The sequence below is a fragment of the Mycolicibacterium sp. CBM1 genome, assembly GCF_054073305.1.
On the sequence record NZ_JBSXPP010000001.1, the window covers coordinates 168,884 to 282,182 of the forward strand.

At 68.1% G+C, this 113,299-nt stretch carries 113 protein-coding genes and 1 pseudogene (2 of these 114 cut by a window edge); 45 read left to right on the forward strand and 69 right to left on the reverse strand.

All coding sequences use genetic code 11. From position 1 onward, the window contains the following. The 6 genes from ACXDF8_RS00785 to pheA all read right to left on the reverse strand — a co-directional run. Positions 1-246, reverse strand: the 5' portion of a protein-coding gene (locus ACXDF8_RS00785; protein ID WP_457221341.1) for a hypothetical protein. The gene continues 489 nt to the left of window position 1, outside the view; 246 of the gene's 735 nt are visible here — the first part of the coding sequence; the start codon lies at positions 244-246; the stop codon falls past the left edge of the window. Beyond that, positions 243-1,445, reverse strand: coding sequence for a zinc ribbon domain-containing protein (locus ACXDF8_RS00790; protein ID WP_457221342.1), 1,203 nt, complete (start codon positions 1,443-1,445; stop codon positions 243-245). Before ACXDF8_RS00790 ends, ACXDF8_RS00785 begins: the two co-directional genes overlap by 4 nt. Next, on the reverse strand, positions 1,442-2,992 hold the full coding sequence (locus ACXDF8_RS00795; protein WP_457221343.1) for a S53 family peptidase: 1,551 nt from the start codon (positions 2,990-2,992) through the stop codon (positions 1,442-1,444). Before ACXDF8_RS00795 ends, ACXDF8_RS00790 begins: the two co-directional genes overlap by 4 nt. Before the next feature lie 102 nt (positions 2,993-3,094). Next, complete coding sequence (locus tag ACXDF8_RS00800) at positions 3,095-3,352, reverse strand: hypothetical protein (protein WP_457221344.1); 258 nt, start codon at positions 3,350-3,352, stop codon at positions 3,095-3,097. A 413-nt stretch (positions 3,353-3,765) separates the two neighbouring features. Further along, positions 3,766-4,452: a histidine phosphatase family protein gene (locus tag ACXDF8_RS00805; protein ID WP_457221345.1), complete on the reverse strand. Its 687-nt coding sequence runs from the start codon at positions 4,450-4,452 to the stop codon at positions 3,766-3,768. Continuing rightward, positions 4,449-5,369 (reverse strand): prephenate dehydratase, encoded by a 921-nt coding sequence (gene pheA / locus ACXDF8_RS00810; protein WP_457221346.1) that lies wholly within the window; start codon positions 5,367-5,369, stop codon positions 4,449-4,451. Before pheA ends, ACXDF8_RS00805 begins: the two co-directional genes overlap by 4 nt. A 94-nt stretch (positions 5,370-5,463) precedes the next feature. Here pheA and ACXDF8_RS00815 point away from each other — a divergent pair, with 94 nt between their 5' ends. The 3 genes from ACXDF8_RS00815 to ACXDF8_RS00825 all read left to right on the forward strand — a co-directional run bounded on the left by ACXDF8_RS00815 (position 5,464) and on the right by ACXDF8_RS00825 (position 8,326). Next, complete coding sequence (locus ACXDF8_RS00815) at positions 5,464-6,261, forward strand: DUF2470 domain-containing protein (RefSeq protein WP_457221347.1); 798 nt, start codon at positions 5,464-5,466, stop codon at positions 6,259-6,261. Between the two features lie 18 nt (positions 6,262-6,279). After that, positions 6,280-7,044 (forward strand): CPBP family intramembrane glutamic endopeptidase, encoded by a 765-nt coding sequence (locus tag ACXDF8_RS00820; protein WP_457221348.1) that lies wholly within the window; start codon positions 6,280-6,282, stop codon positions 7,042-7,044. A 73-nt stretch (positions 7,045-7,117) separates the two neighbouring features. Continuing rightward, a complete protein-coding gene (locus tag ACXDF8_RS00825; RefSeq protein ID WP_457221690.1) occupies positions 7,118-8,326 on the forward strand; it encodes an LCP family protein in 1,209 nt (402 codons plus the stop codon). 8 nt (positions 8,327-8,334) lie between these two features. Here the strand turns inward: ACXDF8_RS00825 and ACXDF8_RS00830 are convergent, their stop codons facing one another. Continuing rightward, positions 8,335-9,159, reverse strand: a complete 825-nt coding sequence (locus ACXDF8_RS00830) for a glycerophosphodiester phosphodiesterase (protein WP_457221349.1) — start codon at positions 9,157-9,159, stop codon at positions 8,335-8,337. 4 nt (positions 9,160-9,163) lie between these two features. Next, positions 9,164-10,195, reverse strand: coding sequence for a DUF4328 domain-containing protein (locus tag ACXDF8_RS00835; protein WP_457221350.1), 1,032 nt, complete (start codon positions 10,193-10,195; stop codon positions 9,164-9,166). A gap of 836 nt (positions 10,196-11,031) precedes the next feature. Here ACXDF8_RS00835 and ACXDF8_RS00840 point away from each other — a divergent pair. From ACXDF8_RS00840 to ACXDF8_RS00850, 3 genes are all read left to right on the forward strand, one after another. Next, positions 11,032-11,565, forward strand: a complete 534-nt coding sequence (locus tag ACXDF8_RS00840; RefSeq protein WP_457221351.1) for a peptidase — start codon at positions 11,032-11,034, stop codon at positions 11,563-11,565. Positions 11,566-11,864: 299 nt separating this feature from the next. After that, positions 11,865-12,623: a TMEM165/GDT1 family protein gene (locus ACXDF8_RS00845; protein WP_457221691.1), complete on the forward strand. Its 759-nt coding sequence runs from the start codon at positions 11,865-11,867 to the stop codon at positions 12,621-12,623. A gap of 357 nt (positions 12,624-12,980) precedes the next feature. Then, positions 12,981-13,379 (forward strand): transcriptional regulator, encoded by a 399-nt coding sequence (locus ACXDF8_RS00850; protein ID WP_457221352.1) that lies wholly within the window; start codon positions 12,981-12,983, stop codon positions 13,377-13,379. A 75-nt stretch (positions 13,380-13,454) separates the two neighbouring features. Here ACXDF8_RS00850 and ACXDF8_RS00855 read toward each other — a convergent pair whose 3' ends face one another. Genes ACXDF8_RS00855 through ACXDF8_RS00865 form a run of 3 tightly spaced genes read right to left on the reverse strand, consistent with a single transcriptional unit; the run spans position 13,455 to position 15,879 of the window. Continuing rightward, positions 13,455-14,597 carry a hypothetical protein gene (locus ACXDF8_RS00855; protein ID WP_457221353.1) on the reverse strand — a complete coding sequence of 381 codons (1,143 nt, stop codon included), beginning with the start codon at positions 14,595-14,597 and terminating at the stop codon, positions 13,455-13,457. Then, positions 14,594-15,085, reverse strand: a complete 492-nt coding sequence (locus tag ACXDF8_RS00860; protein ID WP_457221354.1) for an ImmA/IrrE family metallo-endopeptidase — start codon at positions 15,083-15,085, stop codon at positions 14,594-14,596. Before ACXDF8_RS00860 ends, ACXDF8_RS00855 begins: the two co-directional genes overlap by 4 nt. A gap of 47 nt (positions 15,086-15,132) precedes the next feature. After that, positions 15,133-15,879: a hypothetical protein gene (locus ACXDF8_RS00865; RefSeq protein WP_457221355.1), complete on the reverse strand. Its 747-nt coding sequence runs from the start codon at positions 15,877-15,879 to the stop codon at positions 15,133-15,135. A gap of 401 nt (positions 15,880-16,280) precedes the next feature. Between ACXDF8_RS00865 and ACXDF8_RS00870 the strand changes: the two genes are divergently transcribed. From ACXDF8_RS00870 to rraA, 6 genes and pseudogenes are all read left to right on the forward strand, one after another. Continuing rightward, positions 16,281-16,937 carry a DUF6474 family protein gene (locus tag ACXDF8_RS00870; protein WP_457221356.1) on the forward strand — a complete coding sequence of 219 codons (657 nt, stop codon included), beginning with the start codon at positions 16,281-16,283 and terminating at the stop codon, positions 16,935-16,937. A 246-nt stretch (positions 16,938-17,183) separates the two neighbouring features. Continuing rightward, the gene (locus tag ACXDF8_RS00875) at positions 17,184-17,876 is read left to right on the forward strand and encodes a YcnI family copper-binding membrane protein (RefSeq protein ID WP_457221357.1); all 693 of its coding nucleotides are present in this window, start codon (positions 17,184-17,186) and stop codon (positions 17,874-17,876) included. Beyond that, positions 17,873-18,075: pseudogene (locus ACXDF8_RS00880) on the forward strand (copper resistance protein CopC); the annotation flags it as partial. The gene ACXDF8_RS00875 and the pseudogene ACXDF8_RS00880, both read left to right, overlap by 4 nt. Before the next feature lie 142 nt (positions 18,076-18,217). Then, positions 18,218-18,571 carry a CopD family protein gene (locus tag ACXDF8_RS00885; RefSeq protein WP_457221358.1) on the forward strand — a complete coding sequence of 118 codons (354 nt, stop codon included), beginning with the start codon at positions 18,218-18,220 and terminating at the stop codon, positions 18,569-18,571. Positions 18,572-18,655: 84 nt separating this feature from the next. Continuing rightward, entirely contained in the window at positions 18,656-19,129 is a 474-nt protein-coding gene (locus ACXDF8_RS00890) for a hypothetical protein (RefSeq protein ID WP_457221359.1), read from the forward strand. Beyond that, entirely contained in the window at positions 19,126-19,614 is a 489-nt protein-coding gene (gene rraA, locus ACXDF8_RS00895) for a ribonuclease E activity regulator RraA (RefSeq protein WP_457221360.1), read from the forward strand. Before ACXDF8_RS00890 ends, rraA begins: the two co-directional genes overlap by 4 nt. Here the strand turns inward: rraA and ACXDF8_RS00900 are convergent. After that, entirely contained in the window at positions 19,611-21,080 is a 1,470-nt protein-coding gene (locus tag ACXDF8_RS00900; RefSeq protein WP_457221361.1) for a flavin-containing monooxygenase, read from the reverse strand. The genes rraA and ACXDF8_RS00900 overlap by 4 nt on opposite strands. A 77-nt stretch (positions 21,081-21,157) precedes the next feature. On the opposite strand from ACXDF8_RS00900, the gene ACXDF8_RS00905 reads away from it, so the two are divergent. From ACXDF8_RS00905 to dinB, 3 genes are all read left to right on the forward strand, one after another. Then, positions 21,158-21,814 (forward strand): TetR/AcrR family transcriptional regulator, encoded by a 657-nt coding sequence (locus ACXDF8_RS00905; protein WP_457221362.1) that lies wholly within the window; start codon positions 21,158-21,160, stop codon positions 21,812-21,814. A 120-nt stretch (positions 21,815-21,934) separates the two neighbouring features. Beyond that, positions 21,935-24,433 (forward strand): transglycosylase/D,D-transpeptidase PonA2, encoded by a 2,499-nt coding sequence (gene ponA2 / locus ACXDF8_RS00910; protein WP_457221363.1) that lies wholly within the window; start codon positions 21,935-21,937, stop codon positions 24,431-24,433. Positions 24,434-24,456: 23 nt separating this feature from the next. Next, positions 24,457-25,659, forward strand: a complete 1,203-nt coding sequence (dinB, locus tag ACXDF8_RS00915; RefSeq protein ID WP_457221364.1) for a DNA polymerase IV — start codon at positions 24,457-24,459, stop codon at positions 25,657-25,659. A gap of 12 nt (positions 25,660-25,671) precedes the next feature. On the opposite strand, the gene ACXDF8_RS00920 is transcribed toward dinB, so the two are convergent. Then, positions 25,672-26,676, reverse strand: coding sequence for a PHP domain-containing protein (locus ACXDF8_RS00920; protein WP_457221365.1), 1,005 nt, complete (start codon positions 26,674-26,676; stop codon positions 25,672-25,674). A gap of 119 nt (positions 26,677-26,795) precedes the next feature. Here ACXDF8_RS00920 and ACXDF8_RS00925 point away from each other — a divergent pair, with 119 nt between their 5' ends. Genes ACXDF8_RS00925 through ACXDF8_RS00940 form a run of 4 tightly spaced genes read left to right on the forward strand, consistent with a single transcriptional unit; the run spans position 26,796 to position 30,038 of the window. Next, on the forward strand, positions 26,796-27,173 hold the full coding sequence (locus ACXDF8_RS00925) for an ArsR/SmtB family transcription factor (protein WP_457221366.1): 378 nt from the start codon (positions 26,796-26,798) through the stop codon (positions 27,171-27,173). Next, on the forward strand, positions 27,170-28,813 hold the full coding sequence (locus tag ACXDF8_RS00930) for a SulP family inorganic anion transporter (protein ID WP_457221367.1): 1,644 nt from the start codon (positions 27,170-27,172) through the stop codon (positions 28,811-28,813). The genes ACXDF8_RS00925 and ACXDF8_RS00930 overlap by 4 nt, the downstream gene beginning before the upstream one ends. A gap of 24 nt (positions 28,814-28,837) precedes the next feature. Continuing rightward, positions 28,838-29,143: a hypothetical protein gene (locus ACXDF8_RS00935; RefSeq protein WP_457221368.1), complete on the forward strand. Its 306-nt coding sequence runs from the start codon at positions 28,838-28,840 to the stop codon at positions 29,141-29,143. A gap of 34 nt (positions 29,144-29,177) precedes the next feature. Beyond that, positions 29,178-30,038: an LLM class F420-dependent oxidoreductase gene (locus ACXDF8_RS00940; protein WP_457221369.1), complete on the forward strand. Its 861-nt coding sequence runs from the start codon at positions 29,178-29,180 to the stop codon at positions 30,036-30,038. Between the two features lie 65 nt (positions 30,039-30,103). Here the strand turns inward: ACXDF8_RS00940 and ACXDF8_RS00945 are convergent, their stop codons facing one another. The 3 genes from ACXDF8_RS00945 to gltB all read right to left on the reverse strand — a co-directional run bounded on the left by ACXDF8_RS00945 (position 30,104) and on the right by gltB (position 36,496). Continuing rightward, a complete protein-coding gene (locus ACXDF8_RS00945; protein ID WP_457221370.1) occupies positions 30,104-30,244 on the reverse strand; it encodes a hypothetical protein in 141 nt (46 codons plus the stop codon). 170 nt (positions 30,245-30,414) lie between these two features. Beyond that, positions 30,415-31,881 carry a glutamate synthase subunit beta gene (locus ACXDF8_RS00950; protein WP_457221371.1) on the reverse strand — a complete coding sequence of 489 codons (1,467 nt, stop codon included), beginning with the start codon at positions 31,879-31,881 and terminating at the stop codon, positions 30,415-30,417. After that, entirely contained in the window at positions 31,874-36,496 is a 4,623-nt protein-coding gene (gene gltB / locus ACXDF8_RS00955; RefSeq protein ID WP_457221372.1) for a glutamate synthase large subunit, read from the reverse strand. Before gltB ends, ACXDF8_RS00950 begins: the two co-directional genes overlap by 8 nt. Before the next feature lie 521 nt (positions 36,497-37,017). On the opposite strand from gltB, the gene ACXDF8_RS00960 reads away from it, so the two are divergent. Together ACXDF8_RS00960 and ACXDF8_RS00965 are read left to right on the forward strand one after the other, a co-directional pair. Next, the gene (locus ACXDF8_RS00960; RefSeq protein WP_457221373.1) at positions 37,018-38,067 is read left to right on the forward strand and encodes a MinD/ParA family ATP-binding protein; all 1,050 of its coding nucleotides are present in this window, start codon (positions 37,018-37,020) and stop codon (positions 38,065-38,067) included. Next, positions 38,048-38,803, forward strand: coding sequence for a serine/threonine-protein kinase (locus ACXDF8_RS00965; protein WP_457221374.1), 756 nt, complete (start codon positions 38,048-38,050; stop codon positions 38,801-38,803). The genes ACXDF8_RS00960 and ACXDF8_RS00965 overlap by 20 nt, the downstream gene beginning before the upstream one ends. Before the next feature lie 20 nt (positions 38,804-38,823). Here ACXDF8_RS00965 and ACXDF8_RS00970 read toward each other — a convergent pair whose 3' ends face one another. The 18 genes from ACXDF8_RS00970 to ACXDF8_RS01055 form a co-directional block, all read right to left on the reverse strand. Further along, positions 38,824-39,414 carry a hypothetical protein gene (locus ACXDF8_RS00970; RefSeq protein WP_457221375.1) on the reverse strand — a complete coding sequence of 197 codons (591 nt, stop codon included), beginning with the start codon at positions 39,412-39,414 and terminating at the stop codon, positions 38,824-38,826. A 117-nt stretch (positions 39,415-39,531) separates the two neighbouring features. Further along, positions 39,532-41,382 carry a type VII secretion AAA-ATPase EccA gene (gene eccA / locus ACXDF8_RS00975; protein ID WP_457221376.1) on the reverse strand — a complete coding sequence of 617 codons (1,851 nt, stop codon included), beginning with the start codon at positions 41,380-41,382 and terminating at the stop codon, positions 39,532-39,534. A gap of 3 nt (positions 41,383-41,385) precedes the next feature. Beyond that, positions 41,386-42,921, reverse strand: coding sequence for a type VII secretion protein EccE (eccE, locus tag ACXDF8_RS00980; protein WP_457221377.1), 1,536 nt, complete (start codon positions 42,919-42,921; stop codon positions 41,386-41,388). Further along, positions 42,918-44,567: a type VII secretion-associated serine protease mycosin gene (gene mycP, locus ACXDF8_RS00985; RefSeq protein WP_457221378.1), complete on the reverse strand. Its 1,650-nt coding sequence runs from the start codon at positions 44,565-44,567 to the stop codon at positions 42,918-42,920. The genes eccE and mycP overlap by 4 nt, the downstream gene beginning before the upstream one ends. A 6-nt stretch (positions 44,568-44,573) precedes the next feature. Next, positions 44,574-46,055 carry a type VII secretion integral membrane protein EccD gene (gene eccD, locus ACXDF8_RS00990; protein ID WP_457221379.1) on the reverse strand — a complete coding sequence of 494 codons (1,482 nt, stop codon included), beginning with the start codon at positions 46,053-46,055 and terminating at the stop codon, positions 44,574-44,576. Then, complete coding sequence (locus ACXDF8_RS00995; RefSeq protein WP_457221380.1) at positions 46,055-47,083, reverse strand: MinD/ParA family ATP-binding protein; 1,029 nt, start codon at positions 47,081-47,083, stop codon at positions 46,055-46,057. Before ACXDF8_RS00995 ends, eccD begins: the two co-directional genes overlap by 1 nt. After that, positions 47,084-47,917: an ESX secretion-associated protein EspG gene (locus ACXDF8_RS01000; protein ID WP_457221381.1), complete on the reverse strand. Its 834-nt coding sequence runs from the start codon at positions 47,915-47,917 to the stop codon at positions 47,084-47,086. Positions 47,918-47,983: 66 nt separating this feature from the next. Beyond that, positions 47,984-48,271 carry a WXG100 family type VII secretion target gene (locus ACXDF8_RS01005; RefSeq protein WP_457221382.1) on the reverse strand — a complete coding sequence of 96 codons (288 nt, stop codon included), beginning with the start codon at positions 48,269-48,271 and terminating at the stop codon, positions 47,984-47,986. Between the two features lie 32 nt (positions 48,272-48,303). Further along, complete coding sequence (locus ACXDF8_RS01010; protein WP_047332761.1) at positions 48,304-48,609, reverse strand: WXG100 family type VII secretion target; 306 nt, start codon at positions 48,607-48,609, stop codon at positions 48,304-48,306. 138 nt (positions 48,610-48,747) lie between these two features. Further along, positions 48,748-49,986, reverse strand: coding sequence for a PPE domain-containing protein (locus ACXDF8_RS01015; RefSeq protein WP_457221383.1), 1,239 nt, complete (start codon positions 49,984-49,986; stop codon positions 48,748-48,750). A gap of 9 nt (positions 49,987-49,995) precedes the next feature. After that, positions 49,996-50,298, reverse strand: coding sequence for a PE domain-containing protein (locus ACXDF8_RS01020; protein WP_457221384.1), 303 nt, complete (start codon positions 50,296-50,298; stop codon positions 49,996-49,998). 117 nt (positions 50,299-50,415) lie between these two features. Then, complete coding sequence (gene eccCa / locus ACXDF8_RS01025) at positions 50,416-54,495, reverse strand: type VII secretion protein EccCa (RefSeq protein ID WP_457221385.1); 4,080 nt, start codon at positions 54,493-54,495, stop codon at positions 50,416-50,418. Between the two features lie 2 nt (positions 54,496-54,497). After that, on the reverse strand, positions 54,498-55,994 hold the full coding sequence (gene eccB / locus ACXDF8_RS01030) for a type VII secretion protein EccB (protein WP_457221386.1): 1,497 nt from the start codon (positions 55,992-55,994) through the stop codon (positions 54,498-54,500). Positions 55,995-56,052: 58 nt separating this feature from the next. After that, the gene (locus ACXDF8_RS01035) at positions 56,053-56,370 is read right to left on the reverse strand and encodes a DUF2710 family protein (protein ID WP_457221387.1); all 318 of its coding nucleotides are present in this window, start codon (positions 56,368-56,370) and stop codon (positions 56,053-56,055) included. Between the two features lie 104 nt (positions 56,371-56,474). Then, positions 56,475-57,698, reverse strand: coding sequence for a DUF5631 domain-containing protein (locus tag ACXDF8_RS01040; RefSeq protein ID WP_457221388.1), 1,224 nt, complete (start codon positions 57,696-57,698; stop codon positions 56,475-56,477). A gap of 65 nt (positions 57,699-57,763) precedes the next feature. Continuing rightward, positions 57,764-58,153, reverse strand: coding sequence for a hypothetical protein (locus ACXDF8_RS01045; RefSeq protein ID WP_457221389.1), 390 nt, complete (start codon positions 58,151-58,153; stop codon positions 57,764-57,766). Between the two features lie 128 nt (positions 58,154-58,281). Beyond that, positions 58,282-59,403 (reverse strand): FAD-dependent oxidoreductase, encoded by a 1,122-nt coding sequence (locus ACXDF8_RS01050; protein ID WP_457221390.1) that lies wholly within the window; start codon positions 59,401-59,403, stop codon positions 58,282-58,284. Next, positions 59,400-60,296: a DUF1295 domain-containing protein gene (locus ACXDF8_RS01055; RefSeq protein ID WP_457221391.1), complete on the reverse strand. Its 897-nt coding sequence runs from the start codon at positions 60,294-60,296 to the stop codon at positions 59,400-59,402. Before ACXDF8_RS01055 ends, ACXDF8_RS01050 begins: the two co-directional genes overlap by 4 nt. Before the next feature lie 198 nt (positions 60,297-60,494). On the opposite strand from ACXDF8_RS01055, the gene ACXDF8_RS01060 reads away from it, so the two are divergent. Then, positions 60,495-61,691 (forward strand): acyl-CoA dehydrogenase family protein, encoded by a 1,197-nt coding sequence (locus tag ACXDF8_RS01060; RefSeq protein WP_457221392.1) that lies wholly within the window; start codon positions 60,495-60,497, stop codon positions 61,689-61,691. Continuing rightward, positions 61,684-62,853, forward strand: a complete 1,170-nt coding sequence (locus ACXDF8_RS01065; protein ID WP_457221393.1) for an acyl-CoA dehydrogenase family protein — start codon at positions 61,684-61,686, stop codon at positions 62,851-62,853. The genes ACXDF8_RS01060 and ACXDF8_RS01065 overlap by 8 nt, the downstream gene beginning before the upstream one ends. Positions 62,854-62,870: 17 nt before the next feature. On the opposite strand, the gene ACXDF8_RS01070 is transcribed toward ACXDF8_RS01065, so the two are convergent. Together ACXDF8_RS01070 and ACXDF8_RS01075 are read right to left on the reverse strand one after the other, a co-directional pair. After that, positions 62,871-63,146 carry a hypothetical protein gene (locus tag ACXDF8_RS01070; protein ID WP_457221394.1) on the reverse strand — a complete coding sequence of 92 codons (276 nt, stop codon included), beginning with the start codon at positions 63,144-63,146 and terminating at the stop codon, positions 62,871-62,873. 154 nt (positions 63,147-63,300) lie between these two features. Next, on the reverse strand, positions 63,301-64,317 hold the full coding sequence (locus ACXDF8_RS01075) for a patatin-like phospholipase family protein (protein WP_457221395.1): 1,017 nt from the start codon (positions 64,315-64,317) through the stop codon (positions 63,301-63,303). A gap of 228 nt (positions 64,318-64,545) precedes the next feature. Between ACXDF8_RS01075 and ACXDF8_RS01080 the strand changes: the two genes are divergently transcribed. The 3 genes from ACXDF8_RS01080 (at position 64,546) to ACXDF8_RS01090 (ending at position 67,578) form a co-directional block, all read left to right on the forward strand. Then, positions 64,546-64,707, forward strand: coding sequence for a hypothetical protein (locus tag ACXDF8_RS01080; protein ID WP_457221396.1), 162 nt, complete (start codon positions 64,546-64,548; stop codon positions 64,705-64,707). Between the two features lie 171 nt (positions 64,708-64,878). Beyond that, positions 64,879-65,502: a TetR/AcrR family transcriptional regulator gene (locus ACXDF8_RS01085; RefSeq protein WP_457221397.1), complete on the forward strand. Its 624-nt coding sequence runs from the start codon at positions 64,879-64,881 to the stop codon at positions 65,500-65,502. 249 nt (positions 65,503-65,751) lie between these two features. After that, the gene (locus ACXDF8_RS01090) at positions 65,752-67,578 is read left to right on the forward strand and encodes a fatty acyl-AMP ligase (protein ID WP_457221398.1); all 1,827 of its coding nucleotides are present in this window, start codon (positions 65,752-65,754) and stop codon (positions 67,576-67,578) included. Between the two features lie 134 nt (positions 67,579-67,712). Here ACXDF8_RS01090 and hrpA read toward each other — a convergent pair whose 3' ends face one another. Then, complete coding sequence (hrpA, locus tag ACXDF8_RS01095) at positions 67,713-71,570, reverse strand: ATP-dependent RNA helicase HrpA (protein ID WP_457221692.1); 3,858 nt, start codon at positions 71,568-71,570, stop codon at positions 67,713-67,715. A gap of 102 nt (positions 71,571-71,672) precedes the next feature. Between hrpA and ACXDF8_RS01100 the strand changes: the two genes are divergently transcribed. Together ACXDF8_RS01100 and ACXDF8_RS01105 are read left to right on the forward strand one after the other, a co-directional pair. Continuing rightward, a complete protein-coding gene (locus ACXDF8_RS01100) occupies positions 71,673-71,825 on the forward strand; it encodes a hypothetical protein (protein ID WP_457221399.1) in 153 nt (50 codons plus the stop codon). Then, entirely contained in the window at positions 71,822-72,706 is an 885-nt protein-coding gene (locus ACXDF8_RS01105; RefSeq protein WP_457221400.1) for an aminoglycoside phosphotransferase family protein, read from the forward strand. Before ACXDF8_RS01100 ends, ACXDF8_RS01105 begins: the two co-directional genes overlap by 4 nt. A gap of 13 nt (positions 72,707-72,719) precedes the next feature. On the opposite strand, the gene ACXDF8_RS01110 is transcribed toward ACXDF8_RS01105, so the two are convergent. The 4 genes from ACXDF8_RS01110 to ACXDF8_RS01125 all read right to left on the reverse strand — a co-directional run bounded on the left by ACXDF8_RS01110 (position 72,720) and on the right by ACXDF8_RS01125 (position 77,416). Continuing rightward, positions 72,720-73,466, reverse strand: a complete 747-nt coding sequence (locus ACXDF8_RS01110; RefSeq protein ID WP_457221401.1) for a hypothetical protein — start codon at positions 73,464-73,466, stop codon at positions 72,720-72,722. After that, positions 73,463-75,067, reverse strand: coding sequence for a S53 family peptidase (locus ACXDF8_RS01115; protein WP_457221402.1), 1,605 nt, complete (start codon positions 75,065-75,067; stop codon positions 73,463-73,465). Before ACXDF8_RS01115 ends, ACXDF8_RS01110 begins: the two co-directional genes overlap by 4 nt. Before the next feature lie 270 nt (positions 75,068-75,337). Continuing rightward, entirely contained in the window at positions 75,338-76,048 is a 711-nt protein-coding gene (locus ACXDF8_RS01120) for an Rv0518 family GDSL lipase (RefSeq protein WP_457221403.1), read from the reverse strand. Between the two features lie 123 nt (positions 76,049-76,171). Further along, positions 76,172-77,416, reverse strand: a complete 1,245-nt coding sequence (locus tag ACXDF8_RS01125) for an acyltransferase family protein (RefSeq protein WP_457221404.1) — start codon at positions 77,414-77,416, stop codon at positions 76,172-76,174. Positions 77,417-77,592: 176 nt separating this feature from the next. Here ACXDF8_RS01125 and ACXDF8_RS01130 point away from each other — a divergent pair, with 176 nt between their 5' ends. Continuing rightward, entirely contained in the window at positions 77,593-77,817 is a 225-nt protein-coding gene (locus tag ACXDF8_RS01130) for a hypothetical protein (protein ID WP_457221405.1), read from the forward strand. 365 nt (positions 77,818-78,182) lie between these two features. Here the strand turns inward: ACXDF8_RS01130 and ACXDF8_RS01135 are convergent, their stop codons facing one another. Both ACXDF8_RS01135 and ACXDF8_RS01140 read right to left on the reverse strand, forming a co-directional pair. After that, complete coding sequence (locus ACXDF8_RS01135; protein ID WP_457221406.1) at positions 78,183-78,647, reverse strand: DUF732 domain-containing protein; 465 nt, start codon at positions 78,645-78,647, stop codon at positions 78,183-78,185. Positions 78,648-78,840: 193 nt separating this feature from the next. Beyond that, positions 78,841-80,406 carry a PTS transporter subunit EIIC gene (locus ACXDF8_RS01140; protein ID WP_457221407.1) on the reverse strand — a complete coding sequence of 522 codons (1,566 nt, stop codon included), beginning with the start codon at positions 80,404-80,406 and terminating at the stop codon, positions 78,841-78,843. Between the two features lie 129 nt (positions 80,407-80,535). Between ACXDF8_RS01140 and ACXDF8_RS01145 the strand changes: the two genes are divergently transcribed. The 5 genes from ACXDF8_RS01145 to ACXDF8_RS01165 all read left to right on the forward strand — a co-directional run bounded on the left by ACXDF8_RS01145 (position 80,536) and on the right by ACXDF8_RS01165 (position 84,588). Next, positions 80,536-81,006 carry a PTS sugar transporter subunit IIA gene (locus ACXDF8_RS01145; protein ID WP_457221408.1) on the forward strand — a complete coding sequence of 157 codons (471 nt, stop codon included), beginning with the start codon at positions 80,536-80,538 and terminating at the stop codon, positions 81,004-81,006. 15 nt (positions 81,007-81,021) lie between these two features. Continuing rightward, positions 81,022-81,807, forward strand: a complete 786-nt coding sequence (gene nagB / locus ACXDF8_RS01150; protein WP_457221409.1) for a glucosamine-6-phosphate deaminase — start codon at positions 81,022-81,024, stop codon at positions 81,805-81,807. Further along, positions 81,808-82,953 (forward strand): N-acetylglucosamine-6-phosphate deacetylase, encoded by a 1,146-nt coding sequence (locus tag ACXDF8_RS01155; RefSeq protein ID WP_457221410.1) that lies wholly within the window; start codon positions 81,808-81,810, stop codon positions 82,951-82,953. A gap of 132 nt (positions 82,954-83,085) precedes the next feature. Further along, positions 83,086-84,021 carry an esterase family protein gene (locus ACXDF8_RS01160; protein ID WP_457221693.1) on the forward strand — a complete coding sequence of 312 codons (936 nt, stop codon included), beginning with the start codon at positions 83,086-83,088 and terminating at the stop codon, positions 84,019-84,021. A gap of 105 nt (positions 84,022-84,126) precedes the next feature. Further along, on the forward strand, positions 84,127-84,588 hold the full coding sequence (locus ACXDF8_RS01165; protein WP_457221411.1) for a DUF4262 domain-containing protein: 462 nt from the start codon (positions 84,127-84,129) through the stop codon (positions 84,586-84,588). On the opposite strand, the gene ACXDF8_RS01170 is transcribed toward ACXDF8_RS01165, so the two are convergent. The 3 genes from ACXDF8_RS01170 to ACXDF8_RS01180 form a co-directional block, all read right to left on the reverse strand. Continuing rightward, the gene (locus ACXDF8_RS01170) at positions 84,585-85,274 is read right to left on the reverse strand and encodes a mycothiol-dependent nitroreductase Rv2466c family protein (RefSeq protein ID WP_457221412.1); all 690 of its coding nucleotides are present in this window, start codon (positions 85,272-85,274) and stop codon (positions 84,585-84,587) included. The two genes, ACXDF8_RS01165 and ACXDF8_RS01170, sit on opposite strands and share 4 nt — an antisense overlap. Then, positions 85,271-86,053, reverse strand: a complete 783-nt coding sequence (locus ACXDF8_RS01175) for a maleylpyruvate isomerase family mycothiol-dependent enzyme (RefSeq protein WP_457221413.1) — start codon at positions 86,051-86,053, stop codon at positions 85,271-85,273. The genes ACXDF8_RS01170 and ACXDF8_RS01175 overlap by 4 nt, the downstream gene beginning before the upstream one ends. A 123-nt stretch (positions 86,054-86,176) precedes the next feature. Beyond that, complete coding sequence (locus tag ACXDF8_RS01180; RefSeq protein WP_457221414.1) at positions 86,177-86,758, reverse strand: M15 family metallopeptidase; 582 nt, start codon at positions 86,756-86,758, stop codon at positions 86,177-86,179. A gap of 89 nt (positions 86,759-86,847) precedes the next feature. Here ACXDF8_RS01180 and ACXDF8_RS01185 point away from each other — a divergent pair, with 89 nt between their 5' ends. Then, the gene (locus ACXDF8_RS01185; protein WP_457221415.1) at positions 86,848-87,774 is read left to right on the forward strand and encodes a lytic transglycosylase domain-containing protein; all 927 of its coding nucleotides are present in this window, start codon (positions 86,848-86,850) and stop codon (positions 87,772-87,774) included. An 83-nt stretch (positions 87,775-87,857) separates the two neighbouring features. Here the strand turns inward: ACXDF8_RS01185 and ACXDF8_RS01190 are convergent, their stop codons facing one another. Then, positions 87,858-88,031, reverse strand: coding sequence for a CsbD family protein (locus tag ACXDF8_RS01190; RefSeq protein WP_457221416.1), 174 nt, complete (start codon positions 88,029-88,031; stop codon positions 87,858-87,860). A gap of 100 nt (positions 88,032-88,131) precedes the next feature. Beyond that, positions 88,132-88,410 carry a S24/S26 family peptidase gene (locus tag ACXDF8_RS01195; protein WP_457221694.1) on the reverse strand — a complete coding sequence of 93 codons (279 nt, stop codon included), beginning with the start codon at positions 88,408-88,410 and terminating at the stop codon, positions 88,132-88,134. 85 nt (positions 88,411-88,495) lie between these two features. Between ACXDF8_RS01195 and sodN the strand changes: the two genes are divergently transcribed. Beyond that, positions 88,496-88,930, forward strand: coding sequence for a superoxide dismutase, Ni (gene sodN / locus ACXDF8_RS01200; RefSeq protein WP_457221417.1), 435 nt, complete (start codon positions 88,496-88,498; stop codon positions 88,928-88,930). A 70-nt stretch (positions 88,931-89,000) separates the two neighbouring features. On the opposite strand, the gene ACXDF8_RS01205 is transcribed toward sodN, so the two are convergent. The 3 genes from ACXDF8_RS01205 to ACXDF8_RS01215 all read right to left on the reverse strand — a co-directional run bounded on the left by ACXDF8_RS01205 (position 89,001) and on the right by ACXDF8_RS01215 (position 91,498). Continuing rightward, positions 89,001-89,717: an NUDIX hydrolase gene (locus tag ACXDF8_RS01205; RefSeq protein ID WP_457221418.1), complete on the reverse strand. Its 717-nt coding sequence runs from the start codon at positions 89,715-89,717 to the stop codon at positions 89,001-89,003. Between the two features lie 415 nt (positions 89,718-90,132). Beyond that, entirely contained in the window at positions 90,133-90,489 is a 357-nt protein-coding gene (locus ACXDF8_RS01210) for a VOC family protein (protein WP_457221419.1), read from the reverse strand. A gap of 151 nt (positions 90,490-90,640) precedes the next feature. Continuing rightward, positions 90,641-91,498 (reverse strand): cutinase family protein, encoded by an 858-nt coding sequence (locus ACXDF8_RS01215; RefSeq protein WP_457221420.1) that lies wholly within the window; start codon positions 91,496-91,498, stop codon positions 90,641-90,643. Between the two features lie 119 nt (positions 91,499-91,617). Between ACXDF8_RS01215 and ACXDF8_RS01220 the strand changes: the two genes are divergently transcribed. Together ACXDF8_RS01220 and ACXDF8_RS01225 are read left to right on the forward strand one after the other, a co-directional pair. Continuing rightward, positions 91,618-92,052 carry a MarR family winged helix-turn-helix transcriptional regulator gene (locus ACXDF8_RS01220; RefSeq protein WP_457221421.1) on the forward strand — a complete coding sequence of 145 codons (435 nt, stop codon included), beginning with the start codon at positions 91,618-91,620 and terminating at the stop codon, positions 92,050-92,052. A gap of 19 nt (positions 92,053-92,071) precedes the next feature. After that, positions 92,072-92,929, forward strand: coding sequence for an LLM class F420-dependent oxidoreductase (locus tag ACXDF8_RS01225; protein WP_457221695.1), 858 nt, complete (start codon positions 92,072-92,074; stop codon positions 92,927-92,929). A gap of 12 nt (positions 92,930-92,941) precedes the next feature. Here ACXDF8_RS01225 and ACXDF8_RS01230 read toward each other — a convergent pair whose 3' ends face one another. The 3 genes from ACXDF8_RS01230 to ACXDF8_RS01240 form a co-directional block, all read right to left on the reverse strand. Next, positions 92,942-93,328, reverse strand: coding sequence for a PucR family transcriptional regulator (locus tag ACXDF8_RS01230; protein WP_457221422.1), 387 nt, complete (start codon positions 93,326-93,328; stop codon positions 92,942-92,944). 257 nt (positions 93,329-93,585) lie between these two features. Then, entirely contained in the window at positions 93,586-94,203 is a 618-nt protein-coding gene (locus tag ACXDF8_RS01235) for a TenA family protein (protein WP_457221423.1), read from the reverse strand. Next, the gene (locus ACXDF8_RS01240; protein ID WP_457221424.1) at positions 94,200-94,826 is read right to left on the reverse strand and encodes a TetR family transcriptional regulator; all 627 of its coding nucleotides are present in this window, start codon (positions 94,824-94,826) and stop codon (positions 94,200-94,202) included. Before ACXDF8_RS01240 ends, ACXDF8_RS01235 begins: the two co-directional genes overlap by 4 nt. A 223-nt stretch (positions 94,827-95,049) precedes the next feature. Here ACXDF8_RS01240 and ACXDF8_RS01245 point away from each other — a divergent pair, with 223 nt between their 5' ends. Beyond that, a complete protein-coding gene (locus tag ACXDF8_RS01245) occupies positions 95,050-97,272 on the forward strand; it encodes an acyl-CoA dehydrogenase family protein (protein WP_457221425.1) in 2,223 nt (740 codons plus the stop codon). Positions 97,273-97,293: 21 nt separating this feature from the next. On the opposite strand, the gene ACXDF8_RS01250 is transcribed toward ACXDF8_RS01245, so the two are convergent. The 6 genes from ACXDF8_RS01250 to ACXDF8_RS01275 form a co-directional block, all read right to left on the reverse strand. Then, positions 97,294-97,908, reverse strand: coding sequence for a pyridoxamine 5'-phosphate oxidase family protein (locus ACXDF8_RS01250; RefSeq protein WP_457221426.1), 615 nt, complete (start codon positions 97,906-97,908; stop codon positions 97,294-97,296). 54 nt (positions 97,909-97,962) lie between these two features. Continuing rightward, complete coding sequence (locus tag ACXDF8_RS01255; RefSeq protein ID WP_457221427.1) at positions 97,963-98,628, reverse strand: O-methyltransferase; 666 nt, start codon at positions 98,626-98,628, stop codon at positions 97,963-97,965. Between the two features lie 29 nt (positions 98,629-98,657). Next, a complete protein-coding gene (locus tag ACXDF8_RS01260; RefSeq protein ID WP_457221428.1) occupies positions 98,658-99,155 on the reverse strand; it encodes a TIGR04338 family metallohydrolase in 498 nt (165 codons plus the stop codon). Further along, the gene (locus ACXDF8_RS01265) at positions 99,152-99,901 is read right to left on the reverse strand and encodes a DUF2786 domain-containing protein (protein ID WP_457221429.1); all 750 of its coding nucleotides are present in this window, start codon (positions 99,899-99,901) and stop codon (positions 99,152-99,154) included. Before ACXDF8_RS01265 ends, ACXDF8_RS01260 begins: the two co-directional genes overlap by 4 nt. Positions 99,902-99,979: 78 nt before the next feature. Then, a complete protein-coding gene (locus ACXDF8_RS01270) occupies positions 99,980-101,026 on the reverse strand; it encodes an alpha/beta hydrolase family protein (RefSeq protein WP_457221430.1) in 1,047 nt (348 codons plus the stop codon). Beyond that, positions 101,023-101,862, reverse strand: coding sequence for an alpha/beta hydrolase (locus tag ACXDF8_RS01275; protein WP_457221431.1), 840 nt, complete (start codon positions 101,860-101,862; stop codon positions 101,023-101,025). The genes ACXDF8_RS01270 and ACXDF8_RS01275 overlap by 4 nt, the downstream gene beginning before the upstream one ends. 42 nt (positions 101,863-101,904) lie before the next feature. Here ACXDF8_RS01275 and ACXDF8_RS01280 point away from each other — a divergent pair, with 42 nt between their 5' ends. Beyond that, positions 101,905-102,990, forward strand: a complete 1,086-nt coding sequence (locus tag ACXDF8_RS01280; protein ID WP_457221696.1) for a sigma-70 family RNA polymerase sigma factor — start codon at positions 101,905-101,907, stop codon at positions 102,988-102,990. A gap of 1 nt (position 102,991) precedes the next feature. Here ACXDF8_RS01280 and ACXDF8_RS01285 read toward each other — a convergent pair whose 3' ends face one another. From ACXDF8_RS01285 to ACXDF8_RS01295, 3 genes are all read right to left on the reverse strand, one after another. Continuing rightward, positions 102,992-103,414, reverse strand: a complete 423-nt coding sequence (locus tag ACXDF8_RS01285; protein WP_457221432.1) for a nitroreductase/quinone reductase family protein — start codon at positions 103,412-103,414, stop codon at positions 102,992-102,994. A gap of 65 nt (positions 103,415-103,479) precedes the next feature. Then, positions 103,480-104,433: an L-lactate dehydrogenase gene (locus tag ACXDF8_RS01290; protein ID WP_457221433.1), complete on the reverse strand. Its 954-nt coding sequence runs from the start codon at positions 104,431-104,433 to the stop codon at positions 103,480-103,482. A gap of 48 nt (positions 104,434-104,481) precedes the next feature. Then, positions 104,482-105,444, reverse strand: coding sequence for a ferritin-like domain-containing protein (locus ACXDF8_RS01295; RefSeq protein ID WP_457221434.1), 963 nt, complete (start codon positions 105,442-105,444; stop codon positions 104,482-104,484). A 380-nt stretch (positions 105,445-105,824) separates the two neighbouring features. Between ACXDF8_RS01295 and ACXDF8_RS01300 the strand changes: the two genes are divergently transcribed. Further along, positions 105,825-106,235, forward strand: a complete 411-nt coding sequence (locus ACXDF8_RS01300; protein WP_457221435.1) for a heme-binding protein — start codon at positions 105,825-105,827, stop codon at positions 106,233-106,235. Positions 106,236-106,305: 70 nt separating this feature from the next. Here the strand turns inward: ACXDF8_RS01300 and ACXDF8_RS01305 are convergent, their stop codons facing one another. Continuing rightward, positions 106,306-106,752, reverse strand: coding sequence for a MarR family winged helix-turn-helix transcriptional regulator (locus ACXDF8_RS01305; protein ID WP_457221436.1), 447 nt, complete (start codon positions 106,750-106,752; stop codon positions 106,306-106,308). A 93-nt stretch (positions 106,753-106,845) separates the two neighbouring features. On the opposite strand from ACXDF8_RS01305, the gene ACXDF8_RS01310 reads away from it, so the two are divergent. Both ACXDF8_RS01310 and ACXDF8_RS01315 read left to right on the forward strand, forming a co-directional pair. Further along, on the forward strand, positions 106,846-107,601 hold the full coding sequence (locus ACXDF8_RS01310; protein ID WP_457221437.1) for a pirin family protein: 756 nt from the start codon (positions 106,846-106,848) through the stop codon (positions 107,599-107,601). After that, the gene (locus tag ACXDF8_RS01315; protein WP_457221438.1) at positions 107,582-108,874 is read left to right on the forward strand and encodes a PQQ-dependent sugar dehydrogenase; all 1,293 of its coding nucleotides are present in this window, start codon (positions 107,582-107,584) and stop codon (positions 108,872-108,874) included. Before ACXDF8_RS01310 ends, ACXDF8_RS01315 begins: the two co-directional genes overlap by 20 nt. A gap of 13 nt (positions 108,875-108,887) precedes the next feature. On the opposite strand, the gene ACXDF8_RS01320 is transcribed toward ACXDF8_RS01315, so the two are convergent. Then, a complete protein-coding gene (locus ACXDF8_RS01320) occupies positions 108,888-109,166 on the reverse strand; it encodes a GlsB/YeaQ/YmgE family stress response membrane protein (RefSeq protein WP_457221439.1) in 279 nt (92 codons plus the stop codon). Positions 109,167-109,400: 234 nt separating this feature from the next. Between ACXDF8_RS01320 and ACXDF8_RS01325 the strand changes: the two genes are divergently transcribed. Continuing rightward, complete coding sequence (locus tag ACXDF8_RS01325; RefSeq protein WP_457221440.1) at positions 109,401-110,480, forward strand: phosphodiester glycosidase family protein; 1,080 nt, start codon at positions 109,401-109,403, stop codon at positions 110,478-110,480. A gap of 29 nt (positions 110,481-110,509) precedes the next feature. Here ACXDF8_RS01325 and ACXDF8_RS01330 read toward each other — a convergent pair whose 3' ends face one another. Further along, positions 110,510-111,070 (reverse strand): hypothetical protein, encoded by a 561-nt coding sequence (locus tag ACXDF8_RS01330; RefSeq protein ID WP_457221441.1) that lies wholly within the window; start codon positions 111,068-111,070, stop codon positions 110,510-110,512. A 10-nt stretch (positions 111,071-111,080) separates the two neighbouring features. On the opposite strand from ACXDF8_RS01330, the gene ACXDF8_RS01335 reads away from it, so the two are divergent. Then, positions 111,081-111,497 carry a hypothetical protein gene (locus ACXDF8_RS01335; RefSeq protein ID WP_457221442.1) on the forward strand — a complete coding sequence of 139 codons (417 nt, stop codon included), beginning with the start codon at positions 111,081-111,083 and terminating at the stop codon, positions 111,495-111,497. Here the strand turns inward: ACXDF8_RS01335 and ACXDF8_RS01340 are convergent. The 3 genes in view from ACXDF8_RS01340 to ACXDF8_RS01350 are tightly spaced (each overlapping or abutting the next) and all read right to left on the reverse strand, a layout consistent with a single transcriptional unit that may run on beyond the window. Next, entirely contained in the window at positions 111,471-112,145 is a 675-nt protein-coding gene (locus tag ACXDF8_RS01340; RefSeq protein WP_457221443.1) for an Mce protein, read from the reverse strand. The two genes, ACXDF8_RS01335 and ACXDF8_RS01340, sit on opposite strands and share 27 nt — an antisense overlap. After that, positions 112,112-112,669, reverse strand: coding sequence for an Rv1363c family protein (locus ACXDF8_RS01345; protein ID WP_457221444.1), 558 nt, complete (start codon positions 112,667-112,669; stop codon positions 112,112-112,114). The genes ACXDF8_RS01340 and ACXDF8_RS01345 overlap by 34 nt, the downstream gene beginning before the upstream one ends. Then, positions 112,666-113,299, reverse strand: the 3' portion of a protein-coding gene (locus ACXDF8_RS01350; protein WP_457221697.1) for an RDD family protein. It continues 302 nt past the right edge of the window; only the last 634 of its 936 coding nucleotides appear in the window; its start codon lies beyond the right edge, outside the window; its stop codon occupies positions 112,666-112,668. Before ACXDF8_RS01350 ends, ACXDF8_RS01345 begins: the two co-directional genes overlap by 4 nt.

Genomic DNA, 113,299 nt, shown 5'->3' on the forward strand with positions numbered 1-113,299 from the left:
CCTGGGCAGGCTGGCCACCGGAGTCCCCATCGGCGGTGTGCCGCACTCCGGCGGGCACTGGAACAGGGGGATTTTCTGGGTAGTCGTCAACGACACCCCGATCAGCACCAGTGCCACCACAACGATGGTCACCGCCCACAGACCCAGCGGACGTCCGAACCGCGTTCGGGGTACCTCGGCGGCCAGGTAATCACCGGCTGGGACCGCGTAGCCGGGATAGCGTTCCTGCTCGATCGTCGCGGTCATGAACCTTCGGCTGCCGCCTGTCGTACCGGTCGAGAGGCGCGGCGCTCCTCGCGTGACCAGCGTGTCGACGCCCGGGTTGCCACCCCACAAGCCGGGCAGAACGCCATGTCCGGAACGACGTGCTGGCAGTGGACACACAGCAGCGGCTCGTCTTGCTGGATCGGATCGTGTGCCTCGTGCATGAGCGCAATTTGGAGGGATACCCGCAGCAGTAGCAGGGTGATCACCATCATCACAGCATGGATGGCCAGCGTCTGGAGTTGCGGCATCGGCAACGTGTCACTTCCCGCGACGCCGACGTGGATCAGCACCACGACAAAAGCCAGTCCGAGCAGTATCGCCCGGGTGCGGCCGGGATGCTCGTGGGGATTGCCGGTCTGTCCCCTGAACCACAACGCAAGACCCAACATCCCGCCGGCCGCGGCGGCCGTGAGCGGGATCGTTACCCCGCAGATGCCCGCTTCGACGAACAGGCCCTTCATCGGACGATTGTGGGCCAGCAGCCCGGTTGCGAACTGCGGCGCCAACCTGGTCATCGTTGCTCCCCCGGCGAACGTCAACGACGACAGAGCACCGATCACGAAGCCGTCCAATGCCTGCCGCGGCGTGCCAGCGAGCAACCGAACCACAACGGTGGGCAGCAGCATCACGGCGACACCGCCGGCAGGTATTGCGATGCCTTCGCGAATCACGTGCCCGATGGCAAGGCTCGCTGCCATGGGCACGCCGTAGGCGCGAGCGACGATCTCGCCGGTCAGCATGATCCAGCCGACGCCGAGTGCGGCACCGAGGATTCCGGCCGCGGCCAAGACGTTCACCGAGATGTCTCGATAGACTTTGGATTCGCTCAGATACAGCACGAACAGTACGGGCAAGCCGAGTGCGCAAATTGTGATCAAGGCCGAAGGCATCTTCACGATCGCGAATCCGATGAGGCCGATCAGCACCAGGACCAGCCCGATCCGGAACGGGGCGCGCGAACGCTGCGGAATCTGCGGGAACAGCGAGCTGGCAATCGAGGGCAGCAGCACATTCTCGTTGGGAGCCACCGAGAACGTGTCACCACGCAGCCAGCGCGGCCCCTTCCCCTCTGCTTCCAGGTGTGAACCGCAGAGTCCGCAAAAATTGCCGGCCGGCACGTCCACCTCGCAGACCTGGCATTCCATGGTCGGTACGGCGTCCTGAATCGGGCTGCTCATGAGGCCACCTTCTGCGCGAGGAGGAGATTCTGCACGAGGTTCTCGATGTTGGGCGTGCCGAGTCCGGTCACCATGTCATAGCCCGGGCCGGCGTTCGCCACCGCATTGCCACCCAGAGTCACATCCTGGAACGACGGCAGGGGCGCACCTTCCGATATCGCGTAGATCAGCGGGTTGAGGAAACCGATGAGGCGACCGCCGTTGGCGAGCATGTACTGATCCATCACTGCCGTCAGCCCCGCCCAAATCGGTGCGGACAACGACGTGCCACCACCCATGATGATCTGGTCATTGAACACGATCTGCACTCCGGTGAATGGGTCGGCGACTGCGGCGATATCGGGGGTCAATCGCTTACCGTCGCCGCCATCGGCGTCAAGGGTGCGCTGCCAGATGGGCCGCTCGTAGAGCGTCGAGACACCGCCACCGGTGCCCTGGGACAGTGGGGCGTCGAACCATGCTTGTTCGGCCAGCCAGGTACCGGCGTCGTCGGTCGACAGCGTGGTGCCGCCGACATCGGTCATCTCCGGCATCGAGGCGACGGCGTCCAGGCCGACGTCGTTCTCACTGGGCGGCGAGGACCATTCCTGACCACCCTTGCAATCCAGGCCGGCCAGGTCGCCGCTGGCGTCGAACGCCGTCGTACCGGCCTTTTGCGCATCAGCAAGTGCCGAGCGAACCGGTACTAGGTCCGCGTTGGTGATCAGCTTGTCGCACCCCCAGCCGATGGAAAAACTCCACACCGCCCCGGGGAAACGCTTGGCGGCGTCCTCCATCATCGTGGCGATCTTCTCGTAGCCACCATCGCCTTCGACGGTGGAACGAGCATTCACCAGCACCTTCTTGGCATCGGGAGCGATCGCGTGAATCGCCTCGAGATCCATCGTCGCCTCACCTCGGCGGGCCTCCGGCATGCCCCCGATCACCTCGGGGGTGAATTTCGGAAGATTGAAGCTGGCTGCGAAGGTGTCCAGATCGGACTGCAAGAACCCGTCGAACGCGAACACCACCACGGTGATGCCCTTGCCGGTGAAGCCCTGGTCGTGCAGTTTCATCGCGTTGTAGGTACGCAACAGATTGTGCGGGGTGAGACCCTGCTCCGGGACTTCGAGCGGGATCGTCCAGACCTTGGATTCACGATGCGGCGTGTAGCCCAGGATGCGGCCGAACTCCGCGACCTCCACCCGCAGCGGCGGCGGCACGGACGGTTGTTGCGGCGACGCGTAGAAGACCTGGCCGCGTTTGCCGCGGTAGTCGTGGACGTCGACGTCGAAGGCGCCGGACACGGCCCCCGGGTCGCCTTCCACGATGGCCCAGCTGTCGCCGGGACGCCAGCGCACCGAGAGGCGCTGCCGGTCCGCCCAGCCCATCAGCAGGTCGGGGCGGGAGTCGTCGCGTAACGCGACGGTGAGCTGGACGTGATCGGTGCGGGCAGGGCCCAGATCCACCGAGTTCGCCAACAGAGCTGCATACGGGCCGCCGATGACTTCGGGTCCGGCGGCCGGCGCGGCGGTTCGGTGCAGATCAGCGACCAGCACCGAGGCCACGGCCAATACCGTCAGCAGCCCCGCCGCCGACAGCGCACGAAGGCGGTGTGCCCGGTTCAATGTCGGCGGGGCGGGGCTGCGGACGGCTATCGACCGGTCGGCTTAGTTGCCGCCGGTGATGACGTTGCCAGGCAGCGCGGTCGGTGCCGGAGGAGCCTTGACGGTGGGCGTGAACGAGTTCGGGCCGCCAGGCGACACAGCCTTCTCCGTGGGCGACGGCGCGGGAGCGCTCGTGCTCGTGGGCGAGGTGGTCTCAGGGGCCTTTTCCTTCTCCTTGCCGCAAGCGGTCAGAGTGCCCATACCGACGATCGCGAGCCCGCCAGCAAAAAGTGCAACCTGCCGAGTCAGACGACTTGACATGATGTTTAGTCCTAACTTCCGTTGCCGGGATTCGTCGATAGTGTCGCTGGCTGGCCCGGCAGTTAACCAGCCCACCCCCGAAGGGCCGAGGACACACAACATATCGCACCGCGTCAGCTATTGCATAGCTACTTTCGCGACGGGCGAAAATGCGGCCTTTCCGTCAGCGTGGGAACGGCGGGTTGTCGGGGCCCGGTGCTAGGAAGGAAACATGGGCTTGAACTGCCGAGAGTGCGCTGATGAACTGGCACATTGCCACGGTACTCTGATCCGGCACACCCGGCATCGCGCAGAGTGCACCGAGGAGGGCTGCGAGTGCCCGGAGGTCGTGCTGCACACTCTCGTGATCGACTGCGACGTGGTGGGCTGCGACTGTTTCCAGCAAAGCGAGAGCCGGCTGGCGATCTGAGCCGTCAACCCATCGGGTCGGCGGACTCCAGCGCATCCGCGACCGGGTGCACGTCGGGTTCGGGATAGAACGGCGGGGTCAGCGATCCCCATTGCACGCAGCTCCACCGCCCTTCGGTGATCGGCGCCAACACCACCGCCTCGGTGTTGGCCAGGTGGTGGTCGAGCACGAAGCTGCTCCCCACGCCGGCCAGTGTGGCGGCGGTCAGCCGGATCGCCGCTCCGTGGCTGACGACCACGACGTCATCGGTCCAGGCGTCATCGTCCAGATAGCGCAACCGAAGGTCGGTGATCACCGGTAGATAGCGGTCGAGCACGTCGCGGGCGCTCTCCCCGCCGGGCATGGCCGCGTCCAGTTCGCCCTGGTGCCAGCGCTCATAGACGGCGTTGAACTCGGCGATGGCGTCATCGTCGTTGCGGTTCTCCAGCTCGCCGGCCTGCACCTCGTGGATGCCGTCGAACTCCACCGGCGAAACCCTGAACTGCGTGCCGATCTCCGCCGCAGTCTGGGCGGCACGGCGCGCGACGGAATGAACCAGCAGGCCAGGTGCGTTGTCGCGGGCGAGCGCGAACTGGCGGGCCTGTTCGCGTCCGAGATCGGTGAGGTCGGCGCCGGGCGGCCGGGTGTCCAGACGCCGCTCGACGTTGCCGTGCGACTGCCCGTGGCGCAGCAGGATCAACCGTCCACTCATGTCGGGCTGCCCTCCCGGAGTCGTGCCAGCCAGCGGTCTGCCTCGTCGAGTTGGGGCGGCACCGCGCCGGCCGCCGATTCAGTCGGCCACGAGCCCAGGTAGCGGACATCGGCGCAGCGCCGGTGCAGCGCCTTGAGCGCCTCGGCGACAACGGTGTCATCGATGTGGCCGACACAGTCGAGAAAAAAGACGTAGGTGCCCAATTCGGTTCGGGTGGGCCTGGATTCGATGCGCGTCAGGTCGATATCGCGGATGCCGAACTCCGTCATCGCCGACACCAGGGCGCCGGGGACATTGGCAACCCGCAGCACCACCGAGGTGCGGTCGGCACCGGTACGCGGCGGCGGCGGACCGGGGCGCCCGGCGAGGACGAATCGGGTCCTGGCATTCGGTTCGTCGACGACACCGTCGGCCAGCGTCGCCAGTCCGTAGCGCTGGGCCGCAAGGGCGGTGCTGACTCCGGCGTCGGCGCGGCCGGCGGCCACGTCTGCGGCGGCGGCGGCGTTGGAGTTGGCCGGGACGAGTCGGGCCTCGGGAAGGTGCTCGGCGAGCCACTGGCGGACCTGTGCGGCGGCGACGGGAAAGGCCGCGACGGTGCTGACCGAGGAACGGTCGCGACCGGTGGCGGTGACGATGCTGAAGGACACGTCGAGCGTCAGCTCGGCATAGATTTGCAACGGCGAACCCGTGGCCAGGCTGTCCAGCGTGGGCAACACACTGCCCTCGATGGAGTTCTCGATGGGCACGCACGCGAAATCCGCCGAGCCGGCGCGGACGGCCGCCAACGCTGCCGGCGTGCTGTCCGTCGGTGCGGGCTGCACTCCGTCGCCGCCGGGTACGACGCCGGTGGCGGCCATCTTCAGCAGCGCCGCTTCAGTGAACGTGCCCTCGGGTCCGAGGTAGGCGATGCGGGCCACGGGTAAACCCTATCGGGTCGCCCACGGGAAACCCTTGCGTCTCCCGACCGGTGAAGTTAACTTAGGCTTACCTCACTAATCCGGAAGGTATGCGATGACTTCAGCGACCTCAGCCACCTCAGCCACCTCAGCGGCACTTTCGTCCCCGACGACCGCCGAACGCGTCCGCAGTGCCTTCGCCCGCGCCGGCGGAGCAATGTTGGTCGCGGACGGTGTCGCACCGGCGGCCACCTCGGTTCACCACCTGCTGCCGGGGGGTTCGTTCGCGGTGACCGTCCCCAATGACAGCGCCGTCGCCGCCCTCGCGATCACCGCCGGCACCACCGGTGTCGCCGCGGTCCTCGAACTCACCGACCATGCGCCGCTACCACTGCGCGAGCCGGTGCGCTCTCTGGTCTGGGTCCGCGGACGGGTCCACGACGTCCCCGGCCACGCCGTACTCTCCCTACTGGACCTGATCGCCACCGACCATCCCAATTCGGCACTGCTCGAGGTCGGGGCGAGCCAAGCGCTGGTGTTGCTCGAAGTCGAGTCGGTCGTGGTGGCCGACGCCGGCGGCGCCGAGACGGTCAGCGTCAACGAACTGCTGGCCGCGGCGCCCGACCCGTTCTGCGAGTTCGAGTCGGCATGGCTGCGCCACCTGGACAGCGACCACCCCGAGGTGCTCGATCGGCTGGCCGGCAAGCTACCGGCACCTCTGCGGCGCGGCCGGGTCCGCCCGCTGGGCCTGGACCGGTACGGCGTCCGGCTGCGCATCGAGAACACCGACGGGGACCACGACGTGCGCCTGCCGTTCGGCACCCCGGTGCAGGACGTACCAGGGCTAAGCCGGGCAATTCGGGTCCTGATGGGTTGTCCGTTCGTCAACGGGCTGCGCGCACGCCGCATCTAGGGTCGCTACCGTGGCGGGGTGACCGCGCCCCACGACACCGTCGGCAGCGACCGACGCGGGCTGCGTATCGAGGTCGGCGTCATGCTCGCCGTCACCTTCGGGGTCAGTGCGGTCACCGCGATACTGGAGTTGTTCGACGCCGTGCTGTCCGGGTTGGCCGGACACCGGGTTCGACTCAACCCCAACCTGTCCCGCTATGACCTGATCAATCTCGGCCTGAACCTGGCGTCGGTCGCGCAACTGGTGGCGTGGGGGTTGCTCGGCCTGTACTTGTTGTGGCGCAGCGGAATCGGGCCTACTCGGATTGGCCTGGGCCGACTCCGCTGGCGGGGTGACCTGCTCGGCGGCCTCGGGCTCGCCGCCCTCATCGGCATTCCCGGGCTGCTGCTATACCTGGGCGCCCGCTGCCTGGGGATGAACGCCCAAGTCGAGCCGTCCGCACTGCACGACACCTGGTGGCGCATCCCGGTTCTGATCGTCGCGGCGTTCGCCAACGGCTTCGCCGAGGAGGTCGTGGTCGTCGGCTACCTGATCACCCGTCTGCAGCAGCTCGGCCTGAGCCGCAACCGCGCCATCCTGGTCTCCAGCGCCCTGCGCGGGACGTACCACCTGTACCAGGGCTTCGGGGCCGGTCTCGGCAACCTCGCGATGGGCTTGGTGTTCGGCTACGCGTGGTGCCGAACAGGCCGGCTGTGGCCACTGGTGATCGCCCATGGGGTCATCGACACCGTCGCGTTCGTGGGTTACGCCATGCTGGCGGGTCATCTTGGCTGGCTTAAGTGAGTCGGCCACGTAAATTGGCCTGGTGAGCGACGACTGGCCGCCGCGGCCCGCGCCCGATCCGCGCACCGAGCGGATTCCGCGTCCCGCGCCGCCGCCACCGCCTCGCCGCGAGCCCTCCCAGGTCATTCGCCGCGACCCTTCGCACCGGCCGTCACCACTGCCACCGCCGGCACAACCTGTTGCGCCTCCCCCGCGGCACCACCCGCCATCTCGGGCCGCCCCACCACCGCCAACACCGCGGCGCCCGCCCCCGCCACCAAGGGCGCCACGGGCGCCGGCACACCCGCCAGTACCACCGCAGGCTCCCCGGCCGAAGCGGAAAAAGCGTTGGGGGCGAAGGATTTTCGCCACGTTGACCGTCCTCGTCGTCGTTGCGGTCGTCGGCTGCGTCGGCACTGCCGTGTGGATCGACTTCGCGCTGCGACGGGTCGCGGTGTTCGACTACGCCGGCCGGCCGGCCACCGGCGCAGGCACCACGTGGCTGCTTGTCGGCTCCGACAGCCGGGCGGACCTGACGCCAGAACAGCAGGCCGAACTGGCGACCGGCGGCGATCTCGGCAACGGCCGGACCGACACGATCCTGGTAGTGCACATCCCCGCCTTGGGGTCGGGCGCCCCGACCACGCTGGTGTCGATCCCACGCGACTCCTACGTCGACATCCCCGGCTACGGCAAGGACAAGATCAACGCGGCGTTCGCCGAGGGTGGTGCCCCGCTGCTGGCCCAGACCGTCGAGGACGCCACCGGCCTACACCTGGACCACTACGCCGAGGTGGGCTTCGATGGCTTCGCGGTCCTGGTCGACGCCCTCGGCGGTGTCGATGTCTGCCCGGCCGATCCGATCGACGATCCGCTGGCGGGCATCGCCCTGCCGGCAGGCTGTCAGACCCTCGACGGGCGCAACGCACTCGGTTACGTCCGCAGCCGGGCGACCCCGCGCGCCGACCTGGACCGCATGGTGCATCAGCGCGAGTTCATGGCGGCGGTAATGCACCGCGCCAGCAGTGCCGCAGTCTGGGTCAATCCGTGGCGCTGGTATTCGGTGCCGCACGCTGCCGTGGGTTCGTTGAGGGTCGACGACGGCGACCACGTCTGGGATCTGGCGCAACTGGGCTGGGCGCTACACGGGTCGACGACCTCGCTGACAGTGCCCATCGGCGAGTTCACCAGCAGCGATTCCGGTTCGGTGGTGGTGTGGGACGCCGACGCCGCTCAGCAGCTGTTCCAGGCGCTACGCACCGACTCCGCGATCCCGCAACAGGTGCTCGACGGGCAGCCCTGAGTATCCCGTCAGTCGACGCCGGGGACGGCCAACGGATTCTGCAGCCAGGCCTTGGTGCGCCCGGGATGGTTGGTGGCGATCCAGCCCACCCCGACATCCCGGCAGAAACCGACGTCCTCGTAGTGATCGACGGTCCAGCAGTACATGGCCCGGCCCTGGGCGGCGGCTCGATCGACGAGTTCGGGGTGCTCACGCAACGTGGCGATCGACGGCCCGACCGCTGTCGCGCCCACGGTGGTGGCCGCGCTGCCACCGAGGTAGCGCGATGTCTCGCCCAGCAGCACGGTCGGCAGTAGGGGCGCCGCTCGGCGGATCCGCCAGACCGCCGCCGCCGAGAACGACATCACCACCGCGCGCGACAGATCAGCCGATGCCGGCGATGCGATGCCGTAGCGGTGCAGCAGCGCCAGCACCTTGCTCTCCACCAGGCCGCCGTAGCGCACCGGGTGCTTGGTCTCCACGAAGAGCTTGACCGGTCGGTTCCAGTCCAGCACCAGACGAACGAGGTCGTCGAGGGTCAGCAGGCCGGTGTCGCCCGACAGGGCCGCCACGTTGGCGCTGCTGTGCCAGGCTCCCCAGTCCAGTCGCTTGAGTTCGGCAAGTGTCATCTCGCTGACCAGCCCGGTGCCCGTCGAAGTGCGGTCCACCCGTCGGTCGTGCACACAGACCAGGTGACCGTCGCGGGTCAGGCGGACGTCGCACTCGACGCCGTCGGCGCCTTCCTGAAGGGCGAGCTCGTAGGCGGCCAGCGTGTGCTCGGGACGATCCGCCGACGCTCCCCGGTGGGCCACCACGAAGGGGTGCCCGCCGTGCAGTCCGCCGGCCGAATCCATGGGCCTATGCTGCCGGTTCCTGCTGGCTTGACTCAACCGCTGGCGGCGATTCCGGTTCGGCGGGTGCATCCTGGCCGACGACCACCCACCGGTGCAGCGGCCGTTCCACCGGTTTGCGCACGAACCCGTCGAACACCTGCCACAACAGCACGAGCACCGCGGCACCCAACAGGTAGGCGATGATGACCGTCACCGTGTTGTCGGCGATGCCCTGCGGTTCGGTGGTGAAGCTGGTGGTGATCCCGAAAATGGAGACCGCTGTCGACAGCACCCAGACCACCCACCATGCCGTGATCGGGCCGCGCAGCCGCGCCTGAGAATCCTCGGCGTGGGCGAGTTCGATCAGGTAGACGGGCGCCCACACCAGGTTGGCCAACGGCACCAGGCAGCCGGCCCACAACGCCCACGTCGGGCGCGGGTCCTCCTGACCAAGGTGCGCATACACCGCCGCGCGACGGGCAATCAACCATGACGTCGCGACCACAGCGGTCAGGATGACCGCCACGATGGCGGCCAGGCTGACCACCACACCGAGCCACAGCGCCGCCCCGGCGACCAGCGGCGGCAACAGCGACGTTCGGTTGATCAGCAGCAGGATGTACCGAACGATATGGATGGCGGCGGCCAAGCCGAAGACCGCCACCGCCGAGAGCAGCGCCGCTCGCACGGTGACGGGGGCGGGCCCGGCTTTTGCCGCAGGGTCGGCGGCCGGCGCCGCCGGCGCGAGACGGTCGGCCAGTCCCCAGCGCGGTATGTAGGTGTAGCGCGGCGTCGGCCCCAGGTGACGACGACGCCGACGCGGCGGGGGCGGCTGTCCGGGCCGGACCGCGATCCAGCGGAAACCGGCCGGCAGTCGCTGAGCGGCGCCCTGCGGAGCCGGTGGACGGACGGGTGGCTGGCCCGGCAGGGCCGGGCTCCAACGGGGATCCGGTGCGCCGGTTGGCGCCAGCAGAGCGCCATGGCAGCGCGGGCACCAGCCGCGCTGACGGTCGCGGACATTCCACCGCGTACCGCACTGGGAGCACACCTGAATCACGCGGACCAGCCTAGCGAGCGCACCACAACACCGGAGCATGCCGACGGCCACACAATCGGCTCGAGTTGTGGCACGGGGTGCAGATTCAGCGGGTGGCGGCGTGCAGCAATGACCGGACTATCCACAGTTTCCACAGGGTTATCCACAACACCGGCGGATCGTCTTCCGCTCGGGAAAAGCCTACGAAAGGCCCATGAGCGCTGAATCTGTCGACCGAGAAGACGGGTCTCTGGGGATAACCCGGTCGCATGTCGGCACACTGATCAACAGCCTGGTGGCTGCCGAGCGAAATGGATTGCCCGGCTAAGCGTCGCTCCAGGCTCGCCGACCCGCCGAACGACACGCCGAGTGCCGTTGCAACATTGTGACGTTGAATACCCCCAACACGCTGCTCCAACCGACGACTTTTGCGACGTATCGGTGACCGCCCAGCACCGGCCTGACCGGCCGATTTTCATCGCGCTACGAGAGGCGTTATGATCGCGCTCGTCGCGCAATCTGTGACTAATTTCACTGGGGGCGTTATTTGAACACGCAGGTCAGGACGGTGTGATGGGAACGCAGTCATTCGGGACGCACTCGGCGCCGCAGCCTTCGCATTGGTCGGTGTCGTCTGCCACGTGCAACCGCTCCTACATGTTGGCGGCCATGCGTGCCAGCGTGATCGCCCTCATCCTGCTCGGCATCCTGGCACTGATCGTCCTGTTCTGATCCGGCCGCCCTAGGCCCGATTAGCACTCGTGTCCTCTTGCGTGCCAACCCGCGTGTACCGCATCCTGATCCGAACCGACCCGCTGTCGTGTCGCACTGGCAGTACCGAGTGTCGCGGAGGCGAGATGGAGACTGGTTCCGGGCGTGCGGTTGAAGTCGCCCCCTTTCATTCTCGTGGTGCCCTCAAGGGCTTTGTCGTCTCCGGCCGCTGGCCCAACTCGACCAAGGAATGGGCCCAGCTGTTGATGGTGGCCGTGCGCGTGGCGTCGCTGCCCGGATTACTTTCGACAACAACGATTTTCGGCGTTCGCGAGGAGCTTCCCGACAAGCCCCAACCCGGCACGGTGGGCCTGGTCCTCGCCGAGGGAACGGTGGTCGGTGAATCTGCCGTTGCGCCAGGGCATTTCGCGGAGCGACAGCCCCCTGCCCTCCTCATGCTGCATCCCCCGTCCGAGACCACACCGTCGTTGCCGGAATGCTCCGGCGCCGCCTCGGGATGCGTACTGCTGCCCGGCATTCCACACCTGGGCCTGGAGCATCGTGCGGCGTGGGTCGAAGCCGAATCCGATGGCACCATCACCGGCATGATCAGCCGCGTCGGCGTCGACCCGATCAGCCACCCCGATACCGCCATCCTGGCGATGCTCCTCGCCGCATAGCTCGAATCCGGGTGTCCGAACTTTCTAGCTCGACGTCCCAAAATTCCTGGCGCGATTGAACTTTCGCAATCCCGGAGTTGCGGTGGTCGCCGCGGCGTCGGTAAGGTCATCCTCAACGAAGGGGAGTAGCCCCCAATCGGACAATCGACATACTGGCCGGAGCGAAGTCTGCCCGGCCCGGTTGTTCGGCCGGCACGGTTGGCCGGTGGGCGAGACCTTCGGCCGTAAAACCGTTTTGGTTGTCGGCCGGAGGCTTCTCGTGGGCCCCTGACGACAGCCACCCGATCGAGGAGTTCCGGGTGCTGGCAGCGTTGTTCCTGAGTTTCGCCGTCATTTTCGTCGCCGAGCTGGGCGACAAATCACAGCTCATGGCGATGACGTTCGCCTTGCGCTACCGCTGGTGGGTGGTCCTCGGCGGCATCTGTGTCGCGACGACGGCGGTGCACCTGATCTCCGTGGGTGTCGGCCACTATCTCGGTGCCGCGCTGCCCACTCAGCTGCTCGGAATTCTCGCCGGCGTGGCGTTCGTCGTGTTCGGCTTGTGGACCCTGCGCGGCGACCGGCTCTCCGACGACGAGGCCGCCAAGGCCGAACGCACGAGCGCGCCGGCGTTCTTCGCGGTCACGTCGGCATTCCTGCTGGCCGAGCTGGGTGACAAGACAATGCTGGCGACCATCACCCTCGCGGCGGACAACGACTGGGTCGGGGTGTGGATCGGATCCACCATCGGCATGGTCGCCGCTGACGCGCTGGCCATCCTGGTGGGCGCGGTGGCCGGCAAGCACCTGCCCGAGCGTGCGATTCAGCTCGGCGCCGCGGCACTGTTCCTGGTCTTCGGCGTATCCATGCTGATCGAGGGCGCCTTCCCGGGGATTTCGACCCTGGTCAGTGCAGCGATCTCGGTCGTCGCCGTAGTGGTGTTGGGTGCCGGCCTGTGCGCGCTGCCCGCGCGGATGCGCCCGTCGATCCTGCGCACCTCACCAGTGGCCAGCGCGGCCACCACGGACGCCCACGAGGACGCCGACCGCAGCGATGCCCCGTCGGCGTCGTCGACTTAGGACCCGGTGGCGCCACGCCGCACACCGGCGTGATACCGCTTACAGCAAAGCGAAATCCGGCGGGTGGTACAGAGCCCCGCAGTTGCCCGGCCGAGCCCTACCTCCGCAGTGCGGCGAGCGCGGTCCTCATGCTGTGGCGGTATGCCCTCGACCTTGCATTCCTTTGCTTCACCGCACGGTTCTTGCACCGCAGACGCGCCCGAAACCGACCATCGGAATGTTTGCCAGCATCCAATAATGTCCGCGTGCGTTAATTATCAGGTAGTTTGCACTTGGTCATCGGCGGATGTGTCGCTACGATGATCAGCAAATAAGCCAACGGAAAGACCGCTCTTCTCGCATGTGGAGGTCCAAACGATGAGCACGACGTTCGCGGCTCGCCTGAATCGCCTGTTCGACACGGTGTATCCGCCTGGGCGCGGTCCTCATACCTCCGCCGAAGTGATCGCCGCGTTGAAGGCCGAGGGGGTCACGATGTCGGCTCCGTACTTGTCTCAGCTGCGCTCAGGCAACCGGACCAACCCGTCGTCGACCACCATGACGGCGCTTGCCAACTTCTTCCGGATCAAACCGGCGTACTTCACCGACGATGAGTACTACGAGAAGCTCGACAAGGAACTTACCTGGCTTGCCAACATGCGGGACGAGGGCGTGCGCCGCATTGCCGCGCGTACCGTGGGCCTGTCGCCGGAAGCGCAGCAGGACATCGTGTCGAAGGTTGATGAGCTGCGCCGCAGGGAGCACCTCGACGATTAGCCCGCCACTCCCGCCTCGGGAGCGTCGGCAACGTCAGGTGCGTTTCGCAGCAGTTTTAGACGAATCAGTACACCTTCAGGGTGTCGTGCTGGCTTTCGTCTGGTCCAGTGCTCGGTACTCCCGCGCGATCTCCAGGATCCACTCGCGATCGGAATAGGCCTCGGGCTGCCGCAGCCAGCCCATGCCCGGAAACGTGCCCTGACTGCCGGGACGGCCCACCCGCGGGGTTCCGCGACCGGCGTGAATCCACTTCGCGATGGCCGCCGCCTGTTCGGCGGGACTGACGGTGGGGTGCTCGATCTCGGTGAGGGTCTCCCCCCGCCCAGTGTCTTTTCCCGCCCGCGCCTGCTGCGCGACCATCGCCTCCAGGTAGAGCGCATCCGAGATCAGTGACAGCCGCTCGGCGACGCGAAACACCAGCGGACCGCGGGGACGTTCGCCGATCCCGACATCCGGCTGGCGCCGTTCCAGTTCGGTCAGCAGCGGGTTGATGAGACGCAGTTCGCGCCGTCCGCCGAACCAGTCCTCCACCGCGGGTAACAGCGAGCCGGCGGCCACGATCGCCATGGCCGCGCCGAGCAACGTCGCCGCGGTCCCGACTCCCACCAGCCGCGAGGTGCCGACGGCGCGGATGAGAAAGAACGCGCTGGCGGCGACGATAAACGCGATGCCCAGCGAGAACACGAATAGGGCACGGCCCCGGCGGGTGCGATTGGAATGACGCATTCCGGCCCACAGGACCAGCGTCGACACCAGCAACACGTACAGCAGCGGCAACAGCCACGGCAGTGAGGTGTTGGCGGAGCCGAGGTTGAGACGCAGATACTCCTCGGGCCCCATCTCCGGCTGTTGCCCGCGCCAGAAGAACAACGCCATGGTGATCACGGCGATCGTCGCGGCCAGGCTGTACTGGGCGGCCGCGATCCGGCGGATCATGGCGGGGCTGCGGGTGGAGCCGACGCTGGTGATCATCACGCAACTGCCGACAGCACACCCGATAAGCGCCACCTGACTCAGCCCGATCGACAGATTCGGCCAGCCCACCGTCGTGTCGATCAGCAGGGTCAGCGGTGGCCAGTTCAGGGCGGCTACCAAGGCCAGGCTGCCGAGCGCGAGGATCATCGCCGAGCTGACCACCGACTGCTTGTTCACCAACGCCCACCCGATACGCAGGCCGGTGGCCATCCCCAGCAGACCGGCGATCACCCAGACGATCAACCAAACGCCTCTCCGAGGCGAACCTGCACGATCGACGACCGGTCGGACGCCGACCGCCCGAGCCGGTACAGCAACAGCGCCGCGAAATCCTCGGCTTCCTGCTCAACGTCCTCGCCACCGGGACCCATGCATCCGGTCCGCTGGTTGAGCATGTAGCCGATGAGGTCGTCGCTGGCCAGCTCGGCGACGTCACGGGCGGCCTCGGTAATCGGGATGCCGAAGTGGCCGAGGACGAGGTGGCCCAGTTCGTGGGCCAGAGTGCGATCCCAGGTGGGCAGGCCGCGCTGGATGAGGAAGACATCGTGGTCGGCGTACTGCCGCCACTGGCCGCAGACGCCGGCCGGCAGGTCGTCCGTGGTGATCTCGATGGGACGGGACCGGTCGGCGCTGACTGCGGCGACGAGCCGGGCGAGCGAGACTTCACCGTGCCGAGGAGCCAGGTCCAGGACGTCGTTCACCGCTTTGGTGACCCGGCGACTGGCCGACATCTCGTCCCCCTTCCCCGTCGGCTGCGGGCTGCGGTGAGCCCTCAGCGTCAGCGCAGGAACCGGGAGGTGCCCGCGGCCCGCACGACGTGGCCTGCCTTTGCTTGGCGGTATCCGAGGAAGCCTCCGAGCGCCGTGAGGGCGAGGATTCCGGCGAAACCGGGCAGCGCCAGGGCTGCGACCTCGCCGACCTTGGCGTCCCGGAGGTACTTCGGATAGCCCACCCTAGTCGAAACGGAAGGTTCTGTACCGGCTCCAGCCGAGGTCGCCGGGGGTCGTTCGCGGCCGGTGACCGACTCGCGGCCCGGACCGCCGCGCGGCACAGGCTCGGCCGCCGACGAGCCGCCTGCGGCCGGCGGGCGCAGCGGCACCTCCACGACCGGGGGCAGTCCGATCAGCGGCGGCATCGTGATCGGGACCGGTTCGAGCGAGCCAGGCACAACGGCGCCGGTGTCGGCGTTGACGACCCCCGGCTCGCCTGGCTCACCGGGCTCGGCGGGCTCGATGGTCCGGGGTCGGATGCCGATGCCACCACCGCTACCGCCGCCGCCCGCCGCTTCCGGCGGTGTGGCGATCCCGAGCGACGGTGACCGCGGCAGACCGACACCGTTGCGGGGAGCGCAGCCGCCGGCCAGGTGGCACGGCGGCCAGGGCCAGCCCGGCCAGTCGGGCCAGTCCGGCCAGCCGGGGATGCCCGGTAGTTCGATGCCCCCCGGCAACTCGATGGCGTTCACCGCCGGTCCGGTGGCGGGCGGCCGTCGCCGTGCACTGCCCGGCGCCCGCGTCGAGGGCGACACGGCAGCAGGGGCGTCGGCACTGCGGGGACGGTGTGCACCGCCGCGGCCCGTGCGGGGGCTCCCAGCACCGTCCCGACTCCCGCCGTCCCTCGGGCCGTGGTGACCGCTATCGGCCGACCCCGGATCCGCGGCCGCGACGGGGGCCGGCCCGAGTAACCCCACACCACCGCAGAGCAAACCGCATGCAATCGCCCAGCTAATTGCTGCGGCCTTGCACGGCGTGCGGTTCACCACGGTCCTCGGGTTGGCGGCGCGGTTGAGGTGGCGCCGGGCGGTCTGCAGATCATTGTGGCATATCCCCAGGTCGTGATCGCCCTCGTTGGGCCGGGCGATAGGGTTAGCTGACCCGGTCGCGAGCGTGCCTCGTCGACTGCCGACGACCTACTCGGGAGGCATCAGGAATGGGCCTGTTCACCAAGCGTAAAAGCCGTGCGACACGTCGCGCGGAGGCTCGGGCGATCAAGGCCAGGGCCAAGCTGGAGGCCCGGCTGGCGGCCAAGAATGAGGGGCGCCGGATCAAGGCAGTCGAGCGCGCCGAGAACAAGGCCATCAACGCCCAGCTGAAGGCCGCCCGCGATGCGGACAAGGCGGCGGTCAAGGTCGCCGAAGCGCAACTGAAGGCCGTCCGGGAAGGCAAACTTCTGTCGCCCACCCGTGTCCGGCGTGCGCTCACCGTCTCGCGACTGCTGGCCCCGATCGTGGTGCCGGTCGCCTACCGCGCAGCGATCGCCGCACGGGGTCTGATCGACGAGCGGCGGGCCGATCGCCTCGGGGTGCCGCTGAGCCAACTCGGCCAGTTCTCCGGGCCCGGCGGACAGCTGTCGGCCCGCATTTCCGGTGCTGAGAACTCGCTGCGGTCGGTGGCTGAGAAGAAGCCGAAAGACGCCGAGACCAAACAGTTCGTCGCCGCGATGACCGAGCGGCTGAGCGCGCTGTCGACGGCGGTGACCGCTGCCGAGAACATGCCCGGTCAGCGCCGCCGCGACGCGCACGCCGCGATCGCCGGCCAACTTGACGGCATCGAGGCCGACCTGATGGCTCGTCTCGGGGTGCTCTGATCCGACATGGGTGACCGGCCGACCGTGCTGCGTGGGGGTGGCGGCCGGTGCGCTCACCGCGGCGCTGACGCTGGCCGCCCACAGCGGGGCCGACAGTCTGATCACGCCCGGCGCCGCCGCCCTGGTCGGACCACCCGCTGCAGTCCAGACATCCTATGGCAGTGTCGATTTCGCATCGGGACCCCCCGTCGGGTGCCTACTGACCCCGACCGACCCCGACACTTCGACCCCAGAAAGTACATCGACATGCCGACCGACAATCGGCTCGTGACGCGCGCGTTCGCAACGGCCGCCGTCACCACCACCCTCATCGTGGGATCCCTGACCGGCGCGGCCACCGCCGCGGCCCACATCCACGTCGACGCCGACCATGCCGTGCGTGGCGACGACGCCCTGATTACCTTCCAGGTGCCCAATGAATCCGAAAAAGGCTCGCCCACAACCCAAGTGACGATCGCGCTGCCGAACGTCACCTCGGCGAGCACGGACGTGATGTCGGGCTGGACCGCCAAGCTGGACCGCGACGGAAGCGGCGCCTACCGCTCCGTCACCTTCACCGCGACGCCCAACGCCGGGATACCCGTCGCCCAGTTCGAGTTGTTCCCCATCTCGGTCCAGCTGCCCGACACCGACTCGGCAACCTTCCCGGTGACCCAGACCTACGCCGACGGGACCGTCGTGCATTGGGACCAGCCACCACTGCCCAACGGCGACGAACCCGAGTATCCGGCCCCGACACTGAGCCTGGCGGCTGGACCGCACGACGCCGACACCCACCAGGCCGGCGAATCCCACCCATCCGCAACCACAGCTGTCCCCGCGGCCGCCGGCGAAACCCGCACCGCCGCACCGGATAACACCGCCCGCGCCCTGGCCGGCGGTGCCCTGCTGGTGGGGACACTCGGCGTCGGCGTCGCCTTGGCCCGGCGACGGACATGAGGCTGGCCGACCCAACACCGGACTCGTCGCTGAGTACCGGACCGGCGCGGGTCAGCGCGACCTTCAACGAGCAGTTGCAGACGAGTTTCGCCACGATGACCGTGGTGGGCCCGGACGGCAATCTGTGGTCCGACGGCGCACTGCAGGTTCAGGGCGCCGTGGCCAGTGTCGCGGTGCGCCCGCTGGTCGCTACACCGTGAACTACCGGGTGACCTCAGCCGACGGCCATGTGGTCCCGGGTTCGTGGTCGTTCACCCTGACGGCCGCGGGCACCGGCACGCGACCAGGCCGCCCCAGCGGCTGCTGCCATCCGGGCGGTCGCGGACGCCGCGGCCGTCTCGGTGGCCGGTTTGGCGGTCCTACCGCTGTTGGAGACTCCCCGGCATCGGGTAGCGAGCTACCGTGCGGCGGACGCACCGATGATCGTCGCCGCGGCGCTCGGCCTGGCGGACAGGGCGGTGACGGTGCCCAGCCCGGCCGCGCTGGTGACCACGGGATACGGCCGGCTGCTGCTGGCCAAGGTGGCGGTCGCGGTCGTGCTTGTGGTGTTGGGCGCGCGCAACAGGGCGCGGTGGGTGCCCGCGGCCCGGGGCCATCAGGTCGGCGCCGAGCAGTCCGCCGCCCGGGCCGGGCGCGAGGTGGCCCTGATGGTGATCGTGTTGGCCCTGGCTGCGGCGCTGGCCGTCGCCGGTTAGCGCCAGCATGGCGGCCTATCCTTGCCTGGCATGATGGGTTCCACTGCCGGCATACGCGACTAAATACTGCAAAGGAGCAGCCAGATGGCAGAAGCGCAGGACCTGCCCGGCGAGGGCCAGGACGCAACGCCGCCCGGGCCGCCAGCACCGCCCGAGAAGGCCGCTGCCAAGAAGCAGCCGGCCAAGAAAGCACCAGCCAAGAAGGCGCCCGTCAAGCGGCAGCCGGCAGCGAAGAAGGCTCCCGCCGCGAAGAAGGCCCCGCCGCGCAAGACGCCGCCGCCGGCCCTGGAACCGGCCCTGGAACCCCCGGCGCTCGAGGCACCTGCCCCGCACGCCGCGCTGACCGCGGGTAATGGTTCGGCACCGGTGACCGAGGGCGCCCGAGCGGCGGCAGCCAACGCCAAGTCGTCGGTCGAACAGGCCGCCGACCCGGTGTCGCGACCTGCCGCTGCCGTCGCCACGACGCCGGGCCGGTCACCGCTGCCCTTCGCGGCGAGCTTCGCGGCCGTCGTTCTCATCGCACTACTGGTGCGCCGGCTGCGGCATCGTCACCAGTGACCGCCGGCGTCTCGTTCCGCGCGACCGCGGACCTGGTCGACGAGATCGGGGCGGACGTCCGCAGCTGCGATGTGCAGTTCCGGCAGTTCGGCGACCGGTCCGAATTCGCCGGACCCGTCGCCACCGTCCGGTGCTTTCAGGACAACGCGCTGCTGAAATCGGTGCTGTCCGAGCCCGGCGAGGGCCGGGTGTTGGTGATCGACGGGGACGCGTCGGTGCACACCGCCCTGGTCGGTGACGTCATCGCAGAGCTGGGCCGCGCCAACGGCTGGGCGGGGCTCGTCGTATACGGCGCGGTGCGAGACGCGTCGACGCTGCGCACCCTTGACATCGGCATCAAGGCGCTCGGCACGAACCCTCGCAAGAGCACCAAGACCGGTGCCGGCGAGCGCGATGTCCCGGTGAGTTTCGGCGGCGTCACCTTCGTCCCCGGTGACATCGCCTACAGCGACGACGACGGGATCGTCGTCACCGCCGCCGGCTAGACCTGCACGGGCACCCGGCGTTTGGTGAAGCGCAGCGTGCCGTCGTCGACTTTCCCGCGCCGGATCAGCCGTAGGTCGAGCAGATAGTTCTGCTTGAGGCGCCACGGCGCCCGCGAACCCGCCTTGGGTAACCGGTCCAGCGCACGCAGCACGTAGCCCGGGGTGAAGTCCAGCAGCGGACGGCCTTCGACATCGGTGCCGGGCTGTGCCGGTTCAACCCGGTCGTATCCACGGGAATCCATGTAATTGATTACGCGGCAGACGAATTCGGACACCAGATCCGCCTTGAGCGTCCATGAGGCGTTGGTGTAGCCGATGGTAAACGCCATGTTGGGCACGCCGGAGAGCATCATGCCCTTGTAGGCCATCGTGGTGGTCAGGTCCAAAGGTTCGCCGTCCATGCGGATCTCGGCACCGCCGAACAACTGCAGATTGAGTCCGGTCGCGGTGACGATGACGTCGGCCGCCAACTCACGACCGGATGTCAGCCGGATCCCCGTTGGGATGAAGGTCTCGATGGTGTCGGTGACCACCTCGGCTTGGCCCTTGCGGATGGCGCGGAACAGGTCACCGTTGGGCGCCAGGCACAGTCGCTCGTCCCACACCCGGTAGCTGGGCCCGAAGTGCTTGTCGACGTCGTAGCCCTCCGGCAGTCGTCGCTTCGCCATGGTCATCAGCTGCTTGCGCATGAAGTTGGGGAACCGCCGGGCCAGCCGATACTGGGTGGACTGGAACGCGATGCTCTTCCAGCGGTTGATGACGTAGGCCGGCTTGGCCGGCAACAAGCCGTTCACCCGTACGGCGAAAGAGTCGACGTCGGGCAGCGCCCCGATGTAGGTCGGTGAGCGCTGCAGCATGGTGACATGTGCGGCGCCCGAATTGGCAAGTGCAGGAATGAGAGTCACGGCGGTGGCGCCGCTGCCGATGACGACCACCCGCTTGCCGGTGTAGTCGAGGTCCTCGGGCCAGTGCTGCGGATGCACTTTTGCGCCGGCGAAGTCCGCGGCGCCGGGGAACTCCGGGCAGTAGCCCTGGTCGTAGTTGTAGTAGCCGCTGCAGGCGAACAGGAACGAGCAGGTGATGTCGCGGGTCTCGCCGTCGGACTCGACCCGAACCGTCCACCGGTTCTCGGCAGTGGACCAGTCCGCGGCGACGACGCGCTGGCCGAAGCGGATGTGCTTGTCGATGCCACACTCTCGGACGGTCTCCTCGAGATAGCTCAGGATCGAGGGGCCGTCGGCAATCGCCTTCTCCGACGTCCACGGCTTGAACCGGAAGCCGAGGGTGAACATGTCCGAGTCGGAGCGGATGCCGGGGTATTTGAACAGGTCCCAGGTGCCACCGAGGTTGGCCCGACGTTCCAGCACCACATAGCTCTTCGAGGGGCAACGGTCCTGCAGATGCCAGGCGGCACTGATGCCGGAGATGCCGGCGCCCACGATCACAACATCGATGTGTTCGGTCATGGCCGTCACGCTATCAACACTGTGTTGAATAGGTCAACGGAGTGTCGAAAATCTCAACACCGTGTAAAGTACATTGTGTGCCAGCTGTCAGCCCGGCCCGCGCCCGCGGGCGCCGCACCAGTCGCCCCTCCGGTGACGACCGGGAAGCGGCCATCCTCGCCACGCTGGAACGGATGCTGGAGCGCACACCGTTCGCCGAGATCTCGGTCGACGACCTCGCCAAGGGCGCCGGCCTGTCCCGGCCCACCTTCTACTTCTATTTCGCGTCTAAGGACGCCGTGTTGATCCGGCTGTTCCAGCGGGCCATCACCGCCGCCGACCCCGGCCTGCAGCAGCACGCCGAGGCGTTGGCGGCCAATCCCGAGCGGGCTTGGCGCGACGGCATCTACGCGTTCTTCGACGCGTTGCGGCCGAACCGGGCCGTGCTGCTGGCCGGGCTGGCCGCCATGGCCACCAACGCCGAGCTGCGGGCGCTGTGGTCGACATTCATGGCGTCCTGGATCGACTACACCGCCGCGCTGATCACCAAGGAACGCGAACGCGGGACAGCGCCGGAGACCATCCCCGCGCGCGACCTGGCGACCGCACTGAACCTGATGAACGAACGTGTGGTGTTCGCCTCGCAGGGCACCGAGGAGCCGACGGTGCCGGAGCGCGCAGCACTGGAGGCGCTCGCCCACATCTGGGTCACCAGCATTTATGGCGACGCCGGGGTGCGCGTTGCAGGGACCTAGGTCCTCAACTGGGTCGTGAAGTTGCACGCCGGCCGGCATATCGGCCGGAACGGTCGCCCGGGGGCCCTAGTCTTGCGGCATGTCTTGCGGCATGTCTAGCGACATTCGGGGCCAGGCGCGGTGAGAGCAACGGTCGCCAAGCTCGCGGTGTTCTGCGTGCTGGCCGGTGTGCTGGTGGCCGCGATGTTATTTCCGCTCGCCGGCGGCGCCGGGCTGGTGGTCAACCACGCCTCCGACGTGGCGACGCAGGACTCCGCGCAACTGATGGCAGGCGAAGTGCCGACCGTCTCGACGATGGTCGACACGGCCGGCAATCCCATCGCCTGGATCTACACCCAACGCCGGTGGCCGGTGCCGACCGACCGGATCGCCGACACCATGAAACTCGCGATCGTGTCCATCGAGGACAAGCGCTTCGCCGACCACAACGGCGTCGACCTGCAGGGCACCTTGACCGGGCTGGTGGGCTATCTCAAGGGTGACCTCGACACCCGCGGCGGGTCCACGATCGAGCAGCAGTACGTCAAGAACTACAACCTGCTGGTCAATGCGCAGACCGATGCCGAGCGGAGGGCGGCGGTGGAGACCACGCCGGCCCGCAAGCTGCGCGAGATCCGGATGGCGCTGGCGTTGGACAGGGTGCTGTCCAAACCAGAGATCCTCACCCGCTATCTGAACCTGGTGTCCTTCGGCAACGGGGCCTACGGCGTGCAGGACGCGGCGAAGACCTACTTCGGGATCAATGCCGCCGACCTGAATTGGCAGCAGGCGGCCCTGCTGGCCGGGATGGTGCAGTCCACCAGCGCCCTGAACCCCTACACCAACCCCGAGGCCGCACTGGCCCGCCGCAACGTCGTGCTCGACACCATGATCGAGAACCTGCCGGACCAGGCCGACGAGCTGCGCGCCGCCCGCGCGCAGCCGCTGGGCACCCTGCCCCAGCCGAACACATTGCCGCAGGGTTGCATCGCCGCCGGCGACCGTGGCTTCTTCTGCGACTACGTGCTGCAGTACCTGGCGCGGGCCGGACTGTCCAAGGACGACGTGGCCCGCAACGGCTACCTGATCCGGACCACGCTGGACCCCAAGGTCCAGAACAGCGTCAAGAAGGCGATCGACACCGTCGCCAGCCCCACCCTGGACGGCGTCGCCAGCGTCATGAGCGTGATCCGGCCCGGCAAGACCGCCCACCAGGTACTCGCGATGGGCGACAACCGCGGCTACGGGCTGCAGCTCGACGCCGGCCAAACCGTTCAGCCCCAGCCGTTCTCGCTAGCCGGTGACGGCGCCGGCTCGATCTTCAAGATCTTCACCACCGCCGCCGCCATGGAGATGGGAATGGGCATCAACGCCCAGCTCGACGTCCCCGCGCAGTTTCAGGGCAAGGGCCTGGGAACGAGCAACACCCCGGGCTGCCCAAAGGAGACCTGGTGTGTGAAGAACGCCGGCAACTACCGCAGCCCGATGAGCGTGACCGACGCGCTGGCCCAGTCGCCCAACACCGCCTTCGCCCGGCTGATCCAGCAGATCGGCGTGACACGGGCAGTGGACATGGCGGTGCGCCTTGGGCTGCGCTCCTACGCCGATCCCGGCACCGCACGCGCCTACGACCCGGCCAACAACGAAAGCCTGGCGCAGTTCGTCAAACGCCAAAATCTGGGTTCGTTCACCCTGGGTCCGTTCGAACTGAACGCCCTCGAGTTGTCGAATGTGGCAGCCACCCTCGCTTCCGGCGGCATGTGGTGCCCGCCCAGCCCGGTGGACAAGGTCTTCGACCGCAACGGCCGCGAGGTCGCCGTCGAGACACAGGCCTGCGAGCAGGTGGTGCCGGCGGGCTTGGCCAACACGCTGGCCAACGCGCTGTCGAAGGACACCACCGGCGGCACCGCCGCGAGTTCGGCCGGCTCAGTCGGCTGGAGCCTGCCGATGTCGGGTAAAACCGGCACCACCGAGTCGCACCGATCCTCGGGTTTCCTCGGCTTCACCAATCAGTACGCCGCGGCGAATTACGTCTTCGACGACTCGACCAGTCCGGGCGGACTGTGCTCCTGGCCGCTGCGCAAATGCGGCTACGGCAATCTGTACGGCGGCAACGAGCCGGCGCGGACCTGGTTTCTGGCCATGAAGCCGGTCGCGGAAGACTTCGGCCCGGTCGCACTACCACCCACCGATCCGCGGTACGTCGACGGTGGGCCGGGTAGCGAGGTGCCCAGCGTCACCGGCCTGAGTTTCGATGCAGCACGAAAGCGCCTGCGCGACGCCGGTTTCCAGGTGGCCGACCTACCCACCCCGATCAACAGCTATTCCTCGCGTGGCGCCGTCGTCGGTACCACTCCCAAGGGCAAGACCATCCCGGGCTCGATCATCACGATCAACACCAGCAACGGGATCGCGCCCGCGCCACCGCCGGAGGCCGCGCCACCGCCACCGGACGCGCCGCCGGCCGACGCCCCGCCGCCGGAGGTCAACGTCATCAACATCCCCGGCCTGCCGCCGATCACGCTGCCGATGTGGCCGCCCCCGGCGCCGCCACCGCCACCCGCGCCGGAACCGGCACCCCCACCACCACCCCCGGCCCCTGAGCCGGCGCCGGTTCCGGAGGCTCCGCCGCCCGCGTAGGCGTCGGACCACCATGCGAACATATGTTCGTGTCCAGTGGGGCGAACATCCTGCATGCCGACCTCGATTCGTTCTACGCCTCGGTCGAGCAGCGTGACGATCCGACGCTGCGCGGCCGCCCGGTCATCGTCGGCGCCGGGGTGGTCCTGGCGGCCAGCTACGAGGCAAAGGCCTACGGTGTGCGCACCGCTATGGGCGGTGCGCAGGCGCGCCGACTGTGTCCCGCTGCCGTAGTGGTTCCGCCGCGGATGGCGGCCTACAGCCGTGCCAGTGCCGACGTCTTCGAGGTCTTCGCCGACACCACCCCGCTAGTCGAACCGCTCTCGGTGGACGAAGCCTTCCTCGACGTCGCCGGCCTGCGCCGGGTGTCCGGCGATCCGGTGGACATCGCGGCCTGGCTGCGTGAGCAGGTGCGCGATCGGGTCGGCCTGCCCATCACGGTCGGCATCGCGCGGACCAAATTCCTGGCCAAGGTGGCCAGCCAGGAAGCCAAGCCGGACGGCCTGCTGCTGGTACCGCCGGAACGGGAGCTGGAATTCCTGCATCCGCTGCCAGTCCGTCGGCTGTGGGGAGTGGGCGCCAAGACGGCCGAGAAGTTGCAGTCTCACGGCATCGAGACCGTCGCCCAGGTGGCCGAGCTGAGTGAGTCGATGCTGGCGTCCCTGGTGGGTGGGGCGATGGGCCGCCAGCTGTACTGCCTGTCGCGCAACATCGACCGGCGCCGCGTCCAGACGGGCCACCGCCGCCGATCGGTGGGCGCCCAGCGGGCACTGGGCCGGCAGCGGCCCTCGCCGGCCGAGCTGGACGCTATCGTCATCGGGCTCGTCGACCGGATCACCCGCCGGATGCGGTCGGCCCAGCGCACCGGCCGAACGGTGTTGCTGCGCATCCGGTTCGACGACTTCACCCGTGTCAGCCGCTCGCACACGATGGCCAGGGCCACCGGGTCCACGGCGCCGATCCTGGCGGCCGCCCGGGGACTCGTCGCGGCGGCCGGGCCGCTGATCGCCGAGCGCGGCATCACGTTGATCGGGTTCGCGGTGTCCAACATCGACCCAGACGGGGCGCAGCAACTGGAGCTAGCGCTCGACGGCCATCGCCCCGAAACGCTCGACCTGGACGCGGCGGTGGATCACGTTCGGCGACGCTACGGCACCGCGGCGGTGACGCGGGGCGTGCTGGTGGGCCGCGACGCCGGGATGGAGATGCCCCACCTGCCGGACTAATTCTCTGCCGGACTAGCGACCGGCCCAGGCCACCAGCTTGTCGACCGGCCAGCTGTTGACGATCCGGTCGACCGGCACATCCGCGTCCAGGGCACGCTGCGCACCGTAGCCGAGGAAGTCCAGCTGACCGGGCGCGTGGGCGTCGGTGTCGATGGAGAAGTCGCACCCGATGTCCAAGGCCAGGGCCAGCAATCTCGTAGGCGGGTCCCTACGCTCGGGACGCGAGTTGATCTCGACGGCGGTATTGCTGTCCCGGCACGCGGCGAACACCTGCTCCGCGTCGAACTTCGACTCGGGCCGGGTGCCACGACCGCCCGTCACCAGCCGCCCGGTGCAATGACCCAGCACGTTCACCCGGGTGTTGGAGACCGCCCGCACCATCCGGCGCGTCATCGACGGTGCGTCCATCGCCAGTTTGGAGTGCACGCTGGCGACGACGACGTCGAGTCGCTCCAGCAACTCCGGGTCCTGGTCCAGGGTGCCGTCCTCGAGGATGTCCACCTCGATGCCGGTCAGGATCCGCAGCGGTGCCACCGTGTCGCGCAGTTCGTCGATGACGTCCAGCTGCCGACGCAACCGGTCGGCGGACAGACCGTTGGCGATGGTCAGCCGCGGCGAATGGTCGGTCAGCGCGCAGTATTGGTGACCCAGCGCGGCGGCGGTGGCCATCATCTCCCGGATTGGCGCCGAACCGTCCGACCAGTCCGAGTGGCAGTGCAGGTCACCACGCAGCGCTGCGCGCACCTCCCCTCCCCCGAGATCATCTGCCGCGCTTCGCAATTCGACCAAAGCATCGGGCTCCTGGCCAGCCCAGGCCTGTGCGATGACCTTGGCGGTCTTCGGCCCGATACCAGCCAGCGCCTGCCAGCTGTTGGCCCGGCCGTGGCGATCACGCGCCGTCTCGTCGAGGCCCTCGACGATGTCGGCGGCCTTGCGATAGGCCATCACCCGCCGAGAGTCCTCGCGCGCGCGGTCCTTGTAGTACGCGATCTCACGCAGCGCGGCCACCGGGTCCATGACTCCAGTGTGCCCGCGATGGGTGGCGTCGGGACGCACGGATTTGCCGTGACGACACCACCATCGCTAGGCTGATTGCGACTTCGTTCAATCCATCAAATAGCCAACCGAGGTGTTCCGTGCCCACCAGATCACCCGCCGGCACCGAGCGGCCGCTCTACGAGATCAAGGCAAACCTCTTCAAGGCGCTCGCCCACCCGGCCCGCATCAGGGTCCTGGAGATCCTCGCCGGCAGCGCCCGGCCGACGCCGGTGAGCGAGATCCTCACCGCCACCGACATCGAGGCGACGCTGCTGTCTCAGCACCTCGCGGTTCTCAAACGCCACCAAGTGGTGCGCGCCGAGCGGGTCGGGAACGCCGTCTACTACGAACTGGCCCATCCCTCGATCCGCGAACTACTGGTCATCGCTCGCAGCTTTTTGGCCGACACCCTCAAAGATCGGCAGCAGCAGCTCGCCGCGTTCGACGCGCTCCCCCCGGTCGGGGACCCCCGGTGATCGCCAAGGCCGCCGGCCAGCTCTCCCGACTGCTACCGCACCGCGGGGATTACGCCGACCTACCACGATCCTGGCGGCGCGACATCCTCGCCGGGATCACCGTCGGCGTGGTGGCCCTGCCTCTGGCGCTCGCGTTCGGCATCAGCTCCGGCGTCGGCGCGGCCGCCGGCCTCATCACCGCCGTGATCGCCGGACTCGTCGCCGCGGTGTTCGGCGGCTCCCACGTCCAGGTGTCCGGCCCGACGGGCGCGATGGCGGTGGTGCTCGCCCCGATCGTCGCCCAGCACGGCATCGGCAGCATCGCGTTGGTGACGGTGATCGCCGGCGTGATCGTGCTGGCCGCCGGCGTCACCGGGCTCGGCCGTGCGGTGACCTTCATCCCGTGGCCGGTGATCGAGGGCTTCACCCTCGGCATCGCCGCCATCATCTTCCTGCAGCAAGTGCCCGCCGCGTTCGGGGTAGCGGCACCGGCCGGCGAGCGCACGCTGCCAGCCGCCTGGGACGTCGTCATCCATGCCGACTGGACGGTGGCGTGGCGAACGCTCGCCGTCGTCGGCTTGGTCGGCCTGCTGATGGTCTTCTTGCCCCGCCTGCATCGCGGCATCCCCGAATCGTTGACCGCGGTCGTCGCCGCGACCCTGATCGTGGTCGGTGCACACCTGCCGGTAGCCCGCATCGGCGCGCTGCCCTCGCACCTGCCCGCCCCCGTCCTGCCGCAGGCCGACCCGAGCGCGCTGCGCACGCTGGTCGGCGCCGCACTGGCCATCGCGGCGCTCGCGGCGATCGAATCCCTGCTGTCCGCGCGGGTGGCGGCCACCATGTCGCCGACGGGCCCGTACGACCCAGACCGCGAACTCGTCGGTCAGGGTCTAGCCTCGGTGGCGTCCGGACTGTTCGGCGGCATGCCGGCCACCGGTGCCATCGCGCGCACCGCGGTCAACGTGCGGTCGGGCGCGCGAACCCGGGTCTCGGCCATCGTGCACTCGCTGCTGCTGCTCGGCGTGGTGTATCTGGCGACCGGACCCGTCGCGGCAATTCCGTTGTCCGCGTTGGCCGGTGTGCTGATGGTGACCTCGTTCCGGATGATCTCGGCCAGGACCGTCGCCAAGATCATGCGCTCCACCCGCTCGGACGCACTGACCTTCGTGCTGACCGCCGTCGTCACCATCTGCTTCGACCTCATCGAGGCGGTCGAGATCGGGATCCTGTTCGCGGCCTTCTTCGCGCTGCGGACGGTGGCACGACGCAGCAGCGTGGTCCGCGAGGAGCTGCCTGGGCCGCACCAACCCGGTGACGAACGCATCGCGCTGCTGCGACTGGACGGCGCGATGTTCTTCGGGGCCGCCGACCGGATCTCCAGCGAGATCACCACTCACCCGGACGTGTCTGTGGTGATCATCCGGATGTCACAGCTGGGGATGCTTGACGCCACGGGGGCACACACACTGGCCGAACTGGCCGAGGAACTGGAGTCGCGCGGCATCACCGTGATCATCAAGGGCGTTCAGCCCGAGCACATGAACCTGCTCGCGAACATCGGCATTGTCGAGGCGCTGCGCCACGAGAACCACCTCATCGACTCCCTCGACGAGGCGATCGCCCACGCCCGTTCACATGTCCCGCGAGTTGTTTATCCCTGACGGCGGCCGGGTAGACCCAGCAACGTGCCGTCCCTCCCATTTCACCAGTGGGTCGTCCTGTATTTGTGTGGCGCCGTCGTCGCCGCCGGGTCGGCGCTGGTGTTCGCGGCCCGGGCGCGCAAGCGCGATGACCCTGCGGCCCCGGCACTGGCCGGTGGCCCGGCGCTGCTCGCGGGCGCGCTCTGGCCGGTAGTTGTCGCCGGGCTCGTCCAGTGGTTCGTCATCCACCTGGTCGCCACATGGCTTGAACCGCCCCGGCTGCACCGCGCCGCGCTGATCCGCTACGGGTCACGTCCGGTGCGTTCGGCCGGCCGCTCCAACGCCGCCTGAGCCGGCGAGCGGTGCAGACACTAGGCTCGACACAGTGCGATTCGCTTTCAAGACCTCACCGCAGAACACCACGTGGGCCGACATGCTCGCCGTGTGGCAGGCCGCCGACGATATCGACGTTTATCACTCGGGCTGGACGTTCGACCACTTCTACCCGATCTTCTCCGACCCGACCGGGCCATGCCTGGAGGGTTGGACGACCCTGACCGCCCTGGCCCAGGCCACCACCCGGCTCAGGCTGGGCACCCTGGTCACCGGCATTCACTACCGCCATCCCGCCGTGCTCGCCAACATGGCAGCCGCCGTCGACATCATCTCCGGCGGGCGACTCGAACTCGGTATCGGCGCGGGCTGGAACGAGGAAGAGTCCGGCGCGTACGGCATCGAGCTAGGCAGTATCAAGGAGCGCTTCGACCGGTTCGAAGAGGGCTGCCAGGTCCTCATCGGGCTGCTGAGCCAGGACACCACCGATTTTGCGGGCACCTACTACCAGCTGAGGGACGCGCGCAACGAGCCCAAGGGCCCGCAGCGCCCGCACCCTCCGATCTGCATCGGCGGCAGCGGCGAGAAGCGGACCCTGCGGATCACCGCCAAGTACGCCCAGCACTGGAACTTCGTGGGCGGCACCCCCGAAGAGTTCGCCCGCAAGCGTGACGTGCTGGGCTCGCACTGCGCCGACATCGGCCGTGACGCGGCAGAGATCATGCTGTCGGCCCACGTGCGGCTCGGCGACGATCGCGACTACGGCAAGGTGATCGACGAGGCAGCGGCACTCGGGGCCGAGGGGCTGGATCTGGCGATCATCTACCTGCCCGCGCCGCATGATCCGGCGGTACTGGAACCGCTGGCCGAGGCGATCCGGGAGTCGGGGTTGCTCACCACGCCCGACGCCTGACCAGATAATCGGACGGGCCTCACCGGCAAAATATCTGCGCCGTCAACGAGGGCGCAAAGGTGTTGCTAGAAGCCGTAACGCATGAGCTCAGCGGGGGTGATCAACCGCTCGTGCTTGGCCGCGAATTCGCGGCTCTTCATCGGATGACGGATGAACAACCAGGCAATACGCCCGACCCGGGAACGAGATATCGGGTTGAGGTACACAAGAATCACTCCTGTGGTCGGATCTCGGTCTAACCGGAGGGCCACGTTACCGCGGCACCTGCTCCAGCAATTAGATACGCGCCTTTCCGCAAACAGCATCAGGCGCGCCGACGAATCATCCGATGATTCTGGTGTTACTAAAGTGACGAAAGTGATCCCCGAGGGGACCGCTACCGCTGTGGTGCCGCCGTAGGTTTGATCGGCGCCGGCAAAGCCGTGTGGCCCATCAGGTAGCGATCCACCCCCGCCGCTGCGGCCCGGCCCTCGGCGATCGCCCAGACGATCAGCGACTGGCCGCGGCCCATATCACCGGCGACGAACACCCCCGGCACCGTGGTGTCGAAGTCGTCGCCGCGCACCACGTTGCCGCGCTCGTTGAACTCGACACCAAGGTCGGTGAGCAGTCCCGGCCGCTCGGGCCCGACGAAGCCCATCGCCAGCAGCACCAGGTCGGCCTCGAGCTCGAAGTCGGTGCCGTCGACCTTCTCGAACTTGCCGTTCTTCATCACGACTTCGTGGGCCCGCAGACCGGTGACCTTGCCCTCGTGGCCGAGGAACTTCTCGGTGTTCACCGAGAACACCCGCTCGCCGCCCTCTTCGTGGGCCGAGGACACCCGGAACATCAGCGGGTAGGTCGGCCACGGGGTGGAATCCGCGCGGGTCTCCGGCGGACGCGGCATGATCTCGAACTGGTGGATGCTGACCGCACCCTGCCGGTGTGCGGTGCCCAGGCAGTCCGCGCCCGTGTCGCCGCCGCCGATGATGACGACCTTCTTGCCCTTGGCCGTGATCGGGGGTTGACCGTCCTCGTCGGTCACCGGATCACCGAGCTGGACCTTGTTGGCCCAGGGCAGGTACTCCATGGCCTGATAGACGCCCTCGAACTGGCGGCCGGGGATCGGCAGGTCACGCGCGGCGGTAGCACCGCCGGCCAGCACCACGGCGTCGAATTCGTCGCGCAGTTGATCGGCGGTGATGTCGATACCGACGTTGACACCGGCGCGGAACTTGGTGCCCTCGGCCTCCATCTGCGCCAGCCGGCGGTCGATGTGACGCTTCTCCATCTTGAACTCGGGGATGCCGTAGCGCAGCAGCCCGCCGATGCGGTCGGCCCGTTCGAAGACGGTGACGTCGTGTCCGGCGCGGGTCAACTGCTGGGCGGCGGCCAGCCCTGCGGGTCCGGAGCCGACGACGGCGACCTTCTTGCCGGTGATGACGTGCGGCGGCATGGGCACCACCCAGCCCTCGTCGAAGGCGTTGTCGATGATCTCGACCTCGACCTGCTTGATGGTCACCGGATCCTGGTTGATCCCCAGGACGCAGGACGCCTCGCACGGCGCCGGGCACAGCCGCCCGGTGAACTCCGGGAAGTTGTTGGTGGCGTGCAGTCGCTCGATCGCATCGCGCCACCGGTCCCGGTAGACCAGGTCGTTCCACTCCGGGATCAGGTTACCCAGCGGACAGCCGTTGTGGCAGAACGGGATTCCGCAGTCCATACAGCGGGCAGCCTGGTGCTCCAGGGTGCCGTGGGGGAAGTCTTCGTAGACCTCTTTCCAGTCCCGCAGACGCAGGTCCACCGGCCGACGAACCGGAGTCTCACGGTGGGTGTACTTCAGAAAGCCGGTCGGGTCAGCCATGAGCGGCCGCCATGATCGCCTTGCCGACGTCCTGGCCGGCGGCTTCGGCCTCGGCGATCGCCTTCAGCACAGCCTTGTAGTCGCGCGGCATCACTTTCACGAAGTTCCCTACCTGTCCCGCCCAGTCGTCCAGAATTCGCCGTCCCACAACCGAATCGGTGGCGTCGGTGTGCGCGGCGATGATGCCGCGCAGCCACTCGGTGTCGGCATCGTCGAACGCGTCGATGTCCACCATCTCGGTATTGAGGTTCGCCGGGAGCTTGCCCTCGGGGTCGTAGACGTAGGCGATCCCGCCGGACATGCCCGCGGCGAAGTTACGCCCGGTCTCGCCAAGGATCACCACCCGCCCACCGGTCATGTACTCGCAGCCGTGGTCGCCCACACCTTCGACGACGGCATGGGCACCGGAGTTGCGCACCGCGAACCGCTCCCCGACCGTGCCGCGGATGAAGGCCTCGCCGCTGGTGGCACCGAACAGGATCACGTTGCCGCCGATGATGTTGTCCTCGGCCACATAGCCCTCGGGTGCCTTGTCCGACGGCCGCAACACGATCCGCCCGCCCGACAGACCCTTACCGACGTAGTCGTTGGCGTCGCCATAGACCCGCAGAGTCACCCCCGTGGGCACGAAGGCGCCGAAGCTATTGCCCGCGGAGCCCTCGAAGGTGATGTCGATGGTGCCGTCCGGAAGCCCGTTGGCGCCGTAGGCCTTGGTCAACTCGTGGCCGAGCATGGTGCCGACAGTCCGGTTGGTGTTGGCGATGGTCGTGGAAAAACGAACTGGCGTACCGGAATCCAGAGCCTCGCGGCTCATCACGATGAGCTGCTGGTCCAGCGCCTTGTCCAGGCCGTGGTCCTGGCGTGAGCTGCAGTACAGGTCCTGATTCATAAACGCCGAGTCCGGCTCGTGCAGCACCGGGGTGAGGTCCAGCTTGTGGGCCTTCCAGTGCTCGGCGGCCTTTGCGGTGTCCAGGGCGTTGACCTGGCCGACCATCTCGTTGACCGTGCGGAAACCGAGCTGTGCCATCAGCTCGCGCACTTCTTCGGCGATGAACATGAAGAAGTTCTCGACGAATTCCGGCTTGCCGGTAAACCGTTCACGCAGCAGCGGGTTCTGGGTGGCCACGCCCACCGGGCAGGTGTCGAGGTGGCAGACCCGCATCATGATGCAGCCAGACACCACCAGCGGAGCGGTGGCGAAGCCGAACTCCTCGGCGCCGAGCAACGCAGCCACGACGACGTCGCGCCCGGTCTTGAGCTGCCCGTCGACCTGGACCACGATCCGGTCACGAAGCCCGTTGAGCAGCAGGGTCTGCTGCGTTTCGGCCAAGCCGAGCTCCCACGGGGCGCCGGCATGCTTCATCGACGTCAGCGGCGTCGCGCCGGTGCCGCCGTCGTGCCCGGAGATCAGGACGACGTCGGCGTGCGCCTTCGACACGCCCGCGGCCACCGTCCCAACGCCGTTCTCGCTGACCAGCTTCACGTGGACGCGGGCCTGCGGGTTGGCGTTCTTCAGGTCGTGGATCAGCTGCGCCAGATCCTCGATCGAGTAGATGTCGTGGTGCGGCGGCGGTGAGATCAGGCCGACACCCGGAGTCGAGTGGCGCACCTCGGCCACCCACGGATAGACCTTGTGACCCGGAAGTTGGCCGCCCTCACCGGGTTTGGCGCCCTGAGCCATCTTGATCTGGATATCGGTGCAGTTGGTCAGGTAGTGCGACGTGACACCGAACCGGCCCGAGGCGACCTGCTTGATCGCACTGCGGCGCCAGTCGCCGTTGGGGTCGTGCTCGAAACGGCTGGTGGCCTCGCCACCCTCGCCCGAGTTCGACCGGGCACCGAGACGATTCATCGCGATCGCCAGCGTCTCGTGCGCCTCGGCCGAAATCGAGCCGTAGCTCATCGCGCCGGTGGAGAACCGCTTGACGATCTCGCTGGCCGATTCCACTTCTTCGATCGGAACAGGCTGGCGCCCAGCGTTTTTAGGATCTTTGAACTTCAACAGGCCGCGCAGCGACGCCATCCGTTCACTCTGGTCGTTGACCAGAGTGGTGTACTCCTTGAACACCGAGTACTGCCCGGTACGAGTTGAATGTTGGAGTTTAAAAACCGTATCGGGGTTGAACAGGTGGTACTCGCCTTCGCGGCGCCACTGGTATTCCCCGCCCACCTCGAGCTCGCGGTGGGCGCGCTCGTCGGGACGATCCAGGTAAGCCAGCTGGTGGCGGGCGGCGACGTCGGCGGCGATGTCGTCGAGATCGATACCGCCCACCGGACAGCTCAGCCCGGTGAAGTACTCGTCGAGCACCCGCTGGGAGATGCCGATGGCCTGGAACAGCTGGGCCCCGGTGTAGGAGGCCAGGGTGGAGATGCCCATCTTGGACATCACCTTGAGCACGCCCTTGCCGGCGGCCTTGATGTAGTTCTGCAGCGCCTTCTCGCGGTCGATGCCCTGGGCGGCGCCCCCGGTGGCGGAGCCGCCAAGAATGCCTCTGTCGATCATGTCGCTGATCGACTCGAAGGCCATGTACGGGTTGACCGCCGCGGCACCGAAGCCGAGCAAGGCCGCCATGTGGTGCACCTCGCGGGCGTCACCGGCCTCGACGACGAGGCCGACCTGGGTGCGGGTGCGGGTGCGCACCAGGTGGTGGTGGATCGCCGAGACCGCCAGCAGCGACGGGATCGGTGCCAGGTTCGCGGTGGACTCCCGATCGGAGATCACCAGCAGCTGTGCGCCGTCGGCGATGGCCTTGGACGCGGCGTCGCGAATGTCGTCCAGCGCGCGGCGCAGGCCCTCGCCCCCCTTGGCGACGGGGTACAGGCAGCGGATGACGGCCGCGCGCATGCCGTGTTTACGGCCGCGGATCTCGTCGTCGGGGTTGAGGTTGATCAGCTTGGCGAGCTCGTGATTCCGCAGGATCGGCTGCGGCAACACGATCTGATGGCACGACTCCTGAGTCGGGTTGAGCAGGTCGCCCTCCGGCCCGACCGTGCCCTGCAGACTGGTGACGACCTCTTCGCGGATGGCGTCCAGCGGCGGGTTGGTCACCTGGGCGAACAGCTGCTGGAAGTAGTCGAACAGCATCCGCGGCCGGCCCGACAGCACGGCGATCGGGGTGTCGGTGCCCATTGAGCCGATCGGCTCGGCGCCGGTACGCGCCATCGGCGCGACCAGCAGGTTGAGCTCCTCATAGGTGAAACCGAAGGCCTGCTGGCGGGCCACCACCCGGTGGTGCGACATCCGGATGTAGGGACCCTGCGGCAGCAGATCGAGGTGGAACAACCCGGCCTCGAGCCAGTCGGCGTAGGGGTGCTCGGCGGCCAGCTCGGCCTTGATCTCCTCGTCGTCGACAATGCGGCCCTGTGCGGTGTCGACCAGGAACATGCGGCCGGGCTGCAGGCGCATCCGCTTGACCACCCTGGCGGGGTCCAGGTCGAGCACGCCGGCTTCAGAAGCCATGACCACCAGGCCGTCGTCGGTCACCCAGATGCGCGAGGGACGCAGGCCGTTGCGGTCGAGCACCGCGCCCACCACGGTGCCGTCGGAGAAGCAGACCGAGGCCGGTCCGTCCCACGGCTCCATCAACGAGCCGTGGTACTGGTAGAACGCCCGCCGCTGCGGGTCCATCGACTCGTTGCGCTCCCAGGCCTCTGGGATCATCATCAACACCGCGTGCGCCAGACTGCGCCCGCCCAGGTGCAACAACTCGAGCACCTCGTCGAAACGCGCGGTGTCCGAGGCGCCGGGTGTGCAGACCGGGAAGATCTTTTCGACGTCGGTGCCGAAGACATCGGTCTTGATCAGCGCCTCACGGGCGCGCATCCAGTTCTCGTTGCCGGTGACGGTGTTGATCTCGCCGTTGTGGGCGACCCGGCGGAACGGGTGAGCTAGCGGCCACGACGGGAACGTGTTGGTGGAGAACCGGGAGTGCACGATCCCCAGCGCGCTCTCCAGGCGGTCGTCTTGAAGATCCAGGTAGAACGCCCTGAGCTGCGGGGTGGTCAGCATGCCCTTGTAGACGAAGGTCTGCCCGGAAAGGCTTGGGAAATAGACGGTTTCGCGCCCTGGGCCGTCCTGGCCGGGGCCCTTGGAGCCCAGCTCGTGCTCGGCACGCTTGCGGATCACATAGGCCTTGCGCTCCAGGTCCATGCCGGAGGCGCCGCCGATGAACACCTGGCGGAAGGTCGGCATGGCGTCGCGGGACAACGCACCCAGCGACGAGTCGTCGGTGGGCACGTCGCGCCAGCCAATGACCTCGAGACCCTCGGCCTCGACGATCTTCTCGACTGCCTCGCAGGCGCTCATCGCGTCGCGGGCGGACTGCGGCAGGAACGCGATGCCGGTGGCGTAGGAGCCTTGGGGAGGAAGGTCGAAGCCCTCCTTGTCTTTGCACACGGCACGCAGGAACGAATCGGGGACCTGCAGCAGGATGCCCGCGCCGTCACCGCTGTGCGGCTCGGCACCGGCGGCACCACGGTGTTCGAGGTTGAGCAGGGCGGTGATCGCCTTATCGACGATGTCGCGGCTGCGCCGGCCGTGAATGTCGACCACCATGGCGACGCCGCACGAATCGTGTTCGTATGCGGGGTTGTACAGCCCGACACTCCTGGGCATGTGCACCTGACCCTTCACAAGCATTTATTCGCGCGGCGGTTCATCGACGTCACCGCACGCCGTCAGGGATACCTCCGTGCGTCACTGAACGGGGCTTCCACTGTGGTGCCAACAAGTTGTAAAACGATATGCCAAACCACGCCTGACATGCCAACTTAGTCTAGGCTAACTACACAGCTGGGCCCTGATTCGCCGAAGCCGCGGCCGATCGGCCGACTAGCTGCGGAATCAGTTGTAGCAGGCCGCTGTGGGTGTTGTGATCGACTGTCGTCATGCCGTTGCACTGACGAAGGGTGCAGCCTTGTGGGCGACGCGGTGTGGCTAGCCGGAGCGCCGTCGGCAGCCGCCTGCTGCGGGAAACCTCACATCACGGTCCGTCGCCGAGGCTGTGAGCTGGCTGAACCCGGCGTGCGGCGGAGGGGGAAACTCTCGCCGGATTCTTAGAGACCGGGCGGCGATCGGGACCAGGGTGTTTGCGGGCACGGCGATACTTGAGTTCATCCTCCGAGGTGAAAGTGACGATGACCGACCGCGACGACGACCCACGCGCCCGCTTCCGGCGGCCGCAGCCGCCCCACGACGCGGGCGAGCCGACTATGCGGATGCCCCGCATCCAGCCCGCACCGGCCGCGCCGCCGCCGCTCCCCCTGCCGGTGCACGCCCCGGCGCGCCCGAAGCCGCGGCCCACCCGCGGCTGGCGCCGTGGCGTGTACGCCGCGACGTTCGGGCTGGTGAACCTCGGCCCGTCGCGTCAGGAGCGGCGCGAGGCGGCGATGGAGGCCATGGTCGCCGCTCCGCTGCGCGGGCACTACAAGGTCGGCGTGCTGGGCAAGGGGGGCGTGGGCAAGACGACGGTCGCGGCCAGCGTCGGCTGTGTGCTGGCCGAACTGCGCCGCGGTGACCGGGTGGTGGCCGTGGACGCCGACACCGCGTTCGGCCGCCTCGGCAGTCGCATCGATCCACGTGCGGACGGCTCGTACTGGGAGCTGGCGAAGAACAAGAACCTGCGGTCGTTCGCCGAGGTGCTCACCCGCATGGGCAGCAATTCGTCCGGGTTGTTCGTGCTCGCCGGCGAGAACGGCAGCCGTCGTGGCATCCTCGATCCGGCGATCTATCGCGAGGCCACCATGCACCTGGACCGCCACTTCACCATCTCCATCGTGGATTGCGGCTCGACCATGGACGCCCCGGTCACCCAGGAGGCGATGCGGGACATGGATGCGTTGATCGTGGTGTCCTCGCCCTGGCCCGACGGGGCGTCGGCCGCCGCCCAGACCATGGAATGGCTGGCCGCGCACGGCAAGGTCGGGCTGATGCAGCGGTCGGTGATCGTGCTCAACGATTCCGACGGGCACTCCGACAAGCACACTCGCGGCGTACTCGCCGACCAGTTCCGGTCGCGCCGCCAGGCGGTGGTGGCGGTGCCCTTCGACCCGGGTCTGCGCCCAGGCGGTGTCATCAACAGCACCAGCGAAATGTCGCCGGCCACCCGTGCCGCGTTCGTCGAGGTGGCGGCCGTGCTTTCGCAGTTCTTCGCGACGATCCCCGCGCGTGGACCCGCAGCCCGCTAGGGTCGCCGGATACGCGATCCAATCGGTGCTGGGCACCGGTGGTACCGGCACCGTCTACCTGGCGTGCGACTCGTCCCGGCTAGTCGCACTGAAGGTGTGCGACGCCCGATTCCCCATACCCCCGGTCCTCGTCCATCCGAACATCGTTGCCGTGTACGAGCACGGCCAGACACCGGATGGGAAGTGCTGGCTGGCAATGGAATACGCCACCGGTGGTGATGCAGACAACGAACTACGGGCCGGGCGCATGCCTCCCGCGCGCACGGTGCACATCGTGGCCGATATCGCCGAGGCACTCGACTACGCACACGACCGAGGTGTGGTGCACGGGGACGTCAAGCCCTCCAACTTCCTGCTGGCCGAGGACGACCGGGCGCTGCTGGCCGATTTCGGGGTGCACCCGTTCGCCGTCGAAGGGGCGGTGCTGACCTCGGCGGCCTATGCCGCGCCGGAGATACTGCGCGGCCAGGTCGTTGACGGCCGCGCGGACGTCTACTCGCTGGGCTGTTCGTTGTTTCGGTTACTGACCGGCAAGCCCCCGTATTTCGACGCGGGGCCCAAGGACGCGGTCGTCGAAGCCCACCTGAACCGTGCCGTGCCGCAGGTCACTCCTTACGCGCCGTGGCTACCACCGGCGATCGACGAGGTGGTCGCCACAGCGATGGCTAAGCATCCCGATGCGCGGTATTGCAGTGCAGGCGAACTGGCACGAGCCGCCAGTGCCGGGTTGCGGTGACGTTTCACGTTGCCCGACGGTCAACCGATCGCGTCCCGAATGATCTGACGTTGCCGTAAGGCGTCCGCTTTCATGGCAGCGAGGGTCTCGTGGCCGTTGGCGATCATGGTCGATATGTCGTTCAGTCGGGTTTGATCCGCCTGGATTCGACTATTCAGGTGCGCGATCTGAGTCTCGATCGTGCCCCGTTCGGCCTGTGTCAATTCAGGGTTCGCCAGTCGCGCGGTCAATGCGGCCAACCTCACGTTCTTCGTCTCGATCGCGGCCACCATCGCCCTCACCTGGGCGGATAGGCCGTTCACCCGCGTCAGTACCACCAACATCGAGAGTTGATCTACGGACAGATCACCCAAAGCGCCTGCCACCTCACCGGCCCTGATGAGGTCATCCCTGTTCACCAGGACTGGATGCGATGTGGCTACTGGGCGAGGCGCCGAATGCGCCGTGCCCTTGTCCAGATCCGAGGTCGCGTGGGCTGTCCCGCGCTTTGCCGTTGCCGCCTCAGCACCGTGGACTGCATGGGCAGACGGCTCGGCCACGGCAACGCCCGCCCCCAGCCCCAGCCCCAGCCCGAGCGCGACCCCAACCGCGCCAATGTGCTTGATGAACACTCGATCCCCCCGGCTTCTGGCCGGACCCGCGCCCCGGCTGTGTCGAGAGCTTACAACGCGATCGACGCGTCAAGAAGTTAGCTGGGGGAGATCCTCACACCGATCGAACAAGCTCGGTCACAGATCCAGCGGTACATGCTTTTCCGCGCACGCATCCGCCACTGCGGCGACGACATCCTGGGCGCGCAGGGTCTCGAGATCCTCGACGGTCACCGAGCCACGGCTGGTCCGGTTTTGCGCGGCTACCCGCGAATCACGAAGCCGCTCAGCACGTTCGACAACATTGCGGGCGAACCGACCGTTCTGCATGACGTCGATGCCGTGGCTGCCGTCCGGAGCCAGATACGCCCGCAGCTTGCGACAGGCCGCGTTGAGGGCTTCCTGCGCGGCGGGATCGATGACGGTGGCACGCGGGCTGCCGTAGCGGATCGCAATCTCGACGAGCTCGCCCGGACTGTACGACTCGAACCGGAGTTTGCGGTTGAATCGTCCGGCCAAACCTGGGTTCACCGTGAGAAATTCGTCGACTTCCTTCTCGTAGCCCGCGCCGATGAAGCAGAAGTCGAAGCGGTGCACCTCCAAGGCGACCAGCAGCTGGTTGACGGCCTCCATGCCGATCATGTCCGGCCGCCCGTCATGGTGACGCTCCACCAGAGAGTAGAACTCGTCCATGAACAGGATCCGGCCGAGCGAACGGCTGATCAGCTCATTGGTTTTCGGCCCCGACGACCCGATGTGCTCACCACAGAAATCGGCTCGCTTGACCTCGATGATCTCCGGGTGCCGAACGATGCCGAGGCCGGCGTAGATCTTGCCCAGCGCCTCGGCCGTGGTCGTCTTGCCGGTTCCGGGCGGACCGACCAGAAGCATGTGGTTGGTCTGGTTCGTCACCGGCAGACCGTGCGCCAGGCGCAACGCCCGTACCTCGATCTGGTCCTCCAGTTCAGCGACGGCACGCTTGACGTCGGCCAGTCCTACCTGTTTGTTCAGCAGCGCACGGCCTTCGGCGAGCAGCTCGGTTCGGCGCTCGGCGTTCTCCTCCTCCGCGCGGTCCTGTTCGGACTGCTCGGTGCTGGCGTCCCACTTGTTGGTGCGGCTGTTGATCGTCTCTTCGTCGGTGACGACGAGTTGGAGTCGCTGATCGGCCAGCGCCTGCTTTGCGGGTTCGATCAACACCCCGTTCAGGCTGGCCTTGGACAGCCAGATCTGCGCCTTGTCCTCCTCGCCCAGCTGACGATGCGCCATGCCGCGCACGTAGGCCAGATCGGCAGTGATCAAGGGGAATTCGACCGGGTCGATTGCGGTGACGGCGGTGTCGAGCAGGCTGTGCCTGCGCGCCTCCGCAGTGCCGCGTTCCGAGCGGAGCTCCACCCGATCGGCCCAGTCCAGGGCGACTCGGGCCTGCCCCAGATGCGCGGCGGCGTGGGCGGCCAACGCGTTGGTGGCCGCCGTGACGGCGGACATGATGATCGCCTGTGGCGGCAGCACCCGGGCCGCCTCGGCGATGACATCGGGCCAGCGCTGGGTGGCGAACATCAGATAGGCCCGCACGTATTGCTGCCACTGATGGTTCTCCCAAGTGTCCAGCAGTGCCGAATCATCCAGTACCGCTTCGGCTTTCTCGAACTGTTTGTCGTCAACGAGGGCGCTGGCCAAGGCCAGCCCGGCATGGGAGGCCTCGGTGACCGTGATCGACAGGTAGGGCCCCGCCTTGATCGGGGCGGCCAGCCGCACCCCCAGTCGGTTGGTCTCACGGTGCAGCCGCGTGCCGTAGGCGTAGAGCTGCTGCAGGCTGTCCAGAGCATCGTCGCCGGCGGCGATCCTGCCCAGCCAGCCGTCGGCCATCGACGGGTCGATGCCGGTGGCTTCCCGGAAGTGCCGCGCCGCCGTCGCCGGGTCCGATTCCAGTGCGGCCATCGCCTGGTCGAACTGGCGGCGGGCTGCTGCGGTGTCGGTGCTGCTGGTCATCGCTCAGTCCGCCAGTTCCAGCTCCGCTGACCTGAGGCTGGTCGGTTCGGTTGACACATAACGATTCTCCGCGCGGAACAGTTCGACCTCCACCATATAGACCCGGCCCGCGGCGTTCACCTCGACGGTGGCCGGACCGATTTGAGTGATCACGACATCAGCGGTCCCGCTCTGCAGCTCCCCCGGGCGGCTCACCGAGATGACAGTGTTCGGACGGGGTGCCGGTGCCACAGTTCCGTCCACCACGCTCACCGTGGTTCCCGACGCCGGCCGGGGCTGGTCACTGACCGCGATGTGCGGCATCCGCACACTGTCCCAGCGGTGCAGGTCGCGAGTGTGCACGGTGATCCGGTCACCGGCACCCGCGGTGCGCACCACGATGCGCTTGGCGATGGCGTCCTCGGCGGCGATGTGGATGCGACTGAACTCGCCGGGGTCACCCAACGGCAGCAGCAACCGGTCGCCGGCGTTGACCTTGCCCAGCAGCACGCCGGACGCGCCGATCGGCACTATCAGCGACGCCGGCAGCCGGCCGCGGCGCAGACCGTGCAGCTCGGGTCGCGGGCCGCACAGGTTCGCGGCCACCGCGCCGGCCTGCTCACCGGGCAGCGTTTTGAGCATCACACTCGGTGGCGCCGTGGGTGGCTGGGCGCTACGCACCGTGATGGTCGCGGTAGCGGTGTCGTCGGGGTACAGGGTGATGTTCTGGATGATCCCGTCAGCGCGCAGCGACCACGCCTGGGCCAGCACCTCGGTGTCGATGTCGCGGGGCTGGTAGGCGTAGGTGGTCAGCCACCCGGCATCGCTTCGGGCGGTGCGCCAGCGCTGATTGTGCGACTCGAGCGCGGTTCTGCCCAGCCGGCGCTCGAGTTCCACCATGTCGGTAGCGGTCGCCACCTTCGCCCGAATTCCCTTGCAACGCAGGCTGGCCGCGATGCGCTGGGCGGCAGCCAGAGTCGCGGTGCCCACCGTGGACCGCCACCGTAGCGCGTCGGCGTTCTGCAGCGCACGCAGCCTGATCACCAGCCAGGTCTCGCGCTGGCCGGCATACGGCGGGGTGCCGATCAGGGTGTCGTACACCCGGGGATAGTCGCCGGAGCTGCGGCGGCGCGACCCCGCCGTCACCACCGACAGCGACTCGATGGTGAGCCCCAAGCTCTGGTGCAGGGCCGGCAACAGATCGCTGACCTCGAGGGTGTTAGCCGACTCGGTCGACGTCGAACCGGTGAAAACCGTTGGCGTGTGAGCCTTTCCGAGTAGCTGAACCGCGACGATCGCGACACCGTCCTGGTAGCGCACCCCGCCGCCGGAGCGGTCGTTGGCCACGGTCACCGGTTCGCTGAGCGGGATCGGGCGGTTGCGCCGCAGATACAGGCCCGCCCACGACCACAGCGGCTGGCGCCGCCAGGGGATGGCGAACAGCAGCAGCCCCAGCACCAGCCCGATCCCGGCACCGACATATCCACCGACGATCCACCCGATCAGCCCGAGTACCAGGCCGGCCACGATCACCGCCAGCCGCACCCCGTGCCGCGTCATCGGGCCCGCCTGGCGCGAGCGATGACGCTGGCCACCAGGACAGCGCCGACCACGATCCCGGCAAAAGCCAACGCCACATTGCGCGCCCGGTGATCGGGTGCGGCGGGTGGTGCCGGGGGCGCCAGCACCCGGGTGAGCGAGCCTGGCGCGACTCGGTCACCGGGCGGCACGTTGAACGTCAATGCCGCGACCGGATCGACTACTCCGTAACCCACCTGGTTGTCGACGCCGCGGGGCGGATTGTGGGCGGTCTGCAGGATCCGATGAATCACCTGGTTGGCGGTCAGATCGGGGTACTTGGCCCGCACCAGCGCGGCGACGCCGGACACGTAGGCCGCCGAGAAGCTGGTCCCCCAGAACGGCATGTTCTTGTCCCCCGGTCGCACCGGCGGGTAGGCGTTGACCGGTCCGCCGGTCTGCGGCGACAGGCCCATGACGCCCACTCCGGGTGCTGCGGCGGCGACCCACGGCCCGGCCAAGCTCTTGTCGATCGGTGCCCCGGTGTTGTCCACCGCACCGACCGAGAGCACGTAGTCGGAGAACCAGGACGGCGACGACACCGTCTTGACCTGATGCCAGTCCCGCGGATCGTCGGTGTCCAAGGGGTCGAAGGACGGATTCTGCGCGCAGCCGTCTTCGCCCTCATTGCCCGCGGCGGCCACGATGACGGCGTCCTTGACCGTCGCCGCGTACCAAACCGCAGCCCCCAGGGCGCTCTGATCCAGGGGGTCGGCCGCTGACACGCACGACGTCACGCTGACGTTGATCACCTTCGCGCCCATGTTGGCGGCATGCACGATCGCACTCGCCAGGGTGGCGACCGTCCCGGCCTTACGGCGGGCCTCGTTGTCGCCGGGGCCCGGGTTCACCGGCTCGTAGGCGCGCGACGACTGCCGGATGGAAATGACGACGGCATTGGGCGCCACTCCCGCCACCCCGTCCGGCGCACCGGGCGGCGGCGGGGGGACCTCGGGGTCGTCCGGGCCGCCGGGATCGGGATCCCCCGGCGCGTTGGACGGTTGGTCGGCCGGCGGGGGCGGGGGCGGGGGCGGGGGCGCCTGCTTGGTCTCGGTGACCGTCACCGGGGCCGGCGGCGGAGGCGGTGCGGCCGGCGGTGGCGGCGAACCAGGCGGGGGCGGCGCGGCTGTGACCGGAGGCGGTCCAGCCGGTGGCGGAAAGGCCGGATTCGGCGGCATCGGCGCAGGTGGCGGCCCGCCATGCGGTGCCGCTGCGATCAGCGACGCGACGATCGTGCCGTGGGCGTCACAGTCCATCAGCCCGTCGCCGCCCATGATGTAATCGCCACCGGGAACCACCGGCAAGCGCGGGTTGGGGTTGACCCCGGTGTCGATCACCGCCACCGGCACACCGTTACCCGTGGAGTACTGCCAGGCCTTGGCGATGTTGAGCATCGCCAGATTCGGCGCCGGCAGAGCCACATTCGGGTCGGCGACGGTGATGGTGCGCGCACAGACGTTGCTCTGGCGCATGGGCTGATCGGGCCGCGGCGGCCCGTCGGGAGGAACCATGGTGGGGTCCACCGAGGGTGGCGGGATCGCCTGCGCTGAAGGCACATTGGCAACGATTGCGGTCAACAGGATCACCATCGCCGTCGCGGCGAACCGTCGGGTGTGATCACCGGCCATGGCACGTCACCGCATTCTCACCCAGGTGAACAGTCCACCGATCCATGCTGCCAGCGGAAAGGCAGCGACGATCGCGGCCAGCTCCAGCCATTCGGCGAGCATGCGCACCAGTGGCGTGAAGCGGGTGACGGGTACCAGCAGCGCGGCGGCCAGGCCCGCGCCGGCGAAAGCCGCCAGCGCCAGCGCACCCCACAGCAGTGCAACACCCGAATCTGCGGGTGCGGCAAGCACATAGCGGATCACCCCGATGCACAGCGCCGCGGCGGCGCCGCAGACCAGGGCCACCGCCTGACGCCTGTCGGCGAATGCCCGGCCACGGCTGATGAAGATCAGGACGAAAAGCCCGGCGAGGACCGCAGCGGCGATGCTCTTGGCCCGGCCCGGCATCAGGGTCGCCCACACCGCAGCCGGCAGGGCGATCGCCACGGCCACGCAGATGCCGGTCAGCACGCTGTTGGCCCGCTTGGCCGCCGCGGAGATCAAGGCTCCCGACGGTGTGGTGTCCGGGTTGGGCTCGTCCTCGGCGTCCTCGTCGACCGGTGTGACGGTGTCGACGGGCAGCCCGTCGCTGCGCCGGAACAGGTCGCGGCCGGTGATGGAGCCAAAATGCGGCGGTCGGATTCGCGCCGACCACAACGCGAAGGTCGGGGCCAGCGTGAGCAGCAACAGAAGACCGATCAGGGTGCACATGCCCAGCCACTGCGCGGGCACCGGCTGCCACATCCGAACCACCGCGAGCAGCCCGCCGATAGCGCACAAGGTCACGACCACCGATGCCACCGTGAGGTAGCGCTGCGTCATCGCCACTACGCCGACCGAGAGGACAGCGATGGCCAGGCCGGCGATGAACAGGTGCGCCGCACCCACCTCGCCCGGCGCGGCAGCGGCGAATCCCACTGCCAGCAGCGGGGTGGCGAGCCACGCGAAGCCACCGAGCAGGTCCTTGCGCTGAGGCCACCACCGCCAGATCGAACCCGCGCCGACGCCGAGCAGGATGCCAACCGCTCCCGTCACACACGCCGGGATCAGCGAGTCGGTGTGCAACCGGGTGTGGATGCCCAGGCCCAGGATCGCCGCAACGATCATCGCCAGCACGCCCATCGCGGTGTGTGCGGCGGTCTCGGCAGTCACCGGGGCGAACAGTCGCTTGCCGACCCGCGCCAGCCCGGTCGACAGCGACTCGTACTGGGGCTCGAAGGATTCGCCCTCCTGCGCCGGCACCAGCACCAGGGTGGACCCATCCTCGACGCCCAGCTCGTCGAGCGTCTTCGTGACGTCCAGGCGGGTGCCGTTGGCCCGGTTCAATTCGTATGCGATGCCGGGGTCGAGGCCGGCGGCGCCGCGCCGCTTGAGTTCCTCGTTGAGTAGTTCGACGACGTTGTCGACGAAGACCTCGACAGGTACGGAAGCCGGATAGACCTGGGAGACAAGATGTTCGCCACAGATGACCGCGACCGCGCAGCGAGCCGGGAATGCGACCTTGGCCATCACCGCGGCCTGTCAGCGTCCGGAATGTACTTGTCGGCCAGCGCCGCAGTGATCTCGAACAACCGCAGCCGGGTCTTCTTCTGCAGTTCGTGCTGGGTGTCAATGATGCCGCCCTTGGCCAGATGCGGGTCGTAGGGCATGAATTCGACGGTGGCACCGGACTGGCTGAACCGCTCCGTGAGGTACGCGCGGGCGTCGGCGTCGTAGTTGTTGCGGCTGTCGTTGAGGATGACCAGGCTGCGCGACACCAACTCGTGGTAGCCCAGGGACCGCAGCAGATCGATCGAGCGGGTCACCGGCAGCGAGGTATCGGCCGTCAGACCCGAGACGAACACCAGGGTGTCGCAGGCATCGAAGACCGCCTTCATGACCGGGTGTTCCAGGTCGTCGGCGGTGTCCACCAGGATGACGTTGTGGGTGCGTCGCAGTCGTGAGAGCACACCGCTGAACATCGCCGGCACCAGCGGCCGGGGTTGATCGGACACGCGATTGCCGGCCAGGACGTCGAGCCCGATCTGGTTCTGCCCCAGGTGTTCGCGGATGTCCGCGTAGCCCTGCACGTCGGTGTCGTTGAGCACCGCCGAGTAGTCGCCGGGCGGCGCCTCGTCGATACGACCCGCGAGCGTGCCGAATCCGGGCGCGGCGTCGATCGCGACGACGTTCTCCGGACGGCACTCGCGGAAGACCGCGCCGATGCTCGCCGTCATCGTGGTCTTGCCGACGCCGCCCTTGCCGGAGACGAACGCGATCACGTACTGCTTGCGGATGTGCCGGCGGATACGCTCGCGCAGTTCGCGGTAGTGCCGCTCGGCGGGGGATTCACCGAGGTTGATGGTCTTGAACGAGATGTTGTAGATGAACTTGCGCCAACCCGAGCCGGGCGGAATCTTGCGCGGCGCCACCATGTCCGAGATCCGCAACGTCCCGGAGACGGAGTCCTGCTGCGCTCGGTGCGAGCCGTGCAGTTCCCGGCCGATGGGATCGCGGGGGTCGGCGGAACGGCCCGGCTCATTCCAGGGATTCGTCACCTAGACAACCTTTCTGTGCGAAAACCACTCGTCTTCAGCTGGAAGTCGGCGGACCATCTTCAATACGGCGGAGGAGATGTTGGCGGACGACCCCGGACTGATGATCATCCAGGATTGTCCGCCGCGGCTTACGTGTTCGGAGACCAATCGTCCCTGCGGGGTGTCGATGATGGTCACCGCGCCCTGCTCGATGTGCGAGCGGGCGGGGCCACCACCGATACCGGACTGGATGGCCACCACCGATGCCTGCGCGGACTGGTCGGTGTCCGCGGCCAGAGTCAGCATGGTCACCTGGTCGGCGTCAAGCCCCCGGTCCATCAGGAAGGAACGCAGACTGGCTCGGTCATGAACTGCCCCAAGCAGTTCGGGGACGTCGAGGGTCACCGGCCGCAACGACGCCGGCTTCATATCCCCACACAACCGGACGATCTGGGAGTTGACCAGCATGCCCGCCGATTCTTCGGAGGATGCCGTGCCGACACCGGACAGCCGCACCAGGATTCCAGTGCGTTCCAGGGCAACCCACCACTGGGCGAACCGCGCGAGCAGCACCCGCTCCGGTTCCACTTCGTGTGCCGGGGTCTGGGCGTAGACCAGCAGCGCCACGTCACGACGGGACAGCACAGTCAGCCACTCCAACACCGCCTCGTCGACGCCACCGGCCGGGGTGATGACACCCGCTTCGCGCAGCTCGTCGGCTACGGGATGGGACAGCGCCATCTGTTCGGTCTCCACACTGGGCAGATGTGGGCGCAGGCCCAATTCCGGTGCCAGCACTTCAATCCCGGACAGCACCTGCAGAACCCACAGGCCGTCCACCGTCGTCGTCAACATAGTTTCCCCAAGACAGACAGCAGGGGCGCACCGACCGTGCGCCCCTACCGGCTCCGAAGCTTCCGGTTAGAAGAGGTTGCCCATCATGAGGTCGGTCTGATGCGCGCTGTCGTTCACGCTGCTGATGGTCGAACCGTGCTGGTTCATGGTCTCGACAAGGCCCCGAAGACCCTGGAGCATCTGCATCTGAGCCTCGTGGAACGAGCCGGCTGCAGCGCCCTGGAAGAAGTCGGCGATGGCATTGGTGCGCTGCAGAATGTCGTCGTGAATCTCCATCAGCTGCGCCGAGCGGGAGCCTACGTCGGAGGCGAAGTCGGCGACGCCGCCATGGTTGTAGGTGATGTTGTCCGACATGGGTGAAGTCCTTCCGTGGGGTGGTCTGAGGATCAGGCGTTGGCGGCGAAGCTGGTGAGGCTGTGGGCGGCGTCGGCCTCGTGCTGTTCCATCATCGAAGCCGCCTGACTCAGGCCGTGCGCGAGGCGCGTGCCGCCGGTGATCGTCTGCTGCAGGTCGTGATTGATCTGGGCGGCGGTGTTGACCGACGCCAGCTGGGCCTGTCCACCCCAGACCGCGGAGCCGAGGCCTTCGTGGCTACTGAGGTAGCCGTTGGCGATGGCGGTCGCGTGCTCGAGCGCGGACTCGATGGCTTGCTGCGTGCTGCGCAGCACCTCCGGAGTGACGACGAGTGTCATGTAATTCTCCCTTTGCTTTCGTTTTGCTGACTATCCGTCCCCTGCCGGGGATGTCCAGACGAGTATCGGGTGCGGCAGCCGGGCTGTCACTTCACCCTCTGGCAAACCTTGGCAGGCCCACCCCCTCGATCCATGTCATTAGCTGAACCGGGGGTCCCGGCGGGGACCTTGTTCCACGACGATGCGGGCATGCGTCACGTCGTCTTTGCTGTTCTCGCCCTTGCCCTGGCCGAGCATGCCGGCATGCGCCGGCGACATGGGCATCGCGCTGCCACCCATGGCCGGAGCCGCGGAGCCACGAACCTCTGCGACACTGAGTAGGCCCGTCTTCAGCGAGGCCGGACGACCGGCGTTCTCCGGAGCAAAACTGCTTGTCGGACGGGTGTAGCTAGTCAGCCCGGCGCCGGGTACACCACCACCACCGCCGCCACCGGCACCACCGCCGCCACCGCCGATGGCCGCACCGGTCGGTGCGCCAGCCTTCACCAGGTCGGCGGCAGGCATCGCCGCATCGCTGGCCTTCATGCCGTTGAACATCCCGCCGAGCGAGCCCATCATCGACTGCGGCAGGCTGGTGAGCCCCTGGAAGGCCTGCATGGGAGCTTGGAACATGCCCATCAGGGGCTGCATGGCGCCCATCGCCGCCTGCATGGGCTGCATCATCATCGAACTCATCTGACCCATTTCACCGGCCGCTGTGGCGGGCGCGGCGGCAGTCTGGCCGGCCATCTGCGTCGCCTGGCCGGAGCCCTCGGTGGCGGCATTCATGCCGGTGGTGCCCGCGGCCTGGGCGACTGCGGCGGCCGCTGCCGCGGGCGCCGCCGGCGACGCGCCCAGCGGAGCGATCGGCGGCGGCACCGCGAGTGCGGCAACCAGGGCGGCCAGCGCTGCGCCGTAGGTCGCGCCGGCACCGGCATTGTGCGGCCAGTGCTCACCGAAATACTCGGTATCCAGCGCAACGATCGCGGGAGTCAGTGCTCCCAGCACAGCTGGGTTGATCGCCACATCAGAGGCCTGTTCGGTGCGGTTGGCGATGGACACCTCGGCCGGGATCATCGTCGAGACCGCGGTCTCGTAGGCCGACACCGCGCTGGCCGCGATCGGGGGCTTCTCCTGTACCCAGCCGGCGAGCAGCTGCAGTGCGGTGTTCAGTCCGGTTACCGCAGTCGTCGAACTCAGACCGCCAACGCCCTCGAAGTTCAGCGCGGTAACCGCGGTGTTGAGCTGGGACAGCGAGAAGGCGACCTCGTTACTGCCCATCAACGCCTGCCAGGCCGCCCCGTTGGCCATCGTCGTTGCCGTGCCCGCCGCCCCCGGCCCGATGAGCCGGAGGTAGTTGGTTTCAGGCGACGAGCACGGCCATGCGGGATCTGGCATCGATGGGCCTCAGATAATCCCAAGCAGGCCGTTATTGATGACGTCAGTGGCGGTGTAGGTGGCCGCCGCCAGATCCTGGGAGCCGGCAAACATGCCGCGGTTGGCCAGGTGCTCGGTCGCGGTGCCGATATAGGAGGCGCCAGCGGCGTTGAGCGCCGCAGCGAACTCGGCCGAGTCCAGGTCGGCACCCATCGGCATAACACTCACCAGCGCCGCAGAGGCCGCCGAAGTCGCAGCGGCCATCTCGGCGCTGATTCCGTTCTCGGTTGCTGCCGACGTCGACACCGATGCGGCGTTGACATTCAGAACCATGTTGCTCTCCCTCCGGTGATGACAAGTCCGACCTGCAATATTGCCATATTGTAGAGTGTGCTGGCGACCTAAGTCGACTTATGTGGCAAACCTCGCAGCTAAGTGGCGGAGCATCGCTCAATCCGGCGTTCCCACAAGTACACCTTCCGTCACACCGTCGGTCGTCACCAGCAACCCACGTCCCGGTGGCAGTTGCTGAGCGCTGGTGCGACCGAAGACCTTCACCGTCTGCGGGTCGTTGTCCATGAACAACGTCGGTGCCCGCGAGCCGGTCAGCTTCTGCAGGAACGGGCTCATCGCCGATACGCCAGCCCAGTTGCCCGGCAACCGAGTGGCGATCACGTGTAGGCCGATCTCCCGACTGCGCTCGATGAGGGGCCACAACGGCGCGGTAGCCGCCGGCTTGCCGATCGCACCGCTGGGCCGCAATTCCTGCTCATCGTCAATGAGCACGAAGTGGTGTGGACCGGTCCACGTCGAGCGGGTCAGCAGCTCCTCCTGGCTCAGACCCGATGGTGGCAGCCGGTCGCGCATCATCTCGGCTAGTTCAGCGAGCACTTGGTCGATGTCGTCAGGGGTGTAGGCGTAGGCGCGCACATGCGGGCCGCGGATCTTGCCGATCAGCGACGTCTTCGGGTCGATGATGGTGATCTGCGCCTGCTCCGGGGTCAACCGCGCGGCGATCGCTTGCCCGAACGCGGCCAGTGCGCTGGTCTTGCCGCACCCCTGACGGCCGACGACCAGCAGATTCGGCACCTGCCGACTCGGCAGCGCCACGGCCTGCAGCGCGCTCTCTCCCATCGCGAACGGGATCTCTAGGCCCTCGAGGGTTTCCGGCGTTGCCGGATACGCCGCCACGATCTCGCGTAGGGCGATCCGCTCGGGCAGCCGGGCCAGGGTTTCGACCCGTCCGGCTCCGGTCTGGGCGGCAATCATCGGGCCGACCTGGCGGGTGGCGACCCGCTCGCCGTCCGGGCCGATGATCTCGGGCACGCCGACCAACATCTCCTGGCCCATCCGGGTGACCCCGAAACCCGGCCGGTCCAAGGTGTTTCGCGCGGCCCGACGATGCTCCATGCCGGTGCCCATCTGGGTTTCGTCCGGATTGCTCAGCCGCAGCTGGATGCGCGCGTTCGAGACGCTCAGCAGCGCCTGCTTCTGGCCGACAAGCCAGCCGCTGGAGCTGGTGATCACGTGCACGCCGTACGACAGGCCCTGGCGGGCGATCGCGATGGCCCGATCACCCATGCCGCTGTCTTTGTCATAGAGGTCGCCGAAGTTGTCGATGACCAGGAAGACGTCGCCGAACTTGTCGTCGGGGTCGGTGCCGCCGCCACCCGCGGCGCCGAAGCGTCGTTCCCGGAACTCGGAGATGTCGATCTGGAAGCGCTTGAACGAGGCCTCCCGTGCCCGGATGAGCCCCTCGATGGTGGCGAGCGTGCGGGACACGCCTTCGCTGTCGGTGAGGCTGACGACACCGGCGACGTGCGGTAGCTCCTCGACCGGGTACAGCGAGGCACCCAGACAAAAGAACGCGACCCGTTCCGGGCGGTACATCAGCGCCGCCGACGTCATCAATGTCATCAACGTCGTCGATTTCCCGCGCTGCGCGGTGGCGACCACCATGATGTTGTCCATCTCGGCGTCGACGACATGCACCCGCTGCGCGTGTTCTTCCGGGAAGTCCTCGATGCCCACCGGGAACACCAAGCCCGGGTTCTGGCCGTAATCCACCCACCAAGGCTTGCCACGCCAGCGCTGAACCAGCGCGTCTGCGGTCTCACTGACCTCCAGCGGCGGCAGCCAGATCTGGTGCGGCGCGCGGGCGGGATGCGAGATCAACGACTCGCGGATCACGTCGAGCAGCTTCTTCTTCTTGAAACCGTCTGCGTGGTAGAGGAATTCGTCGGGTTCCTCGGGCGCGTCGGCGGTGGCTAGCGCTGCACTATCCTCGGCGGTGAGCGGTTGGTACTCCCAGGTCAGCGGGCGCGGCTGGGTGAAGCTGACGTCCACCGTGGTGTCGGTGCTGATCACCTTCTTCGGCACGACGAAGGGCGCCGAGACGTAGAAGCAGCGGAACTGTTCCAATTCACGCGGGCCGACCTTCAGCAGCGCATAACCGGCTTCCTTGGAGGGCAGGTGCAGCGCGGCATCACTGCCGATCACATCGCGGGAGTCCTCGGCAGTCTCTGCCCGCAGCGCGACCCGGAAGGCGATGTTGCTCTTGGCCTTGCTGAGCGAGGACAGGTCCAGTCGCTGGCCGCCGAGGGTGAAGAAGACGTTACAGCCGCGTCCTTCCTGACCGATGTGGATGACCAGGTCGATCCACTCCGGGTGGTGGTGGAACAGCTCGAGGTATTCGTCGATGATGACCAGCAGGATCGGGACGGGTTCCAGATCGCGGCCGGCAAGTCGCATCTCTTCGTACTCGTTGGCGTCACGGGCGCCGGCTTCCTTGAAAAGCCGGTATCGGCGGGCTATTTCGCCGTCCACCGCCTTGCGCATCCGTTCGGCAAGGTGCCGGTCGTCCTTGCCCAGGTTGGACAGCGAGCCCGCGACGTGCGGCAGACCCTCGAGGTCCTGGGCGGCCGACTCGAACTTCATGTCGACGAAGATCACGATGAAGGTCTCCGGCGAGTGCGTCAGCGCGATCCCGTTGCACAGCGACAGGAAATACTCCGACTTGCCCGAACCCGACGTGCCGATCACGACGGAATGGAAACCGAAGCCGCCGAAGTCCTTGGCTCGTAGCACGACGTACTGCAGCTCGCCGCCGGGCTTCACCCCGACCGGCACCACCGCCCACTTCGGGTCGCCGCGGCCGCGGCTCTCTGCCCACAGCCGGTCGACGTCGAGTTGGCGCGGATCGTTGATGCCCAACGCACGCAACAACTCTGCACCCTGACTGTCCGTCTCGGACAGTTCGCCGGCGGTCATCGGTGACCAGCGCGCCAGGGCCCGGGCGTAGCGGTCGGCGGTGCTGGAGGCAAGCATATCGGCCACGGCGTAGAACGCCGCCCGGTGGCGCAGCCGGCCTTCGCGCAGGTCGAAGCGCTCCTCGTCGTCGCTGAAGCCGACTCCGACGCCGGGGCGGGTTGCCAAGCGCAACACCGTGATTCCCGCCATGCCCTTCTGGCCGGTGATGCCCTCCCACTGCTCCGGCGTGCCGACATTGTCGTCGACGATCACCCAGTGCGGGCCCAGAGCCCCGCTGGAGGCGGCCTCCATCGGCGACAGCATGGTCGTCGGGCTTGATCCGCTCGGCGGCGCCCACGGCCCGCGGCCCTTGCGGTGCAGCTCGGAGTCCAGCGCATCCTCCAGCTCGGTCGGCGAGGTGAAGACCAGCCGGCGCAGGCCGCAGGCGTCGAACATCTCATCGTGTTGGTTGTGCGGCAACCACACCAGCCACGACCACAGTTCCGGATGCCGGGTGACGACCATGAGCTTGACGTCGTTGGGGCTGTGATACACCGCGAGCTCGCACAGCACCGCTCGGATGAACGAGTGCAGGTCGGCGGGCTCCTCGCCGACGAAGCTGAATCCCGGCCGCGAACGCAGGCTGAGGACCTTGCCGATGCCGCGGATCTTGCTCTGCTCGAGGATGAAGTCGCGCAGCGCCCGCCCGGTCACCGGTTCGAGTTCCTCGCCCACGGGCACCTCGGGCCATTGCAGCGACACCGCGGAATCCGCGGCGGACTGCACACCGATCCCGAGTCGCACGTCGAGGAAGTCGGCATCGGTGGGTCGTCGTTCCCACATCCGCGGGCCACCGATCACGGTGTCCAACTCCTGGGGGTCGCCGTGCACGAACAGCTGGCTGCGGCGCTGATCCTGGGCGGCTCGCTGCACCTCGTCGCGGTCGTCGTCGAGCTGGCGCAGATACATCCGGCGCTGCTTTTCCTGCTCGCCCCAACTGATCCGGCGACCACGGCCGAACCGACCGCTGAACATCAGTGCACCGAATCCCACCAACCCCATCATCGGAAAGAAGCCGGACTGCAACGAACGGACGCCGGAGGTGTACATCACCACGAGCGTGCCGATGATCCCGACCAGCAGCGCCGGTAGGGCGATCATCAGCAGGATGTTGCGCGGCTCCCGTTCTGGCAGGGCCAGCGGCGGTGCTACCGCCACCCGCACGGGCGGCACGCTGGGGGCTGGCTTGCGCGCGCCACGAACGAATCCCCTTTTCGACACCGCTAGCCTCCCGCGTTCTGTTGATTGGACGCCGCCACCGGCGCCACCGCACCGGCCGGATCGATGGTGTCGCGGGCCAGCAGCGCCGTCGCCCGATTGATTGCCGGGCCGGCGGCGAACGTGCGCAGGATCGGCCACGGCGCCTGGACGGCGCGGCGCGGATCCAGCCCGAGCGCTTGCAGCGTGCTCTGATCCCACTCGACGCCGTACCGAACACCCTGCGGCGACACCCAATACAGGCTCTCCTTGGTGTCCGAACTGGTCGCCGCGCTGGTGGAGGCGACGAAGTTCGCCGCTCCCGGCAGCATCAGGGTCTGGCTGGCCTCCACCGAATCGGCATCGCGGCTGTCGCGAACCAGCGCCACGATGTGGGAGTCCATGCTCTCCGGCGTCGGAAGCCCGCGCCCGCTGAAGAACGTCACGGTGGCTTGACGGTCGGTCGTCTGCTTCTGCCAACCCACGCAGGTCACCGGATTGGCGTCGGTGTCGATGAAGTCGAGCTTGCCGGTCGGATAGAAGCCGACGTTGAGCTCGGAGACTTCCGGGATGTCGACGAGCCGGTCGGGCGAGATCAGCTGCGGCGTCGTGGTGCCCTGGCTGTCGGCGGTACGCAGCAGGTCGGCGACGAAGCCGGTGATCTTCTGGACCCCGTCGGACAACAGCACGTAGAAGCCGCTGACGTCCCCGTTGGCGTCCTTGGTCTCCAGCACCCGACCGACCACCGAGTCCGGCAACAGCCGCGACGGGGTGCCTGCGTCCGGAATCACCGGTACGACAAGGGGTTCGGTCGCCGGCATCGCATCGAAAAGGGCGTTGGAGATCTGGATGGGACGGGTATTGCCGGGGTCAAGGCCGAGGTTGAACGTCACCGACCGGTCGGCGGGATCGATCTGGGTGCGCTGACCGTTCCAGATCAGGTAGGTGCCGTCGCCGTGGCTGGCCAGGACGGCCTGGGTGTCGCGCATGGCCTGGGCGCGACCGCCGGAGAAAAGCTGGCCGGCGATGGCGGTGACAACCGGCGGCTGACCACTGCCGCGGGCCGGGGCCGTATCACAGACCGACCATGCCGACACCGGGTTGGCCGCGACCGTCAGATCATCGGGCACACCGGGGATCCCGATCATCGGACCGGTCGGGTACTTCGCGATCTCGGCGGCGTTGACCCAGGTCGGCGGGGTCGCCGAGCCGGTGGCCAACCGCGCCGAGGTCAGGTTGAGCGCGGGGTAGAGCCGGCCGTTGATCTTCGCGTAGAGCGCACCAGTGTCCCGGTTGCCGACGATGTTGGACTGTCCGACCAGGCCGGCGGGCTTCATGAAGTGCAGCAGCGCCATCCAGCCGCAGCCGATCAGCACGAAGACCAAGGACAGCGCGACGGCCGCCTGTTGTTTGCGGTCGTCGTGCTTCATCCGGACGGAGAATCGCGTGATGGCTGCCCGCAGTCGGCGGTTGTAGAACAGGTGACCGGAATTCTGGTCGCGGTTGGACAAGTTCAACGGCACGGGCGGAGTCCTCCTGCCAGCAACTCGGTGACGGCGGGCGCAGAGGCGTCGGAGCGGCTCATCTCAAGTCGCCCCCGTAGCGCGCCTGGTTGTCGATTTCGGCTTCTTCCCGCAGTGCGGCGAACGCCAGATTCAGCCGGTCGGTTAGCTCGCGGTGGTTGTAGTCGGTCACCACCGCGGGGTGCAGGGTGAGGTCGACGAGTTTGCCGTCCGAGTTCGCCACCGCGTGAATGTCGCCCAGGTCGACGCTGTAGGTGATGGTCTCAGCCTGCGCGACAAGCGCCTCCCAGCGATCGGCAGCCTCGCTCAGCTCACGCAGGACCGCATCGACCAGATCTTTGTCGCTAAGCTCGTGATCACTGCTGGACCCAGCCATTCGATCAGTATGTCGAGTGCTACTACCTGCGTCAATTCACCTCTGCGCAGATGAGCGGCGGCGCGGCCGAAAAATGTCCCAGCAACCTCCGCCTGCCTCATGCGTCACGTCACCGCACCCCAGTGTCCACCCGTGGGCGCGTTCAGCGTCTCGAACCAGGCGAAGTGGTAATTCGCGAAAAGCTCGTCGCCGAGCGCGATCGCCTCGGTCGCGGCAAGCAGTAGACAGTTGCTCAAAGTGGCCGCGTCGATGTCGGGGTACTGGGCCATGAGCTGGTAGCGGGCGGTATCGCAGTGCACCCGTAGGACATCGACCTCGGCGTCGACCACGCCGGTGCGGGCCGCACCGGCCTTGGCCAGGGTGTGAACCAGGCGCGGCAAACCGTCTCGCCAGTGAGTGGCCTCCACCAACTTCCAGCCGAGATCCTCGACCGGCGGCAGCGCGCGAGCTTTCGGTGAGGTCGCAGCGTGCACAGATCGGATCGAGAACGGATCGCCCGGGTTGTAGACGGCGGTCCGCGCGACGTCGCCCAGAAGGTGGGCGACCCGCCCGGTGCGACGCGCGGGTGCCAGGAGCTCGACGTCGGCGGGCAGACTCACGCCGGGCGGGATCCAGCCGTGTGCGAGGTCGGTCACCACGAGCAGCGTCCCGTCGGCTCGCTCACCGACCGCCCAGCGCAGTCCCGGTTCCTGGCGGGCCACGAATTCCAGCAGCGACTCGAGGCGGTGATCATCGACCGCCGGTTCGGGCCCGGGTTCGGACTCGGGTGCCACGACCGCGACCGGCTCCGCCACCATCGGCTCCCGCTCGACCGGTTCCAGAACCACCGGCTCCACGACAACGGGCTCCACGATCTGGGGGCCGGTGTCCTCGTCGTCGACGACGATGGCGATCACCTGAGTGTCCTCGATGACCGGCCGTCGCGGCGCCACCTCGGGCGCTGCGGCCAAGCTCGGCGGTCCGGCGTCAAAACCGATTGCACCACTGCGTAATTGGCGAACCGTTGACTCGACCCGCAGCACCGCGAAGGCTCGCGCGACGTTGATGATCCGGGCCTCCTCGGCCCGCCGGGCCGGTTCGGGGTACCCCGAGTGCCGCAACGCGCGCAACCGCTCATTGGCCGAATCCGCGATGCGTTGCAGATCGTTCTTCAGGTGCTCGGCGACGAGCGCGGTCGACGGGGTGACCGTCTCCAGTTCAGCGGGCCACAGGCCGCCGATGACCCACGGTGTGCAGTCGGCGGGGGCGTCGAACGTCGGCGCCGAGAGGGCTTGTTGCGTCGCCCTCTTCAGGCGCCGGCGCGCCGTGTTCCGACCGAAGACCGCCACGGCGAAAGCCTACCGTCGATTGCCGTCCTGTCAGTTCGGGCGAGGACGGCCGCGAACAGCGACGTTCAGCAGGGAACGACGTCACCGGTCGGGGCGAAGCACAGACAAGGATCCGCTCCCGGGGTGTAGTAGGGCTGACCGTCAGGGGTGTAGCAGGGCACCTCACCGATGTACGCGGGGTACAGCGGATATCCGTCGGGAATGGCGTAGACCACCGGGTTCACCCCGACCGGGCCGACCACACCGCCCACACCGACAGGGCCCACCGGACCCGCAACCGGGCCGAGGCCACCAACGCCCACCGGCCCGGCGGGACCGATGACCGGACCACCCGGGCCACCCGGGCCGCAACCACCACGGCAGTCAGCCTGCGCCGCCGGCGCAGCGCCGAGCGATCCCAGCGGACCTATGGCCAAGGCAGCAGCCGCCAGCAACGCCATCGCAAACTTATTCACGGTTCCCCTCCGTTCGTCCCAATCCGAAAAGGTACCGGGCAAGTGCGGTTCATGCAGGCTATTAGCGAACACCCCGAAAAGTGCCGGGGCCCAGGCGAACTCTTGGCAAAGAGTTGTGTGGCCAGCGGCTAGGTCAGCGGCTGGTTGCGCCGCACGCCCTTGTAGATACCCCGACGGACAATCCACGGCATCAGCACCCGATCGATCGACCACGACGGGAACCGGTAGGCGGTGCCGTTGGGCGCGAACACCTCCAGTCCGTCGGGTTGGATGCCCAGGACCGAGCCCCACCGCCGCCGGGGCGGCCGGTAGGTCTTGAGTGGACGGCCGGCGAGCGCCGCACGGATGTTGTGGGCAAGCAGCCCGTCGGCGCGGGCGCGGGCCGAGGCGCGCAGTGGGTCGGTGGCGGCGACGTCGCCGATCGCGAACACCCGGTGGTGCCCGCAGAGCTGCAGTTCTGGTGTCACCCGTACGAAACCGTTGTCGTCGAGCAGTTCTGGCGGCAGCCAGTCGGTGTTGGGCCGCACCCGACCGATTGCCCACAGCACGGCGTCGGCCGAGGCCGGTGGCTGCCCGGTGGTCCAGCTGACCGATCCGGCGGTGATCTCCTCACCGCTGAATCCCACCGGCAACTCGGCGCGATACCCGGAATGAAGCCGCACCCCGCGCTCGATCATCTTGTACCGCACCCGATCCCAGGTCCGCGGATGGTGGTCGGTCAGGGCCCGCTCGCCCGGGAAGTACAGGTCCACCTGCTTACCCGGCCACACGGCGGCGATGTTGGCGGCCGCACTGACCGCGGCCGCCCCACCGCCGACGACGATGACCGATGCCGCGTCCGCAAGCCGGTTGTGGGTGTCGGTCAGGTCGGCGGCGATCTCGTCGGGGCTCTGCAGTGTGGGCCGACGCCAGAAACCGTTGCTGACGCCGGTGGAGATGACCAGCACGTCGTAGGTCTCGGTCAGCGGTGTGCCGTCGGCCGCGGCGGCGAACACCGAGTGATTCTCCAGGTCCAGTCCGGTGAGAGTGGCCTGCACGGTGCGGACGCGGTCCAGCGCACGGAACTTGTCGAACGCGATCCAGTTGTCGCGCGCCCAATCCCGGGGCCTGGCCAGCCGCAGCCCCAGTTCCTGACCACTGACCAGCGCGGGTTTCACCGAGATGCCGACGACATCGGCGTGCCGGGCCAGCCGGATCGCGGTCAGCACTCCGCTGTCGCCGAGGCCGGCGATGACGACTTTGGGTTTCACACGCTGGCCTTCCGGGGCGGACGGGGAATCAGGATCGGAACTCGGTCGATGACGTCCTGGTACTGCGGGCGGCGTTGCAGGCTGCGCTCCTCCATCATCGGGATGCTGGCGCCCAGGAACATCGCGATCATCGCCGAGACCCCGACGAACAACCACCACGCGTCATGCGGTGAGGCAGCAACCCCGAACAGCGCCAAAGCGAACCAGAAGATGATCTCACCGAGGTAGTTCGGGTGCCGCGACCAGGCCCAAACCCCCTGTTCCATCACCGCACCGGGTTGTTTGGTCCGCACGAACCGGTGCATCTGGGTGTCGGCGACCAATTCGAGGGTCACCGCCGCAATGCCGACGGCGAAGGCGACCCAGGCCAGCCACGGCAGCCCCGGCCCGGTCGCCGTCACCGCCACATACACCGGCAGCATCCCGAGGAACACCTGCAGAGTGGGAACCAGGTGGATACCGACCAGGTCGGCGAGGAACTCCCACCTGCCGGCCGCGGCGCGCAGGCGCGGATAGCGCCAATCCTCGTGGTGCAGACCAGGAAAGCCGTACACCCAGTTGCCGGTCAAGCGCACCGCCCAGTAGCCGACGACGATCGCGATCAGCCAGCAGCGCAGCGAGTCCAGACCCACCGGTCCGGCCGCCCACCAATAGACCAACAGCAAGGGCGGGATGACGCTCCAGTAGGCGTCGTAGAAGCTGGAGTTGCGGTAGGCGCGGCTGAAGATGAAGACCACCAAGGTCGCCAGGACATCGGCGGTAAGGGCGTCTAACCACAGCAGCCCGGTGGCCGACGGGCCCCACAGCAGCCAGCCGGCGCCGGCCGCGACGGCGAGGAGGTAGGCGGCGGTGACGATCAACAACGACCGGGTCTTGATCCGGTTGACCGTCACTCAGCCTCCTGACCGAACGGGGCGCAGGCGGCGTGCGCGCATTGCCACCGCGGCCGAACTGTAACACGTTCTAGTTCGATGCCATCACGGCCGCCTGATCAGGCCTTTGATCCCGAGCTCCGACGCTCCGCCGCCGGCGTTCGGGAGAACTTGACACCTGCCAACAACTGTCTTGTCGCCGTTCCCTATCGTGTCGTCATGAGCAACGTTGCTGATGCCGACCGGGTCGCTGACCTGGCTCAGCGGATCGTGATCGACCACGATCCGAAAACCGTCCCGATCCAGGAGTACCTCGGCGCTTGCTACGACGCCGGCCTGTCCTGGGTGCACTTTCCCGAAGGCCTCGGCGGACTGGGCGTCTCGCGCGGGCTGCAGGCCGTCGCCGACCGAATCCTGCAGGGCGCCGGCGGGCCGGTGCCGCTGGGCCTCAACCCGATGGGCTACGGCATGGCGGCGCCGACGGTGCGCGAGCACGCCCAGAGTGAGGAACTCAAGAGAGAACTACTGCGGCCGCTGGCGACCACCGAGCACATCTGGTGCCAGCTGTTCTCCGAGCCCGGCGCCGGTTCGGACCTAGCCGGCCTGGCGACGTCGGCCACCCCCGACGGTGACGAGTGGGTTATCAACGGCCAGAAGGTATGGACCAGCCTGGCCCACCGCGCCCGTTGGGGGCTGCTGCTGGCGCGCACGAACCCTGACGTGGCCAAGCACAAGGGTCTGACCTACTTCGTCCTCGACATGCACGCGCCCGGCGTGGAGACCCGCCCGCTGCGACAAATGACCGGACAGGCGGAGTTCAACGAGGTCTACATCACCGACGCCCGCATCCCGGACACCCATCGGCTCGGGGCCGTCGGAGACGGCTGGCGGGTGGCGATGACCACGCTGATGAACGAGCGCAGCGCCCTGGGTGCCAGCGGCAGCCGGCGGGGCGGCGGGACCATCAAGGACGCGGTGGCGCTGTGGGCGTCACGACCGGACCTGCAGACCCCGGTGCTACGTGACCGGCTCTCGGTGCTGTGGCTGCGGTCGGAGGCTCAGCGCCTGACCTCGGAGCGGTCCAGGGCGTCGGCCACCGCCGGCGGGCCGGGACCGGAGGCCTCGATCGGAAAGCTGGTCGGCGCCGAGCTGAACCAGCACATCTACCAGTGGTGCATGGATCTGCTTGGGCCCGAAGGGATCCTGTACGACGGTTACGAGCTGCGCGACGGGGCGGGTGACAGCGGCGACTGGCGCGGCCCGATCCAGCAGCGCTTCCTGCGCAGCCGCGCCAACACCATCGAGGGCGGCACCTCCGAGGTGATGCGCAATATCCTCGGCGAGCGTGTGCTCGGCCTGCCCGGTGACCTGCGTGCCGATGCCGGCATGCCGTGGAAGGAGGTTCCCCGTGGCTGAGCAGCCCGTAACCAGCGGCGAGTTCCGATTCACCGAGGAGCAGCAGCAGCTGCGCGCGGCGGTCAGAAAGTTCTGTGCCGACAATTTCGGTGAGCAGACGGTGCGACGCCTGATGGAATCCGACGTGCCGTTCGACGCCACGGTGTGGAACCGGCTGGGCTCCGAGCTGGGCGTGCTGGGTCTGTCGGTGCCGGAGGCCGACGGCGGCGTCGGCGGTTCCCTGGTGGACCAGGCCGTCGCGGTGGAGGAATTCGGTGCCACCCTGACCTGCGGTCCGCTGTTCGGCACCGTCTACCTGGCCATCCCGGCGCTGGTGGCCTGCCAGGGTTCACCCGTGCGGGACACACTGCTCGCCGAATTGGTGGAGGGCACCAAGACCGCGGCGGTCGCGGCGGGCGACGTGGCCGGTGCATTCGACCCCGATGCGGTCACCGTCAGCGCGAACGGCGACACCGTGACAGGCACCGTCGAGCGGGTGGTCGACGGTGGAGCTGCCAACGAGATCCTCGTGGCGGCAAGGACTTCCGATGGCGTCGGACTCTACGCGGTGGACGCTTCCAGCGCCCAGCGCACTGACCTGGTGACCCTGGACCTGACCCGGCCGCAAACCACGATCACGTTCGCGGGCGCTCCTGCCCGGCTAGTGGCCGGGCCGCAGGACGCCGAACGAGTGATCACCCATGCGCTGCAGGTGGGTTCGGCGTTGCTCGCCGTCGAACAGGTCGGTGCCGCACAGCATTTGCTCGACCTGGCGGTCGACTACGCCAAGTCCCGGTTGCAGTTCGGCCGCCAGATCGGCTCGTTCCAGGCGATCAAACACAAGCTGGCCGACATGCTGGTCGACCTCGAGCACGCCCGCTCGGCGGCCTACCACGCGGTGTGGGCACTGTCCGACGGCTCCGATGACCCGGCGCTGGCCGCCAGCATTGCCCAGGCGATCGCCTCGGCGGCGTTCAGCAGGATCGCGGCGGACACCATCCAGGTGCTCGGCGGCATCGGTTTCACCTGGGAGCACCAGGCGCATCTGTACTTCAAGCGTGCCGCCACCGACGCCGCGCTGCTGGGCAATGCCGAGCAGCACCGGTCGCGGGTCGCCGAGTTCGTCCTCGACAGTGCGACGGCTGACGGCGGCGCCTGGGTTTCCGACGGACGGCCCGCCTGAGAACCTGGCCCGGCTCGTCAGCCGCGATGGCGGTTCCACTGGTGGTGATGATGGATCGAAGTGCCCGGCTGGGGCTGGTTGTGCTGCTGGGGGAATGCCGGGTGCGGCGTCGGTGCGTTCATGTTGGTGCCGGCACTGATCCGACTGGAGTCGGCATTCACCGCCGCGGTGTCGGCGTAGCTGTCCGTCGCGGTTCCCAGTGCAACCAGGGCGGGACCGGCAGCCAGGATGGCGCCGGCTGCGATCCGCTTGAACCAGATGGTGGACCTGGTGGCGGTCGTCGAGATGGTCATGTCGTGCCTTTGTTCGTGCTTTCGCCGGTTTGCCGGCGGTGAGACAACGATCTCGCACCATCGAAGAGATATCTGTCCGCTGAGCGGGCCTTTACCGGGTGGAAGCCGGTGTCCCCCGATCGGGGGACACCGGCTCAGCGCGCGGCGACCGAAGTCACGGTCGGCGGAAGCGTCTGAGGTAGGCAGCCTCGTCCCACGTCGACAGGAACGCGCCGGCGGCCGCATGTCCCGCGGCGTAGAGCGCGTCGATCTGGCGCTGACTGACGTCGAAGTCCAGCACGCCAGCTTCGGTGGCGTCGACGCGGATGGTCCGGGCGTTCACCCACGGCTCGTTGAGGTAGGCCTGGTCGCGGCCGACCAGGATGGTGGTGATGACGTCCTCGAGCAGGCTCGGTCCGCCGAACAGCCGCAGCGGCGCGAGTGCCGGAATGACCTTGTCGTTGTTCTCCGGCAGGTCGGGCAGCAGGGTCACACCGAACGTCACCCATCGGGGCCGGCGGCCGTCGGTCCGGTCCAACGAGTCGATCGGATAGTTCGACAACAGCCCGCCGTCGACGAGGGTCGAGGTCCTGCCGGCCGCGCTGGTAAGGGTGACCGGCCGGAAGAAGAACGGGATGGACATCGAGGCGCGCACCGCGTCGGCGACCAGCTGCTCGTCGGGATCGAGCCCGTAAACCCTGCGGTAATCCCAGGGCAACCGGACCAGCTGGCCGGTGGTGACGTCGGAGGCGGTCACCACCAGTCGATAGCGGCGTTCCTCAGGCAGTTCGTCGTCGTCGAGCCGGAGATCACCGAACGTGCGCACCCCGAGGCGGGCCAGCTGTTCGGTGACGAACGCGTGGACATAGTCACCCCGGTAGATGCCGGTGCCCTGCAGGATTGCCCAGGACGGACCCAGCAGCGGGACCCGTTCGAGCGGGCCGGGGTCGAGGAACTTGCGGTAGTCGATGCCAAGGGTGAGGTCCCGGAGGTCGTGGGGGGGGGTGAGCTGGTCATCGGTGGCGGCTGCCGCGACGATCGCACCGACGATCGACCCCGCCGATGAGCCCGCTACCCGGTATGCACGGAAGCCGGCCTCCATCAGCTTCACGACAGCCCCGGCCAGGCTGATGCCCTTGACTCCGCCGCCGGCCAGGACGAGGTTGACGGGCCTGGTGTCGGGTGTGGGCATGGCGTCTCTCCCTGCTCCCCGTCCCGGCCACCATGCTAGGTCGGGGCCGAACTCGGTGCGGGCTGTGCGCCGGAACACACTCTGGGGGCACGGATTCGGCCACTACGCATCAATTCCTGCCAACCCCCGATCATCTGCTGCCACCGGAACTAAACCGGGGCCACCGTGACGTTAGAACCATCAGCGGCACGGAAATCCGCTCCGGCCGCTGAGGAAGAGGGAACAGACATGACGAAGTACACGATCACCACAGCCATCGCCGGCGCGCTGACCGCCGCGGTCCTAGGCCTTGCCGCACCCGCGCAGGCCGACCTGGGTCATAACGACTGGGTCAACAACCTCGGCCCGGCCGCGACAGTTCCGCACGTCGACACCTCGGTGCATGGATGACGTTGACTCTCAACGCAGTCCGCAAGAGGGGCACCCGGTTCGGGTGCCCCTCTTGCGTTGCCGGACCGCACGGCGGCACCGGGTCGATCGCGCGGTAGATGCGCTGTTCGCTGACCGGCAGACAGAGACTGACGCACCGCAGCGTGTTCGGAATGTGTAACCATGTCAATCATGCCGAGTTCGGAGAATCTGCGGGAGCGCCGGCGTCGCGAGACGACGCTGGACATCCACAGAGTAGCGCTGCGATTGGTGCAAGAGCGAGGCTATGACAAGGTCACCGTCGAAGAGATCAGCACCGAGGCGGGTGTCTCACCTCGGACGTTCTTCAATTATTTTCCCAGCAAGGAATTCGCGATCGCCTATGCACCGCTGAGGGTGTCGCACGATCTCGCGGCGGAGTTCGTCGCAGCCGGCCCGGCGCCCAACTCGGTGCTGCTCGGTGACGTGATCACCTTGACCATCCGCAGTCTGTCCGAGAACCCACTGCCCAACCGCCAAGACCTGGCGGCACAGTTCGAGATTGGTCATAGCACCAGCGCAGTGGCGTCGGCGATCCTGACTCAATTCGACCAATTTCAGATTCGCCTGGCGGGCCTGGTCGCAGATCGCTGCGCGGTCCAGCCCCACGATGACGTTCCGGCTTTGATTGCGGCGCTGGCTTTGGCAGTCGTTCGGACCGGCATGATGAAGTGGGCCAGGTCCGCCCCGATCGACGGGGACGACACACCGATGGAGTACCTGCAGCATGCGGCCGCGCTCGCACAGAGCTTCTTCGCACACGGCAACCAGAACTGACTCGCCCTTCCTTCCTCGTAAGCCTCCCTCGTAGCCCTTTCTGGCGCTGCCGCATGGTGACCTGCCAATAGTCGCCTTCAGCGGGCAACGCCTAGGTGCGCGACATGCGGATAGTGCCTGTTATGCCAAATATGCATTGTGTGCATCAACGAGTTATATTCGGTTCGTGGCCACTGGACGTCGACCAACTGTGGGCAGTTCGAAGCCGCTCATCACCCGCCTCGAAACTCTGCTGTGGTCGGCGCAAACATGCTGAACAGCAACGCCGACGTGTCACACGTGCCGAGCATCGAGGACTACGTGGACTCCGACGGCAGGATCCTGGTGCCCGACGGCATGACGCTGACAGCCTTCATGGGCCGCAATCATGCAGCGTTCGGCGACCGCCCGGCATATCGCTTCCTGGACTATTCACAGGATCCAGACGGCCGCATCATCGAACTGAGCTGGAGCGCCCTATGGTCGCAAGTGCGTGCAGTGGGCGCCCAGTTGCAACGGGTGGCCTCGTTCGGCGAACGGGTGGCAATCCTGGCACCTCAGGGCCTGGATTACGTGGTGGCGTTCTTCGCCGCCGTTCATGCCGGAAATGTCGCCGTGCCGCTGTTCGCGCCGAGTTTGGCCGGTCACGCCGAACGGCTAGCCGCCGTACTGGCCGATGCGACGCCTGCGGTGGTCTTGACAACAGCCGCAACCGCGGAGCCGATACGCGCCTTCCTGCGCAAGGTCCCGGCCCACGATCGACCTCGGCTCATCGCGGTGGACGCCGTGCCCCAGTCTCTCGGCGCGGCCTTCAACGAGGTGGCTGTCGGCACTGATGACGTCGCCTATCTGCAGTACACATCGGGGTCGACACGCAGCCCTGCCGGCGTCGAGATCACCCACCGCAACGTGTGCACCAATGTGCTGCAGATGATCATCGCGGGCGACTTGGACATCGGTGTGCGCAGTGTCAGCTGGCTGCCGCTTTATCACGACATGGGCCTGATCATGATCATGTTCCCAGCACTGTCCGGTGGCCACATCACGCTGATGGACCCGATGGCATTCGTTCGACGGCCCTATCGGTGGATCAAGCAGCTTGCAGCGGAGGCGGCCCACGCCCGTACCTTGGCCGCAGCGCCGAATTTCGCGTTCGAACTGACCGCCGAGCGGGGGCTGCCGCCGCACGGCGAGGAGCTAGATCTCAGCAATGTGGTCACCCTGCTCAACGGCTCGGAGCCGGTGACGATGGCAGCGGTGGAGAAGTTCACCGCCGCCTTCGCCCCGTACGGGCTCCCTGCCACGGCGATCAAGCCGTCCTACGGGATGGCCGAAGCGACCCTCTCGGTGGCTAGCATCGCGCCCGACGCCGCGGCCAGTGCGGTGTATCTGGACCGAGAGGAACTCGGTGCCGGAAACGCTGTCCTAGCAACGGCGGATACGGCGGGCGCGGTCGCATACGTGTCCTGCGGGCGACCGATCCCCAACCAGTGGGCGGTCATCACCAACGACGACGGCGATGAGGTGCCCGAACGGACAGTGGGCCAAATCTGGTTGCACGGCGCCAACATCGGTCGCGGTTATTTCCAACGGACCGAGGAGACTGCGCGAGTGTTCGGCAACAAGTTGCAGACCCGGCTTGCCCGCAACAGTCACGCCGAGGGTGTAGCCGACAACGGATTGTGGTTGGCCACCGGCGATCTCGGCGTATACATCGACGGCGAACTCTATGTCACGGGACGGATCAAGGACCTGATCGTCATCGACGGGCGAAATCACTACCCGCGCGACATCGAGACGACGGTCAGCCGTTGCTCACCCGCGGTGCGGTCGGGTTACGTCGCGGCGTTCTCGGTGCCCGGTCCACGGGGCGAGGAACTGGTGATCGTCGCCGAGCGGGCAGCCGGGGCGGGCCGATCGGAGCCTGGCCCGATCATCGAAGCGGTGCGGGCGGCCGTATCGCGTCAGCACCAAGTTCGCGTCGCCGACGTGCAGATGGTGGCGGCCGGGATCATCCCCCGCACCACCAGTGGGAAGCTCGCGCGCAACGCCTGCCGCAGTGACTATCTGGCCGGGCGTTTCAGTCGCGGACGGTAGCAGACGACAACGGACGAAAATAGAAGTCCCATCGGCGTTTTAACGACCCGCGACCGGACGGCCCTTGATCCCCGATACCGCCCCGCCATGGACGACGCGGCCCAGATGACCGCCCGGACACCGATCGCCCAGCGTCAGGCCAGGATGGCGTCGATAGCGCGGTAGATGCGCTGTTCGCTGACCGGCCTGGGGGTGCCGAGCTGCTGGGCCCACAGGCTGACCCGCAACTCCTCGATCATCCAGCCGATGTCGCGGACGTCGGCGGCCGCTGCACGCGCCGGCGAGAGCGCGGCCAGCAGCTCGGCATAGGCGGCCTGCACGGCGTGCACTCGCGCCATTCGGTCACGGTCGGCCTGCAGGCCGTGCGGAAGCCGCTCGAGGCGCCGCGCGATCGCGGTTAGGTAGCGGGTCAGGTCCGGCAGCCGGGCGGCACCGGCACCGGCGACGAACCGCGGTCCCACCAGCGCGCCGAGCTGGCCGCGGATGTCGGCGACCGCCTCGGCCTGTGCCGGCGACGGCTTGTCCGGCAGCGCGAGCTGCGCCTGCTGTAGCGCGCCGAATACCGACTGCACCCGCGCGACGATGGTGCGGGTGCCCGACGGCAGGGCCGTCGCCACCCGAGTGCGCAGGGCACTGAACTCCGTGGCGGTCCACACCGGGGCCGCCACCAGCGCATCCACCGCCGCGTCGGCGCAGTCGTCAAGCAGGTCGGTCAACGACCCGTCCGGGTTGGCGCCCAACACCAGCCGGGTACGCAGATCCAGGGCCTTCTCCACCGCCTTCACCGGCGACGGCACCGCCAGGCGCAACAGCCGGCGGGTGCCCGCGGCCATCGCCGCGTCACGCTCGGCCTCGGTGGCGAAAACCCGCACGTCGACGCAGGTGCCGGCGTCGACCAGTGCGGGGTAACCGCGCACCAGGTGCCCCCCCACCGTGCGTTCGACGCTGCGCGGCAGGGTCTGAAGATCCTCGGGCCAGCCCCGCAGCCCGGACCGTTCGAGGTCACTGGCCACCGCCTCGGCGACCGCGCGCCGCGCCGAACCGGCGAGTTTGTGCTGAAGCGCCTCCAGGTCCTTGCCGCGGGCCACCTCCGCGCCGTCGGGGCCCTCGACAGCGAATGTCACCCGCAAATGAGCCGGCAACTTCTCCAGATCGAAGGCAGTGATCGGCACCAGCACGCCGGTACGCCGGTGCAACTCACGCTGCAATGCCTCCAGCAGTGGCTCGACCCCAGGCTCAATGGTCGCCAGCACGGCACGCGCGGTGTCGGGCGCGGGAACGAAGTTGCGCCGCAGGTCTTTCGGCAGGGAACGGATCAGCGCGGTGATCAGCTCCTCACGCAACGCCGGTACCTGCCAGCCGAACTCCTCGCCGCCTAGGCGGGCCAGCACTTCGACCGGCACATGCACCGTGACTCCGTCGTCGACGGCGCCGGGCTCGAACCGGTAGGTCAGCGGCAGGGATAAATCACCTGCCCGCCAGTTGTCGGGGCGCTCGGCGCTGTCGTCGTCCACCCGCAGCAGATCGTCGCGGGTGAACGTCAACAGATCCGGAGTGCTGTGGCGCTGCTTTCGCCACCACCCGTCGAAGTGCCTGCCCGACACCACATCCGGCGGAATCCGCGCGTCGTAGAACGCAAAGATCTCGTCATCGCCGACGAGCAGGTCGCGCCGGCGCGCCCGTTCCTCGAGTTCGGCCAATTCCGCACGCAGCCGGGCATTGTCGGCGAAGAAGTGGTGGCGGGTCTCCCACTCGCCCTGGACCAAGGCGTGCCGGATGAACAACTCCCGCGACACCACCGGGTCCACCGTCGCGTAACCCACTCGACGGCGAGGCACCAGCGGCAGCCCGTAGAGCGTGACCCGCTCGAAGGCTGTCACCGATGCGCGTCTGGCATCCCAGTGCGGTTCGCTGTAGGTGCGCTGCACCAGGTGCGCAGCCACCCGCTCCACCATCTCGGGTTCGATGCGCGCGGCGGTCCGCCCGTACAACCGGCTGGTCTCCACCAGATCGGCGACCACCAGCCACCGGGGCGGCCGCTTGGTGAGCACCGAGCCCGGGGCGAGCACGAACCGGGTGTTGCGCGCGCCGGTGTACTCGCGCGAATCCCCCTCCCGCAGGCCGATATGCGACAGCAGCCCGGCGACGAGGGCGGCATGCACCCGGGCCGGCTCCGCGGGCTCGTCGTCGCCGGATTCGCGGATCCCGATGTCGCGGGCGATGCTGCGGAGCTGCCCGGTAAGGTCCTGCCACTCCCGGATCCTCAGGTAGTGCAGGAACTCCTCGCGACACATCCGACGAAACGCGCTGCTCGACAGCGTCTTCCGCTGCTCACCCAGATAACGCCACAGGTTCAGGTAGGACTCGAAGTCGGAATGCTCGTCAGCGAAGCGGGCATGCTTCTGCCGGGCAGCCTCCTCCCGGTCGGTGGGCCGCTCACGCGGGTCCGGGATCGACAGCGCGGCGGCGAGCACCAGGACCTCACGCACGCAGCCTTCGACGTCGGCTTGCAGGATCATCCGGCCCAGCCGGGGGTCGACGGGCAGTTGCGCCAGCCGGCGCCCGAGGTCGGTGATGGCGCCCGCGGTGTCGAAGGCGCCGAGTTCCTGCAGCAGCTGCACACCGTCGCGGATGCTGCGCCGATCCGGCGGATCCAAGAACGGGAAACTCTCGATGTCGCCGAGTTGCAGGGCGGCCATCTGCAGGATCACCGCGGCCAGGTTGGTGCGCAGGATCTCCGGGTCGGTGTAGCGGGGCCGCGCCGCGAAGTCCTGGTCGGAGTACAGCCGGATGCACACCCCCGGTGCGGTGCGGCCAGATCGGCCGGCCCGCTGCGCGGCGGAAGCCTGCGAAATCGGTTCGATCGGCAGCCGCTGCACCTTGGTGCGCCGGCTGTAGCGCGAGATCCGCGCGGTCCCAGGGTCGATGACGTAGCGGACACCCGGCACGGTAAGCGAGGTCTCGGCGACGTTGGTGGCCAACACGATCCGCCGGGCACTGCGCGAGGGACCGAAGACCTTCTGCTGCTCGGCGGTCGGCAACCGGGCGTACAGCGGTAACACCTCGGTGTGGGAGTCGACAACGCGCCGCAGCGCGTCGGTGGTGTCCCGGATCTCGCGTTCACCGGACAGGAACACCAGCACGTCACCCGGCGGCTCGGCGGCCAGCTCACGGACGGCGTCGACGATGGCCTCGGTCTGATCGCGGATCTCGGTGCGCACGATCTCGTGGTCCGGATCGTCGGGATCGTCGGAATCGTCTGCGGCGAGAGGAACTTCCAATGGCCGGTAGCGGATCTCGACAGGGTAGGTGCGCCCGGAGACCTCGACGATCGGCGCCCCGAAGAAGTGGTCGGCGAAGCGCTGCGGTTCGATCGTTGCCGACGTCACGATGACCTTCAGGTCGGGCCGCCGCGGTAGCAGTTCGCGAAGGTAGCCCAGCAGGAAGTCGATGTTGAGGCTGCGTTCGTGTGCCTCGTCGAGGATCAGGGTGTCGTAGCGCAGCAGGCGCCGGTCGCGCTGGATCTCGGCAAGCAGGATGCCGTCGGTCATCAACTTGACCAGAGTGCGATCACTGGCCTGGTCGGTGAACCGCACGGTGTAACCGACCGCCTCACCGAGCGGGGTGTTGAGCTCGTCGGCGATACGCTGCGCGACCGTGCGGGCAGCCAGGCGCCTCGGCTGGGTGTGGCCGATGGTGCCGCGGATGCCGCGACCCAGTTCGAGACAGATCTTGGGCAGCTGGGTCGTCTTGCCCGAGCCGGTCTCACCGGCGACCACGACCACCTGGTGTTCGCTGATGGCGGCGGCCAATTCGGCGCGGTGCTCGCTGACCGGTAGATCCGGGTAGCTGATGGCGGGTACCGCCGCGGTGCGGGCGGCGACCAGCGCCTCCGCCTTGGCGATCTGGTCGGCAATCTGTTGGAGCTTCTCGGCCGGGACATCGCCGCGCAGCGACCGGAGCCGTCGCTCCAGCCGGGCGGCGTCGCGCATCGTCACGCCGTCGAGGCGGGCGCGTAACCGGCGCACCTCGCGGACACCGTCGGTGGACGCTTCGGACACTCGCGCCAGGATAGGCCGTAGGCTGGCAACACCATGACCCCACTGGTGACCATCGTCGTCGTCGTGGGCCTGCTGCTGGTGGGCCTGGGGATCGTCGCCAGCCAGCTGTTCCGGCTCAAGGACTGGCTCAAGAAGGCCCCACCGCCTCCCCAACATCCCGATTCCCCCGACGACCCCGACCGGTGACGGCGCTGCCCGACGCTGTCCGCGCGATGGCGCAGCGCGGCACGGACTGGACCGACTGGGTGGACTCGTTGCCCCGGCTCTCCGGTGAGCTGTTGGCGCAGTGGGAACTTCGGCCCGACGGGACCGCCACCCACGGTCATTGCTCGCTGGTATTGCCGGTCCGAACAGCCACCGGCACGGCGGCGATGCTGAAGCTGAGCTTTCCCGATGACGAATCCGAACACGAGCATCTGGCGCTTCGGCGCTGGGGCGGAGACGGCGCGGTCCGGTTGCTCAGCGCCGATCCGCACCGCCGGGCTGTCCTGCTGGAGCGGTTACGCGCCGAGGACCTCACCACACTCGATGACGTCGCCGCGTGCGAGGTGGTCGCCGACCTGTACCGGCGCATCCACGTCCCGGCCATGCCTCAGCTGCGCACCCTGTCCTCCTACGTCGAACGCTGGGCGAGCGAGCTGGCCGCGCTGCCGCGGCGCGCGCCGATCCCGCACCGGCTGGTCGAGCAGGCGATCAGCGCCGCCGCCGACCTGAGTGCCGGCGCCGCGCCACAGGCTGTCATCCACGGTGACCTGCACTACCGCAACGTCCTGGCCGCCGACCGCCGGCCGTGGTTGGTGATCGCTCCCAAACCGGTCAACGGCGACCCGCACTACGAAATCGCGCCGATGCTGTGGAACCGCTTCGCCGAGCTCAGCGGCGACGTTCGCGAGGGGGTGCGGCGCCGGTTCTACACCCTGGTCGACGCCGCCGGATTCGACGAGGACCGGGCCAGAGCGTGGGTAGTGGTGCGGATGGTGCTCAACGCGATGTGGGCGTTGCGGGAGCAAAGCGACCCGACCTGGTTGACGACCTGCGTCGCGGTGGCCAAGGCCGTGCAGGACTGAGGGCGCGGATCGCTCACCGCGGCGGGTCGCCACGCCACATGAAGCTGTTGACGTACTTGCCCATGTCCTTGGCCAGAAACAGGTTCGCCGGCGAGGGCGGCCCCGGCCCGTCGTCCGGCCCGAATTGGTGGAACGGCCCGACCGCGCCGGCAATCAGCGCCAGGTCGTTCTTCACCGCGACCACGACGAGTAGCCGCAGTCGTTCGTTGTCGGTCGCGGTGCCCTTGGGCCAGTCGTCGGCGACCACGCCGTACCCGGGCTGGTAGCCGAGGATCGCGTTGGGCAGCTCGTAGGACTTCACCGCATCGGGATACATCTCGCCGAGCAGATCCTGGGCCACGGTCTCGGCGTCGCGGCCCCGCGCCGGCTCGCTGAACAACCGCAACGTGCCGCCGTCGCCGATGTTGAGTTCGGCGGTGACGCCGGTGTCGTCAATCTTGACGTCGTAGGCGGTGCCGGGCGCCGGGTAGGAGACCGAGTACGACCCGTCGGGCGCGGTGAATCGCGGGTTGGTGGCCACCGGCAGCCCGGTCGGCGGCCGGCCGCAGTCGGGCGGACAGCGGTACTTGACCGGCGACGAACGGATCTGGGTGGCGACGACGCTCAGCGCCATCATGACCACGACGAGCACCACGAGCCAGATCCCGAGGATGACGAAGTAGGCGGGCCCGCGCTGCTTCGGCGCCCGGTAGCTCCCGGCGGGCACCGCATAGCCCGCGTAGGAGTCGACCTCCTCGCGGCCGTCGGCGACATCGGTCATCGGCTCACCGACTTCAATACCAGCAGCGCCTTGAGCAGATTCTCGACGTTGGGCGAACCCAGTCCGGTGATCATGTCGTAGCCGGGCACGACCGGGGTGACGGCGTTGGCGCCGAGGCTGATGTCGCGGAACGCCGGCAAGGCCGAGCTGTTCGCGATCTCGTAGAGCAGCGGATTGAGGTCACCCAGCTGCGACAGCCCGCGCGCGGTGAGGAACTGGTTCATCACCGCCGCCAGACCGGCCCACAGCGGCGCGGCTTGGGAGGTGCCGCCGCCGACCAGGACCTGGCCGTCGAACACGAACTTCACCCCGGTGAAGGGGTCGGCGACGGCCGCGATGTCGGGCACCAGCCGTTTGTCGTGCGGGCCGGAGCGTTCGCCGGCGGTCTGCCAAGACGGCCGGGCGAACAGCGTCGACGCGCCGCCGCCACTGCCCTGCGTCAACGGCACGTCGTACCAACCCTGTTCGGCCAGCCAGCGGCCCTCGGCGTCGGTCGACAGCGTCGTCCCGCCGACACTGGTCATCTCCGGTAGCGAGGCGACGGCGTCGACGCCGACGTCGTCCGGGCTCGGCGGGTCCGACCAGTCGTGGCCGCCCTTGCACTCCAGGCCGGCCAGGTCCCCGCTGGCGTCGAACGCCGTCGTCCCATTGCGATGCGCGCGAGCCAGCGCCGAGCGGACCGGCGCCAGATCGGCTCTGCTCAGCAGCCGATCGCAGCCCCAACCGATGGAAAAGCTCCACACCGCTCCGGGATAGCGGCTGTCCACCTCCTCCATCAGCTTCCCGAGCTTCACGTAGGCGGCGTCGCCCTCCGCGGTCACCCGGGCGTTGACCAGGACGATGCGGGCCGACGGCGCGATTGCGTGGATGAACTGGACGTCCATCGACGCCTCGCCGCGGCGCTCCGGAGGCATGCCGCCCATCACCTCGAGGTTCACCTTCGGCAGGGTGAACCAGTCCGAGAACCGGTCGAGGTCACGCTGGTCCACTCCGTCGAAGGCGAAAACGGCGACGGTTTGACCCTTTCCGGTATATCCCGCCGACGTCAGCGAATCGACGTTGTAGGCGGTGAGCAGTTCGATCGGCATCAGTCCGCCGTCGGGCACATCCAGCGGCGGGGTCGGCGGAGTGCCTTCGTGATACGGCGTGTAGCCCAGGATGCGGCCCAGGCCGGACACCTCGGCGTCGAGCTGTTGCGGAACCGCGGGCTGCTGCGGTGAGGCGTAGAACACCTCGCCGGCGCCCCGGCGGCGGTAGTCGTGCACGGGGACGTCCAGCGCGCGCGCCACCGCACGCGGCGCGCCTTCGACGACCGCCCACGGGTCACCCTCGCGCCAGCGAACGGACAGGCCACGGCTGCGCGCCCACTGGTTGAGGGCCACCGGCTCGGCGGCGTCGCGCAGCTCGGCGGTCAGTTGCACCCGGTGTGTGCGAGCCGGACCGAGATCGACGGCCTGGGCGAGCAACCGCGCAAACGGGCCGGTGATCAAACCGTAGGCGACCGGCGGCGTCGCGCGGTCGGCCGCGAAGACCACGGTGAGCACCATCAGGATCGCCACGAGCGGCGTCCACCGCAGCGCCTCGGGACGCCGTCTCCACATGCCACGACGCCGTCTCCACATGCCACTCAGCATCAGCTAATGGGTCTACCACGACAAGTCGACGCACGGGGGTGGATGCTGTCGCCGAACCCATACTGTGACCAGCCACCCCGGTTGGCCGTTTCGGCGGGTAGCGCGCCGGCCGACCGGCATAGCGGTGGGCGCGACAACGGCTGCCGGTGGCGCGGCGATAAAATCCTCAGAGTGCTCTCGCGTGACGACGCGAACAACCTCGGCAACAACCAGCTCTGGATCGGTCCTTGACCCGGATCAGATCGGGATGCTGAGCTGACTGCGGATCAGCGGCGCGATCTTCTCGGCCAGGTAGCGGTGGCCGGCGTCGGTGGGGTGCACACCGTCCTGGCCGATCAGGTCCGGTCGGCCGACGAACCAGCCCTCGGCGATCGGGTCGATGAAGACCGCGTTGACCGCCCTGGCCTGCGCCCGCAGGTCGTCGCGCAGGGTCAGCACCACCGGCGGCGGGTCGGCGGTCGGCCACGGCGGACCGATCACCAGGAATTTCGCTTGCGGGGCCACCCGGCGAGCGATCTGAAAGGTCTCCCCGACCAGCACCGGGTACTTCTGTAGGTCGACCGGCTGGTCGTTGCGGGACCCGAAGAAGACCACCAACACGTCGTCGCGATTGACGGCCCGCACGGTGAGGTCTTCGAACACGTTGCCGCGGTTGCCGCGGATTCCATAGCCGGCGCCGCCCTCGGCGGCCACGTCGGCGTCGACCTTGACGCCCTGGTTGGCCAGCAACTGCCAGGCCTGGGATGTCCAGCCCTGGGGGCCCTGGCCGCCTTCGTCGGTGCCGGTCGTGTAGGAGTCACCGATCACCGCGATGCGGGTGAGCGTCGACCCGCGGGTGGTGAGTTCGTAGCCGGCGGGTGGCCGGGTCTGGCCGAGGATGGCGCCCAACACCACCAGGCCCGTCAGGCCGCTCGCAGCAAGCCGGGAAAGTCCAAGCTTCGGAGTCAATCGCACCTCACTGAATAGCGCCCGACGTGGACAGCCTACGTGCCGAGCCTGCGAGGCGCCCGGCAACCCGCCGTCGTGGCGGGCTAAAGACGTTGGCGCACACCGGAGCTGGCCGCCTGCGGATCAGCCGGCGCGGGCCGATGTGTGCGGCGGCCGGGAATCGCGCGCCTGCTCGATGGAAGTCAGCCGGGTGCCCGCGTCCTCGCCGGTAGTGCCCGGGCCGGACTTGACGTCCCGATAGTCGACCATCCTGCGCATCCAGCGACGGGCCGGTTCCTCGACGGCGTGGTAGAGCAGTGCGGCGCCGGCCAACGCCGCCGCGATGAGGCCCATGACCACCACCTTCTGCACGGACTTGGGCAGGTCGATCTGATACTCCTGCACCGCCCAGTTCCACGACGTGTGCACGATCTCATGAACCATGTACAGGCTGAACGAGATCTGGCCGCCGTAGACAAGCAGCCGGGTGGACAGCAGGGCCGGCAGACTGCCGATCCCGATGGCCAGGGTCACGATGAGCGGCATGAACAAGACGTCCACCAGCCCGCCTGGATCGATCATGCCCGCGACCGGGTGGGCGTCGTAGTAATAGAGGATGCCGACGATCGCCGCGGTCAGCAGGATCGCGGCAAATCCGGCGATACGCCGGCTGCGGTCGCCGAGTTGCAGCCGCCGTACCGCCGCGCACGCCAGCGCACCGGCGACGAACTGGGCGACGATCCGAGGCAGCCAGCTCCACGGAGTGTAGAAGTGGCCACTGGCCAGCAGCAGGACCGTCGGCGGCAGCGAAGCCAGGAAGGCCAGCACCAGCAGGGTGCGGGCTCGGGTGACCCGCGCCATCCGGAAGATCACCATCACCACGGCACCGAACAACAGATACGCCAGCCATTCGGCGCTGATCGACCAGGCCGGTCCGTCCCAGCTGGTGCCGTCGAAGAACGGTTCGAACCACAGCTGGACCATGAACAGCTGGCGCACATAGCTGATGGCGGTGAGCTTTTCGACGTCCGGCGAGGGGACCGTCCCGACGTGCAGGGTGACGATGATCCACGCGGCCGCGATGTGCATCGTCACCAGATAGACCGGCCATACCCGCGACAGCCGCAACCACAGGAAGTGCAGCGTGGCCCGGCCCGACCAGGACGGCCCCATCCGCTCGAGGTAATTCCAGGTGAGCACGAAGCCACTGAGGATGAAGAACAGGTCCACACCCTGGGCTCCGGCGTTGAACAGCGGCGCGAGATCCTCTTCGAGGCGCGGAGATGCCTGCCACAGCAGCGGTCGAAAATGGAAGAACACCACCCACAGGGCGGCCACGATGCGAAGCCCGGTCAGCGCTTTGATCTCTCCGGTTCGCACGACACTCATTTCCGACTCTTGCTTACTTCGCGACGCCACACCGTCAGACGGGCCGGCCCCCCTGCGCCGCGATCCGTCGCCGGCGACGTTGGCAGCCTAACAGCGGAGCAATCGTCGGCCGTGGTTCGCAATGCTGTGCGATTGCTGAAAACGGCCGTAAGCCCACCGCCTGCCGCACTGTGATCGTGGTAACAGCACAGTCGGCCTGCCGGTGGCACCGCGGCATTCCGGTGGGCGGACGCCCGCACCCGAGCTACCGGGGGTCACCGGATTTCGGGGTGGCTACGAACCGCGAAATTGCCTCGGACACAGACGAATTCGCCGCCACACTGGCGCCGGCCCTGGCCGAGTTGGAGACGGCCGCGGGTCAGCCGCCGTTCTGCGCCATTCCCCAGCAGGTGGCCGAGTGATTCAGGTTGCAGGGAACGCCGTTCATGGTCGGTATCTGGTTGGGCTGAAAGTTCGTCGTGATGTCCGACGGCCCAACCGCCTGGGGAATCTGGCCACCCGATTGACCGGCGACGCACACCCCGGGAAAGCGGGTGGGCACGGTTCCATTCGGGCAGTCTGCATTTGCCGGTGCCGCCAGGGCCAGGGAGGTCAGCGATCCCCCCGCGGCCAGGACCATCGCGCAGGCCACACTGAAGATTCGTCGTCGTTTCACCATCACGCGCTTTCCACGCTTTCCACCTCGAGAGTCCCCGAGCCAGCTAACCACGTTTGTCGACACCGGGGCCACCTTCGTTCACAGCGAGGACGGCCGGGGCTGCCCCGATCAGGGGCTCAGCAGTCCCGTCTGCGGCAGCGATACCGAGGGCACGGCGGTGCCGCCCAGCGTGTTGAGCGTGCCCGACGCCTGATTGGCGGTGTTCAGCATCTGCATCAGCGGACCGAAGTTGCCGTTGGCGAGTTGGGACATCACCGCGGGGCATTGGGATTTGATCGCCTGTTCGGCCACGAAGCCGGTGACCGCCGACGTCAGTCCGCCGTGGCCGCTTGCCTCGGTGGCACCGGAGACGAGGTTGCTGCCCGGCTTGACCAGCAGGGGGCAGATCTGCTGGCCGATCTGTTCGATCAGGGTGGTGATCGGGCCGCCGTTGCCGATGCCGACCGCGGAGAGAACGTTGGAAAAGGCCGGGTCGACCGGGTCGGCGTGCACTGTCGCAGGCCAGGCAGTGGCCGCGGCGACCACCCCCGCGGTCAGCGCCAACAACTCGGTGTGGAACGCGCGAACGGTCATGTGATCCCTATTCTTGCCGATTAGGCTCGAACGCAAGAGCCTCAAATGTCACTTCGGTAACAATGGGCTACTTAGGTCACATCAAGAACACGGATCCATAAAGGTTCGAAGCCTATGCGTTTCCTCAGCGTCATCCCGCCGGCCTCGGTGCGAGACTCCCGCCCTTCGGCGCACCCGCGGGACCGGCAGCGCCTCACCGGGCGTCGTTGATCTCGTTCTTCAGCACCTCAGCCTGGGTGCCGAACACGGCCTGCACGCTGTTGCCCACCTCGATGACCCCCGCGGCGCCCAGGCTCCGCAGCCGGTCCCGGTCGACCTTTTCGGTGTCGGCGACCTCCATGCGCAGCCGAGTGATGCAGGCGTCCACGTTGCGCAGGTTGTCCCGGCCGCCGAAGGCGGCGATGAGCTGCTCGGCCCTGCTGTCGGCGCGAACCTGTTCAGCGGGAACCACGCCGGCGTCCACGGCGGTAGCCGATTCGCCGGCATCGCCGAGATTGGCCTGTTCCTCGGCCTCGAACTCGCCCTGCGGTTCTCGTCCGGGGGTGCGCATATTCCACTTCGTGATCGCGAACCGGAACAGCAGGTAGTAGACGGCGAAGAAGACCAGCCCCATGACGATGAGCAGCGGGATGTTCTTGGCCGCCGGCGCGGTGCCGTAGAGCAGCAGATCGATCAGGCCCGCCGAGAACGAGAAGCCCAGATGGATGTCGAGCAGATAGGCGATCGCCAGAGACAGCCCGGTGAGCACCGCGTGCACGACGTAGAGCGGGAACGCCACGAACATGAAGGCGAACTCCAGCGGTTCGGTGACGCCGGTCAGAAACGCCGTCAGCGCCGCCGCGGACAGGATGCCGAAGGCGACCTTGCGCTGTTTGGCATTGGCCACGTGGATCATCGCCAGCGCCGCGCCGGGCAGACCGAACATCAGGATCGGGTAGAAGCCGGAGGTGAGCAGGCCCGCGCTGGGATCGCCCGCGGCGAAGCGGCTGAGTTCGCCGGTGACGACGTGACCGTCGGCCGCCGGATAGCTACCGTAGATGAACCAGACGTAGGAGTTCAGGATGTGGTGCAGCCCCAGCGGTATCAGCATCCGGTTGGCGAATCCGTATACGAACGCGCCCACCGCACCAGCCCCACCGATGAAGTGGCCCAGCCCGGTCAACCCGGCGTCGAAGATCGGATAGAAGTAGCTCATCGCGAAGGCCACCACGAGGCTCGCGAGCGAGACGACAATCGGGACGAAGCGCCTGCCGCCGAAGAATCCGAGATACGGCGGCAGCGTGATGGTGTGGTAGCGGTCGAACAGCCAGGCGGTCAACAGGCCAACCACGATGCCGCCGAACACGCTGTAGTTGATCTGGGCCTGCTCACCGGACTTGTCGAGTTGGCCGGCGAGTACGAACGGCGACATCGTCTTGAACACGGCCTGCATGACCAGGTACCCCACGACGGCCGACAGCGCGGTGGACCCGTCGGCCTTGCGGGCGAAACCGATTGCAACGCCGACGGCGAACAGCAACGCCAGATTGGTGAACAGCGCGCCGCCGGCCGCGCTCATCGCCTGGAAAAACGGTCCGATGACCGGGGCCTTGATCCGGCCCAGCAGATCGTCCTGGCCCAGCCGCAGCAGGATGCCCGCCGCCGGCAGGACGGCGATCGGCAGCATCAAGCTCTTGCCGAGTCGCTGCAGCTGCGCGAAGCCGGGGATGTTCAGTCTCGACTTTTGCTGTGCCGGTGAGTCTTTGGTGGATTCGCTCATATCAGGCCGACCTTCCTTCATCCCAGCGCGGCGCAAGCCTAGTCAAACCTTCGCACGCCCGGACCGGTTTCCGCCACGCTCGGCCGCGGCCAGTCTCTATTGTCGTGAGCACGAACAGAAGGAGTCGACGTGAGCACTACGCGTGTCCTCGCACCGGTCGGCGGCCACGCCGTCGCCCTCGGTGATGTGCCGGATCCCGTGTTCTCCCAGGGGATGGTGGGCTACGGTGCGGCCATCGACCCGCCGCACGACGTGATCGACGCGGTGGCGCCGGTCAGCGGGAAGATCCTGAAGCTGATGCCGCACGCCTACATCGTCATGACGAGTGAGAACATCGGCATCCTGGTTCATCTCGGGCTCGACACGGTGACACTGCAGGGCCGCGGTTTCACCGCCCTGGTAGCCGAGGGCGATTCCGTGACCGCAGGCCAGCCGGTGATCTCCTACGACGTCGCCTCGGTTGTCGCCGCCGGGCTGAACCCCATTGTCCCCGTCGTGGTCATGGACGAGCGGGAGCCGGGTAATGTCGCAGTCGGCGACGCCGTCGCTGCCGGAGATGAAATCACCTCGGGATCAGAACTTTTCACCGCCAACAGGTAGGAATCGACCGGGTTCATGGAAGTCGTCATCCTCGAGGACGCCGCACAGATCGGCACGGTGGCGGCCGACGCCATTGAGGCGTTGCTGACGCGAAAGCCCGCAGCCGTGCTGGGCCTGGCCACCGGATCGTCGCCACTGGCCATCTACGACGAACTCGCCGCCCGCTACGAGGCCGGCCGGATCTCGTTCCGTGCGGCCCGTGGCTTCACCCTCGACGAGTACGTCGGCCTGCCCGCCGATCACCCCGAGCGCTACCGCACCGTGATCGACACTGTGTTCGTCTCCCGAGTCGACTTCACCCCCGGGGCGGTGGCTGGCCCCGACGGTCTGGCCGCGGACATTCCCGCGTCGTGCGCGGCCTACGAAGCGGCCATCAGCGCGGCGGGCGGAGTCGATCTGCAGATCCTCGGCATCGGCACCGACGGCCACATCGGCTTCAACGAACCGGGCTCGTCGCTGGCCTCGCGGACCCGGATCAAGACCCTGACCCGTCAGACCCGGGTGGACAACGCCCGCTTCTTCGACGGCGACGTCGACCGGGTACCCACCCACTGCCTCACCCAGGGCCTGGGCACCATCATGGCCGCGCGGCACGTGATCCTGGTGGCCACCGGCCGCAACAAGGCCGAAGCGGTCCATCACCTCGTCGAGGGATCGGTGAGCGCGATGTGGCCCGCGACGATCCTGCAACACCACCCGCACGTGACGGTGCTGCTCGACGACGCCGCGGCCCGGCGGCTGCAACTGGCCGACTACTACCGGGAGACCTACCGGTCCAAACCCGGGTGGCAGGGAATCTGAGTGCTACTCAGCGCGCAGACCCTTCTCACCGGCCGAGAGTTGTTGCGGCCGGGGTGGATCGAGGTCTCGGGGTCGACGGTGCGCCGGCTCGGATCGGGCGCGCCGCCGCGGCCGGCCGACCGCGACCTGGTGACGGTGGTGCCCGGCTTCGTCGACACCCACGTGCACGGCGGCGGCGGCGCGGATTTCTCCACGGGGACCCGGGCCGCCACCGCCGCGGCGGTGGATCTGCATCGGCGCCACGGGACCACCACACTGGTGGCCTCGTTGGTCTCCGCCGGGCCGGCGGATCTGCTGCGACAGGTCACCGAACTCGCCGGCCAGGTCCGGGACGGGCTGATCGACGGTATCCACCTCGAAGGGCCGTGGTTGTCCGGCCACCGCTGCGGCGCCCATGATCCGGTGTTGTTGCGCGACCCCGAGGCCGCTGAACTCGACCGGGTGCTCGACGCCGGGGAGGGCGCGGTCCGGATGGTGACGCTAGCACCGGAGCGGTCCGGTGGGCTGGCCGCCATCGAGCGGATCGTCGACGCCGGCGTGGTGGCCGCGGTGGGCCACACGGAGGCGACCTACGAACAGACCCGGGCAGCGATCGCCGCGGGGGCGAGGGTGGGCACGCACCTGTTCAACGCGATGCGACCCATCCACCATCGCGAGCCGGGTCCGGTGATCGCGCTGCTCGAAGACCCCCGAGTGATCGTGGAGATGATCGCCGACGGCGTGCACGTCGACGCCGCCCTCTACCGCCATGCGGCTCGGTCGGTGGGGCCGGACCGGCTCTCGCTGATCACCGATGCGATGGCTGCCGCCGGGGCACCTGACGGGGCTTACCAGATCGGGCCGATGGCCGTCGATGTCACCGACGGCGTCGCCCGCCTCGCCGGTACCTCCACCATTGCCGGAAGCACCGCGACCATGGACCGGGTGTTCCGCTTTGCGGTGGCCTGCTGCGGCCTGCCACCCGACGAGGCACTGCTGCTCGCGGTGCGTCAGTCCTCGTTGAATCCGGCTCGCGCCCTAGGCCTTCGGTCACCGGTTCTAGTCGACGGCGCCCGCGCGGACCTCGTCGGCATGGACTCCGACCTGGCCGTGACCGACGTCCTGCGCGCCGGCGTTTGGCTGCAATCTCCAGGCGAGAACCACTGATAACAAAGGCATTACAGCGGGCATGGCGCCACGGCGATACCCCCGCCACGCTGCTAACGTGCCGTGGTGTCGACATCCGCGCAGCATCGGCCGGCCCGCTGGGCCGTCAGCGTCGTGAGCGCCCTGGCCGCAATGGTGACGCTGGCGCTGGGCGTCGTCGACGGCCCGATGCCCACCGCCGCCGCCTACTCACGTGAAGGCCTTCCTGTCGAGCAACTCGACGTACCATCCCCGGCGATGGGCCGGGCCATCCGGATCCAGTTCCAGGGTGGTGGGCCGCACGCGGTGTACCTGTTGGACGGTCTGCGCGCCCAGGACGACGCCAACGGGTGGGACATCAACACCGCCGCGTTCGAGTGGTACTACCAGTCCGGGCTGTCACTGGTGATGCCGGTCGGCGGCCAGTCCAGCTTCTACAGCGACTGGTACCAGCCCGCCGCCGGCACCAACGGCACCCTGACCTACAAGTGGGAGACCTTCCTGACCCAGGAGCTACCCGCCTGGCTGGCCACCAACCGGGGCATCTCCGCTACCGGCAACGCGGTGGTCGGCCTGTCGATGTCGGGAAGCGCGGCTCTGACGCTGGCCATCTGGCATCCCCAGCAATTCATCTTCGCCAGTTCGCTTTCCGGCTTCCTCAATCCCTCGCTGGGATTGTGGCCGACACTGATCGGACTGGCCATGAAGGACGCCGGCGGCTACAGCGCCCGCGCCATGTGGGGGCCGTCCGGAGACCCGGCCTGGCAGCGCAACGACCCGATGGTCAACATCCCCCGGTTGGTGGCCAACGGTACGGCGGTCTGGATCTACTGCGGCACCGGTGCCCCGTCGGATCTGGACAACAGCGACGACCCGAGCTTCGGCGGTCTGTTCACCGCCGGGTATCTGGAGAACATCACGCTGAACACCAACAAGGAGTTCCAGCGCAATTACCTGGCCGCGGGCGGCCGCAACGCGGTCTTCAACTTCCCAGCCAGCGGCACCCACAGCTGGGGTTACTGGGGTTCGCAGCTGCAGGCGATGAAGGGGGACCTGCAGCGGGTGCTGGGGGCCACACCCACCGGCTGAGGACGCCGAACATGCATGCGGATTTTTGTCGGCCCCCGGGTGCATGGTGTGGGTGAGCCAGGCAGCGACTGGGATCGATGAAAGGGGCGCCCCGCAATGTGCTGGATGTGCGATCACCTGGGCAGCACCGTTGGCGACTATCTCGACGAGGTGCGGGCCAAGATCCTGCGGCGGGGCTGGGCGGTGCAGTACATCGAAGACCCGCGGATGCCGTACGCGTACACGGTCGGGTTGAGCGACTACGAGGTGCCCGAGCTACTGATGACCAACGTGTCACCGCAGCGCGCGGCCCGGGTGCTGAACCGAGCGGCCGAGCATGTGCTGCGCGGGGCCGAGCTGACACCCGGGCGGCAGTTCACCATGTGCGGCGGGCCGATGCTGGAGGTGGTCGAGATCGACCACCCCGACGCACACATGGCGATGGCGGTCGCGTTGTACGGCAGCGATGTTCGCGCCCGCCAGCTGGTCTGGGCGGACGGCCGGGGCCGCTGGCCGTGGGCCGGGGACTTCTGCGACCAGGAGAGCCGCCAGCCGGTGCTGGGAATCCGCGCCGGGGCCGGCGCCTAGTCGAAGGTGATGACCTCGCCCCGGTTGATCGACACCCAGTCGCGGGCTTCGAGGTACGGGCCGAAGGTCTTGGTGATCAGCTCGCCATCCGCGGCGGTCTTGGGCCGCTGGAGCTCGTAGAGATGCGGGAACTCCGTCCACGCGGCGACGGCATCCCACAGCCGGACCGCGGCGTCACCGGTCGGCGGGTCGATGAGCACCGGCCCGAACAGGCACTGCCCGTCGGGGAAGAACAAGGTGGGCACCCCGTAGCCGTCGGCCTCGACGACGCGGCGGTGGTCGGCCAGCACCTCGTCGCTGGTCGTCGGGTCGGCGATGGCCTGGTCGACGAGGGTGGGATCGAAGCCCAGCTCGTCGAGCAGGTGCCGCGCCACCGCCGGTTCGTGGGGCTTGTGGCCCTCGACGTGCAGTGCCCGCGCCGCCCGTTCGTACCAGGCGTCGACGTCGGCCATCGACCGGCGACGCAGCAGCGCCCCGATGCGCATCATCGACCAGCCATAGGACCACTCCCGCTCCCACGGGTGCTTCTTGCCTTCCTGGCGGTTGATCTCTTCGAGGCTGAAGAAGCGCCAGTTCACCACCAGGCCGGTGCGGTCGCGCACCTCGCGAATCCAGCGCGAGGTCTGGTAGGCGTACGGGCACATCACGTCGAAGTGGAAGTCGACGGACGCCGGCCGCCCGGTCACATCGTGAACCTCAGGTTGCGGGCGGCACGATCGCCGAGTTCGTCGGCACCCGTCCAGCGCACGGCTCCGGAGTCGATCTGCGCCTGCGGGTCGATTCGCCCGGAGGCCAGCATCACGAACGTCGTGGAATCGGTGATCAGGGTGACGTCCGGGTGGTCGAGGTGCTCGACCCGCTTGGCGCGGCCGTCGACGGCGACGTCGATCTCGCGCACGAGCGGGCCGGTGAGCCGAAACGCGATGCTGCTGCCCTCGGACAGCCCGATCTTCTTGCCGACGATGTAGCCGATAGAGCCCTCCACCTGGGCCAGGGCGATCTCGGCCGCCACGCCGGTGTCGTCGGTCGGGCGCCCGAGTGGGATGGTGATGTCGCGCTCGTGGACCCAGAAGTCGAAGACCCGGATCTCCATGAAGCGGCCGTACGTGCCGGGGCCGACGGGCATCCACGACGGCCGCTCGAGGTCGGCGGGGGTCAGGGCGCTCAGGTCGGCCCGACGGCGGTCAAGAACGGCGCGGACCTTCTCGGCGAGCACGGCGGGGTCGTCGGTGCCCGCCAGGAACTCGGCGGCCTGCTCGAACGCCGGCGGCGTGGCCGCGTCCGGCGGCGACCAGCCGGCCAGCACGGCTTCGATGCTGACGACGTGCTGGATGACGTCGCGCACACACCAGTCCGGGCACAGCGACTGCGCGGCCCACTCGGCGGCGCTCAGGTCTGCGCACAATGCCTGGACCCCGGCGTAACACGCCTGCAGCGCGCTGCGGATGTCGTCCAGGCTCCTCATGGGTTCTCCTTGCTGTCCACGGCTGTCCACGGCTGGCCATGGCTGGCCCCCGGCAGCGGCCCGGTGCGGGCGCCGATCAACCCGGGACCAACCTAGCCGGAGTCGATTGAGGGCGGGACGGATTCAGCCCGCGGCGTTCGGCAGCAGAGCCGGACAGTTGCCGTCGGCGTCGGTGGCCAACTCGAAATGCCACAGCTCGTTGGCATAGATACGGCACAGCCCGAAACGCGCACCGTTGGTGATCAGCCACTGGTCTGCCGCGACACCGCCGACGTCCACGGCCTCACCGATGACGTGCTTGGACGCCTCGGGGGTCTGTACGTATTGCCGGGCGGCCGCCAGGCTGCCGTAAGTCGCGATGGCATCGTCGAGCAGACGCTGCTGGAATTCCGGGGAACGCCAACCGGAATTGATGCTCACGGTGACGCCGTCGGCGGCGGCCGCGGTCGCGGCCTGCTGAATCGCATCGAGCAGGCGCGGATCGAGCCGTCCCACCGCCGGATCGGCGACATCGAACGGGGACAGCGCCTGGCCGCTGGGCAGCGAACCGTCACCGAGGTCCACGGCCGTCGGGTCGACGCTTACAGTGTTGTCCGCCAACATGATTCGCGGCATCGTGGCCGTCGCCGCAGCCGCAGCGACCACCGCGGTGGTGGCGGCCACGGCCAGAAGTCCGGCAACCACACCGGTCGGGATCGTCTGCATGATCGCTCGATCATCCCCGCGCGGCCCGCCTGGAGGCAAACCCCGGCGTTCGGTGCCCGACGATCGTGCCGGTAGGCCAGACTCGTGCGGTGCGCATTCCACATTGGCTCCCGTCCGCGGTCGTGGTGCTGCTCGCGGTGAGCGGATGTGCGCCGCAGGATCCACCTGCGGCCGCACCAAGACACACCGCGCCGCGATCGTCGGTCCCGGCGGCGGCACTGGACTCGACGGCCGCACGGGCCGGGGCGCAACCGCGGCTGGCTGCAGACCCGGCGCAGATCGCCGACGACCTGGTCGCCGACGAGGAGGCGCTACGCGATCCGGCCACGCTCGAGGACGCGCTGATCGCTGCCGCCCGGCGCCAGCAGGCCGCGTACCGCACTGTCGCTCACCATCCCGAGTGGGATGCGATCATCCGCCCGCGCATCCCCGAGCCACTGACCGACGCCTACGACCGCAACGTCGACGCACGCCGCCAGCTCGCCGCGTTGGCACAAGTGCGAGACACGCTGCCTGCGTGGCACATCGAGCCGCCGGCACCCGCCGACGAGCTTTTGGGCTATTACCGACAGGCCCAGGCGGCTACCGGAGTCGACTGGTCGTATCTGGCGGCCATCAACCTCATCGAGACACGACTGGGCAGCATCACCGGCGTCAGCACAGCCGGCGCGGTGGGCCCGATGCAGTTCCTGCCCGACACATTCGCCGCCTACGGAGAGGGCGGTGACATCCGCTCTCCCCGCGACAGCATTCTCGCCGCCGGCCGGTACCTGGCCGCCAATGGCTTTCTCACCGATCCCGATCACGCCGTCTACCGCTACAACCATGCCGACGCATACGTGGCTGCGGTGAAGCAGTATGCCGCGATCCTGGGTGCCGACCCGGCGGCCTTCGCGGGCTATTACCGGTGGGACGTCTACTGCGTCACCGTCGCCGGTGACGTTCTGCTACCGATCGGATACGCCGCCGACGCCCCGATCCCGGTCGGGGACTATCTGGCGACGCATCCGCAGTAGCCGCCGCTCAAGTCTCGTCGGCGATGTGGCTTCTATCGATGCCGGTGTCGGCGGAGGATGGTTGCCTTGCTCCATAGCGAGGGTTAGTTCTTGAAGGCGTCTTTGATCTTCTCGCCGGCGTCCTTCAGGTTGGCCTTGGCCTGATCGACCTTGCCCTCATTCTCGGTGCTCTTGTCACCGGTGGCCTTGCCGACGCCCTCTTTGGCCTTGCCGGCGATCTCGTCGACCTTGTTGCTGACCTTGTCGGAGAAGCTCATGGTGTTATCCCTTTCGTTGGGCCGGAAGCGTTGGCCGGCCTGATCCGCGAGACGGGTACCTCTTGTGCGCGGCGGCGAAACACCCCGCAGGTGGGAGGGGTCAGCGGGCCCGTGGGGCCCGCACCGTCCACACCACGCGGTAGGAGCCCGCGGCGGGCACCGGCCCGAAGTGCCGTGAATCCACCACCCCCCGTGCGCCCGGATTGTCCGATCGGGCCTCGAAGGTCGCACCCAGCCCGCGCCCGTGCACCTCGCCCACGCGTTTCACCAGCCAGCGGGCCGGCAGCGTCGGATCGGGAAATACCCGCAGCTGTCCGGGGCGCGGTGCGCCGCCGCGCCACGACAGCAGGCCATCGCCGGGGTGCAGGGTCGGTCGCATCGAGTCCTCGACCACCACGAACCGGCGCAGCGGCCAGTGGCCAAGCCCATGGTTCTCGCGCACGGTCAAAGGGTAAGTTAAGGCCATGCTGCATAGACTTTTCGACTCCGCGTTTGCCAATGCCACCCCCGCCCACGCGCACTGCGATCTGTATTGCGGTGTCTACGACCCCGCCCAGGCCAAGATCGAGGCGCTGTCCTGCCTCAAGACGATCCAGAAGTACAACGACTCCGACGACGACCACTTCCGCACCCGCGCCATCCTGATCAAGGAGCAGCGCGCCGAAGAGGTCAAGCACCATCTGATGGTGCTGTGGGCCGACTTCTTCACCAAGGAGCATTTCGAGCAGTTCCCGAACCTGCACCAGCTGTTCTGGGACGGCGTGCACGGCGCCGGTGACGTCAAGAAGTCCACCGACGCCGCGGTGGCTGAGAAGCTGCTGGAGACCATCGACAAGATCTCCGACATCTTCTGGCAGACCGAGAAGGCCAAGGGCATGGGCGTCTACCCGCCCGCCTGAGTCACTTCACCGACGAACGACGCAGACAGCGCCGCGGCCATCTCGGCCGCGGCGCTGTTGTCGTCGCACGCTATTTCCAGGCGAACAGCGGCTGTTCGTACTCGTCGACCGGGTCGTGCCGGCCCTCCAGACACAGCCAGCGCAGTTGCAGAAGCACCGCGCCGGTCGGTGCGTGGATGAGGTCGTTACCCAGAGGGATCTGTACGACGGGCCGCGGACTCTCCGCGATCGTGATGAAGCGTGGCGAGTCGGGGCGCTGCAGTTGATGCAGGCCGACCCGGTAGACGGCGACGACCTCGTCCGGCGCCGGACGGGGGTCCAGACGTCCGCCGCCCCAGATCACCACCGGGGTGATGATGTAGCCCGAGCGGGTCGGGTAGTCGTCCAGCAGGCCCAACACCGACGCCTGGGGCAGCGCGACGCCCACCTCCTCGTCGAGTTCCCGCAACGCCGCCTGCACCGCGGTCTCACCCGGATCCAGTCGGCCACCGGGAAGCGCCCACTGCGCGGCGTGTGAGCTGAGCCGGGATGCCCTGCGGCACAGCAGGAATGCGGCACCGCCGGACACCCCGACCATGCGTCCGTCCAGGCCCTGTTCCATCGGCCGCCCGGCGATCCAGTCGTCCACCGGCGCTGGATCGACGCGATCTTCCCCGGTCTCGGAATCGACGACGACGACCGCGACGGCGGCGTGCCGCTTGTCCGGGTCGGTCACGGTGCGGCGGTCGTGGGCGGCGAGGTGGTCACGGATCCTGCCGCGCAGCGACTCGTCGTAGGTGATGGTCACCGTCTGACCTTAGGACCGAGTCAACACCCGACGACGCTCACATCAGTACGTCGGGACGAAGACCCCGTTCATCCACACGCCCCGGTGGTTCCAGCCCTCGTCCCACACCTGCGGGTTGCCGGCGGCCCACACCGGGTCGGCGCGCTTGGGCGGTGCCCATGCGGGCGCGCCGATATAGCTATCCAGTTCGCCGAACCGTAAACATCGGCCAGCTCACAGCTGCCCCATCGCCGCGCATCCGCTCGCCGACCAGCAGGTTGGCGCCAGCAGTCAAATCAGCGAGATCGATTGCGGGCGTTCGGTTTTGGCTTAGTGCCGCGCAGCGATCCCACCGGCCACCTCGCCAAGCTCGACCTGCCCGCACTGATGCCTGGGGTCGTGTCCACGACGGTGGACCAAAACGACCGCGGAAGGACTACTTCCGCGCGAGCGGGCTGTAGAAGACCAGCCCGTTGCCCTTGTTGTCATAGACCACGGCGCGTCGCTCGTGCGCGTCGTCGTAGGGGCCCTTGACGATCCCGCCACCGCTGGCCTCGACGGCCTTCGCGGCAGCGTCGACGTCGGCGGTCTTGATGCCGACCACGACCTGCCCTGGGATCGGGTGGTCGATCTCGGTGGCCAGCGCCAGGGTGACCGCACCGCCGTCGAGGGCGGCGAAGTGTGTTCCGTCGCGGAACTTCACTGCCATACCCAGGGTGTCGCCGTAGAACCGGATCGATTCATCCAAGTCGTCGGTCGACAGGATGATCATCTTGACTTCGTGCTCGCTCACTGTTGCCTCCTGTGTCTGAAGCGCCTCCAGCGTAAGCCAGCACGCGGGCCGCGACGGGTCGGCCCCTTGATCTGGCCGCCGGCTGGCTCGCTGACGAAGGAGGGTGAACTCGGCGACAGCGCGGGCCCAGCGGGACGCCGCCGGGGCTGGTTCAGGCGATACCGCCTGCGGTGGGCTCGACGGGGGGTCCGACCACCGACGCCGGGGCAGCTGCCAACACCAGGTTGTAGAGCGGGGCACCCCAGCCGTGCAGGCCGCCCGATGCGGGCGTATAGGCGGTGTGTATCGCGATCGCCGTGTCCGTCACCGTTCCGGCGTCCGGGTCGTAGTCGCAGACCGGATCGCCCACATCGCAGACACTGATCGTGCGGGCGCCGACCGTCGGCGGCAGCGGCGAGGTGTTGGTCGAGGCCAGGAACGAATGGTCCTGGGCGACACCCTCGCCCCGGCTCGGCGTCACCGCCGTCGAGCCCAACTTGATCGTGGTGTCGACTGGCAGCCGGTCGCCGTCCGCGATCAGCAGCGCGGCGGCCAGGTGAGGATCGTCGGCGAGGTCGTAGAGGTTGCGATGCACGACCATGGCACCCTGCGAGTAGCCCGCGAGGATCACCTTGGTGTCGGGGCAACGCTCGGTGAACGCCTTGTACTGCTCGGCGGTCGCGTCGGTGCCGTCGCCGACGCTGCCCAGGAAGCTCAGCCAGCCGCCTAGCCCGCCTTCCAGCGGCACCGGCGCCGCGGGGTACTGCACGGCCTCGGCGTCGATGGTGAGGCCGTCGGCTTGGAGCTGGGACTTCAATTGTTGGTAGGACTGGTAGACCACCGAACCCATACCGCCGTTGGCGGTCAGGCCGGCGCCGTCGCGCTGGCCGGATCCGGCCGCACCCAGCCAGTGGTAGTCGGCGCAGCCGCTCGCTGCCGTCGCAGTTCCGGTCGCCATAACCGCCATCGCGATGGCGGCGCTCAGTACCGCTGCGCCGATGCGGGCCGTCACCATGTTCTTTCCCTGCACGCTTGTCAGATCGCTTGGGACGGCGCGTGGCGTTACGCCGGGGCGATGGCACGCAGTCGACCAACTGCAGCAGCATTCCCAAACTAGACAGTTCAGACTGAACAGTTTAGCCTGCATATATGGGTGAGGTTGACGAGTCGGCGATCCGGGCGGCGAGGGATCTACGGGTGGTGTTCAGCAGGTTGCGCCGCCGACTGCGTGCGGTGGCCACCGCCGACGACCTCACCCCGCCGCAGACCGCGGTGCTGCTACGCCTCGTCAAGGACGGTCCCGCGTCGACCAGCGAACTGGCCGGAGCGGAGCGGGTTCGTCCGCAGTCGATGGCCGCAACCGTGGCCGGCCTCGACCGGCACGGGTTGATCGTGCGGGTGCCCGACCCGCACGACGGACGTCGCCAGGTCATCACGTTGACCCCCGTCGGCCGGCGTCGCGCCGAAAGCGACCGCAAGGTTCGCGAGGAATGGCTGGTGCAGGCCATGCAAGACCGTTACACCGAGCGTGAACGCCAGACGATCACCGAGGCTCTGGAGTTGCTCGGCCGGCTCGAAGAGTGACGAAAGGCAGAACATGACAATGCATGTGGGTGTGCACTACATCGACTTCTTACCCGGCCCGGCCGAGCGGCTCGGCCCCACGCTCGCCGCCACCGCCAAGGCCGCCGACGATGCCGGGGTGGAGGTGTTCAGCCTCGCCGACCACCTGTTCCAGATGGAAGGCGTCGGCGCCGCCACCGACCCGTTCCTGGAGGGGTACACCTCGCTTGGCTACCTGGCCGCAGCGACCGAGCGGATCACGCTGAGCATGCTCGTCACCGGTGTCACCTACCGCTATCCCGGTGTGCTCGCCAAAGCCATGACGACACTGGATGTCCTGGCGGGGGGCCGAACAATGCTCGGGCTCGGCGCCGCCTGGTACGACCGCGAACACCACGCCCTCGGCATCCCCTACCCGCCGCTGGGCGATCGCTTCGAGATGCTCGAGGAGACGTTGCAGATCTGCCTGCAGATGTGGAGCGAGAACGACGGCCCCTTCGTGGGCACGCACTACCGGCTCGCCGAGACGATCTGTCAGCCACAACCGATCCGGCGACCGCCGATCCTGCTCGGCGGCTCGGGCGAGAAGAAGACGCTGCGCCTGGTCGCCCAGTACGCCGACGTGTGGCACAGCACCGCTGCGCTCGAGGAGTTGCCGCACAAACTCGATGTACTGCGCAGGCATTGCGACACGGTGGGCCGGGACATGAACGAGATACGGCTGGCAGCAACCATTTTGGACGATCCGTTCGGCGACATCGACGCCTACCTGCGAGGAATGGACCGCTACGGCGAACTCGGCTTCGACCCGATCACCACCGGACCGTTACCCGGCAACCCGAACCCGGTGGGCTGGGTCAACCGCCTGGGCGACGAGGTGCTCCCCCGGTTGCGGTAGTGCTAGATCCGCTCAGGCGCCCGGCGCGGTCACCAGGTCGCGCGCCCGCAGCGCCAGCCACAACTCTGCCGTGTGCGCGGTGGTCGACAGATTGCGGCCGGTGATCTCTTCGATCCGGCGCAGCCGGTAGGCCACGGTCTGGCGGTGCACGCCCACTTCGGTGGCGGTGGCCTGCCACGACTTATCCAGCCGCAGAAAGGTATCCAGCGTGTCGGCCAGATCGGAGCCGTGGGCGATGTCATAGGCGAGCAACGCACCGAGCACCCGGTCCACCACCAGCTGGGCCTCGTCGGCGTCACGCAGGACCGACAGCAGGGTAGCGTCACGGCGGTGCTCACGGCGGATGTCCTGCTGCACCAACAGCACGGCTGCGGCCGTCGCCACGTGCTGAAGCAACACCAGATCTGTTGGCGCGCATCAGAATTCGTAGGCCACCAGCACGGTGGGATCCTCGTCGGGAACCTCGACAACCTGCCCGCGCATCCCGTCCTGATCGAGGTGGAGCACACCGGGCAGAGCGCCACCGCGCCGCGACCAGGTCGACCACCGCGCGGACGTCTGGGTGGCGCCGTTGCATGAGATCGCCGAGCATGTCCGCGGTCTGGACCTGGCGCCGCGATCCATCACCCGGCCGGGCCCGGCCGACTTCTGAGCCGTCAGTCCGCGGCGTCGGCCGCGGCGAAGAACGCCAGTTCCAGGTGCATCGCACGGCGGTAGGCGGTGCGCACCGCCGGGGTGTCGTGCGCGTGGCCGTCGAGCAGCTCTTCCAGAACCCTGGCGATCTGCTCGAATTCCGTTGCTGCATAGGTCTGTACCCACGCGCGGTAGGAACCTGCCCGGTCGGCGTCCAGTGACCGGCCCAGCCACGCATACAGCCGCATGCACGGCGTCATCGCCGCGACGATGACGCCGAGGTCACCGGTGGCCGCTGTCGCCAGGAGGAACTCGGTGTAGGCCGACGTCGCCGGCAGCGGTGTCACCTCGGCCATGTCGATGCCCCACGACTGCGCGTAGGAGGCGTGCAGGGCCAGTTCCTCACGGACGCCGGTGATCAGGTCGGCCAGCGCCAGCAGTGTCGCGGTGTCGGTGCTGCGTGCCAGGGCCAGCGCGTAGGCGCGGGCGAAGGCCTCCAGGAAGTAGGCGTCCTGGGCGATGTAGGTGGCGAACTGGTGGCGGGGCAGTGTGCCGTCGGCGATGCCGCGGACGAACGGGTGTGCCAACACCTCGGCAGCCAAGTCGGCATTGTCCGACCACAGCCGGGCGGACAGGCTCACGACCGGCCGGCCTGATCGGTCTGATCGGCCTTCGCCAGCAGAACACTGGCCACCCACTCGACGTGGTCTACCGACTCGTCCAACGTGAGCCGCCCGGCGAGCAGTCCGGCCAGCGCGGCACTGAGTGCGGCGTTGAGTCCGAAGGTGATGTTGGGGACCATGTCTGGTGCGACACCGTCGAGCAGGCGGTCGAGCAGCTCGACGTTGGTGCGCTGCATCTGGTCGATCGTCGACTTCACCTCGGGGTCGTTGGAGGTCATCATCTGCAGCATCAACGCGGTCATCTCCGGGTTGCGGTTGAACGCACGCTGGGCTCTCCGCAGGTAGTCCAGGACGGCCGGCAGCGGGTCCCCGCCAGTGCGGCCGCCACCTGCCAGTACCCGGCGGGTCAGCCGCTTCTGCCAGTCCTCCAGCGCCGCGGCGAGCAGGTTCTCCTTGGAGGAGAAGTACCGGTACAGCGTCGCCAGCGCCACCTCGGAACGATGCGCCACGTCGCGCATCTGCACCGCGTCCGCACCGACCTCGGCGATCAGCGCGATGACGTCCTCGATGATCCTGGCCCGGCGTGCAAGTTGGCCGCTGGTCATGTCCGACAGCGGGATGACCCGGCCGCCGTGCGACACCAGATCGGTGGCTGAGGTGTTGACGGTTCGACCTCCGGTTCGGACCCGCCAGCTGAGGCAAGGTAGAGAACGGACTTCTGTGATCGTACGCCATGAGCCGCTACCGACGACAATTGTCGCTGGTAGCGGCTTGACACTAAGTAGAACAGTGTTTCACCATGGTTCGGCGACGGCACGTATCGCTGCTCTTGCTCGAATCCTCGGTTTGGAGAACTGACACCTCATGGCACTGGCGATCAGCACCGAACAAGAGCACCTGGCCCAGGCCGTCGCCCAGTTCGCGGCCCGGCACTCGCCGATCGACAAGACCCGGGCGGCGTTCGACTCCATCGCCGCCGGCGAACTGCCCACGTGGTGGGAGGAATTCACCGCTCACGGTTTCCACGCCGTCCACCTCAGCGAGGAGACCGGCGGGCAGGGCGGCACGCTCGCCGACATGGCGTGCGTCGTCGAAGCGGCGGCGGCCGCGCTACTGCCGGGACCGCTGCTGAGCACCGCGACGGCCAGCGCCGTGGCCACCTTGGCCGACGACTCGGGAGCACCGCTTCTCACCGACCTCGCCGGGGGCACCACCGCCGTCGTCGTACTTCCGGAGGACTCCTCCGTGCGGGCCGTCCGCGACGGCGACCGGTGGCGGCTGAGCGGATCGACCTCGACAACGCTGGGACTGCTTGGTGCCCAACGCGTTCTGCTCGCCGCACACAGTGGTGAGGCACAGCTGTGGTTCGCCCTGGACGTCGCGACCGCTGACGGTGGGATCACCGTCGAAGCGCAGCGCGGCACCGACCTGAGCACCGATGTCGGCGTACTGACCCTCGACGGCCACGCGGTTCCGGCCGACGCCGTGGTGTCGGGTATCGACACCACGCGCGCCCGCTGCGTCGTGGCGTCGCTGGCGGCATGCGCGGCCGCGGGCACGGTGCACCGCGGCGTCGAGATGGCGGTGGAGCACATCCGCAGCCGTGAACAGTTCGGCAAGCCAGTCGGCGCGTTTCAGGCGCTGCAACACAAGGCCGCGGTGCTGCTGGTGAACGCGGAGCTGGCCGCCGCGGCGGCCTGGGATGCGGTGCGCGCCATCGACGAGGACATCGACCAGCACCGGCTGGCAGCCGCGTCGGCGGCCCTGATGGCCGTGTGCACCGGACCTGACCTGATGCTCGACGCGCTGCTGATGTTCGGCGCGATCGGCTACACCTGGGAACACGACGTCCACCTGTACTGGCGGCGGGCCACCACGCTGGCCGCCTCCCTCGGGCCCACGACGCGCTGGGGACGTGAAGCCGGCCAGCTGGCCCGGACGCTGAACCGTTCCACCGCAATCAATCTCGGTGACGTCGAGAAGGACTTCCGGGTGTCGGTCGCCGCGACGCTAGACGCGGCAGCCGCCCTGCGCAACGAGACCCTCACCGACGACCGCCGGGCACCGGGGCTGGCCTACGGTTCGCAGCGCGACCTGCTGGTGCGGGCCGGGTTGGTCGCACCGCATCTGGCACCGCCGTGGGGTCTGGCCGCCACGCCGGTGCAGCAGGTGATCATTGGCGAGGAGTTCGACAAGCGCCCCGAGCTGACCCGGCCGTCATTGAACATCGCCGAGTGGATCCTGCCGACGATCCTCGACGCCGGCACCGACGCGCAGCGGGAGCGGTTCGCCGGGCCGATCCTGGCCGGGACGCAGCGCTGGTGCCAGTTGTTCAGCGAGCCCGGCGCGGGTTCGGACCTGGCGTCGCTGAGCACCCGTGCCCAGCAGGTCGACGGCGGCTGGCTGGTCAACGGCCACAAGATCTGGACCTCCTCGGCGCACCTGGCCCAGTTCGGCGCGTTGCTGGCCCGCACCGATCCCGAGGCCGGCAAGCACCGGGGCATCAGTTACTTCCTGATCGACATGTCCTCCCCCGGCATCGAGGTCAGCCCGATCAAGCAGGCCAGCGGCCAATTCGACTTCAACGAGGTGTTCCTCACCGACGTCTTCGTGCCCGACGAGATGCTGGTCGGTGAGCCCGGCGACGGCTGGGATCTGGCGGTGGCGACCATGGCCGTCGAACGCACCGCGATCGGCAACTACGTCAACATCGACCGCTGCGAGCCACTGCGGCGGATGGCCGACGCCGACGGCCCCGACCACGACGCCGTCCTGCAGGCGCTCGGCGGGATCGAAGCCCACACCACCGCGATCAAGGCGATGGTGCTGCGTGAGACCCTGCGCCTGGTCGAGGGCCAGGGGCCGGGGCCGGCGTCGAGCATCGCCAAGTACGCGATGGTGCTGCTGCTGCGTCGGGCCGCCACTGCAACGCTCGGACTCACCGGACGTCTTGGCATGCTGGCCGATTCCGACCCCGCGGTGATCGGTCCGTACTTCGACATGCCCTCGGAGTTGATCGGCGGCGGTACGGCCGAGATTCAGCTGACCATCATCGCCTCGATGATCCTGGGCCTGCCCCGCAAGTAGGGCCGACTGGCGCCCCATCGGCTAGTACAGGACGCGGCGGACGTTGTCTTCGCAGTAGCGCTCCTCGAGCTGCGCGTCGGTCCAGTCCGTTCGCAACGCCTTGGCCAGCTGGGCGACGCTGGGCAGCGCAGTGGGATTCCAGGTCTCCGGCTTCCAGGCGTCGGACCGCAAAAAGGCCTTGGCACAGTGGAAGAACACCTCCTCGATGTCGATCTCGAGTGCCAGCAGCGGCCGCTTGCCCGCGACGACCATGGTGTCGAAGTAGTCGGCGTCGGCGAGGATTCGGGCCCGCCCGTTGATCCGCAACGTGTCACCGCGACCGGGGATGAGGAAGACGGTCCCAACCTGGGGACGCTGCAGAACGTTGAGGTAGCCGTCGACGCGCCTGTTGCCGGGCCGGTCCGGGATCGCGATGGTGCTTTCGTCGATGACGTGGACGAAGCCCGGCGGGTCGCCCTTGGGTGAAACGTCCACCCGGCCGTCGCCGTCGGTCGTCGCCACGAACACCAGCGGCGAATGGGCCAGCCAGTCGCGCTGCACCGGCGAGAGCCGGTCCTTGACCTTGTTCGCGACGTAGGGATCGGGTTCACCGACGATCGCCCGGAGGTCGGCGACCGTACTCACTTCACGGCGCATCGCGTCAGAGTCCTCTCGGCGTCGGTTCCGTGCCAACGGCCTACTTCACCGAAGCTACTTCACCAAAGCGATCGCGAAACCGTCCCACCCCTTGAGCCCGACTGTCTGGATGGCGGCGCAGTCCAGATGTGGATGGGTACTGATCATCTCGAGCATGTCGCGTACGCCGCGGCCCTGGCCGTCACCCTCCGTCGGGTCGACGATGCGGCCGTGGCGTACCACGTTGTCCACGATGATCACGGTGCCGGGCCGGCCGAGCTGGACGGCCCACTGTACGTAGGCGGTGTTGTTCTCCTTGTCGGCGTCGATGAACACCAGATCGAAGTCGCCGGTCAGCGTGGGCAGGCTGTCCAGCGCGGCACCGACGACGATGTCGACCCGGTCGGCAACCCCGGCGCGCTCGAGGTTCATCTGCGCCACCTCGGCGTGGCGCGGTTCGTACTCCAGCGTCACGACGCTGCCTTCGGCGCCGACACCGCGCGCCAGGCAGATCGTGCTGTAGCCACCCAGCGTGCCGATCTCGAGCACCCGGCGCGCCGCGGCGATGCGGGTCAGCAAGTAGAGCAGCCGCGCGCTCTGCGGGGACACCTCGATCGGCGGCAGCCCCGCAGCGGCCGAGTCGGCGAGTGCGGCCGCTAGCACCGGGTCATCGTCAAGCAGGAGCCGGTCCAGCAACGCATCGACGGGCTGCCAGTCGTCCGGACCGATCGTGTCGTTCACCGGCCCACCGTAACCCGTGCCGACGGCGCTCAGCGCACGCCCTGCTTGGCGTACACCACCCGCAGGACATGACCGGCCTCCGGCCCCATCACCGCCTCGGCCAGCGCGCAGAACGTCGCGGTGAAGTTCGGTCCGTGGGCGGGGCCGGCCGGGGTCAGGTGATGAGCGATCTCGTGCAGAATCACCAGCTCCCGCATCGCCCAGTCGGCGGTGTTCCGATCTGGGACGGCGATGACCGCTGTGCCGTCGCGGTTTTCGTAGTGCGCGGCGGTGGCGGCTCGCCTGGTCCGCACTCCGAGCGGCCCGGCGACCGGCCACCGCTCGCGCACCGCGGGCAGGGTGAGCACGTCGCCGACGTAGCGTCGCACCGACTCCATCGAGGCGAAGCGTCCCTCCGGGGGAAGCGTCAGCTGCGTGCCGAAGAACTCGATGGTGCGCGAACTGTGTTGGGCGGCACGGTCGAACAGCATTCGGACGAACTCCTCGGCGGCGTAGACCTGGGAGCGCTGGCTGTCGCGCTCGCTCACCCGCGCAGCCGGGTGCGCGCCCCCGGCAGTTCAGGACTCGACCCCAATCGGGCTTGGCGCCCCGCTCGGTCACCGGCTCGCCGCGCCGCCGACGAATAGCCGGCGGAAGCCCGGCTGGCCTGCCAGGTGCCGCGCGCCTTGGACGTTTGCCGGTAGTAGCTTCGCAGCTCGAGTTCCTTGTCGCGCAAAGCCAATTCGGTTCCCGGTGCGGTGCGCCGATCGCTGGTGGCTTCCCGCCTTGCCTCGTCCCGCGCCTCGGCGAGGCGCTGGGCGACGCGGGCTCCGAAGGCCAGCTGAAAGTTCAGCCGCGCGGTGATCGTCGGCGTCGGGCGGTGCGCACCGGTGGCCAGGTAGGCATCGCAGGAGCGCACCATCTGCACCACCAGGCTGGCGTAGAGAGCATGGCTGGCGTCGATGTCCTCGGCGAACCCGTACGCGTAGACGAACGTCGAGTTCGAGGCAACGTCGCACTGCACGTCATTGGCCGCGGCGATGCCGGCGAACAACTGCACGTAGGTCCGCAGGCCTCGGCTGCCGGGTTCGCCGATCGTGATCGTCCGCTGGGTCGGCACCTGCCCGGCGGTCCGCGCCGCCGAGTGGGCCCGGGCTACGGCGAGATCGATCGACGTGGCGGTGGCCAGCCGCTGGGCCGCGGCCATGAAAGCCTCGGCCTCGTGGGCGTTGTCGGTGCCCTCGGCCTGGCGGAGCAGCGCGGCGATCCGCGCGAGCATCTTGTCCTCGCTCATGAGCGCCAACCTAGGTGAGCGCTCCGACGGCCGCGCTCCGCAGAATGGAATTGATCCACAGGCCCCACATTAACGGCGTTACTTGGTGACGAACTGATCCAGTGCCGCGGTCAGCTGCGGTGACAACGGACCCGGTTTGGCGTAGTTGCCGACGTTGTCGGTCGGATCGTCGCGCAGGACGTGGTTGACGCCCTTGAGTTGGACGAAGGTCAGGGCGGTGTGCGCGAGCGCTGCGGTCAGCGGTTTCATGTCCGCACAGTTGGCCTGCCCGTCGGCGTCCGAACAGGTGACCAGCACCGGCGTACCGGCCGGGATGCGGGCAGCCAGGTCGAGGGGGTCGATGGCATCGGCCTCGGCGACGGCTTTGGCGTTACCGGGGTTGAGGATCGCGCTGAGCCCTTCCGGCAGCTTCGGCGGCACTGTGCCCTTGGTACGGACCTGCTCGACGGCGGCGTTCCACTCGGCGACCGCCTGGTCGGCCTGCTGACGATTCTTCTGACCGCTCGCGACGGCGGCCGCCATGTCGGCGTTGACCCGAGCGGTGATGAGGTCGAGGTAGCGGCCCGCCAGCGGCTGCAACAGAGCCAGCGTGTGGATCTTGGGCGCTCCCGCGGAGGTGTCGTCGGCCAGGGTCATCGCATGGATGGTGCCTTCGCCGAGGGCGTACACCGAAATCCGGTTCTTGTCGGTGCCGGACTGGTCGGCCAGGAACCGTACTGCCGACTTGGCGCCGGTGGTGTAGACCGCACTGCCCACGTCGGCGGCGTGCTCGGCGTACGGGCCCAGACCGGTCTGGCCGGTGCCCACCTTGTCATAGCGCAGCGAGGCCACCCCGTGTTCGGAGAGATACTCGGCCAGCTGGCGCATGTTGCCGATCGGCCCGGCGACGTTGTTGTCACCGTTGCGGTCGGTGCGCCCGCTCTCCGAGATCAGCAGTGCCGCCGGCGCCTGCGAGCCGCCATGCTGATGCCGGTAGGTGCCGTGCACGGTCAGCCCGTCGGCGACGAAGGAAACCTCGTCGTCGACCCAGGCGTGCTGCGAACCGTTGTTCGAGGAACAGCCGGCGAGCAGGAGCAGCGCCACCGCGGCAAGCACCTGAATCCAGGTGCTCCGGCGCGATCTCACAGCCTGGCCTCGATCCAGGCGGTCACGTCGTCGAGCACCCGATCGCGCTCCGGCTCGTTGAAGACCTCGTGGTAGAGCTCCGGGTAGACCTTGCGGTTCACATCGGTGGAGCCGACGCAGTCAACCAGCCGTTCGCTGCCCGCGGGAAGGACCAGGCGGTCCGCGCCGCCGTGCACGACCAGCAGTGGCGCGGTGAGCCGGCGAGCCCGCTGTGGCATCGTCTCCCCGACCTTGACCAGCGCCTTGGCGATGCCGGCGGGAACCTTGCCGTGCCACACCAGCGGGTCGGCGTTGTAGGCGGCCACCACCGCGGGGTCGCGGGACACGGCGTTGGAGTCCAGCTCCTGCACGGGCAGGTTCGGCAGCACCGAACCCACCGCCTTGCCGAGGAACGCCTTGACCGGCGGCACGCCGACATTGGCGGCGACGGCTGGACCGGAGAGCACCATCAGGTCGAAGTCGCCGGGATGGGCTGTCCCGTAGGTGAAGACGATGCCGCCACCCATGGAGTGCCCCAGCACGACACGGGGCAGCTCCGGGTGTTCGGCGGTGGCAATCTTGACCAGGGTGTCGAAATCCCCGGTGTATTCGTCGATGCTGCGCACCTGCACCCGTCGGCCGGCGGAGCGGCCGTGGCCGCGGTGATCGAGGGCGTAGGTGATCAGCCCGGCCTGGCCGAAGCGCTCGGCGACGTAGCCGTAGCGGCCGGCATGTTCACCGAGGCCGTGCGAGAGGACGACCACGCCGCGCGGCCCGGCGTCCGGTGTCCACACGTCATAGACGATGCGAACACCCCCGACCCCGTCGAACGTCCGCTCGGTGCGTGTTGTGACCATCAGGGGAGCGTAACGGGGCGCCCTCGCTCACGTCGGTTCCGGCTGTCGGGGGTCGTGCGTAGGCTGGCGGCTGTGGGCGTCCTGGCACAAAATCTCGACGATGCCGGGGACCCGCGCCGCAGCGGTTCCGATGCCCGATTCACGGCCCAATTCACGGCCCAATTCACGGCCCAATTCACGGCCCAAACCGAGCCGTACCGGCGCGAACTACTGGCGCACTGCTACCGGATGGCGGGCTCGCTGCATGACGCCGAGGACCTGGTTCAGGAGACGCTGCTGCGAGCGTGGAAGTCGTTCGACCGGTTCGAGGGCAAGTCCTCGGTGCGCACCTGGCTGCACCGCATCGCCACCAACACCTGCCTGACCGCGCTGGAGGGACGGCAACGCCGGCCGCTGCCCACCGGGCTGGGCGCGCCGAGCGCCGATCCCGCCGCCGACCTCGTGGAGCGCTCCGAGGTGGCGTGGTTGGAGCCGATACCCGCGACGTTCTATGACGACCCGGCTGACCCCTCGACAATCGTGGCCTCACGGGAGTCGGTCCGGCTGGCGTTCGTCGCCGCGCTGCAACACCTCTCGCCGCGCCAGCGGGCAGTGCTGGTGCTGCGTGACGTGCTGCAATGGCGCGCAGCAGAGGTGGCCGAGGCCGTCGGCACCTCCACGGCCGCGGTCAACAGCCTGCTGCAGCGGGCCCACGCCCAGCTCGACGAGGTGGGCCCGAGCCAGGACGATCAGCTCTCGCCACCGGAGTCCGCCGAGGCCCGCGAGCAGCTGGCCCGCTACATCGCGGCGTTCGAGGACTACGACATCGAGCGCCTGACCGAGATGTTCACCGCCGACGCCGTCTGGGAGATGCCGCCGTTCACCGGCTGGTACCAGGGTGGCCCCGCGATCGGCACGCTCATCCACCAGAACTGCCCGGCCGAGGCGCCCGGCGACATGCGGCTGTTGCCGTTGACCGCGAATGGCCAGCCCGCCGCGGCGATGTACATGCGGTTGCCCGGCACCGGCGGGCGCCACGTGCCGTTCCAGTTGCACGTCCTCGACATCGGCCCAGGCGGCGTCTCACACGTCGTGGCCTTTCTCGACACCAGCCTGTTCGCGAAGTTCGGCCTGCCGGACGTGCTATAGGTCAGGACCGCTGCAGTTCGATCACCGGGATGACGCGTGTCGTCTTGCGCTGGTAGTCGCCGAATTGTGGTTCAGCCGCAGCCTGTTTGGCGTAGATCTCGTCGCGTTCGGCGCCGGATAGCACGCGGGCGGTGACGGGAAAGGTCTCGGTGCCGAACTCGACCGTCGTCGCCGGATTGGCGACGAGGTTGTGGTACCAGTCCGGGTTGGTGTCGGCACCGGCCTTGCTGGCGAAGACGAAGATCCGGCCGTCTTCGACATACGGCACCAGCGGGACGATCCGTTCGGCTCCCGACTTGGCGCCGGTGTGGTGCACCAGCACCAGCGGCTTTCCCTCGAACATGCCGCCGGCCTTGCCGCCGTGGGCCCGGAACTCCTCGATCACCGCGCGGTTCATGTCCGCGAGACTGCGTGCCTCTGTCATGGCTCAACCGTAACCGCGAATCGCGGTCACGGACTCGATGTCGGGAGTTCCGTTGGTGTGGCTTGTCAGAGGCCGAGCGAGTCCTGCGCGGTGCGCAACGTGGTGGCGGATGCCTGCAGGCCGAGCAACTCGTGAACGGCCAGTGGAACCTGCAACACCTCGCCGGCACCGGCTGCCGACACCACGGTCGGCAGGGACAAGGCCACGCCGCTGATTTCGTACGCCCCGTGCTGGACGGTGGAGACCGGCATGACGCGGTGCTGATCGCCCAGGATCGCCTCGACGATGCGTGCGGTCGACAGCCCGATCGCGAGGTTGGTCGCCCCCTTGCCCTCGATGATCTCGTAGGCGGCGTTGACCACCTCGGCCGAGATCGCCGCCCGGGTCGCCTCACCGAACACCTGGGCGCCGTCGGTGCGGAACTGGTCGGCGGGAACTCCGCCGACGGAAACGCTGGACCACAGCGAGATCTCGGAGTCGCCGTGTTCACCGACGATGAAGCCATGCACATTGCCGACGGCCAGCCCCGCCCGTTGCGCGACGAGATAACGAAAACGCCCGCTGTCCAACACAGTTCCGGATCCGAAGACGCGACCCGGTGGTGCGTCGACGGCCTGGGCGGCGGCATAGGTCACGACATCCACCGGGTTGGTGACGAAGACGATCACCGCCTTCGGTGACAGTTCGAGCAACTGTGGGGTGAGCTGTTGCGCCATGGCCACATTGGTGGCCGCCAGCTCCAGGCGGCTCTGCCCCGGATGCTGTTTGGCTCCTGCGGTGACGACGATGATGGCCGAGCCCGCGGTGATGTCGAGTTGGTCGGAGCCCGACACCGTGCAGTGTGGGACGAACTGGCTGCCGTGGTTGAGGTCGAGGACCTCGGCGCGCACCTTCTTGGCGTTGACGTCATAGAGCGCCAACGCGCCTGCCGATCCGCGGATCAGGCAGGCGTAGGCGATCGCAGTGCCCACGCTGCCGACCCCGATGATGGAAACCTTGTGGTTCCGTTGTTCGGACACGTCCCCATCATCGGGTACCGCTCGCGGGTGGGCGCAGTCCGAGCTGCCTTAGTCGATGCCGACGATCTCCTGCGCGATGACGGCCACCCGGGTCTGTGCGGCTGAGACGAGCCGCTGCCGAGCCTTGTGTGCCTCTTCGTAGGCGATGATCGCCCGCAGGTCGGACGGCTCGCTGAGATCCTTGACCGCCGCGACGGCCTCGTTCAGGTTGAGCTCGTCGTACCCGGCGATGGGCAGTTCCTCGGGTGCCAGCACACCGGTGGCGCTGCGCATCGAGTGCAGAGCGTCGGCGGCGCCGTCGGCACCTTCGCGCCGGGCCACCCGTTCGGCGGTTTCCAGCGCGGCGTCGCGGGAGGCTGCCACGGCCTTGACTGCCACCTCACCGGCGTGTGCGCCGCGGCTGACCAGGTCGTCGACGGCGGGCCGGGTGTTACGGAGCGCATCCAGGGCTCGGTCGATGCCGCGGACCGACGAGATCATCGGCCAGTTGGCCACCCGCATCGCCAGCCCGGTCGCGATCTGCAGTGGCGTGCGGCGCAGCGCGGCCGGACCACCGAGGGCGTCCTCGGCCAGGACGGTGGTCAGCCAGCCAACGGTCGCCGAATGCGCGGTGATCAGGCGGTTGGCCAGGCTCTCGACCTCGGACTGGCGGGTGGCCACGGCCAGCGCCTTCAGGTAGCGGGAACGATCGAGCAACTGGCCTTCCAGGGCGAGGTCACCGAGCAGCGCCTCGTCGAACGGCTGCGCCTGCTCGGTGAGCGCTTTGACGGCGGCCGCGGCACGGCCGAAGAACGGGCCGATCACGTCCGGGAAGCCACCGAGGTCGCGGATCGCAGTCTCGATGGCGTCGGCCCGCTCGCGACCGTTCTGGGCGTTCTGGGTGAGTTCACGGCGCACGGCCTCGGTGCGCGCCTGCGCGACGCGGGCTTCGGCGATCTGGATTTCGGTGTTCGTAAGATCGAGGACGGCCCGCAGCTGGGCGAGCAAAGTGGTGGTATCGGGATTGGACATGGGTTTCCCCTCATGCGTTGACGGATGTGTGTCGGCGCGGGGTTTGCACCTCTGCGTGCGTCTACCCGATCCACCCCGGACCTACGCGTGTTCTATGCATGTTTGCCGTTGGTCACAGATACGTCACACTGGAAATCGCTATCAATTAAGGCGATTCGCGAATCGATAAGCGCGGTTAACCCGTTCACAAGCGAGTAGCCGAGCGCGCAAAACATTTCCGGCAAGGTGCGGCCAATGTCACTGCGGTCGACCGTAACGCAGACGCGCGTGTCAATACCGGCCTGAGAACCGACGTTTGCCGCAAAACGCCACGGGTACTTTGGTTTTCAGGAAGGGGGAACTCAGTGCAGATGACTGCGTTTCGAAAGAAGGAAGTGATAATGAACTTCAGCGGTAACGCGTCGGGAAAGAAGGCCGGCCAGAAGGCTTGGGCCCTGACGACGGGGTGGCTCGTGGGCGGCATGGCAGTGGCGACACTGATCGCACCGGTCGCCATGGCGGCGCCTGACTGCAACAGCGCCACGGTCGCCGACACGGTCAGCACGGTGACCGGATCGGCGCATCAGTATCTGGCCAACCATCCCGGCGCCAATCAGGTGCTGACGGCGGCCTACCACCAGCCTCGGCCGGAGGCCGCGGCCAATGTGCGGGGTTATTTCACCGCCAACCCCGGCGAGTACTACGACCTGCGCGGCATCCTGGCGCCGCTCGGCGACGTCCAGCGCCAGTGCAACGTCTCGGTACTGCCCGCCAACCTGCAGTCGGCCTACGACGAGTTCATGACCGGCTGACCGGCTCACACCGGATGCGGTCCGCCGCCACAGCCGTCGTGGCGTGGCGGCGGATTGCGTTGCGGGGCCCTCAGCTGCCCAGCCGCTCCAGCGCTGTGGTGGTGAGCGCGTCGAAGGCCCGAAGCTGCGCCGCCGTCATGCCGTCGAAGAGCACCGACCCCACGAGCGCGACATGACCGGGCGCGGCGTTGGTGAGCGCTTCGGTACCGGCACGAGTGATCCCCACGGTCGCACCGCGCCGGTCCTGATCACTGCCGCGCCGGTCGACCAGGTTGCGAGCCCGCATCCGGCTCAACTGGTGCGAGAGCCGGCTCTGCTCCCAGCCGAGCTCGTCGGCCAGCTCGAACACCCGCATCGGCCCCCGCTCGGAAAGGCTCACCAACACGTCGTAGTCGGCCAGCGACAACCCGCAGTCCGCCTGCAGCTGCCGGTTCATCGCCGCCTGCAGTCGGGTAACCATCGCCAGGTAATTGCGCCAGATCCGCTGTTGGTCACCGGTCAGCCAGCGCTGCGTCATGGCCCGAGCCTAGCGGAATACATGACACGTCATCCATGTTGTCGAGTTCGACGCCCGCCACCTAGGCTGGCAAGGATCCCAAGGGGTGATGACATGGCCGCAACCGTCGACATCAGACGTGCCGCCGACCGCGCAGCGACGAAGATCGACTGGCTGGACTCGAAGCACTCGTTCTCGTTCGGGCATCATTACGACGCCGCCAACACCCACCACGGGCTGCTGCTGGTGAACAACGACGACATCGTGTCACCGGGCACCGGGTTCGACACCCACCCGCACCGCGATATGGAGATCGTCACCTGGGTGTTGCAGGGCTCGCTGGTACACCAGGACTCGGCCGGGCACTCCGGCGTCATCTATCCCGGTCTGGCCCAGCGGATGTCGGCCGGCCGCGGCATTTTACATTCGGAGAAGAACGACTCCTGGACACTGACCGGAAGCCAAAGCCACAGTGAGCCTGTGCATTTCGTTCAGATGTGGGTGGTGCCCGACGAGTCCGGCGCCGACCCCGGATATCAACAGCTCGAGATCGACGACGAGTTGTTGCGCGGCGGCCTGGTCACCATCGCCTCTGGAATGCCCGAGCACCGCGACCAGAGCGCCATCGCCATCCGCAACCGCTACGCGGCACTGCATGGAGCCCGTTTACAACCGGGTGAGACGGTCCTGCTGCCCGAGGCCCCCTATCTGCATCTGTTCGTCCCGCGTGGCGCGGTGACGTTGGAGGGGGCGGGCGAGCTGCACCAGGGCGACGCGGTGCGCTTCACCGCATCGGGCGGCCAGCGGGTTACCGCGGTGGAGCCGTCCGAGATCCTGGTCTGGGAGATGCATGCCGGGTTGGCGGCTTAAGCTCGGCGCCACCCCGGCGGTGGCGCTGGTGGCGGTGCTGACGGCGTCGTGCGGGCAACCGGCCCCACCGGCCCCGCCCGCCCCGTCGGTGTCTGCGCCGGCCGGCTTGGTGCCCACGATCGTTGCGGTGCCGACCGGGCTGTCCGCGGCGCCGTTCGACACCGTCCGGCAGGCCCTGATCCCGGCGGGCTGGACGATGGCGGTGTGGGCGCGGGTGCCCAAGGCCCGGTTAGCCGCATGGACGCGCGACGGCGCCCTGCTGGTGTCGACTCCCGCCACCGGCCAGGTGCTGCGACTGACCCCATCCGGACAGAGCGCCACCAGCTCGGTTCTGCTCGACGGACTCGACCAGCCGCACGGTCTGGCCTTCGATGGTCCCACGCTCTACGTCGCCGAAAGCGACCAGATCGACGCCTTCACCTATGCCGACGGCCAGGTCGGCGAGGCCCGCACGGTAGCGGGCGACCTACCGGATGCCCGCAGCCCCGAACTGGGCGGTGCGTATGCCCATGCTCTCAAGAGCGTTGCGGTAGGCCCGGATTCGGCGATCTACTTCTCCATCGGATCGACCGGGAACATCAGTGCCGAGGACCGGTCTGCCACCCCGCCGCGCGCGACGATCATGCGGATCCCGCCCGGCGGCGGCCCGGCGGTGCCCTTCGCCACCGGCGTACGTAACGGCACCGGGTTGGCGATCGCGCCGGACGGATCGCTGTGGACCGCGGTCAACAACCGCGACCAGATCGCCGACCCGCGCCCCGGTCCGTCCTACGGACGGGTGACCGACTACGTCAACGACCATCCGCCGGAGTCGATCGCCCGGCTGACTCCCGGGCGCGAATTAGGTTGGCCGTTCTGCAATCCCGATGTCGAGAACGGTCCGGTCTTCCTCCGCGACGCCCAGACCAATCCCGATGGCAACCGGTTGGATTGTGCGGCGTTGCCTCCGGTTGAGCAGACCCTCGGGGCGCACTCTGCTCCGCTGGGCATGAGCTTCGCCGAGGCGGCCCTGCCGAGCCCGTTCACCTCGGGCGCCCTGGTCGCGATGCACGGTTCCTGGAACCGCACCCCGCCGCGGGCGCCGGAGGTGTCGTTCTTTCCGTGGGTGAACGGCCTTTTGGGCCCGCAGCAGACCCTCGTGGGTGGCTTCCAGAGTTCCGATGGCAGTCGCTGGGGCCGTCCGGTGGCCGCAGTGCCAAGCCCCGATGGCGCGGTGTACATCACCGACGATTACGCCGGTGCGGTGTACCGGCTCGCACCGCCGGGCCGCTGAGCAGTGCGAGCAGTTAGTGGTGGACGCGATTGTTCTTACCGGTGACGCCGAGATATATCGCGATCAGGATGACTGCGACCACGATCCCCACCAGGAACGGGATGACCGCAAACCCGCCGTTGGAGTTGGCGTACCCGACCTGGTAGGTGATCCACGAGCCCAGGAACGAGCCGACCGCACCGAGCAGGATCGTCATGATGACGCCGATGTTCTGCTTGCCGGGCATCACCAATCGCGCCAGCGCCCCGACGATCAGGCCGACCACAATCGCTCCGATAATCGTTCCGATCATTGCTACTCCTCGTGTTCTGGCGGGGCTCAGCGCTCCGCGCCTAGCAGGAGTTCCCCGGAACGGCCGCTCATAACCACCACTCACCGGCCGACTCCGCGCCAGCAAAGCCCCCGAACGCGATGGTGACAAGCCTGCGACCGAACCGTCACGGCATTGTTACGGATGTTGACAGCGTTAGCCGTGAGGTTATTGTGAAGTTTGCCGAACTCCGCCTGTCGTGACGAAAGGCCGACTGTGCCAACCCCAGCCGCACACCTGCGACGCGTCGCCGCGGCGTGCATGGCGGCGATCACAGGCCTAACACTGGTCGCCACGACACGCGCACCGGCCGCTCTCGCCGACGGGCGCGAGCAACTGGCCCAGGCGATCGCGACGACGCGGGGCAACTACCTGGTCTACAACTTCGGCAGCGGATATCCGGCACCGATGCTCGCCGCTGCCGGCAACTGGTACGAGATGACCAATGGCGGCCACCTGATGATCATCAAGGCAGCCTCCAAACGGCTAGCGCCGAAACTGTTGGTCGACACACATACCGGCTACCAATCCCGGTGTGAGCGAACGCCGGGGGCGCGCACCCGGGAAGGTCTGGTGCAGGCTTCCGAAACCTTCCCCCCGCTGCAGGCATGGCAGGCGCTCGGCCAACCGGCGATCGCGGTGAACGCAAACTTCTTCGACGTGCGCTCACAGCAGGCGGGCTCGTGGAAGAGCACCGGATGCAGCTCGCCGCTGGGCGCCTACGTCGACAACACGCAGGGGCAGGGCCGGGCCAACGCCGCCGTCACCGGGACCATCGCCTACGCCGGCAAGCAGGCGCTCTCCGGTGGAGACGAGGTGTGGACGGCACTAACCACCATGGTCATCCCGGTCGCCGGCGCGCCCTTCGTCGTCACCCCCAAGACCCCCGACGACTACGACGCCGCCACCCCGGTGATCCAGGGCCTGGTGGACAACGGCTCCCGCTTCGTGGCCGTCAGCGGGTTGAAGCTACTGGCCCCCGGGGACACCGGACAGCTCAACGATCCCGGCCCCAGCGCCGCACGCACCGCGCTGGCCTACGCCAGGGACCGCGACGAGATGTACGTCTTCCAGGGCGGCAGCTACACGCCCGACCAAATCCAGGATCTCTTCCGAGGGTTGGGCAGCGACACCGCGATCCTGCTCGACGGTGGCGGCTCGTCGTCGATCGTGCTGCGCCGAGACACCGGCGGCATGTGGGCGGGCGCGGGGGTACCCAAGGGCTCGTGCGACACCATGCAGGTGCTGTGCGACTCCCGGGAACGCGCCCTGCCCAGTTGGCTCGCGTTCAGCTGAATCTTTCTGCAGCGTACGAACATTCGACGTCAGATCGAGCTGCACCAGCTGTTCAGCCTGAGGTAGAGCGACAGGCTGTTCGGGGGCAGGCTGGTTCCGCCGAACCACGGTTGGACCCGGAACGCCGACCACTGATTCGGGTGCAGGTCCGCCGGAATCGGCTTGATGACCGTCTGGTCACCGTAGGTCAGGGTGATGCCGGCGTAATCGACGGTGAACGTGAAGGATTCGCCGATCGGAACCGCGATCACCTCCGTCGACTCGTCCGGCAGGATCCGGGCTTGGTTGACGTTGTAGTACGGCGCGACCTCGAAGTCGTTGTCGGCCACGTTGTACCGCCACCCGACCATGAGGGCGTTGCTGTCCGGGCGCAGCAGGTTGAACGAGATCCCGGTCAGCTTGTTCCAGTCGTACTGATCGACCGAATGCAGGTCATAGACCGACTGCTCGGTGAACATCGCACTGCCCGTGACCTTCTTGACGAACAGGGCCGGTCGTCGCGGAAAGCTGAACGGAATGCTCCGGAAGATCACGAACTTGTCGAGAAAGCTGAAGCGCTTGCCGGATTGATCGGCGCGACTGGTCGACACGCGGCGGGCCGTGGCGGATCGACCCGTCGAGCGCATCGAGGTGGGTGCCGTTGCGGCGGGCTGGATCGCGACGGTCGTGCCCGAACCGGCCCTCGTTCTCGTCGAGGCCTTGACCTTGATCGCTGACCTGGCGGCGGGTCTGGCGGTGGGTCGCGACGTGGTCGATTTTGTCTCCGCTTGGGCCGACGGCTGTGACGACGCCGCCGAGGACGTCTCGGGTGACGCCGACGCCGGCGCGGCAATCGCCGTGCCGATCGCGGTCCCCGCACCCAGGACGATCACCATCCCTGCGATTCGCCTCGCCAGCGCTACCGTCGTCACCATTGCGAACCCCCGCCCCCGATGCAGGCCGGAAGTGTATCGCCGCGTGCGTGCCCCGCGAGGCACTATGCAACCGGCGTCAGATCTGCGGCGTGAGGTCCAGTGAGGTCACCGTGGTCATCTTGGTGACCCGCCAGTCGGCCCCGTCGCGCTTGAGTTCCAGCCGGTAGGACAGATAGCGCATAGCCGGGATGTTCTTGCTCAACGGGCTGGTCGAGGTGGTGTTGGTGTAGACGATCGCGCTCGCCTCGGAGCCGCGCAACGACTCGACGGCCGCACCGACCACCTGGGTGTTGTTGGTGACCTTGGCCTGCTTGTTGGTCGGCGCGATCGCGTCGACGTACTTACGGTACTGATCGGAGAAGTCACCGAAGAGGTACTTCGCCGACCGGTCGGGCAGGGTGTCCATGTTCTCGGGGGTGTAGGTCCACAGCGTCGTGATCGCCTCTGCCGCGGTGCGGGCGATGTCGAGCTTGGTGTCGACCATCGCCCGGTCCATCAGGTACGGCTGGACCGTCGCTCCGGCGAATCCGCCGGCGGCGACGAACAGTGCCGCCGAGATTCCCACAGCGAGCGCAATCTTGTTGCGGCCCAACCAGTTCGGCTTGTCAGGTGTGCCGTCACCGGCGAGCGCGTCGGCGCCGGGCTCATCGGTGGCTTCGCCGGATTCGGTGAGCTCCGCTGCCTCGCCAGGCGCCTCGAGATCCGGCGCGGCGTCGGTCAGATCACCTGCAGCAGGTTGCTGATTTTCCACGGCCCTCCTGCACCTCCTTCTTGGATCGCGGTGACCACCCAGCGGCTACCGCTCTCGACGGTCTTGCCGTCGGGCATGGTGGTCTTCGTCGTGGCGGCGACCACCACGTCGGCGCTGCCGTCGGGATGCCAGCGTTCGATGCCCAGATCCTGCACGGTGCCCTTGGTGGGTTCGGCGCGGGCGACCTGGATGACGACCTCGTTCATCTTCTCCTTGTAGAGCTTGGCGAACTGGCCGGTGCCCTGGGCCAGCACGGAGTCGGCGTAGGCGTTGGCGTGGAACGGGTCGATCGACGTGTATTGCGTGACGAACCCGCGTACCGAGCTCAGCACCGCGACGTCGCGGACCGCGTCCCGGCGCTGGGTTTCGCGTTTGATCAGCAGCAGGGTGCTGACGGTGAGCGCCGCGAGCACCGCGACCGCCGCGAGCACGGCGACCACAGGCAGGCCCCACCGGCGTGGCCGAGGATCGGGCCGCCGGAACAGCTCAGGGCTGCCGGGTTCGACTTTGCGGCGTGGACTCATTTCGCCTGACCCGCGGGGTTGGGCCGGGCCAGCACCGAGAGGTTGGCGACCTGCCACTGCCCACTGGCGGATCTCTCGAAGTCGACCTTCACGGTGGCGGTGATCAGGCGCTGCTTGGGGGCCGCACCACGCTGCCCCTGCATGAGCACCAACACGACGCCCCGGTCGCGGGTGTTGGTCAGTACGGCGCTGTTGGTCACCCAGTAGTCGTTGTCCACCGGACCGGCCTTACGCACGGCGTCCTGTTGGGCCACCAGCTTCGGGCGGTAGCTGTTGGTGGCCAGGCCGCGGGCTCGGGCGAAGTCGTCGTCGATGGTGGCCACGTCGTAACTGAGCAGCTGCGCGACGATCTTGGGGCCCTGTACGGCGAGCTGCTGCTGGGCTTGCTCGACCGCGAGCGCGGGGCGATACACCGCGACATAGCCCACCCCGGTCGCCGCGATCCCGATCAGGGCCGTCACCGCGACGACCGCGCCGGCCAGCCGCCGAGTGTTGGGCCGCTCCCCCGCCACCCGCACCACCTCGGTGCCGGTCAGCAGGTCGGCGAACGTCCTGCCACGAGAATCCACCAGCGGCCACAGCCAGCCCACGAACACCGCCGCGGTGTCCAGCAGATGCGCCAGGTCGCGC

Coding starts and splice junctions, on each gene's coding strand:
- ACXDF8_RS00790 (WP_457221342.1), bottom strand. CDS start 1,445: ATGAGCAGCCCGATTCAGGACGCCGTACCGACCATGGAATGCCAGGTC.
- ACXDF8_RS00800 (WP_457221344.1), bottom strand. CDS start 3,352: ATGTCAAGTCGTCTGACTCGGCAGGTTGCACTTTTTGCTGGCGGGCTC.
- ACXDF8_RS00805 (WP_457221345.1), bottom strand. CDS start 4,452: ATGAGTGGACGGTTGATCCTGCTGCGCCACGGGCAGTCGCACGGCAAC.
- ACXDF8_RS00815 (WP_457221347.1), top strand. CDS start 5,464: ATGACTTCAGCGACCTCAGCCACCTCAGCCACCTCAGCGGCACTTTCG.
- ACXDF8_RS00830 (WP_457221349.1), bottom strand. CDS start 9,159: ATGGATTCGGCCGGCGGACTGCACGGCGGGCACCCCTTCGTGGTGGCC.
- ACXDF8_RS00840 (WP_457221351.1), top strand. CDS start 11,032: ATGGAGACTGGTTCCGGGCGTGCGGTTGAAGTCGCCCCCTTTCATTCT.
- ACXDF8_RS00850 (WP_457221352.1), top strand. CDS start 12,981: ATGAGCACGACGTTCGCGGCTCGCCTGAATCGCCTGTTCGACACGGTG.
- ACXDF8_RS00860 (WP_457221354.1), bottom strand. CDS start 15,085: ATGTCGGCCAGTCGCCGGGTCACCAAAGCGGTGAACGACGTCCTGGAC.
- ACXDF8_RS00870 (WP_457221356.1), top strand. CDS start 16,281: ATGGGCCTGTTCACCAAGCGTAAAAGCCGTGCGACACGTCGCGCGGAG.
- ACXDF8_RS00875 (WP_457221357.1), top strand. CDS start 17,184: ATGCCGACCGACAATCGGCTCGTGACGCGCGCGTTCGCAACGGCCGCC.
- ACXDF8_RS00890 (WP_457221359.1), top strand. CDS start 18,656: ATGGCAGAAGCGCAGGACCTGCCCGGCGAGGGCCAGGACGCAACGCCG.
- ACXDF8_RS00900 (WP_457221361.1), bottom strand. CDS start 21,080: ATGACCGAACACATCGATGTTGTGATCGTGGGCGCCGGCATCTCCGGC.
- dinB (WP_457221364.1), top strand. CDS start 24,457: ATGTTCGTGTCCAGTGGGGCGAACATCCTGCATGCCGACCTCGATTCG.
- ACXDF8_RS00920 (WP_457221365.1), bottom strand. CDS start 26,676: ATGGACCCGGTGGCCGCGCTGCGTGAGATCGCGTACTACAAGGACCGC.
- ACXDF8_RS00950 (WP_457221371.1), bottom strand. CDS start 31,881: ATGGCTGACCCGACCGGCTTTCTGAAGTACACCCACCGTGAGACTCCG.
- gltB (WP_457221372.1), bottom strand. CDS start 36,496: ATGCCCAGGAGTGTCGGGCTGTACAACCCCGCATACGAACACGATTCG.
- ACXDF8_RS00960 (WP_457221373.1), top strand. CDS start 37,018: ATGACCGACCGCGACGACGACCCACGCGCCCGCTTCCGGCGGCCGCAG.
- eccA (WP_457221376.1), bottom strand. CDS start 41,382: ATGACCAGCAGCACCGACACCGCAGCAGCCCGCCGCCAGTTCGACCAG.
- eccE (WP_457221377.1), bottom strand. CDS start 42,921: ATGACGCGGCACGGGGTGCGGCTGGCGGTGATCGTGGCCGGCCTGGTA.
- mycP (WP_457221378.1), bottom strand. CDS start 44,567: ATGGCCGGTGATCACACCCGACGGTTCGCCGCGACGGCGATGGTGATC.
- eccD (WP_457221379.1), bottom strand. CDS start 46,055: ATGGCCAAGGTCGCATTCCCGGCTCGCTGCGCGGTCGCGGTCATCTGT.
- ACXDF8_RS01000 (WP_457221381.1), bottom strand. CDS start 47,917: ATGTTGACGACGACGGTGGACGGCCTGTGGGTTCTGCAGGTGCTGTCC.
- ACXDF8_RS01005 (WP_457221382.1), bottom strand. CDS start 48,271: ATGTCGGACAACATCACCTACAACCATGGCGGCGTCGCCGACTTCGCC.
- ACXDF8_RS01010 (WP_047332761.1), bottom strand. CDS start 48,609: ATGACACTCGTCGTCACTCCGGAGGTGCTGCGCAGCACGCAGCAAGCC.
- ACXDF8_RS01015 (WP_457221383.1), bottom strand. CDS start 49,986: ATGCCAGATCCCGCATGGCCGTGCTCGTCGCCTGAAACCAACTACCTC.
- ACXDF8_RS01020 (WP_457221384.1), bottom strand. CDS start 50,298: ATGGTTCTGAATGTCAACGCCGCATCGGTGTCGACGTCGGCAGCAACC.
- ACXDF8_RS01035 (WP_457221387.1), bottom strand. CDS start 56,370: ATGGCTGGGTCCAGCAGTGATCACGAGCTTAGCGACAAAGATCTGGTC.
- ACXDF8_RS01060 (WP_457221392.1), top strand. CDS start 60,495: ATGAGCAACGTTGCTGATGCCGACCGGGTCGCTGACCTGGCTCAGCGG.
- ACXDF8_RS01070 (WP_457221394.1), bottom strand. CDS start 63,146: ATGACCATCTCGACGACCGCCACCAGGTCCACCATCTGGTTCAAGCGG.
- ACXDF8_RS01075 (WP_457221395.1), bottom strand. CDS start 64,317: ATGCCCACACCCGACACCAGGCCCGTCAACCTCGTCCTGGCCGGCGGC.
- ACXDF8_RS01080 (WP_457221396.1), top strand. CDS start 64,546: ATGACGAAGTACACGATCACCACAGCCATCGCCGGCGCGCTGACCGCC.
- ACXDF8_RS01085 (WP_457221397.1), top strand. CDS start 64,879: ATGCCGAGTTCGGAGAATCTGCGGGAGCGCCGGCGTCGCGAGACGACG.
- ACXDF8_RS01090 (WP_457221398.1), top strand. CDS start 65,752: ATGCTGAACAGCAACGCCGACGTGTCACACGTGCCGAGCATCGAGGAC.
- hrpA (WP_457221692.1), bottom strand. CDS start 71,570: ATGCGCGACGCCGCCCGGCTGGAGCGACGGCTCCGGTCGCTGCGCGGC.
- ACXDF8_RS01100 (WP_457221399.1), top strand. CDS start 71,673: ATGACCCCACTGGTGACCATCGTCGTCGTCGTGGGCCTGCTGCTGGTG.
- ACXDF8_RS01110 (WP_457221401.1), bottom strand. CDS start 73,466: ATGACCGATGTCGCCGACGGCCGCGAGGAGGTCGACTCCTACGCGGGC.
- ACXDF8_RS01115 (WP_457221402.1), bottom strand. CDS start 75,067: ATGTGGAGACGGCGTCCCGAGGCGCTGCGGTGGACGCCGCTCGTGGCG.
- ACXDF8_RS01125 (WP_457221404.1), bottom strand. CDS start 77,416: ATGAGTGTCGTGCGAACCGGAGAGATCAAAGCGCTGACCGGGCTTCGC.
- ACXDF8_RS01135 (WP_457221406.1), bottom strand. CDS start 78,647: ATGACCGTTCGCGCGTTCCACACCGAGTTGTTGGCGCTGACCGCGGGG.
- ACXDF8_RS01140 (WP_457221407.1), bottom strand. CDS start 80,406: ATGAGCGAATCCACCAAAGACTCACCGGCACAGCAAAAGTCGAGACTG.
- nagB (WP_457221409.1), top strand. CDS start 81,022: ATGGAAGTCGTCATCCTCGAGGACGCCGCACAGATCGGCACGGTGGCG.
- ACXDF8_RS01160 (WP_457221693.1), top strand. CDS start 83,086: ATGGTGACGCTGGCGCTGGGCGTCGTCGACGGCCCGATGCCCACCGCC.
- ACXDF8_RS01165 (WP_457221411.1), top strand. CDS start 84,127: ATGTGCGATCACCTGGGCAGCACCGTTGGCGACTATCTCGACGAGGTG.
- ACXDF8_RS01175 (WP_457221413.1), bottom strand. CDS start 86,053: ATGAGGAGCCTGGACGACATCCGCAGCGCGCTGCAGGCGTGTTACGCC.
- ACXDF8_RS01180 (WP_457221414.1), bottom strand. CDS start 86,758: ATGCAGACGATCCCGACCGGTGTGGTTGCCGGACTTCTGGCCGTGGCC.
- ACXDF8_RS01190 (WP_457221416.1), bottom strand. CDS start 88,031: ATGAGCTTCTCCGACAAGGTCAGCAACAAGGTCGACGAGATCGCCGGC.
- ACXDF8_RS01195 (WP_457221694.1), bottom strand. CDS start 88,410: ATGCGACCGACCCTGCACCCCGGCGATGGCCTGCTGTCGTGGCGCGGC.
- sodN (WP_457221417.1), top strand. CDS start 88,496: ATGCTGCATAGACTTTTCGACTCCGCGTTTGCCAATGCCACCCCCGCC.
- ACXDF8_RS01220 (WP_457221421.1), top strand. CDS start 91,618: ATGGGTGAGGTTGACGAGTCGGCGATCCGGGCGGCGAGGGATCTACGG.
- ACXDF8_RS01225 (WP_457221695.1), top strand. CDS start 92,072: ATGCATGTGGGTGTGCACTACATCGACTTCTTACCCGGCCCGGCCGAG.
- ACXDF8_RS01245 (WP_457221425.1), top strand. CDS start 95,050: ATGGCACTGGCGATCAGCACCGAACAAGAGCACCTGGCCCAGGCCGTC.
- ACXDF8_RS01250 (WP_457221426.1), bottom strand. CDS start 97,908: ATGCGCCGTGAAGTGAGTACGGTCGCCGACCTCCGGGCGATCGTCGGT.
- ACXDF8_RS01265 (WP_457221429.1), bottom strand. CDS start 99,901: ATGAGCGAGGACAAGATGCTCGCGCGGATCGCCGCGCTGCTCCGCCAG.
- ACXDF8_RS01275 (WP_457221431.1), bottom strand. CDS start 101,862: ATGGTCACAACACGCACCGAGCGGACGTTCGACGGGGTCGGGGGTGTT.
- ACXDF8_RS01285 (WP_457221432.1), bottom strand. CDS start 103,414: ATGACAGAGGCACGCAGTCTCGCGGACATGAACCGCGCGGTGATCGAG.
- ACXDF8_RS01295 (WP_457221434.1), bottom strand. CDS start 105,444: ATGTCCAATCCCGATACCACCACTTTGCTCGCCCAGCTGCGGGCCGTC.
- ACXDF8_RS01300 (WP_457221435.1), top strand. CDS start 105,825: ATGAACTTCAGCGGTAACGCGTCGGGAAAGAAGGCCGGCCAGAAGGCT.
- ACXDF8_RS01305 (WP_457221436.1), bottom strand. CDS start 106,752: ATGACGCAGCGCTGGCTGACCGGTGACCAACAGCGGATCTGGCGCAAT.
- ACXDF8_RS01310 (WP_457221437.1), top strand. CDS start 106,846: ATGGCCGCAACCGTCGACATCAGACGTGCCGCCGACCGCGCAGCGACG.
- ACXDF8_RS01315 (WP_457221438.1), top strand. CDS start 107,582: ATGCCGGGTTGGCGGCTTAAGCTCGGCGCCACCCCGGCGGTGGCGCTG.
- ACXDF8_RS01320 (WP_457221439.1), bottom strand. CDS start 109,166: ATGATCGGAACGATTATCGGAGCGATTGTGGTCGGCCTGATCGTCGGG.
- ACXDF8_RS01345 (WP_457221444.1), bottom strand. CDS start 112,669: ATGAGTCCACGCCGCAAAGTCGAACCCGGCAGCCCTGAGCTGTTCCGG.